This is a genomic window from Microbacterium sp. MM2322, from assembly GCF_964186585.1.
Classification (GTDB): domain Bacteria; phylum Actinomycetota; class Actinomycetes; order Actinomycetales; family Microbacteriaceae; genus Microbacterium.
Window position 1 is genome coordinate 1300433 of the sequence record NZ_OZ075067.1, and the last position, 113771, is coordinate 1414203.

A 113771-nucleotide genomic window follows, 5' to 3' on the forward strand; every position below is an offset into this window, starting at 1 on the left:
AAAGGCGTAGAGCGACCGGACACCGTGATTCGCGGCGACAGCGCGGAGCATGGGCCAGTCCATCGCCGCCGCCTCGTGCAGGTCGTGGAGAAGCACCGGCGCACGGGACGACCGCGCGATCCAACACGGCCCGACCCCGGAATCCAGCTGGATCTCCTCGAGCGCCGCCGCTGCGACGTCACTCGCGCAGATCGTCTCGACGTCGAACGGTGTACCCAAGGTGGACACGCCGACGTGGTGGATCGGAAGCATTGCGAGGAAGACCGCGCAGATGGGATCACCATCTGCCGAATCGGAACCGGTCACGCGCCCTCCAGACCTGGCTGTACACAGCGGCCTAGGTCCAGGGACGCTCATCTCAGTATAGGGAGTGTGCATGTCCGTGCATCGTTCTTCCTTGTGCGCCCTCGGCGATGGCCCTACAGTGACACCACGTTGCCCCGGACCTCGGCTCGTCTTCGATGACATGCGAGAGCAGGAGGACGTCATGACAACGCACTCGAGGCACCAGGGGGACGACCTGGTGTGGAGCATCACGGAGCCGGACATGCACGTCTGCGTCACCGGCGCGCGGACCGTGGGTTTCGTGGTTCGCGTCGAGGGCGGCTTCATCGCATTTGATGACGACTCGAACCCGCTCGGTCGATACCAGCGACTGCGAACCGCGAAGCAGTCCGTCGAGACGATTCCCGCGCGGCGATCCATTCTGTGACCGTGCCCACGGGCCGCCGCCGACTAGCCGTGGCTGCCCACGGTCCGGACATCGGAGTGCTCGCGCTTCGCACATCACCCGTCCGTGGCCTCGTCATCCACCTCGAGGTTGCCACCTGCGGGCGCCTGAAAACGCTCATCGGGCGTCATCGCATCGACGTCGTCGGGTGTGCCTTCCGGTGCCGGGGGGAGGCCCTCCTGCTCTCCGCCGACGAGGCGGTCGAGATCGGGCGAGTTCGAAGTGCTGTCAGCGCTCACGGTGATCCTTTCGACGTGGTCGACTCTCATCCGCGACGCGACCGGCGTCGAGGGCCTTGACGACAGGCCGCGTCAGCGGATGAGCGCGAGCAAGCGGGCACGGATCGGCTGCGACCTCTCGGTGAATCCGCGCTGTGCGGCGACGTACTCCGCTTTCCCCGCCGGCGTTTCGACCGCTACCGGCGCGTACCCCCAGTCCCTCAAGTCGTAGGGAGAGGCGCGCATGTCGAGTTCTCGGATGTCCCGCGCGAGCTCGAATGCGTCCAGGAGGACCTCGCCCGGGACGAGGGGGCCGAGCTTGACGGCCCACTTGTAGAGGTCCATACCAGCGTGGAGACATCCGGGCTGCTCGGTCTGCGCCTGGGTGTCGCGCGTCGGTGCGAACCGATTTCGCGGAACGGCATCCGGAGTGAAGAAGCGGAACGCGTCGATGTGCGTGCAGCGCAGATCGTGCGCCTCGACGACGGCATCCGTTCCGCTCGCACCGAGCCGCAAAGGCACGGGATGCCGCGTCTCACGGTCTTGGTAGACCATCGCCCATTCGTGCATGCCGAAGCATCCGTAGGAACCCGCGCGGCCCAGAGTGCTCGCGAGGATCCCGCTGATCGCTCGGACGAGGGGCGCCTTCTCGGCGAGGAACGCCTCTGCGTCCGCGGTGACGGCGTCGCCGTCGGTCCGGTACCAGCGCCATCCGGACTGGGGCGCATCCGCGGCGTCGTCGAGTACGACGTCCCGGCCGGGGTGCCAACGGCGGAGGACGGCCGGTTTGTACGAGTAGTACGTGTAGAGGAAGTCGTCGACGGGATGGGTCTCACCGCGCGCGGCACGGTGTCGCCGCGCTGCGGTGAGGGCATCTGCTCGCTCGCCGTGTTCCCGCATCCGCTCGGACCATTCGGACCGCGCCAGGACGACACGCGTGAGGGTGGTCATGAGGGACTCGTCAGACGGGCTGGATGAGGTCGGGGGAGTCGTTTCGGACGTTTCCGACGGCGCTCGACACGACGTGATCAGTCAGCCCCGCGACCACGTCTGGAGCCGCATCGACGGCGGCATCGAGAAGGTCACCGACGTTGTCGACTTCCGTGTCGAGCCAGGCGTCAGCGAAGTCGGCATCGAGGAACAGCGGCATCCGGTCGTGGATGGACCCCAGGGGGTCCAACGCGTCGCGGGTGATGATCGTGAACGACAGCACCCACTTCGTCGGGTCGTCTTCGGCCTTCGCGGGATCCTTCCACCATTCATACAGGCCGGCGAACAGGAGTGGCGAACCGTCGGCGGGATGGATGAAGTACGGCGTCTTGCCCTCGTCGGTCGTCTGCCACTCGTAGTAGCCCGTGGCAGGGACGATCGCCCGGCGTTTGATGAGGGCCTGCCGGAACATCGGCTTCTCCTCGAGTTCTTCGGACCGCGCATTGAAGGCGCGCGCGCCGACCTTGACGTCCTTCGCCCACGAGGGGACGAGCCCCCACCGCGCGGGCTCCAGCCGTCGCGTCGGCGGGTCGGTCTTGGCGGAGTCGAGCACGATGCCGACGCGGGAGGTCGGCGCGATGTTGTACGACGGGGCAGGGAGATCGTCGCTCTCGACGTCGACGCGCAGGACGCCGACGAGCTCGGAGGAGACGTTGGCAACGACGAAGCGACCACACATGCGGGTCAGCCTAGGAGGAAGTGGGGACATCGCGAACGATGTCGACGTCGGTGAGACGCTCCAGCAGGTCGGCGCCGTCGTCGCCCGTCACCCACGGAACTCCGGCGGCGCTGTGATCGTCGACGGCCGTCCGCCCACCCGCGAGCACGGCTTCCGCGGGGGTCAGCCGCCGGATCGCGACCGCAGCAACCTGATCGGGATGCTGGATCGTGAACTCCGTGTAGATCTCGTCGTCGTGCTGGCCGTCGTCGCCGATCAGCAGCCAGTCGATGTCGGGGAACTCCTCGGCCAGGCGGCGGAGGTTCTCCTGCTTGTGAGCCTTGCCGCTGCGGAACCATCGATCGTGCGTCGGCCCCCAATCGGTGAGCAGCATCGCCCCGAGGGGGAACAGGTGCCGTCGCTGGAATCTGACCAGCGTCGGGGCGACGTTCCACGCCCCGGTGGACAGGTAGAGGATCGGCGCGCCGGGGTTGTCTCGCGCGAGCCGCTCCAGAAGGACCGCCATGCCAGGAACGGGCTGTCGGGCGTGCTCGTTCAAGACGAAGGAGTTCCACGCGGCGACGAAGGGGCGGGGGAGCGCCGTGACCATCACGGTGTCGTCCACGTCGGAGATGACGCCGAACCGGACGTCATCGCCGACGACGAAGATGCGAGCGTCCACGGCCTCCGAGTCCTCGACGCTCATGGTCACCGTCTGCCAGCCGGGTGCCATCGTGGCGGGCAGGACGGCGTCGATCACGCCCCCTCGATCCGCGGCGACCTCGTGGGCCACGCCGTCGATGGTCACCGTGACCGTCGCGTGAGCGATCGGCACCGCCGCGAAACTCCGCCACCCGCGGACGCCGGCGTAGTCGCCCCGCTCGCGCCGCTTGGCCTTCGGGGGGATCAACACTCGACCGAGCACGCGCACCCACTGCGTGCTGCCGTACCCCGGGAAAGCGGCGACAGTCGGGCGGCGGCCGCTCGCACGGGCGCGCTTCTCACGCCAGGCATGGAACCGATACTCGAGGCGGGCGAGCCAGAGCACCTTCGTGTCGCGCGAGGAGGGAGAAGGCATCGGCTCAGTCTTTCACGTCGTCTGCATGCGCTCCGGCGGCCTCGTCGAGGGCGAGGTGGCGCGCTTCCCGCGCGCTGATCACGCGCTTGGCGATGTAGACGAGCAGGAGGAACGCCGCGATCACCCCGACGAACAGGTAACCAGCCGAATGCAGGCTGTCGGAGAGGTCGCGGTACCCCTCGGCGGCGGCGGCCGCCACCGACACGTAGGCCACCGACCAGACGGCGCACGCGGGCACTGTCCACGTGAGGAACCGGCGGTAGGCGAACCCGCTCATTCCCACTGTCAGAGGCACGAGGGAGTGGAGCACGGGGAGGAACCGCGAGAGGAAGATCGCAGGTCCGCCGCGGCGACGGAGGTACAGCTCGGCGCGCACCCAGTTGCGTTCGCCGACCAGTCTGCCGACTCGGGAGAAGCGGATGCGGGGACCCAGCCAGCGCCCCAATGCGAACCCGATGCTCTCGCCCAGGAGCGACCCCACCAACACGGCGAGGACGAGCCACGCACCTTCGCCGAGTGAGTCGACCGCGGTTCCCGCGACGATCACGATCGTGTCACCGGGAACGACGAGCCCCACGAGCACACTCGTCTCGAGCATCATCGCCAGGCCGGCGAAGAGGGTTCGCACGACCGGGTCGACCGCTTGGACGGTGTCGAGCAGCCAGTCGAGGATCTCGTTCACGACCTCAGATTATCCGCCGTCTACCCTGAGGGGGTGCCCCGTCACCTCGACTCCCGTGTTCTTGACGGCTGGGTGGATCCGGCGGTCGCGTTCACGGCCCTGTTCGGTGAGGTCGCGCATGCGTTCTGGCTCGACGCCGGCCCCGCCGCGTCGGACGGATGGAGCTGGGTGGGTAGCGGCATCCCGTCACCTGCTCCCCGCCACGTCGTGGCCGGCGGTGCGACCGATGCCGCGGCCGGACCATTCCGCGGCGGGTGGGTCGGGTGGTCGGGCTATGACGCGGCAGCCCGTCGCGCGGGTGCTCCGGCGACGGAGGATGCCGGGCCCGGCGAGGTCTGGCTGAGGATCGACCGGATGATCGGGTTCGACCACGCGGCCGGACGGATGGTCGCGTACGGCGACCGGGATGTCCTCGAATCGTTCGCCGTCGCGATCGAGACCGCTCGGCGGGCGGAGCGGATGCCGGAGCCCGGTGCACCCGCAGCAGTCGAGGTTCGTGCGCGTCATGACCCCGCGGCGTACGCGGCTCTCATCGAGGAGTGCCGGGACGAGATCCGCGAGGGGCGCGCGTACCAGCTGTGTCTCACCACGCGGTTCGAGACAGCGGCATCCGTCGACCCGATCGAGACTTATCTGCGTCTGCGTGTCGCGACACCGGCGCATCACGGCGGGATCATCCGCAGCGGCGGGTGGGCGCTCGTCAGCGCGTCGCCGGAGCAGTTCCTCACAGTGAGCGGCGGGATCGTCCGCACCCGCCCGATCAAGGGCACCCGGCCGCGGTCTCCTGACACGGTGGATGATGCGGCGCTGGCCGCCGAGCTGCGGGCGAGTGAGAAGGAGCAGGCCGAGAACGTCATGATCGTCGACCTCATGCGCAACGATCTGCAGCGCGTGTGCGAGCCGGGGTCCGTTGCTGCGGAACGGCTGCTGGAGGTCGAGTCGTACCCCGCTGTGCATCAGCTCGTGAGCACGGTCGCCGGGCGACTCCGCGCCCGGACGACCGTGGGCGATCTGTGGGATGCCTCGTTTCCCGCCGGGAGCATGACGGGGGCGCCCAAGCTCTCGGCCATGCAGATCCTGCACCGACTGGAAGGAGCGCCGCGCGGAGTCTTCGCCGGATGCTTCGGGTGGATCGGCGTCGACGGCGGGCTCGACCTCGCCATGGTGATCCGCTCGATCGTCGTGCATCCGGGTGGTGCGTACGTCGGGGCCGGCGGGGGGATCACGTGGGGGTCGGTTGCGGCGGATGAGGTCGCCGAAGTCGGCATCAAGGCGCGAGCGCCCCTCCGCGCGCTGGGGGCGGACCTGCCCCCGGGCTGGTGAAAGCCCCGGTCCGCTAGGCTGAAATGGCGCTTTCGCGCGCCCTCCCGACTTTGCACGATTGGTTCACCGTGTCCTCCAGCACCTCCTCCGACGCATCGGCTCCCGAGCAGGCGAGCTTCGATTCCCGCGCCATCCAGAACAAGTGGCAGGCGCGATGGGCGGAGTCGGACCCGTTCAAGGCCGGTGGCAGCGACGACACCCGGCCGCGCAAGTACGTCCTCGGGATGTTCCCGTACCCGTCCGGCGACCTGCACATGGGTCACGCGGAGAACTACGCCTACGTCGACGCCGTCGCGCGGTTCTGGCGTCACCGCGGGTACAACGTGCTGAACCCCATCGGTTGGGACTCGTTCGGTCTCCCCGCCGAGAACGCCGCCATCAAGGGCGGCGCCGGTTCGGACCCGCGCGAGTGGACCTACAACAACATCGACCAGCACAAGGTCAGCTTCCGTGCCTTCGGGTCGTCCTACGACTGGAGCCGCGTGCTCCACACGAGCGACCCCGAGTACTACCGCTGGAACCAGTGGCTGTTCCAGCGGCTGTTCGAGCGTGGACTCGCGTATCGCAAGCAGAGCGCCGTGAACTGGTGCCCCAACGATCAGACCGTCCTCGCCAACGAGCAGGTCGTCGACGGTCACTGCGAGCGGTGCGGGTTCGAGGTCGTCAAGAAGAAGCTGACGCAGTGGTACTTCAAGATCACGGAGTACGCCGACCGGCTGCTCGACGACCTGAACCAGCTCGAAGGGTTCTGGCCGCACAAGGTGCTGCAGATGCAGCGCAACTGGATCGGCCGCTCCATCGGCGCCGACATCGACTTCGAGATCGAGGGCCGCGACGACAAGATCAGTGTCTTCTCGACTCGGCCCGACACGCTGCACGGCGCGACGTTCATGGTCGTCGCGCCGGACTCCGACCTCGCCGCCGAACTGGCCGAGGGCGCCTCGCCCGAGGTCCAGCAGCGCTTCCGCGCTTACCTCGACACGGTGCAGAAAACGAGCGAGATCGAGCGCCAGACCGCTGATCGCCCCAAGACCGGTGTCTTCCTCGACCGCTTCGCGATCAACCCGATCAACGGCGAGCGTCTGCCGATCTGGGCGGCGGACTACGTCCTCGCCGACTACGGGCACGGTGCCGTCATGGCCGTCCCCGCGCACGACCAGCGCGACCTCGACTTCGCCCGCGCGTTCGACCTGCCCGTGAAGGTCGTCGTCGACACGACGGCTCCGGTCACCGGCGCGATCCCGGTCATCGAGGTCGACGAGGACGGTGTGCCGATCGGCGACGACCTCGAGTCGATCGATCCCGCCCGCACCGGCACCGCGCTGACGGGCGATGGGCGCCTCATCAACTCCGGGTCGCTGAACGGGCTGTCCAAGCGCAACGCGATCGCCCGCGCGATCGAAGAGCTCACCTCGGCGGGAACCGGCCGCGCCGCGAAGACCTACCGCCTCCGCGATTGGCTGATCTCGCGTCAGCGGTTCTGGGGCACCCCGATCCCGATGATCCACACCGAGGACGGCCGTATCGTCCCGGTCCCCGACGAGCAGCTGCCCGTCATCCTGCCCGACGCCAAGGGTCTCGACCTGAAGCCCAAGGGCACCTCGCCGCTGGGCGGCGCTACGGAGTGGATGTCGACGGTCGACCCCGAGACGGGGGAGCCGGCGCTCCGCGACGCCGACACCATGGACACCTTCGTGGACAGCTCCTGGTACTTCCTGCGCTTCTTGGCCCCGAACGGCGCGACGGAGCCGTTCCCGACGGCCGAGGCATCCAAGTGGGCGCCGGTCGACTCGTACATCGGCGGTGTCGAGCACGCGATCCTCCACCTGCTCTACGCCCGTTTCATCACGAAGGTCCTGTTCGACATGGGCCTCGTCGACTTCACCGAGCCGTTCACGAGCCTGATCAACCAGGGCATGGTTCTGCTCGACGGGTCGAAGATGTCGAAGTCGAAGGGCAACCTGGTCGAGTTCGCGTCGAGCATGGACGAGCCCGGCGCGGATGCCGTCCGTGTCGCGATCGCGTTCGCCGGACCGGTCGAGGACGACATCAACTGGGAGGACGTCTCGACGACGGGTGCCCAGAAGTTCCTCTCCCGCGCACTGCGCGTCGCCACGGATGTCGCGAGCCCCAAGGATGTCGTCTGGGCCGAAGGCGACACCGCGCTCCGCCGCGTGACCCACCGTCTGTGGGCGGATGTCGTGGGCCTGGTCGAGCAGTCGAAGTTCAACGTCGTCGTCGCGCGCCTGATGGAGCTCGTGAACGCGACGCGTAAGGCGATCGACTCTGGTGCGGGCGCTGCAGACCCCGCCGTCCGCGAAGCCGCCGAGGCCGTCGCGATGATCCTCGACCTCTTCGCCCCCCACACGGCGGAGGAGATGTGGGAGATCCTCGGGTACGAGCCGTTCGTCGGCGTCGTGCCATGGCGTCAGGCCGACCCGACGCTGCTCGTCGAGGAGTCGGTGACCGCGGTCGTCCAGATCAACGGCAAGGTGCGCGGCACGCTCACCGTTCCGGCGAAGATCTCGGGCGAGGAGCTTGAGAAGCTCGCGCTCGCGGACGACAAGGTGCGCCGCGCGATCGGTGACAAGGAGATCACGCGCGCTGTTGTGCGTGCCCCGAAGGTCGTCAGCTTCACCGTCGCCTGAGCGACGGCGGGCGACGCCTAGGTCGTGTTGATCAAGAGGTTCGGGGACTTCTTGGCGGATGTTGAACGGTGGCGCGTCGCGAGGTGCTGCGAGGATGGGTGAATGATCCTGCCCGAACCGATCGACCTCGAAACGTGGACGCGCCGCGAGACGTTCGAGTACTACCGCGAGCGGGTGCCGTGCACCTACGCCATCACCGTCGAGATCGACGTGACTCAGCTCCTCGCTGCGCTGCGACGCACAGGGCGCAAGACATACCTCGCGCAGATCTGGGCGATCGCGAACGTTGTGAATCGTCGCCGTGAGTTCCGGATGGCGCTCACCGAGGATGGCGCGCCCGCCACGTGGCCCGTAGTGCATCCAGCGTTCACCGTGTTCAACGCGGAGCGCGAAACGTTCGCCGTGGTTTGGTCGCAGTACGACATGGACTTCGTCACTTTCCACGAGCGCACTGCCGAGGTGGTCGCGGATGCTGCATCCGCGACCACAATGTTCCCGCGGGGCGAGCTACCGCCCGACGTATTCGACGTCTCGAGCGTGCCGTGGACGCACTTCACCGGGTTCTCGCTCCAGATCGACGGTGGCACCCGGCATCTGCTGCCCATTTTTACGATCGGCCGGCACGTCGAACGCGGCGGGCGCACGTTCATGCCGCTGGCCGTCCAGGTGCACCACGCCTCGGCCGACGGGTTCCACACGGCGCGGCTCGTCAACGACATCCGGGAACTGATGGCGATACCGGAATGGGTGGAGCGCTCAGCCCTTAGGCCGTACCGATCAAGTCAGTCTTGATCCAGATCAACGTGGCGGCGAGGGTGATCGCGGCGCGGTAACTGCGTGCGGTCTTGTCTGAGCGCAGCGCGATGCCGCGCCACTGCTTGAGCCGATTGAAGCAGCGCTCGACGACGTTCCGGCCGCGGTAGCGGGTGTTTTGCTGGTCGCCGAAGTCGATCGGCCGGCCCGGCTTCTTGCGACGGTGCGCGATCTGATCGTCCCGCTCAGGAATCGTCGCGGCGATCCCGCGATCGCGGAGCCATGCGCGATTCGCCTTCGACGGGTATCCCTTGTCGGCGAGCACCCGATCGGGACGGGTGCGGGGTCTGCCCTTCCCGGCGCGGGGCACGCAGATGTCCTTGAGTACCGCGGTCATCATCGTCGTGTCGTTGACATTCCCGCCGGTAACCATCATCCCCAGCGGTCTGCCGCGGCCGTCACAGACCAGGTGCAGCTTGGTCGTCAGCCCGCCACGGGAGCGGCCGATGCCGTGATCAGGCGGCTCGAACCACGGATTCTTGTGATTCGACAGAGCCCCCTGTGTCCCGCTTTAGGGTCGCACCGTGCTGATGCACGCGCGCGATGGTCGAGTCGATCGAGACAACCCAGTCGATCTTCCCGGCAGCGTCGGCCTGCTTCTGCACCTCGGCAAGCAGCTTCGTCCAGGTGCCATCCTCAGCCCACCGATTGAACCGCTTGTAGATCGAGTTCCACTTCCCGAATCGCTCTGGCACGTCCCGCCACGGCGCCCCGGTGCGGTACTTCCACGCCATCCCCTCGAGAGCGAGTCGATGATCTGTCCACGGCCGCGACCGCCCTGTCACCGTCGGCATCAACGCTTCCATAACCGACCACACCTCGTCAGAGATCTCCTGCCGCGTCACCGTTCAAGACTCACCCAACCAGTGGCGGAACCACTTGATCAACACGGCCTAGGCGGCGATCGCGGCGGATGCGGCGGGCAGCGTGAGGATCAGCTCGGCGCCCTCGGCGGGGGCCCCGGCGACGAGAGATCCCCCGAGGGCGGTCGCGACCTTGCGGCTGAAGGCGAGCCCGATGCCGGTTCCGGGCACGGCGCTGTGCCGCGCCTCGGGGGAGCGGTAGAAGCGGTCGAAGATCCGCTCGCGTTCGGCGGGGTCGATCCGTGATCCGGTATTCCTCACGGCGATCTCGACCGTGCCGTCCACCTGCTGCGCGACGATGTCGATGCGGTCGCCCGAGCTCGAGAACTTGACGGCGTTGGAGACCAGATTGGACAAGATCGCGGCCAGGCCCTCGCGGTCCGCTGTCACGCGGATGCCGGGCGGGATGCGAACGTCCACGATCCTGTCGTGGACGTTCGGGATGCTGGTGGGATCGACCGCGTCCGCCACCATCTCCCGCAGGTCGATCTCCTGCGGCTCCAACTCCGTGGTGGAACGGAGCCCGTCGAGGAACGAGGACGTGAGTTTGATGACTCGCTCCGCGTTGCGGGAGATGACAGCCAGGCGTGTGAGGGACTGGACGGGGAGGGGATCCGTCGACAGCAGGTCGGTGTATCCGATGATCGCGTTCAGAGGGGTTCTGAGCTCGTGGGAGAGCGTGGCGAGCGCGTCCTCGCGTTCTCGTCCGGCGTGCACCTGTTCGGTGATGTCGTGGGAGACGAGCATCACGCCGATGTTCGTGCCATCGGATGCGATGAGCGGCTTGCCGGTCGTGATGAGAGCGGTCTGATCCCCGGGTGGGCCGATCCAGCAGAACTCGCTGTCGATGTCGTCGCCGCGCTTCGCTCGGAAGATCGGCTGGTCGGGGCCGGGAATGGGGGTGACTCGGTCTTCTCCGTAGATGTGCTCCGCGACTCCCGTCGTGGGATCGAGCTGGGCCCGCTGGGCGAACTCGCGGGATCGGGTGTTCGTCGCGATCGCCCGCCCCTCGTGGTCGAAGACAACGAGCGCGATGTCGGCGTCGTCCGCGTAGCTTCGCAGGACCGCGCCGAGGCGTTCCAGATCTCGCTGACTTTCGGCCCACTGGGATTGGCGGGTGGCGAGCAATTCCCGGATGTGGCGGTTGTTCTCGACCAGGATCCGCGCAGTGATGATGACCACGGGCAGGACGATCGCGAACAGCAGTGTGCTCAGCCAGTCCGACGCCGACACCGTCTCGGCTGCGTTGATCAGCGGGATGAAGGTTGCGGCGTACGCGCCGATGAGGGCGACGAACGTTCCGGTCCGCTTGCCCACGGCGGAGAGCCACACGGCGGGGAACGCCGCGAGAGCGGAGATGGCGTGCACGTGATAGTCCGTGGCCGCTGCGACCAGGACCGCACCGAGCAGGTCGATGGCGGGGACCACGGCCTGGTGTCGCCATTGCCTCTGCTCCCACGGCACGAGGAGAGCGACGATCGTCGCGATCCCGACGAGGGCGTATCCCAACACCGCGACGGACAGAATCCGCGCCGGAACCTCGAGCACGAGGGATGCGACACCGACGAGAAGGAAGGTCGCAAGGATCGGCGATTGCGATTGGGCGAACCACGCAAGTCGAGCGCGCGTGGGTGCGGAAACGTACCCTCTCATCGAGCCTCCCTCGTGCACCTCGAGGGTAGAAACGATAGTGCCGGTGGCTGGTCTCAACGACCGCTTCTGCGGATGCCCTCTTGGGTGTATGCGCCGGGGGCGCTCGCCCCGAGCAGCTGCTGCGGGCGCTGTCGGTCGACGTCGTTCTGGTCTCCTCCACTGGAGTGGCTGAGCGAGCTTCGTCCACGGCCTCCGTTGCCGGGGCGTCGTCGGCGAGGCTGATCGCGAAGATCGTCGACATGGGTGCGCAGACGGTGTCGGGATCGCGACGCCGGTTGGGTATCGGGGCCGCGATCACGCTCGTGGTCATCGTCGCTGCGGTCACCATCGCGATCGGTATCGTGCGCACCGGAGCAGACTCCGCGGTCGAGACGGTTCCCGACACCGCCGCCGAGAGCATCGCGCCGGCATCGGTGTACGTGCACGTGTCCGGCGAGGTGAAGACGCCCGGGTTGTACCGCCTGGATGACGGCGCCCGGGTCGTCGACGCGGTCGCTGCAGCGGGCGGCTTCTCGGACGAGGCAGCGCGTGACGGCGTCAACCTCGCGCGCCCGGTCAGCGACGGTGAACAGCTCCTGATCCCCGTCGAAGGAGCCGAGCAAACGGATGCCGGCGCCCCGGCCGCGCCCGAGGGAGACGGGCGCGTGAACCTCAACACCGCGGACCTGGCTGCGCTGGACACGCTCCCGCGGGTGGGTCCGGCGATCGCGCAACGCATCCTGGACTGGCGCGAGGAGAACGGCCGGTTCACGAGCGTCGACGACCTGATGGCGGTGCCGGGCATCGGGGAGAAGATGCTCGCGTCGATCCGCGACCTGGTGACGGTGTGAGTGGTCGGACCGCGCGTCGTCGCGATCTGCGACTGCTGCCGGTCGCTCTGACGGCCTGGGCGGGCGCGGGGTTGGCGATCGTGTTCCCCGAGCACGCGGTCACGATCGCGGTCGCGCTGTGGGTGGGGGCGGTGGCGGTACTCGCGGTGGCTGTGCGTCGCGCGAGGCCGACGACATTCGCCCTCGTCGCGGTGGCGATCGCGGTCGCGGGGGCCGCGGCATCCCACGTCGCGTTCGCGCAGCCCGCGAGAGCCGCGGTCGCCGATCTGAAGATCACGGGCGGCCGCAGCGTCACGTTCGAGGTGGATGTCGTGGGCAAGGTCGAGCGGTCGGCGACAGGCTTCCGGTTCGATGCGATCACCCGTTCGGCAACGATCGGTCGCGACGTACGCCCCGTGTCGGCTCCGGTCCTCGTCCGGGTGCAGGAACGACCGGAGGGGCTCGACCTCGGCGCGCGCGTTGTGGTCACCGGGACGGCGTTCCACGCAGATGCCGCCGATCGCGAGGTGCTGGTGATCGAGGCATCCACGATTCGGCTCGCGAGGCCGCCGACGGGCGCGCTGGCCGTCGCGGCGGAGCTGCGGACCGGCCTCGTCGCGGCGGTCGACGGGTTACCCGACCCCGGCGCCGGCCTCGTTCCCGGCCTCGCCGTCGGCGACACGTCCGCTGTCAGCGCCGACCTCGACGCGCAGATGAAGGCGTCGTCTCTGTCTCATCTCACTGCCGTATCGGGGGCGAACTGCGCGCTCGTCGTCGGAATCGCGTTCGGGGTCGCCGCGCTCTGCGGGGCGCGGCGCTGCATCCGTGTCACTGCGGGACTCGTGACGCTGGTCGCGTTCATCGTCCTCGTCTCACCCGAGCCGAGCGTCGTCCGAGCCGGCGCGATGGCCGCGATCGCGATGCTCGGCGTGCTGCTGGGGCGGATCGGCGCGGGCATGTCGATTCTCTCGGCATCCGTGTGCCTCCTGCTCATCCTCGACCCGTGGCTCGCGGCATCCCTGGGGTTCGCGCTGTCGGCGGTGGCGACGGGGTCGCTGCTGCTGTTCGCCGGCCCGCTCGCCGATGGGATGTCGAGGTGGATGCCGGCGCCCGCCGCGCTCGCGCTGTCCGTTCCGCTCGCCGCCCAGCTGGCCTGCGGACCGCTCCTCATCCTCATCGAGCCGACCGTTCCGCTCGTCGGGGTGCTCGCGAACCTTCTCGCCGGCCCGGCGGCACCGGCCGCGACCGTGCTCGGCCTGCTCGCCTGCCTAGCGCTGCCGATCCCGGTGCTGGCGCAGGGGCTGGCCGCGATCGCCTGGCTGCCCGCGGCGTGGATCGCGGGAACGGCAGACCTCGCGGCGCAGCTTCCCGGCGCATCCATCGCGTGGCTCGAAGGGATGCCGGGGCTCATCGCCCTGACCGCGACCGGGGCCGCGATCGGGGTCGTCGTCGCGGCACGGCGGCATCGGCTGCGGCGAGGGGCGGCATGGCTCCTCGCGGGGATCGTCGTGGTGGTCGCAGCCGCGGGACCCGTTCGGACACTGTTCGATCGCACTCGCGTCCCACACGAGTGGACTATCGCCGCGTGCGAAGTGGGCCAAGGCGATGCGGTCCTCATCCGCTCCGGCGACGCCGTCATGCTGATCGACACGGGGCCCGAACCCGACCCGCTGTCCGCTTGCCTGGATCGCTTCGCGATCGACCGCGTCGACATCCTCGTCTTCACCCACTTCGACATGGATCACCGCGGCGGCGCCGACGCGATGATGGGGCGGGCCGACCTGGTGCTGCACGGCCCCATTCCGGACCCCGACGCGGCCCACATGCTCGCGCGCTTCACGGCGGGCGGCGCCCAGACGCAGGAGGTGTCCGCGGGTCAGAGCGGCGCGCTGGGGGAGTGCCGGTGGCGCGCACTCTGGCCGAAGCCCCGCGATCCGGTCTACCCCGCCGGCAACGACGCGAGCGTCGTCATCGACGTGACGGGATGCCGCGTCCCCGACGCCATCTTCCTCGGCGACCTGTCGGCCCAGCCGCAGCGTTCTCTCCTCGCGAGCGGCGCGATCGATCGCAGCTATGCGGTCGTGAAGGTCGCGCACCACGGCAGCGCCGATCAGGATCAGGGCCTCTATCGCGATCTCGATGCCCGCGTCGCCCTCGTGACGGTGGGCAAGAACACCTACGGTCACCCGAGGGATGAGATCCTCGACCTGCTCCAGGAGGAGCACGCGACCATCGCCCGCACCGATCGTTCCGGCGACATCGCGGTGTGGCGCGACGGCGCCGGACTTCAGGTGTGGCGGTCGCGCGAGGACGGCGGACCCTCGTCGTAGGCTGACCGGATGTCGGTTTCCCGCACATCGAGCACCACCCTGATCGGCGCGGTTCGGCTCGTCGTCGCGGTCGTCGTGACAGGGGTCCTCGGCTGGACATATGCCTCATCGATCGCCCGGGGGAGCACCAACCCGTTCGACTTCTTCGGCTACTTCACGAACCAGACGAGCCTGTGGAGCGCTCTGATCTTCGGAGTCACCGGCATCCTTCTGCTGTCGAAGCGTCAGGTGCCGACGTGGCTCGCTGCAATCCGCGGCGTCGCGACGGCGTGCCTCATCGTGGTGGCGGTCGTCTACAACGTCTTCGTGCCCGGTACCGGTTCGGCGCCGCCCTGGGTGAGCACTGTGCTCCACATCGCGTTGCCGGCGTACGCGGTGCTCGACTGGGCCCTCGTCGGCGATCGGCTGCGACTGCCCTGGCGGAGTCTGTGGCTCGTTCTCCCGTACCCGCTGATCTGGATCGCCGTCGTCCTCCTCCGCGGCCAGACCGATGGCTGGGTGCCCTACGGCTTCCTCCTCCCGAGCAGAGGCGCAGGAGTTCTCCTCCTCACCAGCCTCGGGCTCCTCGCGATGCTCCTCGTCGCCGCGACAGCGGTCTGGGGCCTCAGCCGACGGCGCGGTGGAGTCCCCGTCGACACCGAGACCGTCCGCCGCCCTCGGTAGGCTGGTTCCCATGCCGAGTCCCCGTCGTCCCGCCGCGAAGACGACCAAATCGGCGATCCCGCAGATATCCTGGCGCGCACCGCAGCCCGCGCCCGTCGTCCTGATCTCTGGGCCGGAGGAGATCTGCGCCGAGCGGGCCACCGCCGGCATCCGCGAGTACCTGCGCGCAGAGGATCCCAGCCTCGAAGTCACCGACGTCCGCGCCGACGATTACGCGCCCGGCACCCTCTTCGCGGTGTCGTCGCCCTCGCTGTTCGGCGAGCCGCGGCTGGTCCGTGTCTCGGGCGTCGAGAAGTGCTCCGACGCGTTCCTCGCCGAAGCGATCCGCTACCTCGAGGCTCCGCAGGAGGGCGCCACGATCGTCCTCCGCCACACCGGTGCGAGCGTGCGGGGCAAGAAGCTCCTCGACGCGATCCGCTCCGGGACTGGCGGCGGGATCGAGATCGCCTGCCCCGCGGTCAAGCGCGACTCGGATCGGTTCGACTTCGCGGCGGGGGAGTTCCAGGCCGCGAAGCGTCGGATTGCGCCGCCCGCCCTCCGCGCCCTCGTCTCCGCATTCGCGGACGACCTCACCGAGCTCGCGGCAGCGTGCCAGCAGCTCATCTCGGATGTCGAGGGAGACATCACCGAGCAGACGGTCACCCGGTACTACGGCGGTCGTGTCGAAGCGACCGCATTCGCCGTCGCCGACACCGCGATCGCCGGCCGCTACGGTGACGCGTTGGTCACTCTCCGTCATGCCCTCGCTTCGGGAGCCGATCCCGTACCGATGGTCGCCGCGATCGCCTCGAAGCTTCGGACGATGGCTCGTGTCGCCGGAACCCGTGAACCGTCGTCGGCCTTGGCCGCGCGCATCGGGATGAAGGACTGGCAGGTCGATCGCGCCCGACGTGACCTCGCCGGCTGGACCGAGTCATCCCTCGGCATCGCCATCCAGGCCGCTGCGCGAGCGGATGCCGAGGTCAAAGGCGCGTCACGCGACGCCGTCTTCGCGGTCGAGCGGCTCGTCACCGTCGTCGCGACCCGCGCTCCGTACGGCGCATGACGACAACCACCCTCGGAAACGACGAAGGCCCATCCCTTGCGGGACGGGCCTTCGTCGTAGCTCAGCAGTCGCGACTCAGAGAGCGGCGACCTGCTTGGCGATCGAGGACTTGCGGTTAGCCGCCTGGTTCTCGTGGATGACGCCCTTGCTGACGGCCTTGTCGAGCTTCTTGGTCGCCTTCACCAGAGCCTTCTCGGCAGCGGCCTTGTCGCCGGCCGAGATGGCCGCGCGGGTCTGACGGACGACGGTCCGCAGCTCGCTCTTGACGGCCTTGTTCCGCTCGCGGGCCTTTTCGTTGGTCTTGTTGCGCTTGATCTGCGACTTGATGTTCGCCACGTTCGACGTATCTTTCGTTCGAGGTACAGGTGGATGTGCCGGCGACAGAAGAGGGCTGTCACACAGCGGTCGTGTGAGGGAGGAACCCACACGCAAGCCAAAAACTGATCTTATCAGGTCGCGGGCTCAACCCGAAGCCGGCCGCTCTCGCTCCATCGTGGCGAGTGCGAGGTCAATCACGGCGTTGAACACGCGGGGTCGCATCGCCGTCACGAGATGTGACGTCCGCGGCACGACGATCAGTTCCGCCTCGGGCTTCAGCCTGGTGAACAGACGCTCGTTCGAGCGCAGCTGATCCCACTGTCCGTTCACGAACCACATCGGCACGGAGATCCGGGTCAACGCCGCGATGAGGTCGAGGACGGAGAGGCTGCGGAGCGCGACGTCCTGCATGTCGTAGGCGTAGCCGCCAGCCCCGAAATCCGCGCGCGTCTCGGGCGGCAGCGTGCGGTCGAGGACCATGTCGGTGAGGGCTTGCCCCCGCCCCGGGAGTCGGTCGAAGCCGCGCGCGAGCGTGCGATAGATCGCGAGCCCCGCGCCGCGCGGGATCGAGGTGCAGCTCGCCGCGATGAAGGCATCCACAGGCGGCCGATCCTCGCGTCCCGCGTATTCGATCGAAATGAGCCCGCCCATCGAGTGCGCGACGAGCAGCACGGGGCCTCGCGTCGCGGCATCCCTCACCGCGGTGTCGATCGTCTCGAAGGCGCCGTCCAGGGTGAAGGTCTCGCTCATTCGGGTGCCGTGCCCGGGCAGGTCCACCGCGTTCGCGCCGATGCCCGCTGCGCTCAGGTGCTCGACCTGGGCTCGCCACATCGAGGCAGAGGTCCGGATGCCATGGACGAAGACCACCTGAGCCGTCATCACTCCAGCCTACGAATTCCGAGGCTGAGGGAGCACACGACAACGGGGGCGGATCCGAAGACCCGCCCCCGTTACACCGGAATGACGATCAGAACAGGACGCGCACCGATGCCCGGTTGCTCACCGACCCCTCGGCGACCTTCGGATCCTTCGGGACGAACGTCGCGGTGTACGCGTGCTTGCCTCGGGAGAGCGTGCCGAGGGTGGTGGAGGCGAGCCCGCGGCGCACGTCCACTGTCGCGATGACCTTGTCGCCCTCGCGGAACTCGACGACGCCCTCCGCGCGGCCGCCGTCCTGCGTGACGATCGCGAGAAGTGTCGCGGGCAGGAACCGGTTGATGTGCACCGGCGGAACCGCGATGAGGGTGGTGCGGGTCGCCGCAGCGGGCTCCGCAGCCTCTTCGACGGTGACCGGCACCTGCACGACCGTCCCGCTGGGAGCAGCGGTGACCGTGAGCTGCACCGTTCCCGCGGGGGTGCCGGCCGGGAGGATGACGCTGACGGATGCCGCGCCCTCCGACACCGGCGCGGTGCCGAGGACCTGGTCGCCCAGGCTCACCGTCACCTCGGTGTTCGCCGGAGCGCCCTTGCTGGTCAGGTCCATCCCGGCGACCTGGAACGCCACCGTGTCGCCTGCAGCGACGGTCTCGGGGACGCCCGATACCTGCACTGCGTGCTTCGCGAACGACGGCGCGACGGGGGAGTTGTCGGCGATGTAGTCCACCCACGCCTCGTAGTCGAGCAGTCCCGTGTCGACGTAGTCGGCACCCTCCGTGAAGGCGCGGAAGTTGTCGCCGCCCGCCGCGAGGAAGGAGAACGTACCGATCCGGTAGGTGCCGGCCGGGTCGATGGGCTTGCCGTCGACGGTCACCGACGTGATCCGCTCGCCCTCGGGGAGAGTCGGGTCGTAGGTGTACGACACGTTGTCCGAGAGACCCAGCTGGAGGTAGGGGCGCTGCGGGACGTTACCCGCGGCATCCCGCTGCCACTGCTGCTCGAGCATGGTCGTGAACTCCTCGCCCGTCAGGGTGATGAGTGCCAGCGTGTTGTTGAAGGGCAGCACCGCGTTGGCTTGGCTGAACGACACCGATCCGTCGGCGAGCCCGGCGACCGCGCTGGCCCCGAACTCGGCCTGCGTGTCGAAGAGGTCCGCGCGCAGACCGCCCGGGTTCGTCACGCCGATCATGGCGCCGTTCGGCAGGTCGGACAGGCTGTCGCGCAGCATGTTCGCGACCGAGTTGCCGAGGGTCGACTCCGCGGCACGGTTGTCGCGCGATCCGCCGGTGTAGACGCCGTCGACGTACGAGCCGCCGCTGTAGGCGGTCGTGATGTCGTCGGCCACCTGGCCGACCTCCGTGTTTCCGATGGCGGCCGCGTTCGCGACGGCGGCCTTCGCGATCCGGTCGACCTCAGCGACCCGCGGGTACGCGGCGACGAGGTCGGCTGCGGGGGTCGTAGTGCGTGCGACGTTGCGCTCGGTGTGCGCGGAGACGTCGCCCGTGGCGGCATCCACCGTCAGCGTGATCTCACCGATCTTGGCGCCGTACGATCCGGTCTGCACGACGGGACGGGTGCGGTCGGTGCCGGGGATCGGTGCCGACCACGCGTACTCCTTGTGCGTGTGGCCGGTGAAGATGGCGTCCACGTCGGCCGAGGTGTCGGTGATGATCGCTCCGAAGGCGCCGCCCGCGGCGACTTCCTCCTCGAGCGAGGCGCCGTCAGGCGTACCCGCTCCCGCGCCCTCGTGGTAGAGCGCGACGATCACGTCGGCTTCGCCGTTGGACTCGTCGCCATCGCTGAGCTGCGCGGCAACGCGGTTCGTCGCCGCCACGGGGTCGCCGAAGTCGACCGACTCGATGCCGGTCGGGGTGACGAGCGTGGGCGTCTCCTCGGTGACGGTGCCGATGACGCCGACGGTGAGCCCGTCCGCGTCGAGCAGCGCGTACTCGTCGAGTGCTGGGGTCGTGGTGCCCTTCTGATAGACGTTGGCGCCGAGCAGCGGCGCGTCGAGCTCATCGGCGACGCGGCCGGACAGGTCGTCGAAGCCGCGGTCGAACTCGTGATTGCCGACAGCGGTGGCCTTCAGGTCCATCGCGTTGAGCACGTCGATCGTGGGCTGGTCCTTCGCCACCGACGACGCGAACAGAGAGGCGCCGATGTTGTCACCCGCCGACAGGAACAGGGTCGGACCGGATGCCGCTTTCCGGAGCTCCTCGACGGTTCCCGCGAACGCGACGGTGTTGGCGTCGATCCGGCCGTGGAAGTCGTTGATGCCGAGGAGGGTCAGCTGGACGGGGGCCGCCTTCGCCGTCATCCCGACGATCACGGGATCGTGATCGCTCGAGCGGAACGGGTCCGGGGAGTAGAACTCCGTCCCGTGCGTGCGGAACCGGCTGTACTCCAGCGCCACCGATTCGCCCGAGTTGATGTTCCAGATGTCGGCATCCGTCGACCGGGCGAGAGCCGCCTTGTTGAGCAGGATGTGGTCGAGCGAACCGGACAGCCCCGAGAAGCTGTACGACGACGAGTCGACGTCGAAGGCCTGCTCGGCATCCGAGTAGCCCGCGTCGTACAGCACCTGCAGCGGGTCTTCCTTGCTGTAGGAGTTGAAGTCGCCCGCGAGCGCGACGGCATCGACATCGCCCTGGATGTCCTTCACCCAGTCGCGCAGCGCGGTGGCCTGGCGGACGCGTGACTCGTTCGACGAGCCCTGGCCGTCGCCGGCGTCGGCGTCACCCGGCCAGGGACCGGCCGAGCCCTTCGACTTGAAGTGGTTCACCACGAACAGGAACGGGTCGCCGCCGGTGGCTGGCTCGAACACCTGCGCGATGGGCTCGCGAGCGTTGCCGAACGCTTCGCCGTCGGCGCTCTGGTCGCCGAGGGCACGCGCAGCGCCGACGGGGGAGACGAGAGCGGGCTGGTAGATGATCGCGTTGGTGATGACGTCCTGCTCGGATGCCGGGGGCAGATCCGTCGACGAGGGCACGAACGCCCACGTTCCAGCGCCGGCCTTCGCGTTCAGCGCCGCCACGAGCGTGGACGTCGCCTCGTCAGCCTTTTCACCGAGGGCTGCGGAGTTCTCGATCTCCATGAGACCGACGACACCGGCATCCACCGACGTGATGGCGTCGACGAGCTTCGCCCGCTGACGCCCGAGATCGGCGGCATCCCACGCGCCGCGCTGGTCGCAACCGTCGCGGACCGTCACACCATCGCCGAACCGGTCGGTGTAGGCCTCGCAGCTCGCCGAATCGGTGCCGAGAGTCGTGAAGTAGTTGAGGACGTTGAACGACGCGATCGAGAGGTCGCCGCCGACGTTCGCCGGGGCGTCGGTGCGGATGTTCTCGAAGACGACCTCGTCGGTGCCGGTACCGTCGCCGACGAGCGGGGCGGTCGGGTTCAGCTTCCACGAGTCGTTGCGGTAGTCGACGATGAGCGGTTCGGTGAACGTGACTCCGGCGCCGACCGTGACCGGCTCGGTGAGCGAGACGTAGGCGGGCGTCAGTGCCTGGTTGGCGGCCGACGTGTAATCGAGTCCCGCGCCGTCGTCCAGACGCACGCCGCGTGCGGCGTTGTCCGCTGCGACGGCCGCTGCGGCATCGCTTCCGGGGCGAGCGGCGTCGGTCGGCTGGCGCAGCGGCGAGTCGCCGGCGGCGAGTCCGACTTCGCCGAAGCGGTTGGTGCTGAACGTGTCGCTGACGGTGAACTCGCCCTGCGGGGCGATGAGCATCGACTCGAGCGACTCGCGTTCGGCGGCGGTCTTCGGCCACCCGACGGTCGCCGGCAGGGGAGCCGACGCGTCGGCGATGACCTCGGCGCCGCCCGGCTTGACCGTGAGCTCGGTCAGCCCGTTGAACTCCGAGACGACGCCGGTGACCGTGACGGTGTCGCCGAGGGCGACCTCGCCGGTCGCGCCGGGCGCGTAGACGAAGACCGCGTCCGAGGCGGTGTGGGCGGCCAGGTCGAGCTCGCCGCCGGTCCCTGCCGTCTGGATGACGTAGCCGTTGTAGCCGCCCGAGGGGTAGCGCGCGGTGACCACGCCGGTCGTGGTGACGGTGCGGCCGGCCAGGGGCGAGGCATCCGTCGTGCCCTGGATCTCGGCGATCGTCGCGACCTGGGGTTCGGGTTCGGGCTCAGGGTCGACATCGGCGCCGAGGCCGGTGGGGGTCGGGATGCCGGCGGTGAAGTCCGCCGCATTGTCGGCCGTGTTCGTGGCATCCGCGTCCCGCGAGACGCTCGTCCCGTTGGACGTGCCGGGGGCGGGAGCCGACCCGGCGAACGCCGTCGCGGTGGTGCCCCAGCCGACGAGGTCGACGACCTGGTCGAGCGTGGCGATCCCGGTGCTGCCGGTGAGCGCCGTCTCGGTCGAGACGAGCGCGACCTTGGCGGCGCTGCCGCTCATCGCGATGGTGCCCTCGACATCGGCGTCGAAGCCGGGGAGTGCGGTGTTGCTTCCCGGTGCCTCACCGATCAGCAGGTTCTCGCCCGCGGGGAGGTCGACGTCGCCGAGCTTCGTCACCTGCCAGGAGGCGCCGGTGGCCGAGGCGTACTGCACGCTGTAGCCGCTCAGGTCGATCGTCTCGTCGCCGGTGTTCGCGAGTTCGACGAAGTCGCGGTTGAAGGCGGCGCCGCTGTTGCCGCCTCCGCCGTAGACCTCGGAGATCACCAGCGGCGAGTCGGACGACACAGCAGCGGTCGCGGCGGAAGGCGAGAGCGCGAGCCCCGCGGCAGCGACGGTGGCGACGGTCAGCAGGGCGCAGGTCCGGCGGAGAACCGGATGCGTGGCGGGCACGGGGGCAGGGGGGTGCGACACAGTGGGTTCTCCCAGGCGGCGCGGGCGCGGTGCGTATCGCGCAGGAACCGACCGCCATGATGAGCATTCGGGCGGTATGGGGCACCCCGCAAGGGTCGGATCGGTTAACTCTTTCTCATGCATGGGCGCACTGGCGTGTCGGCGTCGCCAGCGGTTAGTGTGCCGACGCCGGGGCGCGGTCGAGCGGCTCGCCGCCGGTAGACTCGCCTGGTCATGTCACCCCGCTCTCTCACGCCCCTGCAGCCCGCGGCCACGCCGCCCGCGCAGCTCCGCAACTTCTGCATCATCGCCCACATCGACCACGGCAAGTCCACGCTGGCCGACCGCATGCTGCAGATCACCGGCGTGGTCTCCGACCGGGACATGCGAGCCCAGTACCTCGACCGCATGGACATCGAGCGCGAGCGCGGCATCACGATCAAGAGTCAGGCCGTCCGGATGCCGTGGGCCACCGACGCCGGCACGTTCGCCCTCAACATGATCGACACACCCGGCCACGTCGACTTCACCTACGAGGTCAGCCGCTCGCTCGCCGCGTGCGAAGGCGCGATCCTTCTCGTGGACGCTGCGCAGGGGATCGAAGCGCAGACGCTCGCGAACCTGTACCTCGCTCTCGAGAACGACCTCGAGATCATCCCGGTCCTCAACAAGATCGACCTGCCCGCCGCCGACCCCGAGAAGTACGCGGCCGAGCTCGCGAACCTCATCGGTGGCGACCCGGCCGACGTCCTCAAAGTCAGCGGCAAGACGGGCATCGGCGTCGAGGAACTCCTCGACCGCATCGTCGAGCGCATCCCCGCCCCGCAGGGCGACGCCGACGCACCGGCTCGAGCGATGATCTTCGACTCGGTCTACGACGCGTATCGAGGCGTTGTGACCTACGTCCGCATGATCGACGGGAAGCTCGAGCCCCGTGAGCGGATCCAGATGATGTCGACACGTGCCGCGCACGACCTGCTCGAGATCGGTGTGTCGAGCCCCGAGCCGGTCCCCACCAAGGGCCTCGGCGTCGGCGAGGTCGGCTACCTGATCACCGGCGTGAAGGATGTCCGCCAGTCGAAGGTCGGCGACACGATCACGAACCACCGGAAGCCCGCCACCGAAGCCCTCGCCGGGTACACCGACCCGAAGCCGATGGTGTTCTCGGGGATCTACCCGATCGACGGCAGCGACTACGCGGTCCTCCGCGAAGCGCTCGACAAGCTGAAGCTCTCGGATGCCTCCCTGCAGTACGAGCCCGAGACCTCCGTCGCGCTCGGCTTCGGTTTCCGCTGCGGATTCCTCGGCCTCCTGCACCTCGAGATCATCACCGAACGTCTGTCACGCGAGTTCGACCTCGACCTCATCACCACGGCGCCGTCGGTGACCTACACGGTCACGACGGATACCAACGAGACCGTCACGGTGACGAACCCGTCCGAGTACCCTGACGGCCGCGTCGCGGAGGTCTCCGAGCCGGTGGTGAAGGTCGGCATCCTGCTGCCGAAGGACTACGTCGGCACCGTCATGGAACTCTGCCAGTCGCGTCGCGGAACCCTCCTCGGCATGGACTACCTCAGCGAGGACCGGGTCGAGCTGCGGTACAACATGCCGCTCGGTGAGATCGTCTTCGACTTCTTCGACCACCTGAAGTCGAAGACCCAGGGCTACGCGAGCCTCGACTACGAACCGGCGGGATCGCAGACCGCCGACCTCGTGAAGGTCGACATCCTCCTCCAGGGCGAGAAGGTCGACGCGTTCAGCTCGATCGTGCACCGCGAGAAGGCCTACGCCTACGGCACGATGATGACCGAGCGGCTCCGCAAGCTCATACCTCGCCAGCAGTTCGAGGTGCCGATCCAGGCCGCCATCGGCGCGCGGATCATCGCCCGCGAGAACATCAGCGCCATCCGCAAGGACGTCCTCGCCAAGTGCTACGGCGGTGACATCAGCCGTAAGCGCAAGCTCCTCGAGAAGCAGAAAGAGGGCAAGAAGCGCATGAAGATGGTCGGCCGCGTCGAGGTCCCCCAGGAGGCGTTCATCGCCGCCCTCTCGGGCGATGTCGAGGGCAAGGACAAGAAGTAGGCTGTCACGATGCGCCGCGGGAGCTTCCAGGCAGGAACCGTCGACTACGCCGCCGTCGGGGGCACTCAAGCCCCTGACCTGATGGGGTATCCGCCCAAGGGCACCTACCCCGCCGAGGAATCGTGGCGACTCGGCAGTGGCGAGAACCGCTTCGTCACGTCGAGCGAATCGCTTCTCGGGTGGGGGGCCCAGCGCGGAGCCGGCGTCGAGATCACAGATGTGCGCCCGGCATCCGGACCCATGTATACGGGGGTCGGCTTCGACGCGGACGGAAACCCCGTCCAGCCGAGCCGTCTCGACGACGAGCAACGCTTCGACGCCGACGGGACGCCGTTCGTCAGCGCCGGCGCGACGGCCCACGTCCGCGGACGGGTCGGCGGAATGCGAGCGGATGCCGAACTCCGAGTCATCTCGGTCATCGACGAGCCGCGGCGGATCGGATTCTCGCTCGGCACCGTGAGCGGGTCGGTCGTGAGCGGCGAGGAGTCGTTCCTCCTCGAGTGGCGGGACGACGACGAGGTCTGGTTCACCGTGCGCGCCTTCGACAAGCCGACCGGCCTTCTGTACCGCCTGTGGCGTCCGCTGGTGAAGCGCCGCCGCCGCGCGCTCTTCCAGGGGTACCTGCAGGCGATGTCGCCGATGTACGCCACCGGCGCCTGATGGGTTCTGCTCTCCCGCTCGGCGATCCTGCACCCGCCGACGGTGCGCTGCCGCACGACGTCGAGGTCGATTCCGAGGTCGACTTCGGGGTCTATCTGCACGTCCCGTTCTGTCGGGTGCGCTGCGGCTACTGCGACTTCAACACCTACACGGCGACCGAGCTTCGGGGTGCCCGTCAAGACGTGTACGCCGACGAAGTGCTTCACGAGATGGCCCTGTCGAGAGCAGTGCTCGAAGCGCGCGGGCCACTGCGGCCGGCGCAGACGGTCTTCTTCGGCGGGGGCACGCCGACCCTGCTCCCCCCGGGGGATCTGGCCCGCATGCTCGACGGCGTCCGCGACACGTTCGGTCTCGCGGACGGCGCCGAGGTGACGGTCGAGGCGAACCCCGACACCCTCACCGAGGAGGTGGCGCGGACGCTCGCCGCGGCGGGCGTCACGCGTTTCTCGATCGGCATGCAGTCGTCGGTGCCGCACGTGCTGGCTGCACTCGACCGCACGCACGACCCGGCGAACATCGCGACGGCCGTCGCGGCGGCGCGCGGGGCCGGTCTCGCCGTCAGCCTCGACCTCATCTACGGTGCGCCGGGGGAGTCCCTCTGGGACTGGCGAACGTCGCTCGAGACGGCCACCGCGCTGGCGCCCGATCACATCTCGGCCTACGCGCTCATCGTCGAGGACGGCACCAAGCTCGAGCGTCAGATCCGCCGCGGCGAGGTCCCGGCACCCGATGACGACCTGCAAGCCGACATGTACGAGCTGGCCGACGAGCATCTCGCGGCAGCCGGTTACGGCTGGTACGAGGTCTCGAACTGGGCCACGAGCCCTGCGCAGCGGTCCCGCCACAACCTCTCCTACTGGCGGGGGCAGGACTGGTGGGGCTACGGGCCCGGCGCGCACAGTCACGTCGGCGGACTGCGGTGGTGGAACGTCAAGCACCCCGCCGCCTACGCACAGCGCCTGTCGCTGGGAGAGTCGCCGGCGGCCGGACGGGAGCGACCGGATGCCGAGGCCCGCCGCCTCGAGGTCATCCTGCTGCGATCGCGCATCGTCGACGGCGTCGCGGTCGACGAGGCGACGGCAGCCGGGCGGCGGAACGTGGCATCCCTCATCGCCGACGGACTCGTCGACGGTGCAGCGGCCGTGCGCGGGCGGGTCGTCCTCACCCGCCGCGGGAGGCTCTTGGCCGACGCCGTCGTCCGCGCGCTCACGGCGTGATCCGAGCAGATCGCGTCACGCACGGTAGAATTGGCACTCCAAGATCGAGAGTGCCAGCGGAGGAGGGGTGATGGTCTCGGAACGCGGTCTCCAGGTGTTGCGCGCAATCGTCCAGGACTACGTCGACACGCGCGAGCCGGTCGGCAGTAAAGCCATCGTCGATCGTCACCAGTTCGGCGTCTCTGCGGCGACGATCCGCAACGACATGGCGCTCCTCGAAGACGAAGAGCTCATCACCGCCCCGCACACGTCCTCGGGTCGGGTGCCCACGGACAAGGGCTACCGCGTCTTCGTCGATCACCTGGCAGACGTCCGCCCGCTCACGTCTGCGCAGCGCTCCGCGATCGGCTCGTTCCTCGAGGACACCGGCGACCTCGACGACCTCCTCGTGCGGACTGTGCGTTCCCTGACCCGCTTGACTGGGCAGGTCGCGATCGTGCAGTACCCCTCGTTCGCTCGTGCGAACGTCTCCCACATCGAAGTCGTCCACCTCGGCGGCACCCGCATCGTCATCATCGTCGTGACAGACACTGGACGCGTCTCGCAGCGCGTCGCCTTCCTCGCCAGCGAGCCCACGGACGACGAGGCGCAGCAGCTCAAAGTCGCGATGGCGGCGCTGCTCACCGGGAAGAGCGTCCGTGACGGGGCCGCGGCGATCGCCCGCATCCTCGAGCAGGACCTGCCCGTCCCGCGTGAGGAGAACCGCCGGATCGTGCTGCGCGCGATCGGCGAGGAGCTCGAGGAGTTCCGTCACGACCGCATGGTGATGGCGGGCTCAGCGACCCTCGCGCGACGCGAGTCCGACTTCCGGGGCAGCATCTACCCCCTTCTCGAGGCGATCGAGGAGCAGGTGACGCTTCTTCGGCTCATGGGGGAGATGGTCGCCGACGACCGGGGACTCGCGACCAGCATCGGGCGTGAGAACGAACCGTTCGGGCTGTCGGAGGCATCCATCGTCGCGGGCGACTACGACGCGGGCGGTTCGCAGGCACGCGTGGGCGTGCTCGGCCCCACCCGCATGGACTACCCCACGAATCTCGCGGCGGTTCGCGCCGTCGCGCACTATCTGACGCGTCTGCTCGAAGAAGACGAGAAGTCGCGCTGAACGAATCGGCCGGACGGCCGGAGAGGTGATTGTGGCTGACCACTACGAGGTCCTGGGTGTCGCGCGCGACGCGAGCCCGGAGGAGATCAAGAAGGCGTACCGGCGTCTGGCGCGCCAGCTGCACCCGGACGTGAACCCCGGTGAGGATGCATCCGAGCAGTTCAAGCTCGTGACGCACGCCTACGACGTGCTGAGCGACCCCGACCAGCGCCAGCGCTACGACATGGGCGGCGACGCGAACGCGTTCGGCGGCGGGGCGGGAGCCGGATTCGGCGGCTTCAGCGACATCTTCGAGAGCTTCTTCGGAGGCGGCGGCGGAACGCGCGCCGGGCGCCCGCGGTCGCGCCGCGAGCGGGGTCAGGATGCCCTCGTGCGCGTCGACCTCGACCTCGGGGACGTCGTCTTCGGCGTACACCGAGACATCGAGGTCGACACCGCGGTCCTCTGCGAGACCTGCCAGGGGTCGTGCTGCCAGCCGGGGACTCAGCCCGTCACATGCGACATCTGCCACGGTTCGGGCCAGATCCAGCGGACCGTCCGGAGCCTTCTCGGCAACGTCGTCACCTCGCAGCCGTGCACGACCTGTCAGGGATACGGCACGACGATCCCGTACCCGTGTTCGACGTGCCAGGGTCAGGGTCGCGTCCGCGCCCGCCGCACGGTGTCCATCGACATCCCCGCCGGTGTCGAGACGGGTCTGCGTCTGCAGCTTCCGGGCTCGGGCGAGGTCGGACCGGCCGGCGGCCCGAACGGTGACCTCTACCTCGAGGTCACGGTCGCGCCCCACGACGTCTTCAGCCGCGACGGCGACGATCTGCTCGCGACTCTCGAGGTGTCGATGACCGACGCGATCCTCGGAACGAGCGTCACGATCGATTCGCTCGACGGCGCGGTGGACCTCGACATTCGAGCCGGTGTGCAGGCCGGCGACGAACTCACCATCCGCGGCAGAGGGATCACCCCCCTCCGCGGTGACCAGCGCGGTGACCTCCGCGTCGGGGTGCAGGTAGTGACGCCCTCCCACCTCGACCCCAAGGCACGCGCCCTCGTGCAGGAGCTCGCGAAGCGCATGCGCCCCGCGCCGCCGCACCTGGCGGAGTTCCACCCGGGCCTGTTCTCCAAGCTCCGCGGCAAGTTCAAGCGCTGATCGTGGCGCTCCACTTCCTGATCGAGGATGCCGCCGGCTCCGGCCCGGGCGACGTCGTCCGGTTGACCGGGGCTGAGGCTCACCACGCCGCGGCCGTGCGGCGGGTCCGGGTGGGGGAGAGCGTCACCGTCGGCGACGGTCGCGGGGCATGGCTGACCGGTACCATCGCTGCCGCCTCGCCGAAGGAGGTCGCAGTCGAGATCGATTCGCGCACCGACACGCAGGCGGCCTCGCCGCGCACCGTCCTCGTCCAGGCGCTGGCGAAGGGGGACCGCGACGAGCTCGCGGTCCAGGCGGCGACCGAGCTCGGCGTCGACGCCATCGTGCCGTGGCAGGCCGCGCGCTCCGTGTCCCGCTGGGAAGGCGCGAAGGTCGCGAAGGGCGTCGCACGCTGGGAGTCGATCGCCCGCGAGGCGGCGAAGCAGGCCCACCGACCGTGGTTGGCCGACCTCGAGCAACCCGTGACGACGCGCGAGCTGGCTGTGCGCGCCTCCGGCAGGCGGATGCTGGTGCTCGAACCGACGGCATCCGTCGCTCTCTCCCGTGTCGTGATCGACCCCACCGACACGAGCGACGTGATCCTCGTCGTCGGTCCGGAAGGCGGGATCTCGCCCGAGGAACTCGACGCCCTGCAGGCGGCGGGGGCGACGCTCGTCCGGCTGGGCGACACCGTTCTCCGCACGTCTACCGCGGGCCCCGCCGCCCTCGCCGTCGTCAACGCGACGCTCGGCCGGTGGTGAGCCGAGCCCGACCGGCGCGGGAAGGCGCTGAGTAGACTGGGAGGATGAGCGAGCCATCGGTGTTCACCCGCATCCTCCAGGGTGAGATCCCGTCCGAGATCGTCGCGGAGACCGACAACGCCTTCGCGATCCGCGACATCGCTCCGCAGGCTCCCGTCCACCTCCTCGTGATCCCGAAGACCGAGAAGTACCGGAACGTCGTGGAGCTCGCCGCGGGCGATCCTGCCCTCCTCGCCGAGGTCGTCGGCCTCGCGAGCAGCCTCGCCGCCGAACACGCGGGCGGCGACTTCAGACTCGTATTCAACACCGGCCCCGACGCCGGACAAACCGTGTTCCACGTCCACGCACACGTGCTGGGCGGCGGAATCACGGAAGGGAGCCTCGGTGGCTGACAGCGCCGAACCCACCGTCGCGCACATCTACGCCGACGGTGTCGCCATGGTGCAGTTGCTCGGTCCGCAGGACCGATTGCTGCGCACCGTGGAACGCGAACACCCCGACGTGCAGGTGCACGTTCGTGGCAATGAGATCACCCTGACGGGTGACGAGGATGCCGTGGCCCGAGCCCGGGACCTCGTCGACGAGTTGATCGGCATGGCACGCGCCGGCCAGGGGCTCGACCCGAGCGATGTGACGCAGTCGAACCGCATCCTTCGCGAGAACAGCGGAGTCCGCCCCTCCGAGGTCCTCGGCGAGGCCATCCTGTCGTCGCGCGGCAAGGTCATCCGGCCGAAGACCCGCGGTCAGAAGGAGTACGTCGACGCGATCGAGGAGAACACGATCGTCTTCGGCATCGGTCCCGCCGGAACGGGCAAGACCTACTTGGCGATGGCGAAAGCCGTGCAGGCGCTGCAGCGCAAGGACGTCAGCCGCATCATCCTGACCCGTCCTGCCGTCGAAGCCGGCGAACGGCTCGGTTTCCTCCCGGGAACGCTCACCGACAAGATCGATCCCTACCTTCGCCCGCTCTACGACGCGCTCAACGAGATGATGGACCCGGAGCTGGTCCCCAAACTCATGGCCTCGGGCACCATCGAGGTCGCGCCGCTCGCGTACATGCGCGGCCGCACGCTGAACGATTCTTTCGTCGTGCTCGACGAGGCGCAGAACACGACGCCCGAGCAGATGAAGATGTTCCTTACGCGCCTCGGGTTCGGCACGCGGATGGTCGTCACGGGCGACATCACGCAGGTCGACCTCCCGCAGGGCGCGTCGGGTCTGCGGCTCGTGACCCGCGTCCTCAAGGACATCGACGACATCCACTTCGCGCGGTTGACGAGCGACGACGTCGTGCGCCACACGCTCGTGGGGCGCATCGTCGACGCCTACACCGCCTACGACGAGGAGAAGCTCGTGGCGCGTCGTGAGCGCGACGAGGCGAGCGAATTCGCGAACCGCGCCGAGCGCCGATCGGGGCTGCGTCCTGCCGGCCCCCGAGACCGACAGCCCAAGCGAGGACTTTCATGACCATCGAGATCACCAACGAATCGGGCGTCGAGGTCGACGAAACCGTCCTCCTGCGCCTGACCGAGCACAACTTCGGCGAGCTCCACGTGAGCCCCGACGCGGATCTTGCGATCCTCCTCGTCGATGAGGGCGCGATGGAAGCGCTGCACGTGCAGTGGATGGACGAGCCCGGCCCGACCGACGTGCTGAGCTTCCCGATGGACGAGCTGCGTCCCGGCACAGAGGAGTCGCCGACGCCTCCCGGGCTCCTCGGCGACATCGTGCTGTGCCCGCAGGTCGCGGAGACCCAGGCGCAGGCTGCGAAGCACACCACGATGGACGAGCTGATCCTCCTGACGACGCACGGCCTCCTCCACCTCCTCGGCTTCGACCACGCCGAGCCCGAGGAAGAGCGCGAGATGTTCGGCCTGCAGAAGGAGCTCATCGGCGCGTTCCACTCGAGTGAGCGCCGCCGGCGCGCATGACCGAAACACTCCTCCTCGTCGCAGCGGTCCTCCTCGTCGCCCTCGGCGGGTTGATGGCATCGCTCGAGGCCGCGCTCGACGTCACATCGCGCGCCGACCTCGTCGACCTCGCCGACGAGGCGCGATCGGGGGCGAGCCTGCGACGGATCGCCGCCGATCCCGACGCGCACCGCACGGCCGTCGTCTTCATCCGCATCCTCATCGAGACGGCGGCCGCCGTCCTCGTGACGGTCGCCTTCACGCTCGTCTTCGACAACATCTGGTGGGCGATGCTCGGCGCGGTCGCCGTCATGACCGTCGCATCCTTCGTGCTCGTCGGGGCCTCGCCTCGGGCCGTGGGCCGGCAGCACGCCAAGGGGTTCCTCCGGGTGTGCGCACGCCTCATCCGCGGCGCGCGCATCGTGCTCGGACCTCTCGCGCACCTCCTCGTGCTGCTCGGCGATCGGCTGACCCCCGGCATCCACCGCGGTGCGTCCTTCGCCTCGGAGGAGCAGCTGCTGAGCATGGTCGACGAGGCCGCCTCGCAGGACCTCATCGAGGCCGACGACCGCGACCTCATCCACTCCGTCTTCGACTTCACCGACCGGTTCGTGCGCGCCGTCATGGTGCCGCGCACCGACATGGTGACGATGGATGCCGCGGCCACCACCCAGCAGGCGATGACGCTGTTCCTCGATCGCGGCGTCTCGCGCATCCCGATCGCGGACGGCGAGGCCGACGACATCACGGGCGTCGTCTACCTCAAGGACCTCGTGCAGTTCGCCTACCGGGACGAGACCGCCTGGCGCGGCGTGCCCGTCGCGCAGATCGCCCGACCGGCCGTCTTCGTCCCCGAGTCGATGCGCGCCGAGAGCCTGCTGCAGCAGATGAAGCGCGAAGCCGTGCACGTCTGCATGGTCGTCGACGAGTACGGCGGCGTGTCGGGTCTCGTCACGCTCGAGGACCTGATCGAGGAACTCGTCGGCGAGATCGCGGACGAGTACGACCTGCGCACGAGCGAGGTCTCGGACCTCGGCGGCGGGCGCTTCCGCGTGAGCACTCGACTCGGCCTCGACGAGGTCGGCGACCTCTTCGGCATCGAACTCGAAGACGACGACGTCGACTCGATCGGCGGCCTGTTCGGCAAGGCCCTCGGGAGCGTGCCCGTGCCCGGTGTCCGTGTCGAGCACAGCGGCCTCGTCCTGACCGGCGGCACGTCACTCGGTCGCGGGCGCGGCCTCGCGACGGTGTTCGTCGAGCGCGCTGAAACCCCGGACCCGGAGCCGGCCACCAATTCCACCGGAGAGATCCGCGTTTCGCGGGGATCGGAGTGACCGTGAGCGACCGTTCCGGTTTCGTGACGTTCGTCGGACGTCCCAATGTCGGCAAATCCACGCTGACCAACGCCCTCGTCGGCGAGAAGGTCGCCATCACGAGCGACAAGCCGCAGACCACCCGAAAGGCGATCCGCGGCATCCTCAACCGCCCCGGCGGGCAGCTGGTGATCGTCGACACCCCCGGCATCCACAAGCCGCGGACGCTTCTCGGTCAGCGACTGAACGACCTCGTTGATCAGGTGCTCGGCGACGTCGACGCCATCGGGTTCCTCGTCCCCGCTACCGAGAAGGTGGGCCCCGGAGACCGGCGGATCGCGGCATCCCTCGACGGCTATCGCCGGGCGAAGAAGATCGCCATCGTCACGAAGGTCGACATCGCGTCCCGCGAGGAGATCACCGAGCGGCTCATGGAGGTCGACGCCCTCCGCGAGGACTGGGACGCCGTCATCCCGCTGTCGGCCGTGACCGATGACCAGCTCGACGTGCTCGCGGACGAGCTCCTGAAGCTCATGCCGAAGGGGCCGCCGCTCTACCCGGAGGGGATGGTCACGGACGAGAGCATCTCGGACCGCATTGCCGAGATCATCCGCGAGGCCGCCCTCGACGGTGTGCGTGACGAACTGCCGCACTCCATCGCGGTGACCATCGAAGACATGGCGCCCCGCGAGGACAGCGACCTCACCGACATCTACGCGAACATCGTCGTCGAACGCGACAGCCAGAAGGCCATCATCATCGGCCGTGGCGGATCCCGTCTCAAGGACGTCGGCGCGCGTTCTCGTGCCGGCATCGAGCCGCTGGTCGGCGGGCGGGTGTTCCTCTCGCTCCGGGTGCGCGTCGCGAAGGAATGGCAGCGCGACCCCAAGCAGCTGGGTCGACTCGGGTTCTGACCGGCGGCGACGTCGGTTCTCCACGGAAGGACAAGCGCATGGCACAGGCATGGTTCGCGAACGGTCCGGAAGGACTGTCGGAGTGGGAACTCCGTGGGGTCGAGGTTCCGGCTCCGGGGCCGGGAGAGGTCACGATCCGGGTGCACGCCATCGGCATGAATCCGGCGGACGTCAAGTACCCCACGCGTCCCGGTGCGTCGTACCCCTTCGCGATCGGCTACGAAGTCTCCGGAGAAATCACCGCCATCGGCCCCGACACCGTGATCGGCTCGGGGCCTGCGGCGATCGGTGACGCCGTCCTCGCCTTCCGTCTCAGCGGGGGATACGCGACCGAGCTCACGATCTCGGCGGAGAAGGCGTTCGCCAAGCCGGCGAACCTCGATCACCCGGCCGCGGCGAACCTGTTCCTCGCCGGAGCGACGGCGGCGGAGTTGCTGGAGCTCAGCCGAGCCGAGCGCGGCGACACGGTTCTGTTCCACGCTGCCTCCGGCGCCGTGGGTGTGAGCTTCCTGCAGCAGGCCGCCGTCCGCGGCGTGCGCGTGGTGGGAACCGCGAGCGAACGCAACGCCGACGTGGTGCGTCGATACGGCGGCATCCCGATCACCTACGGCCCGGGACTCGTCGAGCGGGCGAAGGATGCCGCGGGTGGTGCCCCCTTCGTCGCGGCTCTCGACGGCGTGGGGACCGATGAGGCGATCGACGCATCGCTCGAGCTCGTCGCGGACCGAACGCGCATCATCACGATCGTGCGCCGGGACCTCGAGGCGCACGGGATCGTCGCCATCGGCGGGATGCTGCCCGCGAGCGCCGCGTTCCGCGACGCCGTGCGCGGCGACCTCGTGGACCTCGCGGCTCGGGGCCTCCTCGAGGTCCCCGTCGCCCGCACGTATCCGTTCGCGGATGCGGTGGAGGCGGCGCGCTTCCTCATGGAAGGTCACCCCGGCGGCAAACTCGCCCTGCTGCCGTGACGAGGACCGTCGCCGATCAGCCGACGGGTTTCAGCGCGGAGCGGATGATCACTTTGCCCGCGCCGAAGTCCTGATCGGCTGCCTTCTGCCACGTGCCGTCGTCCCAGACGACATCGGCGAACACCCACCCGTCTTGTTCTGACGCGCCGAAAAAAGCGTCGCCGATCGCGTCGGGAATCGTCGACTGGATCGATGTCACGTCGGCTACTGACGCCTTTCCGGGCTTCCCCTTCGTCGGATCAGCCGCCGCAATCGGATCGAAGAGCGCGAGGGGAATCGGCGTGCGCGTCACCGTGAGGGTGTCGCCGTCGAAGGTGCCGGAGACCGCGTAGGTGTTCCAGGTCGCGCCGCCGGACGAGACGGCGTCATCGAGGCCGTCCCACGACCATCCTGCGAGCGGGATGCCGCTGCACTGCGGAGGCGCGGATTCAGCCACCGCGCCGAGGCACAGTTCGACCGTGGTCCCGTTGTCGAGGACCATCCCCTGAGAGATGACCTCGCCGGTCGGGTTCTCCGGCGTGAGCGCAGCGAGCGCCGCACCGGGAGGGGCTGCGTCACCGCCGGCTTCGGCCGTGGCAGCGCAGGACGTGAGCAGGAGAACGGCGCCGGTGAGGAGAACGGCGGCGGAGCGACGGTGCATCATGCCCGGGGAGTGTCGGCGCCGCGGCATCCGTCTCAGATGTCGACCGTCACGGGCGGAGGTGTAACGTGTCGGTATGCGCTTCTGCGGCCTCCTTCTTCGTCGCCGCGACGAGTCCTCGATCTAGGACCAACTCGTCGCGGAGGTTGTCGTGGGTCCGCACCAGTGACGAGAGAAGAAGCACCCATCATGCGAAACAACCAGAAGCCCTCCGGCGCCCCGATCCACAAGTACCGCCCGTACCACGAGCAGATTCGGGTCGAGCTGCCCGATCGCACGTGGCCCACGAAGCGCATCCACGTCGCCCCCCGCTGGTGCGCGGTCGACCTGCGCGACGGCAACCAGGCCCTCATCGATCCGATGAGCCCGGAGCGCAAGCGCGTCATGTTCGAGCTGCTCGTGAAGATGGGTTACAAGGAGATCGAGGTCGGGTTCCCGAGCGCGAGCCAGACGGACTTCGACTTCGTCCGCCAGCTGATCGAGGACGACGTCATCCCCGACGACGTCACGATCCAGGTGTTGACGCAGGCCCGTGACCACCTCATCAAGCGCACCTACGAGTCCATCGCCGGTGCCAAGCAGGCGATCGTCCACCTGTACAACTCCACGAGCGTTCTGCAGCGGGAGGTCGTCTTCCGTACCGACCAGCAGGGCATCATCGACATCGCCCTCGAAGGCGCGCGCCTGTGCCGCGAGTACGAGAAGACGATCCCCGAGACGGCCGTCTACTACGAGTACTCGCCCGAGAGCTACACCGGTACCGAGCTGGAGTTCGCGGTCGACGTCTGCAACCAGGTGATCGAGGTCTTCGAGCCGACTCCTGACCGCAAGGTCATCATCAACCTGCCGGCGACCGTCGAGATGGCGACGCCGAACGTCTACGCCGACTCGATCGAGTGGATGAGCCGTCACCTCGCACACCGCGAGAACGTCATCCTGTCGCTGCACCCGCACAACGACCGCGGCACGGCGATCGCCGCTGCGGAACTCGGCTACATGGCCGGTGCCGACCGCATCGAAGGATGCCTCTTCGGCAACGGCGAGCGCACCGGAAACGTCGACCTGGTCGCCCTCGGCATCAACCTGCTGACCCAGGGCATCGACCCGCAGATCGACTTCAGCGACATCGATCACGTCAAGCGGACCGCCGAGTATTGCAACCAGCTGCCGGTCCCCGAGCGGAGCCCCTGGGCGGGCGACCTGGTCTTCACGGCCTTCAGCGGCTCGCACCAGGATGCGATCAAGAAGGGCTTCGAGGCGATGGAGGCCCGCGCGACCGCGCAGGGCGTCAGCGTCGACGAGATCGAGTGGGCTGTCCCGTACCTGCCGATCGACCCGAAGGACCTGGGCCGGTCCTATGAAGCCGTCATCCGCGTCAACTCGCAGTCCGGCAAGGGCGGCGTCGCGTACCTGTTGAAGACCGACCACGCGCTCGATCTGCCCCGCAAGCTGCAGATCGAGTTCTCCGGCGTCGTGCAGGCGAAGACGGATGCCGAGGGCGGCGAGGTCTCGAGCGGTCAGATCTGGTCGATCTTCTCCGACGAGTACCTGCCCGCGTCGGCCGCGGACGAGAAGTGGGGGCGCTTCGAACTGCTTTCCACCCGGACGCAGAGCGACATGTCGGGTGATGTGGCCCTCGAGGTCACTCTGCGCGACGGGGACGAGCGCGTCGCGGCCACCGGTGGCGGAAACGGTCCGATCGCGGCCTTTCTCAAGGTGCTCGGTGAGCGCGGTTTCGACATCTCGCTGTACGACTACGTCGAGCACACACTGGGGGCGGGTGGCGACGCGCACGCGGCCGCCTACGTCGAGTTGCAGGTCGAGGATCAGCGCCTGTGGGGCGTCGGCATCGACGGCGACATCTCGACGGCGAGCCTCAAGGCGATCGTCTCGGCAGTGAACCGCGCGATCCGCAGCCGCACCCACGCGGGCGAGCTCGCGAGCGTTTGACCGGGCTGGTCGCCGTCAGGGCTTGATGATGGGAATCGTCGAGGTCTCGACGGCGACCTTCCGCCGGTAGAGCGCGCGCTGCTCCGGCAGCGAGATGTCGAACACGACGGCGAGGACCCGGATTACGGCGGTCACCGCGATGCAGGTGATCGCCGCGGGGACGGCGGCGACCTCGACGACGGCCAGCACGGCCAGGACAGCGCAGCCCACCGCCGCGGCGACCGCGTAGAGCGAGCTCACGTGCATGACGGCGACGGGGAGCCCCATGAACACGTCGCGGAGAAGTCCGCCGCCGACCGCTGCGCACACGCCCACGAAGACGGCGGGAATCGGGGGCAGTCCGGATGCGAGCGCCTTCGTGGTGCCGAACGCGCCGAACATGCCGATCGCGATCGCATCGAGGACGACGATGACGGTGTTGAGCCGCTGGAAGAGGTTCGCGAGCAGCATCCCGACGAGAGCCGCACCCGTGACGGTCAGCAGGTACCAGTTGCTCAGGAGGGCGGCGGGGGTCGTCCCGAGCAGGAGGTCGCGGATCATGCCGCCGCCGAGCCCCATGACGACGCCGATGATCGCGACCCCCAGGAGGTCGAGTCGCCGCTGCCCCTGGAACCCGGAGGCGAAAAGGGCTCCCTGCACGCCGCCGAGGCCGACGGCGGTGAGGTCTGCCCAGAGGGGGATGAGGAACTGCGGCTCGGTCACGCCTTCATTGTCCCCCGTCGCGGGATAATCGATGGGTGCCCACATACCGCGACGAGGTCGTGGTCCTACGCACCCACAAGTTGGGGGAGGCGGACCGCATCCTGACTCTGCTGAGCCGTCGCAACGGCAAGGTTCGCGCGGTCGCGAAGGGCGTGCGTCGCACGTCGTCGAAGTTCGGCGCCCGGCTCGAGCCGTTCATGGTCGCGGACGTCCAGATGTACAAGGGCCGTTCGCTCGACATCGTGCAGCAGGCCGAGTCGCTCGGGGCCTACGGCGCCGACATCGCGACCGACTACGACCGCTACACGGCGGCGTCGGCGATGTCCGAGACCGCTGATCGCCTCAATGAGGCCGAGACGACCCCGCAGCAGTACTTGCTCCTCGTCGGTGGCCTGCGCGCTCTCGCCCGTGGTGATCACGCGCCGCGGTCCGTCCTCGACAGCTACCTGCTGCGCGTCATGTCCCTGTCGGGGTGGGCGCCGTCGCTGCGGGAGTGCGCCCGGTGCGGCGCTCCCGGACCGCACGACTGGTTCGTCGCACAGCTCGGGGGCATCGTCTGCTCCGCGTGCGCTCCCGCCGGCTCGCCGCGGGTCAGCCCCGAGACGGGGGACCTCATGCGCGCGCTGCTCGCGGGGGAGTGGGACCAGGTGGATGCCGCATCCCACGGCGCGACGGCGGCATCGTCGGGTCTCATCGCCGCGTACGCGCAGTGGCACACTGAACGAGGCATCCGTTCCCTGTCCCACCTGGAGGCGCCTCGGTGAGTCCCAAGCCCTACACGCATCGCGACGCGGTGCCGTATCGCCCCCTCGACTGGACCGGCGTGTACCCGCCGGAGTTCCCGAAGGGGTCGGTCCCCGGTCACGTCGCGATCGTGATGGACGGCAACGGCCGCTGGGCGAACCGCCGCGGGCTCACCCGCATCGAGGGGCACCGAGCGGGGGAGGAGGTGCTGCTGGACGTCGTCGCCGGCGCGATCCAGGCGGGCGTTCGACACCTCAGCGTGTATGCGTTCTCGACCGAGAACTGGGTGCGCTCACCCGAGGAGGTGCGCTTCCTCATGGGCTACAACCGCGATGTGCTGCACCGGCGGCGCGACCAGCTCAACGAGTGGGACGTCCGCATCCGCTGGGCGGGCCGGAAGCCCCGCCTCTGGGGGTCTGTCATCAAGGAGCTCCAGTACGCCGAGGAGCTCACCCGCGACAACACCGGGCTCACCCTCACCATGTGCGTCAACTACGGCGGTCGCCACGAGATCATCGACGCGATGCGGTCGATGGGTGAGGAGATCGCGAAGGGGCGCCTCAAGCCGTCCGCGATCACCGAGAAGACCCTGCGGCGTCACTTCTACGTGCCCGAGATGCCCGACGTCGACCTGTTCGTGCGTTCGAGCGGCGAGCAGCGCACGTCGAACTTCCTGCTGTGGCAGGCCGCGTACGCCGAGATGGTGTTCCTCGACACGCTGTGGCCAGACTTCTCGCGCACGAACCTGTGGCAGGCCATCGACCTCTACCTCTCGCGCGACCGCCGCTTCGGCGGTGCCCAGGACGCCCCCACCGCCGGCTGAGCGGTCAGCGGGCGACCGCCGCGGCGGGTCCCTCGAGCCAGCGCTCCAGGTCGCGGGGATGGGTGATCCGGACGACGGTGAGGTCGTACTCGGCGGCGACGACCGGCATCCGCTTCTTCCAGGTGCCGTGCGTGCGCATCTCCCACCGGAGGATGTGATCGGGGTCGCTGAGGACCGTCCAGAGCGGCGGTTCGACGTTGTCGTTCCAGAGACGCTCGCGGCGGATGCGGCGACGGAGCGTGCGACGCAGCAGCCGCGTGCGGGCGATCCGGCGGGGGAAGTCGAGCCACACGGCGAGGTCCGCTCGCGCGCCGAGGAGCTGGCCGCCGCCCGAGCTGAAGTAGCCCCACTCCGACACCCAGCGGTCGACGTCCGCCACCCGACGGACGTCGTCGAGGAACTCCGGCCGCTGCGTCCACCCCGCGCCGTGGAAGAGCGAATCGAGCTCGGTGTACTCCAGCTCCCACAGCTCGGCGAGGCGACGGGCGAGGGTTGACTTCCCGACGCCGGTCGTCCCGGCGATCACGATGCGGCGAGGGGCGAACGGGAGCGGGTCGTCTGCCGAGAGCATCCCACCAGCCTAGGAGCGGCGCGGGGAATACCGCGAGGGCAGCTGGACGTTGCACGCGATGTGACGGACCCCATCAAGATCGACGTGTGGAGCGATATCGCCTGCCCGTGGTGCTACATCGGAAAAAGAAACCTCGAGACCGGCCTGGCGGAGGTGGCGACGGATGCCGACGCTCCCCGGGTGGAGGTGACCTTCCACTCGTACGAGTTGTCTCCTGACACCCCCGTCGACTTCGAAGGTACGGAGATCGACTTCCTCTCCCACTACAAGGGGATGCCGGCGGACCAGGTCGAGCAGATGCTCGAGCGCGTGACGGGCGTCGCCGCCGACGCCGGCCTCGGCTACCGATTCGACATCCTGAAGCACACCAACACGGTGAAGGCTCACGAGCTGCTGCACTTCGCCAAAGAGCAGGGAATGCAGAAGGAGATGACCGAGCGTCTGATGTCGGCCTACTTCACCGAGGGCCGTCACGTCGGCCGCGTCGACGACCTGGCTGACCTCGCCGCCGAGGCGGGTCTCGACCGCGAGGCCGCTCGCGAGGCACTCGAGTCGGGCCGCTACCTCGAGGCCGTACGCGCCGACCAGGCGCAGGCCCAGGCCTACGGCATCCAGGGCGTCCCGTTCTTCGTCATCGACGGCAAGTACGGCGTCAGCGGTGCTCAGCCCGCCGCCGCGTTCGCGCAGATCGCCCGCCAGGTGTGGGCCGAGCGTGCGGAAGCACCCGCCGCCAACTGACCTGAGAAGAACGAAGGCCGCATCCCGGTGTCGGGGTGCGGCCTTCGTCATTCGCGGGGGAGTCAGGCGAGAGCGCTCTCGATCGCGCTGATGACCTCGGGCTCGTTCGGCTTCGTCTGCGGGCGGAAACGGTGCAGCTCGCCGTCGCGAGTGACGAGGAACTTCTCGAAGTTCCACATGACCGGACCCTTCGCCCGCTCGGCGTTCGGGGTCTTCTTGAGGGCCTTGTACAGGGGAGCGGCGCTCGACCCGTTGACGCGGACCTTGTCCATGATGGGGAAGGTGATGCCCCAGTTGACGGCGCAGTAGTCGAGGATCTCCTCCATCGACCCGGGCTCCTGACCCATGAACTGGTTGCAGGGGAAGCCGATGACCTGCAGGCCGCGGTCGCCGTACTGGCGCTGCAGCTCCTCGAGCTGCTCGTACTGCGGTGCGAGCCCGCACTTGGATGCGACGTTCACGATGAGGAACGCCTTGTCGCCGAACTCGCCGAGGGTCGCCTCCTTCCCGTAGGCAGTGACGAACGGGATGTCGCGAAGAGGGGGGATCTCGGTCATGTCTCCACGATAAGGCGCGGGCGGATGCCCGATGCGCTCGCCGTCTGGGAGAATGTGAAGGATATGTCCACGACCCTCGCACCCCCCGCGCCGCTGCGCATCGGGCCCATCACCCTCGACGCACCCGTCGTGCTGGCGCCCATGGCGGGAATCACGAACACGGCGTTCCGTCGCCTCTGCCGCGAGTACGGCGCCGGCCTCTACGTGAGCGAGATGATCACGACCCGCGCCCTCGTCGAGCGCAACGCCACGACGATGCGCCTCATCCGCCACCACGAGTCCGAGACTCCGCGTTCGATCCAGCTCTACGGCGTCGATCCGGCGACCGTCGAAGCCGCGGTCCGCATCATCGTCGAGGAGGACCACGCCGATCACGTCGACCTCAACTTCGGCTGCCCCGTGCCGAAGGTGACCCGCAAGGGCGGCGGCGCCGCACTGCCGTGGAAGACGGAGCTCTTCCGCGAGATCGTCGAGCGCGCTGCGAAGGCGGCGGGTGCCGTTCCCCTCACGGTGAAGATGCGGAAGGGGATCGATTCGGATCACCTGACGTACCTCGAGGCGGGCCGGATCGCCGAGGGCGCCGGTGTCGCTGCCGTCGCGCTCCACGCCCGCACCGCGTCCGAGTTCTACTCCGGGCACGCCGATTGGTCCGCGATCGCGAAGCTGAAGGAGACGGTCACGAGCGTGCCGGTCCTCGGCAACGGCGACATCTGGTCGGCAGAGGACGCCCGTCGAATGATGGCAGAGACCGGATGCGACGGTGTCGTGGTCGGACGCGGATGCCTCGGCCGTCCCTGGCTCTTCGGCGACCTCGCGCGCGAACTCGGCACCGGCCACGCGGCAGACCCGGTCGATGCGACCCTCGGCTTTGTCGCCTCCGCGTTCCGCCGCCACGCGGAGCTCCTCGTCGAGTTCTTCGAGAGCGAGGACCGCGGCTGCCGCGACATCCGTAAGCACGTCGCGTGGTACTTCAAGGGGTACCCCGTCGGGGGAGACCTCCGGGCAAAGCTGGCGACGGCGTCGAGCCTCGACGAGATCGACGAGCTGCTTGCGACCCTCGACCTCGACGCGCCCTACCCGGGCGCCGCGGCAGAAGGCCAGCGCGGCCGCGCCGGAACGCCGAAGCGTCCGGCTCTGCCCGACGGCTGGCTCGACTCGCGGGAGATCGGGCACGCGGCATCCACCGCCCTCGCCGATGCGGAGCTCGACACCAGTGGCGGCTGAGACGGTGACCGGAGCGAGCGTGGGCATCGCCGCCGGTCGTCCCACGGGCTACGACGACCACGACGCCGAGCGGTTCCACCCGGAGCGGCACCGATCCCTTCGAGACGGGTTCGCCCGCGACCGTGCTCGCGTGCTCCACTCCGCGGCCTTCCGGCGTCTCGCCGCGAAGACGCAGGTTCTGAGCCCGGCCAGCCCCGACGATTTCGCGCGGAACCGCCTCACGCACTCGCTCGAGGTCGCCCAGGTGGGTCGCGAGCTCGCGATCGCACTCGAGCTGTCGCCCGACGTCGTCGACACCGCCTGCCTGAGTCACGACCTCGGGCATCCGCCGTTCGGGCACAACGGCGAACGCGCCCTCAACGACTGGGCCGAGGACATCGGGGGGTTCGAGGGCAACGCGCAGTCGCTCCGCATCCTCGCGCGGCTCGAGCCGAAGGTCGTCGACGACGACGGCGAGAGCTTCGGACTCAACCTGACCCGGGCGAGCCTCGACGCCACCTGCAAGTACCCGTGGACTGCGGATCACGCGATCCCCGATCCCGGCGGCCGGCAGAAGTTCGGGGTCTACGCCGAGGACGAGGCCGTCTTCCACTGGATGCGCCAGGGTGCCCCCGGCCGGGTGCGGTGCATCGAGGCCGAGGTCATGGATCTCTCCGACGACATCGCGTACTCCGTGCACGACTTCGAAGATGCTGTTCTCAACGGATACCTCGATCCTCGCCGCCTGGCCGACCCCCGCGAGCGTGAGTCGCTCCTGACGGCGATCCAAGCGTGGGTGGGCCTCGGCTTCAGCCGCGATGAGCTCGCCGATGCGCTGTACCGTCTGGTGCGGCTCCCGGAGTGGATGACCGAGTTCGACGGCACTCGCGCGTCGGTGGGTCGGTTGAAGAACCTCACCTCCGATTTCATCGGACGCTTCGCGCGCGCGGCGACGTCGGCGACGCGGGAGCACTACGACACCCCCGCGCTGACGCGATACCGCGGTCGGATGATGGTGCCCCGCGTCATCGAGGCCGAGATGGCGGTGCTCAAGGGCACCATCGGTGCGTTCGTCGTGTCGATCGACGGACGCAAGGGGCTCTACAAGGAGCAGCGTCGTGTGCTCAAGCGCCTGGCATCGGCTCTGCTCGAGCGACCCGAGAATCTCGACCGCGTCCACGCCGTCGACTTCGCGGCCGCGACGACGGATGCCGAGCGCAAGCGCGTCGTCGTCGACCAGGTCGCGACCCTGACCGACCGCTTCGCGATCGAGTGGCACGCGGCGCTCGTCGGTCCCGTCGATCTCCGCGAACTGGGACTGTGGCCGGCCGGGTCGCGTGCCGCCGCGAACCCCGGGTACGCGCTCCCTGAGCCGATCGAAGGCCTCTGATGGCGCGCATCCGGCAGGCGGACGTCGACGAGGTCAAGGCGCGGACCAACATCGTCGACATCGTCGGCGAGCGGGTCGCGCTGAAGTCTGCCGGTGTCGGCTCGATGAAGGGCCTGTGTCCGTTCCACGATGAGCGGAGCCCGAGCTTCAACGTCCGTCCGCAGGCCGGCTACTACCACTGCTTCGGATGCGGCGAGTCGGGCGATGTCTACTCGTTCCTCCGCGCGATGGATCACCTGTCGTTCACGGAGGCGGTCGAGCGTCTCGCGGCGCGCATCGGGTATCAGCTGCACTACGAGGACGGCGGTGCTGCACCCGAGACCAGCGGGCGCACCCGGCTCTACCAGGCGAACACAGCGGCCGCGGAGTACTTCCGCACACAGCTGGCGACGGCCGAGGCCGAAACCGGTCGTCGGTTCCTCGGCGAGCGGGGTTTCGATGCGGGAGCCGCTGCGCATTTCGGGGTCGGTTACGCCCCCAAGGGCTGGAACAACATGCGCGATGCGCTCCGTGCGCAGGGGTTCACGGATGAGGAGCTCGCCACGGCGGGACTCGTCTCGCAGGGACAGCGTGGCGTCTACGACCGTTTCCGCGGTCGCGTCGTGTGGCCGATCCGTGACCTCACCGGACAGACGATCGGCTTCGGTGCGCGCAAGCTCTATGACGACGATCAGGGCCCGAAGTACCTGAACACCCCCGAGACGCCCATCTACAAGAAGGCGCAGGTCCTCTACGGGCTCGACCTCGCGAAGAAGGACGTCTCTCGCTCGCACCGTGTCGTCGTCGTCGAGGGGTACACCGACGTCATGGCGTGCCACCTCGCGGGCATCACGACGGCGATCGCCACCTGCGGTACCGCCTTCGGTTCGGACCACATCACCGTGCTCCGTCGGGTGTTGGGGGATGACAGCGCGGCGGGCGAGGTCATCTTCACGTTCGACCCGGATGCCGCGGGCCAGAAGGCCGCGCTGCGCGCCTTCGCCGACGAGAAGCGATTCGCCGCGCAGACCTACGTCGCGGTCGCGCCGGACGGGCTCGACCCGTGCGATCTGCGGCTCAACCGCGGCGACGGTGCCGTGCGCGCCCTGATGGACGCGAAAGCGCCGATGTTCGAGTTCGTGATCGATCAGAAGCTCGCCGGCTTCGATCTGCGCAGCGTCGAGGGTCGCGTCGGTGCGCTGCGGGCGGCTGCCCCCATCGTGGCGGAGATTCGCGACCCGTCGCTCCGCCCCGGGTACACGCGCGTGCTCGCCCGCAAGCTCGGGATGGACCTCAGCGAGGTGACGCCAGCCGTCGAGCGGGCCGCGCGGGGGAGTCAGGCGCCCCGCGGGCGAGGGCCCGCTGCCGCGGAGACGACGGACGAGACGCAGGCATCCGTCCGGGTGTCGGTGGCGACGTTGCCGCGAACAGCAAGCGTCACACTCGAGCGCGACGCGCTGATGGGCGTGCTGCAGTACGGGCACGTACTCGACGCCGATGAGGTGGATGCCGCACTCCAGATTCCCATGGAGCACCCGGCTCTGGAGACCGTCCGCCAGGCGGTCGTCGCTCAGCCGGATCGCTCCCGTGTGGGCTGGTCGACGGCGGCGGTGGATGCCACCCGCGAGCCCTACCGGGGGTTGGCGGCGGAGCTGTTGACCGCGTCGTTCCCGGCTCTCACGGAGATCGAGGCGAAGGCGTCCGCCCGCGCACTGTGCCTCCGCCTGCGCCTTCGCGCGATCGACCGCGAGAAGGCGGAACTTCTCGGAGCGGTCCAGCGGGTGTCCGCGGAGTCCGAGGAGGGTCGCTCGGTGCGTGTGGCGCTCCGCGACCTGGATCAGCGGCGACGGACTCTCGCCGAACTCGTCTGAGACGCCGATACCTCATCTGCGACTCGGCCCGACTGGCGTCCGCAGGCGGGAGCGGAGAGGATGGACCGCATGCCTCGAGTGACCGATCCGGATGCCGCGATCTTCTGTTCGGATCTGTCCATCGCTCGCGCCTCGGCCGACACGCGCGTCGTCGACGGGGTGTCGTTCCGCGTGCTGCCCGGTGAGACGATCGCCGTCATGGGGGCGACAGGGTCGGGGAAGTCGAGCCTCGCGTCATGTCTCGCAGGTGCCGACCATCGCGACCTGCGCGTCGTCGGCGGAACCGGAGAGGTCGCCGGGGTGTCATTGCGGGCGCGGGGGCGTGCGGGCCGCATCCGGAGCTATCGGACGGGCCACCTGGGGCAGGGCGTGAATTCGGCACTGCCGTCGCGGCTGACGATCTCCGATATCGTCGCGGAACCGATCACCGCTCGCGACCGCAAGGTCAATCAGCGCGCGCTCGCCCTCCGCGTCGCCTCGCTCCTGGACGAGCTGCAACTGCCGATCGGCGCCTCCGAGAAGTTTCCCTACGAACTGAGCTCCGGCATGCGTCAACGAGTCGCGATCGCCCGCAGCCTCGTGCTGGATCCGCAGGTGTTGATCGCAGACGAGCCCTACGCCAACCTCGACGTCGACGTCCGTCCCGCGGTGCGCGACGCGCTGCGTCGGCGGACGACGGGCGGAATGGCACTGCTCGTGGTCACCAATGAGCGGGAGCTCGTGACCGATCTCGACGCCCAAGTCCTCGTGTTGCGCGAGGGTCATCCCGTGGGGGTCGGCTCCCGTCTGGATGACGTGCGGTGGACGCCCGATGAGGCGACCCGCATCGGTGGCTGATGTCACGAGCACCCCTCGGGCTTTGCTACGATTGTGTGGTTGCCCGGTCACGGGTGACTGATCCTCGGTAGCTCAATTGGCAGAGCAATCGGCTGTTAACCGATAGGTTCTTGGTTCGAGTCCAAGCCGGGGAGCCATACCCCGAAACCCCCGGTTCATCCGGGGGTTTCGCGTTTCCGGCGCACCACGCGATGCGTGATTCGCAGCAGCACCGACCGCGCCCGTGCTGTCGCCGCCGAGCCGGTCGCTGCCCTGACCGGGGATCCGATCAGCGCAGGATGTTGACGCCCCGTCGCTCGAGTTCCCCGACGGTCTCGGCGTCTTCCGCTTCTCTGTCGACGACGATCCCGGCTACCGCATCGAGCGGCAGGATCAGATAGCGCGAAGCGGCCCCGACCTTCTCTGCGCTGCCCAGGACGAATGTCTCGCTGGCCCGGCCGGCGAGCGCGCGCTTCATCGCCGCTTCATCGGCGTCGCCGGTCGTCAGGCCGGCCTCGGGGTGGATTCCGGTGACCCCGAGCAGGAAGCGGTCGGCGCTGATCGACTGAGCGGCTTCTACGGCGGCGGCACCGGATGCGACCGCCGAGTGCTTGAAGAGGCGACCGCCGAGGATGATCACCTCGGCTCGATGCGACAGGAGGGCCGCCGCCACCGTCGGGCTATGCGTGATGATCGTGCATTCTCTGTCGGGGTCGAGCTCTCGGACGGTCGCGAGGGCCGTCGTGCCGCCGTCGATGATCACCGTGCTGCCAGGCTCGATGAGCTCCGCGGCGCGGCGCGCCACACGGGTCTTGCTGTCGGTGGCGACCGACGCGCGAGTGCCGTAGTCCGCCACGGCAGGGGAAGCGGGCAGTGCGCCGCCGTACACCCGGACAGCCAGACCGGCGGCATCCAGTTCACGAAGATCCCGACGGATGCTGTCCTCGGAGAGGCCCAACTCCGCAGCGAGCTCCTTCGCCACGATTCGTCCGTCCGTTCGGAGTCGGGTCAGCAGCAACTGTTTACGAGCGGCGGCGAGCATTCATGATCCTTCACGTTTGTGCATGTTTATGTCTACTGTAGCGGGTATGACATCTCCCACGCCGTCCCGCCCGCTGCTCATTCTCATCGCCGGTCCCTACGCATCCGGCACCGGGGGAGACCCCGCCCTCATGCAGCGGAACCTCGAGCGCCTCGAAGAGGCCGCGTGGCCGATCTTCGCGGCCGGTCACATTCCGATGATCGGCGAATGGGTGGCGCTTCCCGTGCTCAGGAGCGCGGGGGGACATGGTCCGCTCGATCCGCTGGCGACGGAGGTCATGTACCCGACCGCGCAGCGCCTGCTCCAGCACTGCGACGCCGTCCTGAGGCTGCCCGGCGGGTCGCGGGGTGCCGATCAGGACGTCGCGATCGCCCGCGAACGCGGCCTCCCGGTGTACTCCACGATCGCCGAGATCCCGCGGATGCCGGAGATCAGCCGGTGAGTTGCGCGCGGATCTCGGCATCGCCGGAACCGCTCGCTGCCACGACGCGATATGCGCTGATCCGCAGGAACTGGAACTCGGCGACGTTGACGTGTCGACGGGTCGCAGCGACGCCGCGCCACGGGCCCGTGTGCGTGCCGCCGGCTCGGAGGTGAGCGGCGACGCGGTCCTCCTCCGCGACCACCTGGATCGTCTTCCACCGCCAGTCGGGGAAGCCGTGGAAGAGGTCCGCCAGGTCCTCGATCCACGCATCGGCCCCACCGGGCAGGTGGGCGCGCCGGACTCCGGGGTCGAGGAGCTCGCGCACCGCCTCGAGGTCGTGACGGTTGCACGCGTCGAGGTACTCCTCGAACCACCCGTGCAGCTCCCACGGTTCCACGAGTCAGGCCTCAGGCGTCGAGGTCGTCGAGGCCCGGCATCCAGCTCTGTCCGGGCTTTCCCCACCCGCGCTTGCGGGCGATCTTCTGCGCCGTCTTCCAGTCGGAGTCGGATAGCCGATCGATGTAGAGGATGCCGTTGAGGTGATCGAACTCGTGCTGCATGATGCGGGCACGCCACCCGTCCACGCGGATCTCGACGTGCCCGCCGTCGAGGTCGGTGCCGGTGACCATGACCTCATCGGCGCGGCGGAGAGGGAACCGCTCGCCGGGGAACGACAGGCATCCCTCGGATTCGTCGTCGGGGTCGGGCTCGCCGGGCTCCGGCGGCGACATCCACAGCTCCGGGTTGAGGATGACGCCTCGCCAGGGCTCACCCTCGTCGTCCTGATACGAGTACGTGTAGATGCGGAGCCCCACGCCCACCTGGGGGGCAGCGAGACCCACACCGGGCGCCGTGTCCATCGTCTCGAACATGTCGGCGACGAGCGTGCGGATGTCGTCCGTCACCTCAGCGACGGGAGCGGCGACGGAATGGAGGACGGGTTCGCCCATGATGCGAATCGGAAGTACGGCCACGTCAGAAGCCTAACGAGCCGCGCGGCGGGTATCGTCGAGGCGTGATTCTCCCCGGGACGACGATCAACGATCTCACCGATGAACTGGTGGGCGTGTTCCAGAATCCGGCGATCCTGGTCGGCATCCCCCTCGCGGTGGTCGGCGCTGTCTTCATGTCGTTCGGCGCGCAGTACCAGCACCGCGGCGTGCAGAAGGTCGAGAAGCTGACGGCACAGGCCGGGGTGTCCGGCCTCACCGGTGGTCAGCTCGTGCGACTACTCACGCGTCCGTCCTGGGTGCTCGGCACCGTCATGCTGGGCCTCGCGATCCTCTGTCAGCTGGCGGCGCTGTCGTTCGCGCCGCTCATCCTCGTCCAGCCCATCGGCGCCATCTCGCTCGTCATCACGACGCTGCTGAACGCGCGCATCAGCGGGCACAAGCCGACGCGTCGGTCCATCACCTCGATCGCACTCTGCGTCGGCGGCATCTTCATCTTCGTCACGGTCGCCGCGCTGTATGCGACCGAGCGTCCGATCAGTGACGGACAGTTGCTGACCGTTCTGTGGATCCTCTTGGGCGTCGTGGTGGTCCTCGCCGCCCTGTGGGTCACACTGCGCAAGCGGATGCGGGCACTGTTCTACATCGTGGCCGCGGGCGTCGTCTACGGTTTCGTCGCGACGCTCGCGAAGGTCATCATCAACCGGATCGCGAACGGCGACTTCGAGTGGCTGACGGTCCTCTGCATCGTCGCGCTTCTCGCCGGCACGGCGATGGGCGCCTACTTCGTGCAGACCGCGTACTCGTCCGGTCCGCCCGACCTCGTCATCGCCGGGCTCACGGTGATCGACCCCATCGTCGCGATCATCATCGGTCTCGCCATCCTCGACGAGGCGCGTGGTGCACCACTCGGGGCGTACATCGGTTTCGCGATTGCCGGCGCTCTCGCCGTCACCGGCGTCTTCCAGCTCGCGCGCTACCACCCGCAGGTGGTCAGCGAGAGCCAGGAGATCCCGATCCAGCGGGGAAGTGGGGATGCCGCCGACGGCAAGCGTCCGTCGACGGGATCCGTCCGTCTCACCGAAGCAGTATCGAAGGTCTGGCCGGAACCGCCCGTGAAGGACGAGGATCGGCGCGGGCGATAAGCTCGTCTCCACAGGGGGCGGTGGCCAAGCTGGTCAAGGCAGCGGGCTCATAACCCGACGATCGTGGGTTCAAGTCCCACCCGCCCTACTCAACCTCTGAACCGTCATCGCCGGCGCGCGCAGCGTCCTCTTTGACCTCGTCGGTGATCGCGTCCGTGGGTGCCGCGTCGTCCGCGTGTGCGTCGTCGGCGTCGCGCGTGTGGGGTGTGTTGTCGCTCATCGTGTCCCTCTCGTCGGGTGTCTTGTGAACGCCCAGACTCGGCGGAAGGCCGTGGGCAACCTACGGGGTTGACGCGGACGGTCTGCGCGCTTCGAACTCCGAATGACACGGTTGTGGTTTTCGCGGGACATGGGCGATAATTGCGGCACAACCGGATATCCGGCCAGCACTCTCCATCAGGTCGTAGGGGAAGACGTACCTGAACGAAACGGAGAGATCGATGGCTACACCTCACGTGCGCGGAGTGATCTTCATTCACTCAGCGCCACGCGCGCTGTGTCCCCACCTCGAGTGGGCTGCTGGTCGCGCCCTCGGGCACGCCGTCAGCTTCGACTGGGCTGACCAGCCTGTCCAGCCGGGCAGCCGTCGCGCAGAGTTCTATTGGGAGGGTCCCGCGGGCAGCGGTGCCGCTCTCGCCACCGCCATGCGCGGGTGGGAGCACCTGCGCTACGAGGTGACGGAAGATCCGACGCCTCGCAGCGACGGTGGTCGCTGGCTCCACACGCCGAGTCTCGGCATCCATTACGCACAGACGGATGCCGCAGGAAACGTCGTCGTGGGCGAGGATCGCATCCGCTACGCGATGGAGATCGCTGCCGGCGACATGAGCGAGCTGCAGCGCGAACTGAACGTCGCGCTCGGAGCGTCGTGGGACGAGGAGCTCGAACCGTTCCGCCACGCGAGCGACGACGCACCCGTCGTCTGGCTCCACAAGGTCGGCTGAGACGGCTCCGCGCGAGCGGACACTCCAGGACGACAAGGTTTTCAGGCGGGGTGAGCGGGCCTCGACCGGCTTCGGATGGCTTCCCGGAGACCGGGGCGGTTGCCGCCCCGCCTGATCTGAACGACATACGCCCCCGGTGGCTTCCCGGGGGCGTATGTCGTTGTGTGAAGCGTCAGACCGAGCGGAATGCGACGACGGCGTTGTGTCCGCCGAAGCCGAACGAGTTGCTGATCGCCAGCTGATCTCCGTCGCCGAGGGGGACGGCATCGCCCGACAGCCGGAAGGGCACGGCCGGGTCGGGCTCGGTGATGTTGATGGTCGGGGGAGCGAGGCGGTCACGGAGCGCGAGCACCGTGAACATGGCCTCGAGTGCCCCCGTGCCGCCCAGTAGGTGGCCCGTGGACGCCTTCGTCGCCGACACGGGCATCTCGTCCACCCGATCGCCGAACACGGTCTTCAGGGCGACGTACTCGTTCGGGTCGCCGACGGGCGTCGAGGTGGCGTGCGCGTTGACGTGGGTGACCTCGTCAGGAGCGGCATCCGCCATGTCCAGCGCGAGGCGGACGGCGCGCGCGGCGCCGGTGCCCTCGGGGTCGTTGGCAGTGATGTGGTACGAATCGGCGGTCACGCCGCCGCCCACGAGCTCCGCGTAGATCTTCGCGCCGCGTGCCTTCGCGTGCGCTTCGGTCTCGAGGATCAGAACGGCAGCGCCTTCACCCATGACGAAACCGTCGCGGTCGATGCTGCCGGGCCGCGACGCGGTCTCGGGGGAGTCGTTGCGACGCGAGAGCGCCTGCATCGATGCGAACGATGCGATCGTGATCGGGTGGATCGCCGATTCCGTCCCACCGGCGATGACGACATCGGCGAGACCGGCGCGCATGTGCTCGAGCGCGTTGACGATCGACTCCGTGCTCGACGCGCAGGCGCTCGCGAAGGTGCGGGCGTAGGCGCGGGCGCCGAAGTGCAGTGACAGGTTGCCGGCTGCGGCGTTGGGCATGAGCATGGGGACCGTCATCGGCATGACGCGACGCGGGCCCTTCTCGCGCAGGGTGTCCCAGGCATCGAGCAGCGTCCAGACGCCGCCGATGCCGGTGGCGAACTCGACGCCGAGACGCTCCGGGTCGACCTCGGGAGCACCCGCGTCCGCCCAGGCCTCCTTCGCGGCCACCATCGCGAGCTGCGATGACGGGTCGAGGCGCTTGGCGATGGGACGGTCGAGAACCGTCTCAGGGCGCACCTTCGCCTCGGCGGCGAACGTGACGGGCAGTTGGTACTGCTCGACCCAGTCGTGTTCGAGCGTGCGCGTGCCGGACGCGCCGTCGAGGAGCGCCGCCCAGCTTTCGCTCGCGGTGCCGCCGATGGGGGAGGTCGCACCGATGCCGGTGACGAAGATTCGCGTGTTGCTCATGATTCCCTCGTGCTGCTCCGGTGGGGGCGAACCCCCACCGGACGCGCGGATCAGGCCTGGTTGGACGAGATGTACGTGACGGCGTCGCCGACGGTCTTGAGGTTCTTGACCTCGTCGTCGGGGATCGTGACGCCGAACTTCTCCTCGGCGTTGACGACGATCGTCATCATCGAGATCGAGTCGATGTCGAGGTCGTCCGTGAAGGACTTCTCGAGGGCGACCTCGTCGGAAGAGATGCCGGTCTCGTCGGTGATGAGCTCGGCCAGGCCGGCGAGGACCTCGTCGTTGGTGAATGCCATGGGATTTCTCCTTTTGTGGTGGTCGGGCCCAGCCGGGCCGGTAGTCAGTTTAGGTGGGGGACGGGCATCGTCACGGGAGGACGACGACCTGTGCGCCGAACACGAGTCCGGCGCCGAAACCGATCTGCAGGGCGAGTCCGCCGCTGAGCTCGGGGTGCTCTTCGAGAAGGCGGTGTGTCGCCAGCGGAATGGATGCCGCCGACGTGTTGCCCGTCGTCTCGATGTCGCGACCGATCACGACGGTGTCGGGAAGCTTCAGCTGCTTCGCGAACTCGTCGATGATGCGCATGTTGGCCTGGTGAGGCACGAAGGCGGCGAGGTCGTCTGCCGTGATCCCGGCGGCCTCGATCGCCTGACGGGCGACCTTGACCATCTCCCAGACAGCCCACCGGAAGACGGTGGGGCCCTCTTGGCGGAGAGTCGGCCACGGAGCCAGACCATCGCGGAACTCGGTCAGCGTGTGGCTCATGCCCACCGCATCGGCCTTCGAGCCGTCGGATCCCCAGATGGTGGGCCCGATGCCCGGGGTCTCGCTGGGACCGATGACGACCGCGCCCGCGCCGTCGCCCAGGAGGAACGAGATCGAGCGATCGGTGGGATCGACCACATCGCTCAGCTTCTCGGTACCGATGACGAGGGCGTAGTGCGCTGCGCCCGAGCGGATGAGGGCGTCCGCCTGCGCAACGCCGTAGGCGAAGCCGGCGCACGCGGCGTTCAGGTCGTAGGCAGCGGCAGGGTTCGCGCCCACGCGGTCCGCGACGATCGCCGACACCGAGGGCGTCTGGCGGGGGTTCGAAATCGTCGCGACGATGACGGCGTCGATCTTGTCGGCGGGGATGCCGGAGCGCTCGATCGCCTCAGTCGCGGCGTCGGAGGCGAGATCGACCGCTGATGTGTCGGCATCCGCCCGTACCCGCGTGATGATGCCGGTGCGCTGACGGATCCACTCGTCGCTGGAGTTGATCGGTTCGATCAGATCTTCGTTCGGGACGGCGTTCTCGCCGCGCGCGGCACCATACGAATAGATGCGGGTGTGCGCAGCACCGGTCGGCTGGATCAGCTGGGGGGTCATGCGTTCTCTCCGGTCAGGAGGGCGTTCGCGGCGGCGAGGTCCTCGGGCGTCTTCACCGCAACAGACGGTACGCCGCGCAGCCCTCGCTTGGCGAGTCCGACGAGGGTGCCCGCCGGCGCGAGCTCGATGATGCCGGTAACGCCGCTCTCGGCGAACGAGGCCATGCAGAGATCCCAGCGGACCGGGTTCGCCACCTGCGCGACCAGCAGGTCGAGCGCGGCACGACCGTCCGTGACGGTGCCGCCGTCGCGGTTGCTCCAGAGCGTCAGGGACGGATCGGATGCCGCGACCTCGGCGGCCGCGGTGCGGAGAGTCTCGACGGCCGGCGTCATGTAGCGCGTGTGGAAGGCGCCGGCGACCTGCAGCGGGATCACCCGGCTGCCGCGCGGGGCCTCGGAGCCGAGCTCAGCCAGCGCCGGAAGCGCACCCGCGGCGACGATCTGTCCGCCGCCGTTGTAGTTGGCGGGAGTGAGGTCGAGTTCTTCGAGGCGGCCGAGGACGGTTGCTTCGTCACCACCGACGACGGCGCTCATGCCGGTCGTCTCGAGTGCGGCTGCCTCGGCCATCGCGCGCCCGCGGATGCCGACGAGGCGCATGCCGTCTTCTTCCGTGAGGGCACCGGCAGCGACGAGCGCGGCGATTTCGCCCACCGAGTGCCCTGCGACGCCGTCGGGGCGGTGACCGGCGTGGACGAGGGCACGCCACGAGAGAAGGCTGGCAGCGACGATGAGGGGCTGAGCGACCTTGGTGTCGCGGATGCGGTCGGCATCCCACTCGGTCCCTGCGGCAACCAGATCCACCTCGGCGTACGCGGAGTACTGCTCAAGCAGTGCGCGCGCGCCTTCGGTCTCGAGCCACGGGGCGAGGAATCCGGGGGTTTGAGAACCCTGGCCCGGGAAGACGGCAATGATCACGGTTTCCATCCTTGCAAGTTCGAGTCGGTGATGCTGTCGGTCAGCGCACAACAAAGCGCGAATCGTTTGTTCGAGTCGTACAGGACTGAGGTCAGGATCGACGGGCGGGGCGACGGCGTGTCACATCGGCGCCGATGGAGCCGAGGATGAGCGCGGTCTGCAGGATGAGCGCCTCACGGGGGCCCGTGGCATCCCACCCGATCACATCCGACACGCGCTTGAGTCGGTAGCGGACCGTGTTCGGGTGGACGAACAGCTCCCGCGCCGTCGCCTCGAGCGAGCGTCCATTGTCGAGGTAGCTCCAGAGCGTCGTCACGAGATCGGTCGAGTGAGCCTGCAGCGGCCGGTAGATGCGCTCGATGAGCGTCGCCTTCGCGAGCGGGTCGCCTGCGAGAGCCCGCTCGGGAAGCAGATCGTCGGCATCGACGGGGCGCGGCGCGTTCCGCCAGGACTTCGCGACCGCGAACCCCGCGAGCGCGGCGCGCGCGCTCAGTCCGGCGTCCAGCAGAGCGGATGCCGTCGGCCCCAGCACGAGGTGTCCGCTTCCGAATCCCGGCTCGAGACGCGTTGCGATCTCCGAGAAGGGGAGTTCCTCGGCATCCTCTCGCCCGCTCTGGTCCGCCCGTCCGATGACGAGCACCAGGCGGGACCCCTGCACGCCGATGAGCACGTCGACGCCGAGCTTGCGGGCGGTGCGACGGACCTGGTCGACGTCGAGCTGCGGGGGAGTCGTTCCGACGAGGACGGCGACCTCGCCGTGACCATGCCACCCGAGCGCGGCGATCCGGCTGGGGAGCTCTTCGTCGGCTTCGCCGGTGAGGATCGAGTCGACGACGAGCGCCTCGAGTCGGGCATCCCACAACCCGCGCGCCTCAGCGGCACGCGCGTAAACGTCGGCTGCGGCGAACGCGACCTCGCGCGAGTAGAGCAGGATGCTCTCCCGGAGCCCATTGCCTCGACCGGCGACGCGTTCTTCGGTCGTTTCGACCGTCACACGGATCAGCTGGAGAGTCTGGGTGAGGCTGATGCTCCGCAAGAGCTCGCGGGGAGCGGACGCGAAGATGTCGGCCGCGATCCATGGCGTGGAGTTCGGGTCGTCGTACCAGTCGATGAAGGACGAGATGCCCGACTGCGCGACGAGACCGACAGCCGACCGGCGCCCCGGAGGCATCTCGGCGTACCAGGGCAGGTACTCCTCGAGCCTCCGGAGCGTCGTGGTCGCAAGATCACCCGAGATCCGGCGGAGCCACGCGAGTGTCTCCGCCTTCTCCTGAGCGGTCGGCCGTTCGCTCATCTCGCGGGTCAGGCTTCGCCGCCCGCGTTGCCGGACGTGCCGGAGTTGACGTCGTGCAGACGGTACTTCTCGATGGCCTGCGCGGACAGACCGCGGTCGACGACGCCGTCCTCGGCCAAAGCCTGGAGGGTGCGGACGACGATCGACGGGCCGTCGATCTTGAACTGGCGGCGGGCGGCCGCGCGGGTGTCCGAGAAGCCGAAGCCGTCGGCGCCGAGCGTCGCGTACCGGCGGGGGACCCACTGGCGGATCTGGTCCTGCACGGCGTGCATGAAGTCGCTGACGGCGACGACCGGGCCCTCCGAGTCGCGGAGCTTCTCGGTGATGTACGCGGTCTTCGGCTCGTCGGTCGGGTGCAGGAAGTTGTGCTCGTCAGCGGCGAGGCCGTCACGACGGAGCTCCGTCCAGCTGGTCACCGACCACACGTCGGCGACGACGCCCCAGTCGTCCTTGAGGAGCTTCTGCGCCTCGTGAGCCCAGGCCAGGCCGACGCCCGACGCGAGGATCTGGGCACGGTGACCCTCACCCTCGCCGGCGGAGACGCGGTGGATGCCGCGGATGATGCCATCCACGTCGACGTTCTCCGGCTCCTTGGGCTGAACGATCGGCTCGTTGTAGACGGTGATGTAGTACATGACGTTCGGGTCGGAGTGCTCCCCGCCGTACATGCGCTCCAGGCCCGACTGCACGATGTGCGCGATCTCGTAGCCGTAGGCGGGGTCGTACGAGACCGTCGCCGGGTTCGTCGAGGCGAGCAGGTGCGAGTGCCCGTCGGCGTGCTGCAGACCCTCACCCGTCAGAGTGGTGCGTCCCGCGGTCGCGCCGATGATGAAGCCGCGCGCCATCTGGTCGCCGGCAGCCCACTGGGCGTCGCCCGTGCGCTGGAAGCCGAACATCGAGTAGAAGACGTAGACCGGGATGAGCGGCTCGCCGTGCGTCGCGTACGACGTGCCGACGTTCGTGAACGCGGCGACCGCGCCGGCCTCGTTGATGCCGACGTGCATGATCTGTCCCTGCGGGCTCTCCTTGTACGCCAGGAGCAGCTCGCGGTCGACGGACGTGTAGTTCTGCCCGTTCGGGTTGTAGATCTTCGCGGTCGGGAAGTACGCGTCCATACCGAAGGTTCGCGCCTCGTCGGGGATGATCGGCACGATGCGGTGGCCGAAGTCCTTGGTACGCAGCAGGTCCTTCAGCAGGCGCACGAACGCCATGGTCGTGGCGACCTCCTGCGTTCCCGAACCCTTCTTCGGCAGCGCGTAGACGCTGTCGTCGGGGAGGGTGAGGGACGTGTAGGTGCTCCGACGCTGCGGCAGGGTGCCACCGAGGCTCCGGCGACGCTCGACCATGTACTTGATGGTCTCGTCCTCCGCACCCGGGTGGTAGTACGGGGGCTCGTAGGGGTTCTCCTCGAGCTGCGCGTCCGTCAACGGGATGTGCATCTCGTCGCGGAACATCTTGAGGTCGTCGAGGGTCATCTTCTTCATCTGGTGCGTCGCGTTGCGCCCCTCGAAGTGCGGACCGAGGCCGTAGCCCTTGACGGTCTTGGCCAGGATGACGGTCGGCTGGCCCTTGTGCTCCATGGCCGCCTTGTACGCCGCGAAGACCTTGCGGTAATCGTGGCCACCGCGCTTGAGGTTCCAGATCTGCTCGTCGGAGTAGTCCTTGACCAGGGCGGCGGCGCGCTCGTCACGGCCGAAGAAGTGCTCACGGACGTAGGCGCCGTTCTCGGCCTTGTACGTCTGGAAGTCGCCGTCGGGCGTGCTGTTCATCAGGTTGAGGAGGGCGCCCTCGTTGTCGCGGGCGAGCAGGTCATCCCACTCGCGGCCCCAGACGACCTTGATGACGTTCCAGCCGGCGCCGCGGAAGAAGCTCTCGAGCTCCTGCACGATCTTGCCGTTGCCGCGGACGGGGCCGTCGAGACGCTGGAGGTTGCAGTTGACGACGAAGGTCAGGTTGTCGAGGCCTTCGTTCGCGGCGACCTGCAGCTGTCCGCGGCTCTCGACCTCATCCATCTCACCGTCGCCGAGGAACGCCCAGACGTGGGAGTCGTTGAGGTCCTTGATGCCGCGGTTGGTGAGGTACTTGTTCGTCATCGCCTGGTAGATGGCGTTGATCGGGCCGAGACCCATCGAGACCGTGGGGAACTGCCAGTAGTCCGGCATGAGCCGCGGGTGCGGGTACGAGGGCAGACCGTGGGGAGCCGCGGATGCCTCCTGGCGGAAGCCGTCGAGCTGCTGGGTCGTCAGGCCGCCTTCGAGGAAGGAACGGGCGTACATGCCGGGGGAGGCGTGACCCTGGAAGAAGACCTGGTCGCCGCCGCCGGAGTGGTCGGGACCGCGGAAGAAGTGGTTGAAACCGACCTCGTAGAGTGCGGCAGACGACGCGTAGGTCGAGATGTGACCGCCGACCCCGATGCCGGGGCGCTGAGCGCGGTGCACGGTGAGGGCTGCGTTCCAGCGGATCCAGCGACGGTAGCGACGCTCGACCTCTTCGTCGCCGGGGAACTCCGGCTCGCTGTCGGCGGGGATCGTGTTGATGTAGTCCGTGGTGGGAACCTGCGGGACATTCAGGTGGAGTTCGCGCGAGCTCTGCAGGAGGCTCAGCATGATCTCGCGTCCGCGGCTCGCACCGCGAGCGTCGACGAGCTGACGCAGGGAATCCTGCCACTCCGACGTCTCTTCCGGGTCGCTGTCCTGCGGGCCCTGCGAGTACGGATCCTGATCGTTGACAGTCACAAGAGGCCTTTCGTCGCCTGGCAGATCGTGCCAGGAAGGAGGGATCGAGCGAGGGCGCGCTTGTTCGGCGCGCACAACTCGCTTGTCCTCAGCCTACCCATACGGTCCGGCACTGGACGCCGCTCAGCCGCCGTAGACTCGGTACGTCAGGGCCTTTAGCTCAGCTGGTAGAGCGCCACGTTTACACCGTGGATGTCGTCGGTTCGATCCCGGCAGGGCCCACCACAGGCATCCCGCCTCACCTCTCACTCGCGACCGGTTGCCGCCGGATTCGTGTACAGGTCGCCGCCCTTCGCGAGACGTGAGTGCCGCCGCGAGTACCCGAAATAGATCACGAAGCCGATCGCGAGCCAGATGAGGAAGCGGAGCCACGTCTCCACCGTGAGGTTCAGCATCAGGTAGATGCAGACCGCCGCCGATATCGCGGGGAGCCACGGGTTGAGCGGCACGCGGAAGCCGCGCTCGAGGTCCGGCCGGCGACGGCGCAGGACGATGACGCCGACCGAGACGAGGACGAACGCCGACAGGGTGCCGATGTTCACCATCTCCTCGAGCACGCCGACGGGCGTGAGGCCCGCGACGAGGGCGACGACCACGGTGACGATGAGCGAGATGACCCACGGGGTGCGGAACCGGGGGTGCACCTTCGCCAGCTGGCGCGGGAGGAGGGCGTCCCGCGACATCGCGAAGATGATGCGGGTCGCACCGATCATGAGGGTCAGCACGACTGTCGTGAGTCCTGCGACGGCGCCCGCCGAGATGACGGTGGCCATCCAGGTCTGGCCGTGGAACGCGAACGCGTTGGCGAGCGCGGCGGCCGGGTCGAGCTTGTCGTAGGGGACCATGCCCGTCACGACGAGGGCGACAGCTCCGTAGAGGATCGTGCAGATGATGAGCGAGGCGATGATGCCGATCGGCAGGTCACGCTGCGGGCGCTTGGTCTCTTCGGCGGTCGTCGCGACGACGTCGAAACCGATGTAGGCGAAGAACACGAGAGCGGCCCCCGCGAAGATCCCGCCGACACCGAACGCGGTCGGTTCGATCCCGGAGAAGAACTGCAGGAGCGGCTGCGTGAGGCCCGATCCGTTGTCGCGAGGGGCGGCATCCGGGACGAACGGCGAGTAGTTCGCCGGGTTGACGAACAGGAGGCCCGCGACGATGACGAAGAGCACGATGAAGAGCTTCACCGCGACGAGGACCAGGTTCACCCGCATCGACTCACGGATGCCGAGGGTGATCAGCACGCCGAGCACGATCACGAGCAGCACCGCCATCAGATCGACGGTCCCGCCGTATCCGATCGCGGCGGGGATCGGGGCGCCGAGCTGCTCCATGAGGGAACCGAGGTACGCGCTCCACCCCTGCGCGACGACGCTCGCCCCGAGGAACATCTCGAGGATGAGGTCCCAGCCGATGATCCAGGCGAACAGTTCGCCGAGCGAGGCGTACGAGAAGGTGTAGGCCGATCCCGATACCGGCACGGTTGACGCGAACTCGGCGTAGCACATCGCTGCGAGGCCGCACGCGATCGCGGCCACGATGAAGCTGATGACGATGGCCGGCCCCGCCACGTCGTGCGCAGCGCGCCCGGTCAGGGTGAAGATGCCCGCGCCGATGACGACGCCGACACCGAACACGGTGAGGTCGAGAGCCGAGAGCGACTTCTTGAGTTGGAACTCCGGCTCTTCGGTGTCGGCGATCGACTGTTCGACCGATTTGGTGCGCAGCATGCTCATGCTGGTCTCCTCCCGCGCGTTTCCGGGACGTCATGTTAGTGCGTCACGCCATCCGGGACGAAGAGGGCGCCCGGACGGGCGGTCGGGAGGGAGGTAGGTTGGGGAACGTGAAAGCCAGCTTTACCGACCAGCGCCGCCTCCTTGATCTCGTCGACGCCGACCTCGCCGTCAGCCAAGCCGATCACGCGCGTCGGAACCCCGAGCAGGGGGCGCGGGTGAAGCAGTTGCTTGCCGAACGCGCGACGCACTCCGCCGAGCTCACGCGCCGCCTCGGCGCCCGCGACGATGCGAAGACCGAGCTGGCCCGCATCCAGTCCGACGTCGCCGTCGTCGATGCGCGCACCCGGCGCGACAACGAGCGCCTCGCCTCGACGTCGAGCGTCAAGGACGCCCAAGGCCTCGAGCACGAGATCGCCTCCCTCGCCAAGCGCAAGTCCGACCTCGAGGACTCGGAGCTCGATGTCATGGAGCGCCTCGAGACCGCCGAATCCGCTGTCGCCGAGCAGGAGGCGCTCATCGCCTCGGTGAACGAAGAGGGTGCTCGCTTGAGCGCCGAAGCCAAGGCCGCCGTCGCTGACGCGACGTCACGCCATGAGGCGGCGACCCGCGATCGCGCTGCCATCGCCTCCTCGTTGCCCGCTGATCTCGTCGCCCTGTACGACGCTCTCGCCGCCCGCGGTAACGGCGCCGGCCTGCTGCAGCGCCGCACCTGCGGCGGCTGCCGCATGGTGCTGTCCGGCACCGATCTGAACGTCGTGCGCGCGGCCGCCGAGGACGACGTCGTGACGTGCCCCGAATGCGGCTGCATCCTGGTGCGCGGCGAGGATTCCGGGCTCTGACCGATCCGGGCTCGACCACGGGGAACGTCGTTCCCTGGATCGTGGTCGGGACATCCGGTGACGGCGTCGCCCTCGTACCCATCGCCGCGGATGGGACGGTAGGCGACCACCTCATTATCGAGCGCCGTGCGCTCGTGCACCAGGTCGCACAGACGGATGCCGCCACGCGGTGGGTCTGGAGCGACACCTCCTCCTGGTACCCGGGGGTCATCGCCGAGGGAGTCAGGGCGTCCCGGTGCCACGATCTGCGGCTGGCGCACGCGATCCTCCGGGACAGTGCCCGGTCCGTCGACGCCGACGCGCTTCGCGCTGCGACCGAATGGGATGCCGCGGCATCCGTCGCCGACGACGGTCCGAGCGCGCTCTTCGACCTCGATCCGGGCGCCCGCGAGGTTCCGCACGACATCGACGCCGCCCTTGCGGAGTTCGCGCGTCAAAGGGCGGTGATCGGCGCCAGCGCGGCCGGGCTCCGTCTGCTGGTCGCCGCGGAATCGGTCGGCGCCCTGGTGGCGGCGGAGATGCACGCGGCAGGCGTCCCCTGGGATGGCGACGTCCACGACGGAATCCTCACCGGGATGCTGGGGGAGCGAGAGCCCGGCAACGGACTGCCCGCCCGCATCGAATCTCTCGCGGCAGACATCCGGGACCTCCTCGGCGACCCCGGTCTCAGCATCGATTCGCAGCCCAAGCTGCTGCGTGCCCTCCACCGCGTGGGAGTGGCGGCGACCTCCACGAGCAAATGGGAGTTGAGCGAGTACGACCACCCCGTCATCGCGCCGCTACTCGAGTACAAGCGGTCGATGCGGCTCTTCACCGCCAACGGATGGGCGTGGCGCGACGAGTGGGCCCCCGACGGGCGATTCCGCCCGGTGTACGTCCCGGGCGGCGTGGTGACGGGCCGCTGGGCGTCCTCGGGCGGGGGAGCGCTGCAGCTTCCGCGGCAGCTTCGCCCCGCGGTCCGCGCTGATCCGGGCTGGACGCTCGTGGTCGCCGATGTCGCGCAGCTCGAGCCACGGGTCCTTGCGGCGATGTCGCGGGATGCCGCTCTCGCCGAGAGCGCCCGCGACACCGATCTCTACGAGGGCATCGTCTCGCGCGGCGTCGTGAGTACCCGCTCGGAGGCCAAGTTCGCGCTGCTGGGAGCGATGTACGGCGCGACGACGGGGGACAGCGGTCGCCTGGTGCCCGCGCTCCGCCGGGCGTATCCGCGCGCGATGGGCCTCGTGGACGACGCTGCGCGCGTCGGCGAGGAAGGCGGCATCGTCTCGACGTGGCTCGGCCGATCGAGTCCGCCCCCGTCGCCGGGATGGCGTGCTCTGCAAGGACATGCCGGAGACCCCGACGCGACCGAGACCGACCGGGGGCAGGCGCGCCGCGCCTCGAGAGATCGCGGACGTTTCACCCGCAACTTCGTGGTGCAGGGCACCGCTGCCGAATGGGCGCTCGCGTGGCTGGGCGACCTGCGCGCCCGGCTGGCCGCACTGCCGTCCGTCGACGAAGCGGATGCCGCGCCTCGATCCGGCGCTCTCCACGCCCGGCAGGCGCATCTCGCCTTCTTCCTGCACGACGAGGTCATCGTGCACGCGCCGGCCGCCCACGCGGAGCAGGCAGCGGACGCCGTGACCCTCGCGGCCGATGCCGCCACGCGGCTGCTCTTCGGCGACATCCCGCTGGACTTCCGTCTCGACCTCCAGGTCCGTGTCGACGCGGCGAAGGCCTGACGCCCCGGACGGATAGACTCGACCCCGCGAATGGGTCGGCTGGACGGTCGCGTGGCGCGCAAGCGCACCGAGGAACGTCCGGGCTCCACAGGGCAGGGCGGTGGGTAACACCCACCCGGAGTGATCCGCGAGACAGTGCCACAGAGAGCAGACCGCCCCGGTTCCGACCGGGGTAAGGGTGAAAGGGTGGTGTAAGAGACCACCGGGGTCGTGGTGACACGACCCGCACGGTAAACCTCGCCCGGAGCAAGGTCAGACAGGGGATGCCGACGCGGCTCGCTGAGTCCCCGGGTAGACCGCTGGAGCGGCACGGCAACGTGTCGCCGAGAGAGATGACCGTCCACGGGGTTTCGACCCCCGGACAGAACCCGGCGTACAGGCCGGCCCATTCGCCCCCTAGCCGGATCGATCCACGTCCGGCGCGATCCGTCTGAATCTCAGGTCGTCGACGAACCTGCGGCGGAGCCGACAAGCGCGACGACCCAGAACGTGGTGGTCAGCACACAGATGGCGATGGTCACATATCCCATGACCAGCCCCGCCACCGCATTTCCCCGACCCACTGAGAGGGTGCTGCTCGCCCGCAGTCCGACGTGGCCGAAGATCGCGGCGAGGATCCCCAGAGGGAAGGCGAAGAAGATCACGATGAGACCCCAGAGCGGGATCGGGACGCTGATGCCGAAGAACAGCGCGATGATTCCGAGAACGAGCCCCGCGGTCGCCGCGCCGTTCGACGGCCCTCGAACAACCTGCTGGAACACGACCTGCTGCGGGTAGTGCTGCTGCGGATAATTCGGCTGCGAATTGGACATCGGTTCCCCCCGAAACTATGAGTGTCGAACTGAGCTCGCACTTTATCGGCGGGGGATGACGCGTGTCCATCCGCAGGAGGCCGATCGACCGCTCGCGTCCCGTCAGCGCGCGGTCGTCCCCGCCAGGTCTTCGCCCTCGTCGACCGAGACGGCCGAGTCCTCGCCCGCGAGCGCCAGCGCGGCGGCCCCGATGATGCCGGCGTTGTTGCGGTGTACGGCCGGAACGATCTCGGTCTTCAGGTCGAGCAGGGGCAAGAACTTGTCCGCGTGCTTCGAGACGCCGCCACCGACGACGAACAGGTCGGGGGTGAAGAGGAACTCGAGGTGGCTGTAGTACTGCTGCAGACGCGCAGCCCAGGCATCCCACTCGAGCTCTTCGCGCTCCATGGCGGAGTAGGCCGCGTAGTGCTCGAAGTCCTTCTTGTGGCCGGGGCGGTGCAGGTGACCGAGTTCGCTGTTGGGAACGAGGACGCCCTTGTAGATCATCGCCGTGCCGATCCCGGTGCCGAGCGTCGTCAGGAGGACGAGGCCGTCACGATCCTTCGCGGCGCCGTACCGCATCTCGGCGACGCCGGCGACGTCCGCGTCGTTCGCGAAGTGGATCGGACGGCCGAGACCCTTTTCGAAGAACGCCTCGGCTTCGAAGCCGATCCACGTGTCGGCGACGTTGGCGGCCGACAGCGTCCGGCCGTTCTTCACGATGGCGGGGAACGCGACGCCGAGCGGCACGTCGGCGTCCGTGACGTCGAGCTTCTCGAGCACCTCGGTGACGGCCTTCAGGACGTCGTCGGGCTCGGCGCCCTGAGGAGTCGGGACCTTGATCCGGTCGGTGAGGAGCTTTCCCTGCGAGAGGTCGACGAGCGCACCCTTGATGCCCGTCCCTCCGATGTCGATGCCGACGGCGGTGGTGGCGGTACCAGTCATGGTTCCGAGCCTAGTCGGACCCCGGCATCCCGGCCGTAGGTCTCGGGCCACCCCGTCCGTAGGATGAACCGCACGAGGCCGAGGAGGACCCCATGAGCGACGCCGACAAGTACTGGTACAACCTGAAGACGGGCGAGGTCCAGCAGGGGTTCGAGTCCCCTGCCGTCGACCGCGCCGGGCCGTTCGACACCGCGGAGGATGCGGCACGTGCGCCGGAGATCATGCGTGAGCGCTCGCGGGCGTGGGCCGCAGAAGAAGCATCAGAAGACGACTGACGAGGGGCCGCGTCGCGTCACTCGGTCGTCTCTTTCGACCGCTAGTCTGGCAGTCGGCTCGGCACCGGGAAGGATGCGATGGACAAGCAGCGTGACTTCGTTCTGAGGACGATTGAGGAACGGGGGGTCAAGTTCATCCGGCTGTGGTTCACCGATGTGACGGGAACCCTCAAGTCGGTCGCGATCGCTCCGGCCGAGGTGGAGGGCGCCTTCGCGGAGGGCCTCGGCTTCGACGGCTCCGCCATCGAAGGTTTGACTCGCTCCTACGAGTCCGACCTTTTGGCGCACCCGGACCCGTCGACCTTCCAGACCCTGCCGTGGCGCGGTGAGATCGACCCGACTGCGCGCATGTTCTGCGACATCACGACGCCCGACGGCCAGCCCGCCGTCGCGGACCCGCGGAATGTCCTGAAGCGCGCGCTGGCGAAAGCCGGCGACGCGGGCTTCACGTTCTACACGCACCCCGAGATCGAGTTCTATCTCCTGAAGTCGTCGACGTTCGGCCCCGAGGGGCCTGAGCCGGTCGATTCGGCGGGCTACTTCGACAACGTCCCCGGTGGCACGGCGCACGACTTCCGCCGCCGCTCGGTCCGGATGCTCGAGGATCTCGGCATCTCGGTGGAGTTCAGCCACCACGAGGGTGGTCCCGGACAGAACGAGATCGACCTCCGGTACGCCGATGCTCTCGCGACCGCGGACAACATCATGACCTTCCGCACCGTCGTCAAAGAGGTGGCCATCGAGCAGGGCGTGTACGCGACCTTCATGCCGAAGCCGCTCGGCGGCAAGCCCGGCAGCGGCATGCACACGCACATGTCCCTCTTCGAAGGCGACACGAACGCCTTCTACGAAGAGGGCGCCCAGTACCAGCTCTCGAAGACCGGTCGACAGTTCATCGCGGGCCTTCTGCGCCACGCGAACGAGATCTCGGCCGTGACGAACCAGTTCGTGAACTCGTACAAGCGGCTGTGGGGCGGCGACGAGGCTCCGAGCTTCGTCTGTTGGGGCCACAACAACCGTTCTGCTCTCGTCCGCGTGCCGATGTACAAGCCGAACAAGGGGCAGTCGACGCGGGTGGAGTACCGTGCGCTCGACTCGGCCGCGAACCCCTACCTCGCCTACGCGCTCATGCTCGCGGCGGGCCTCAAGGGCATCGAGGAGGAGTACGAGCTTCCCCCCGAGGCCGAGGACAACGTGTGGTCGTTGACGGATGCCGAGCGCCGGGCCCTCGGCTACGGTCCGCTGCCGTCGAGCCTCGACCATGCCCTCGAGTACATGGAGGAGTCCGAGCTCGTCGCAGAGACTCTCGGCGAACAGGTCTTCAACTACGTGCTGCTGAACAAGCGGCGCGAGTGGCAGGAGTACCGGGCGCAGGTCACCCCGTTCGAGCTGCAGAAGAACCTCGAGATGCTCTGAGGCCATGGCCTCGATCGAGCGACGGGCGTCGCTCACCGGCCTCGCCCGCGCAGGGTTCTCGGATCTCTCGGGGTCGTCCGACGCCCTCGACGAGCTGGGGTCCCTGACCGGGATCGAGCGCGCGGACCTCGTGGTCGCTGCGCAGCGTGCCGCGGACCCCGACGGCGCGGTTCAGGCGTGCGTGCGGATCGGTCGGCGAGACCCTGACGCCCTACGCCATGCGCTGACGGAGGCGTCGGACGTCGTCTGGTCTCTCCTGGGAGCATCGTCCGGGTACGCAGATTTCTTCCTCCGCCATCCCGACGAACTGGCGCACCTCGTCGGCGCCGGCCGCATGCTGCCGTCGGCTCGCGCCATGCGAGAGGCCCTGCTCGAGGCCGTCGATGCGGATGCCGACGGGTTCGCCGCGGCATCCGATGAGTCCGCGTGGGTCGCTCTTCGCGTGCGATATCGGCGGATCGTCGCCCTGATCGCGGCATACGACCTCGCCGCGGACGATGCGACCCAGGTGCTCCCCGAAGTCGCTGCAGCACTCGCGGACGCCGCGGGAGCGGCACTCGATGCTTCTCTGTGCGCCGCGCGCGCCCGCGCTGCGACGGCGATGTTCCCCCGGGAGGAGGTCGCGGCGACGCGACTCTCGGTCATCGGGATGGGCAAGACCGGCGCGCGGGAACTGAACTACGTCAGTGACGTCGACGTCATCTTCGTGGCAGGCGTGGCGGAGGGTGCCGACGTCACCGAGGGGCGTGCGGTGGACATCGCGACCCGGCTCGCGACGCTCACGATGCGGGGCATCTCCGATGTGGAAGTAGAGCCGCCGCTGTGGGAGGTGGACCCGAACCTCCGTCCCGAGGGCAAGCAGGGTGCTCTCGTGCGGACGCTCGATTCGCATCTGTCGTATTACGGACGTTGGGCCAAGAGCTGGGAGTTCCAAGCCCTCCTCAAGGCGCGCCCGCTCGCGGGCGACCTCGAGCTGGGGGAGAAGTACTGCACCGCCGTCCAACCGCTCGTGTGGACGAGCAGTGCGCGGGAGAACTTCGTCGACAGCGTGCAGCGGATGCGCGAGCGGGTGACCGACCACATCCCGGCGCACGAGGTGGCGCGTCAGCTCAAGCTCGGGCCGGGCGGCATCCGGGACATCGAGTTCACGGTGCAACTGCTGCAACTCGTCCACGGCCTGTCCGATGAGGGGATTCGTCAGCAGAGCACGCTCGGGGCTCTCGTCGCGCTCGTCGGGGAGGGCTACATCGGGCGGACGGATGCCGCGGCCTTCGGCCAGCACTACCGCACCCTCCGGGTCATGGAGCACCGCCTGCAGCTGCGGCGACTGCAGCGGACCCATCTCATGCCGACCACCGATGACGAGTTGCGCGTGCTGGCACGGGCCACGAGGCTCGCGACGGATGCCGCGGGCATCGGCTCCGTCTGGGAGCGCGTGAAGCTGCAGGTGCGCGAAATCCACATCCGCCTCTTTTACCGACCGCTCCTGTCAGCTGTCGCGGCGCTTCCGGCCGAGGAGCAGGGCGCGCTGTCGTCGGCGCAGGCGCACGATCGACTGGCCGCGATCGGTTTCAGGGACCCGGCAGGCACTCTCCGCCACATCGGGGCGTTGACGAGCGGGCTCAGTCGGAAGGCGACGATCCAGCGTCACCTGATGCCGGTCATGATCCGCTGGTTCGCCGATGGGGTGGACCCCGACTACGGGATGGTGTCGTTCCGACGAATCAGCGAACGCCTCGGTGACACTCCGTGGTTCTTGCGGATGCTCCGCGACTCGTCGGGTGCTGCCGAACGACTTACTCGGGTCCTTTCGGGCTCGCGCTACGCGGCGGATCTCATGGAGTGGATTCCCGAGGCCGTGGCCTGGTTGGACTCGTCGGAACAGCTGCGGCCGAGGTCGGGTTTCGCGCTGCAGCAGGAGGCGCGCGCGATCCAGGCCCGACACGAGTCGATCAGCGACGCAATGCGTTCCGTGCGCGCGCTTCGCCGCCGAGAGCTCCTGCGGCTCGCCCTCGGGGGGCTGCTGGGCGAACTGACGATCGCTGAGCTGTCCCAGGGCCTGACCTCCATCAGCGAGGTCACGATCCAAGCGACGCTGCGCGCCGTGTGGCGCGAGGTCGTGCCGCCCGAGGACGATGCACTCGACTTCGCGGTGATCGCGATGGGACGATTCGGCGGCGCCGAGCTCGGATTCGGGTCCGATGCGGACGTGATGTACGTCTACGAGGCCAACGGTGTGCCCGCGCAGCGTGCGCAGGAACTCGCGCTGAAGATCGTGCAGGGTCTCCGTGCGCACTCCGAGGATCAGAGAGCGCCGTTCGACCTCGATGCGGGACTTCGTCCGGAGGGACGCAACGGTCCCATGGCGCGATCGCTCGACTCCTACGCCGAGTACTACCGGCGCTGGTCGCTGTCGTGGGAGGCGCAGGCTCTACTCCGCGCCCGCGGGGTCGCGGGGAGCGTCAAGCTGATCGCCCGGTTCATGGTGCTGGCGGACGACCTCCGGTATCCGCTCCATCCCGACGCGCAGGGGCTCCGTGAGATCAAGCGCATCAAGGCGCGGGTCGAGAACGAGCGCCTGCCGCAAGGTGTGGACCGCTCACGCCATCTCAAGCTCGGCCCGGGCGGGCTGAGCGACGTCGAGTGGCTCGTGCAGCTCTTGCAGCTCCAACACGGGGTGGAGATCGAGGGGCTCCGGACGACCTCGACGACGGCTGCTCTCGAGGCCGCCCGCGGCGCGGGGTTGATCCCGGATGACGCGGCCGAGAAGTTGTCCGAGGCGTGGTGGCTCGCGAGCAGGCTCCGTTCCGCCAACACGCTTCTCTCTGGCCAGACGAGCGACGTCCTTCCGAGCGATCGTGGCAAACTCGACGGCATCGGCCGACTTCTGGAGTACGAACCTCGTTGCGCCACTCAGGTGGAGGAGGATTGGCTGCGAACCGCGCGTCGAGCACGCCGCGCCTTCGAGAACCTGTTCTACGGCTGAGCGCCGACCCGACCGAAAGGCACCACCCCTATGTCCGTTGGACTGCTGGCCGTCGTCGACGACATTCTGAGCGCCGCACTCAAGGCCTCCTCGAAGACAGCCGGAGTGGTGATCGACGACGCCGCGGTCACCCCGCAGTACGTGCAGGGCGTCACGCCCGCCCGTGAGCTGCCCATCGTCGGCAAGATCGCGCTCGGCTCGCTCGTCAACAAGTTCCTCATCATCATCCCGATCGCGCTCGTGCTGACGGCGTTCGCACCGGATGTGCTGCCGTTCCTCCTCATCCTCGGTGGCGCCTTCCTCTGCTTCGAGGGCGCGGAGAAGGTGCTGGAGTGGTTCGGGTTCCACATGCACGCCGAGGAGGAGACGGAACGTGACGAGAAGAAGCTCGTCCTCGGCGCCGTCCGGACCGACCTCATCCTGTCCAGCGAGATCATGCTGATCTCCCTCGACAGTCTCGAGGAAAACCTCGGTGTGTGGCAGACGCTCGCGATCCTCGCCGTCATCGCGCTCATGATGACCCTGCTCGTGTACGGTGCGGTCGCTCTCCTGGTGAAGATCGACGACATCGGGCTGAAAATGGCGAAGAGTTCCATCAGGCGCGTCCGTCATAACGGCGCCCGCATCGTTCGGTCCATGCCCGCTGTGTTCCGGGGTATCAGCATCCTCGGCACGGTCGCGATGCTGTGGGTCGGCGGTCACCTGGTGCTCGAGAACGTGGGCAAGGTCGGTTGGCACTGGACCACCGATCTTCTGCACGGCGTGGAGCATCTCCTCGAGGCCGCCGGACCCGTCATCGTCTGGTTCGGGGAGACCCTCGTGTCCGCGATCGCAGGACTGCTCCTCGGGCTCGTCATCGTCGGGGTGATCCTCCTGATCGGGCGCCTCCGCGGCAAGAGCCGTGGGCACGCCGACGCCGACGCGGATGCCGCCAAGGGGCACTGAGCCTGTCAAGGGGGCCGTCATTGCCGGGATCGACGCGTAGCGTCCGAGCATGACGAGCCATCAGCACGACGCAGACGAGCCGACCGCGGCGACGGACACCGCCCATTCCCAGAACGATCAGATCGATCAGGACACGGCATACAGTCCCGGCAGCGAGACCGAGACGCAGCAGAAGCAGGAAGAGCGCGTCTCGGGCGACGTCGACAGCGACATCGATGAGTCGCAGGTTCAGGTTGCTCCAGGCACGGGCGGGCCCGATGACGTCGGCGAGATCGACGTCGACCCCAAGGACATCAACCTCCCGGGCTTCTGATTCCATGACGTCGAGTCGACACAGCGAGCTGTCGTCCTACGATCTCAAGTCCGTCGTCGAGCGGGCTCGGGCACAGGGCGGCGGCGAGGTCGACCGCAGTGTGCCGGCGCTCGCGTCCGCAGACCCGGACGTGTTCGCGGTAGCGCTCGCACACCTGGACGGTGCGGTCACGTCAGCCGGCGATGCCGCCGTGGCCTTCAGCCTTCAGTCCGCGGTGAAGCCGTTCCTGTTCGCCCTCGCCCTCGCCGACACGGGCGGCGATGCGATCGACCGGGTGGGCATCGAGCCGACGGGGGAGTCCTTCGACGCCATCAAGCTCGAAAGCGGAACGGGGCGACCGCCGAATCCGATGGTGAACGCGGGCGCACTTCTCACCGCCGCACTGGTCCACGGCGAGGATGTCGCTGCCCGCGATGAGCGGATCCTGCGCGGCCTGTCGGCGTTCGCCGGTCGGTCGTTGGCCGTCGATGAGGAGGTCGCACGGGACGAGCACCTCATGGGGGATCGCAATCATGCGCTCGCGCACCTGATGCGTTCCGAGGGCACCCTCGATGTCACCGCCGACGACGCCGTCGCCGTCTATGCACGTGCGTGTGCCGTCCTGGTCGACGTCGAGGCGCTGGCCATCATGGGTGCGACGCTCGCCGCCGGCGGGCGGAACCCTGTCACCGGAGAGCGCGTCGTGTCGGCGGACGTCGCCAGGGATGTCATCTCCGTCATGGCGACCTGCGGTGTGTACGACGGTTCCGGCAGATGGATGCGGAGCGTCGGCATCCCGGCCAAATCCAGCGTCTCGGGTGCCCTCGTTCTCTCGGTGCCCGGCGTCCTGGGCGCAGCGACGATCAGTCCGCCCCTCGACGAGCGGGGGACGAGCGTGCGTGGTCACGTCGCCGCAGACATCCTCAGTGTGGAGCTGGGTCTCCACGCGTTCGGTCGCCTGACCTGATCACCGACGCGGAAAGGCCCGCCGACAGGATGTCGGCGGGCCTTTCGAGGTGGTGCGGAGATCAGACTCCGAAGTACAGCTCGAATTCCTCCCGCGGTAACGGCTATGCATGGGAGATGCTGACTCCCGCGTGATCCTGCGGAAGTTGCTCACGGCTCTTGATGGTTGTTCATGGGCTCTTGCGGACGTTCTGCGGACTCGCTGCGGACTCATGACCTCTAGCTCGACTTGCGTGCGCGTTCCGCTGCCGATCGACGCCGAGTCTCAGCCGCCTTGTGACCCGCGGCAGATCGGGTCGATTGGATCCAACCGCTACCGGACTCCGCCGGCTTCACCTCGAGATCCGCGATGACTCGGGATGGAGGGAAGCGATACACCCCGCCGACTTTCATCACGGGGATATCGCCCTCGTGCACCATGCGTGCGATGGTCCTGGGGGAGACGGCGAGGATGCGCGCGATCTCCTTCATATCGACCGCCTGTTCGTGCTGACCGTCCGTCATGGTGTGAAGCTACAGGCATGCCTAGCGTGCAGAGAATAGAGTTCCCGCCGGCCCTGATGACACGGGAGCTGGCGGCCTACTACCTGTCAATGTCGCTCCGTGAGGTCGACGAGCTGCGCGCGACAGGGAAGTTGATCCCGGTGGGGGATGGTAAGCGTGTGAAGTTCGCCAAGACGGAGCTCGATCGCTACGTCGGGCAGCTTGCAGAGAGAAGTCGAACTTAGGCGAGCGACAGCCACGTCTGCTTATGCGGAGAAGACCGACGCGATGACAGCACTCAACGCGATCGTGACGAGCGATATCACGGAAACCGCTATTTGTTCGCCCTTGCTCTTCAGCGGAGTGAATACTGTGGCAGCCGTCATCACTGACACAAAGGCGAGCCCGCCAGAGAGTGCCCTCACCCCGATGTCTCCGGGAACGATCATGGCAGCCAAGAACCCGATTCCGCCGCCAATCAGAGTGGTCAGTGCAACTGGGAGCCGCTGCGGCTTTCGACTGAGGTCCCAGAGCTCCGGTGCCGGCGGAAGAAGCTCGCCGAGCGCGCGCGTGGCATCCATCCCCGCCTCGACCGCTGCGGCACCCGCGTTCGATGGGTCGTCGGAAGCCGTGTGCTCTCTATGGGCATTGAGTGCTGCCTCGAGAGTCTGAGCGTACTGATTGCTCGTCAGCCGGTATGAGGGACTTTCCATGCCGCGATGCTATCGAGCGATTCAGAGGCTGAGATGCGTTGTCCGGGCTTCGGGCCACGATTAGGGCATGGCAGAGCGGTGGCATCCCTTCATGGGCACAGTCGAGCGGCCCGCCGGCACCTGGTACCTGACAACCCGGACGGTGATCCCTACGGCCGTGTCGAGATCCGCCGGCGGGCCTAAGTCGTCTTCTATCGGTGCTGGCTTCGGGAGGTGGAGTTGAACCCGCAGCCCACTCTCCGTGCCGCTACGATGCTTGTCCACCGGGCCTACATCGCCACGCTGTCGCCTGGACCCCCGCCTGGCGGGATCTACCCTGACCTGAAGGGTGGCTCATCGGTCAGGTGAGCCGCTACGCTCGCGAAAACTGCACGAGCACACCCCGGGGGACCTCATGACCGATCAGCCGCTCTACACCTTCACGTCGCACATCGCCGGGAAGAACGCGAAAGTGAGCATTCACGCGGACCGCGTCGAGTGGGAGGTTGCTCGAGGTGTCTCCGGCGCGAAGGTCACCGCGGGTGTCTTGACGGGCGGGCTCTCCATGCTCGCCACGGGCGTGAAGAACGGCAAGGCTGGCAGCGAGATGATCCCCGTCAAGTCGATCACTTCGGTGACGACCGCGCGCGACGGGATGCTGAACTCGAAGGTGTCCGTCGTCACCGCTGGGAACACTGTCGACTTCCGGGTGTCGCACGCTGAAGCCAAGATCGTGAAGGACACCCTCACCAAGCTGATCCTCGGCGGCGCGCCGACGCCCGGACAAGCTGCTGCTGAGGCTGTTCAGGCGGCTCCTGCCGTGCCGTCCGCTCCTACGGCACCGCAGGTCGACGTTGCTGCGCAGCTCCAGCAACTCGCGGGTCTGCGGGACGCGGGGATCCTCACCGAAGAGGAGTTCACCGCGAAGAAGGCAGAACTGCTATCACGGCTGTGACACTGCCGACCTACTGGCCGGAATCCGCTAAACCGTCCCCTCTTCCGCAGGAAGCGGCCGACGGGTTAGCTTCTCCCCATGGGGAACTTCTCGGACGATCTGAACGCCGCCTTCGAGGGAATGATCGGCGAGGTAGTAGCCGACGCTGAACAGAAGCTCGGTGAGGATCTAGCGGACCGCTGCCGAGAAGCCGGCCTCGACAACGCCGATTACGCCGACATCACCATCGAGCAAGATGAGGACTCTCGCGAGTTCAATATCGACCCCGAACGTGTGCGTGCGATCGCGAATCAGATCTTGGTAGGCGATCGGTAGCAGCGACCGTCAGTTGTCGAGGGGGTGACCCCAGCCGTTGTACCGCTTCCCGTCGCGGAAGTTGATCGTGTTTGTTCGGGTTCGGTGACGAGATCTCCGCACTGCTGGTAGCTGACGTGTGGGACGAGTGCGGCCACTCACTTCGCCTACTCTCTTCCCTGTGCCTGAACCTGCCGAGACGCTCGAGTGGTGGCCCGACTATGAAGGTGCGCTGATCTGGCGAGGCGCTGAGCGTGTACCGATGAGCGAACTCGGAGTCTCCGTCGATCTCCAAGGAGAACTCACGACCTGGCTATGCGAGTACGACGACGATCTCTTGTTCGGCGAGACCCCTGAGAGTGCGAGCTGGCTCGCTGACGGGACGAGGCTCCTGCGCGCGCTTCAGGACGAACTCCGCCGCAGCTACACGGTTGAGCCGAGTGAAGACTTCTGGTTGGCAGGAGACGCCTGAGGCGCCCGATCTATCTGCGGTCGGATCGTGTGCGTGGAGTGGGAAGTGCACGGCGGACGGCGTTCCGGTGTCGCAGCCCATATGTATGATTCGGGCCATGGCAATCACAGTGCTCCTCGAGAGCAACGTCAGCGGCATCATCGAGCACGAAACCGACGAAGCGACGGAATTTCTGTCCGCGCAGGGAGTGTGGTGGAAGCGTAACCCGGAGCGTGAGACAGACGGTCGGCCGTTCTATGAGCCGTCGTCTGCGCCGTATCGGCAGCGGTCGAAGCACGAGTGGACGGCGCAGCTCGCGGAAGAGGACTCGTGCGCGATGGGCGAGGGCGCGCGGCGCGAGATGCTTGAGGAGCAGGGACATTCAGTCGATACGCGGCTGCACTGACTTGCCTCGGCGCGGGCGGACTTTCCTGGCCGTATCGTGACGAACCGGCAAGTGCTGGTGGCGACCGCGAGGACGGTGCGGCTGAGTGGGAGAGGGATTCAGCGAGCGTGAGCATTCTGATGTTCAGCCAGGACGAGAGATCTGTGATCATCGTCACCGACACTCTTGCCACGACGCCTGACCGCAGGCCATTACTCTTCCAGCCGAAGGCATGGCACTTACCCCACCTCAACATGGCGATGGCAACCACAGGAACCGCTAACCTCGGCAGCCTCTGGAGCGAGCGCATCCGATCCTCGGCTCTTGCTCGTGATGTGGGGATGCTCGACGCTGTCGCCCCCGGCGTATTGCGCGAGATTTGGGGGCAGCTGCGAGAGGAGTTCGGTGACCCTGGCTCGGCTACGATCTATCATTTTGGATTCGAGTCGGGCCGTGACGGCATCGTCCGGTACACCTATAGGTCGGTGACAGGGTTTGTCTCAGAGCGGGTGACCGAACCTGGCTTCGGCGTTCGTCCACCGCCCGAAACCTTTGAGCTCGAGGTGCCTTACACGCTCGACGAATTCATTGACCTCGCGAAGAAGGTGAGGGCGGAAAATGACGAGCGGCGCGTTGCCGTACCCGTAGGAATCGGCGGAGAGCTCCACCTCATGTTGCTTGAGGACGGGCGTTGCTCGACAAGTCGGATTTACAGATTCGAGGATTTCGAGGTGCATTTCAGGGAAATGATGCACCTCGCTCGTCAGTCCCCGCACTTTCGCACTGAATGATGGCTGCCAGACAGCCGCACTCGTCACCGGCACGCACATGGAGCCGTCCCGGGCTCGGACGACGCTGGGGGAGTGGGCCGACACCTGGCTGCAGGGGTACGAGCGGAACCTTGCCTCGACGGTCCGTCAGGCGAAGGTGCATCTGCGTGTGATCACCGCGGACCTGGGACACCGTCCCCTGGAGGCTGTGCGTCCCTCCGAGGTCAACACGTGGGTCGCATCGCTCACGGCCAGGGGGTACGCCCCCAGAGCACCACCTACGCGCTCCACAGGCGTCTCTCGCAGCTGTTCACCGACGCCGTCCACGACGGACTGATCCCGCGGTCACCGTGCTCGAGGCGGACCTCGCCGCCGGCCGCGAACCAACGCCCCTACGTCGCGACGACAGAGCAGGTGTTGGCTCTCCACGACGCCCTCCCGGCGCACTTCCGGCCGGTGGTGCTGCTCGGCGCGTTCGCTGGTCTCCGGGTTGCCGAGATCGCCGTTCTCCGCGTCAGCTATGTCGACTTCATGCGTGGCATCATCACGCCCGCGATTCAGTACCCCGCCGAGGAGCTGAAGACCGACACGTCGAAGAACCCGATCCCGATTCCGATTGAGCTCGCCGTCATGTTGAACGCGAACCCGGTGCGGTGGGGTAGCGACACCATCGTCGTCGGCGCGTTTGGGCGGCCTGTGGCGCCGTACACGATTGAGCAGGCGTTCGCGGCTGTTCGCGGTGCGATCGAGGGTCTCCCCGGGGGGTTCCGCATCCACGATCTGCGGCACTACTTCGCGAGCCTGCTCATCGCGGCCGGTCTCGACATCAAGACGGCGCAGGCCCGTCTCCGCCACGCATCCGCGAAGACGACGCTCGACACGTACGGCCACGTGTGGCCTGACCGAGACCAGTCTTCTCGGGCCGCCGTTGCAGCCGCGCTCCGGCCGTCAGTACCCGACGAGCGTCTCGACCTCGCCTAGCTCGAGACCGAACTCGATCGTCACCGAGACTCGGTGCGAGATCTTCGAGTTCGCCACCGGTGGGTCGGCGACAACGTCGAGATTGCGAACGACGCCCTTCCCGACGTCGAGCCCACGTGACTCGGTGAGCAGTGCGAGCAGTTTCTCGTCGCTGATGGGTACCTGAATCGATGCCATGCCCGGATGCTACCGACGAAAAGAGCCCGCCAGCACGAAGCTGACGGGCTCTCTCTGAGATTCTGCGGACTCCCTGCGGACTAGGCCCAGGAATTCCGCGTCATCTGGCTACACTCCGAAGTACAGCTCGAACTCGAACGGGTGCGGGCGAGCAGCGATCGGCTTGATCTCGTTCTCGATCTTGTACTCGATCCACGTCTCGATGAGCTCAGGCGTGAACACGTTGCCCCGCGTCAGGAACTCGTGGTCGGCACGCAGGGCCTCGAGCGAGTCGAGGAGCGAGTTCGGGACCTGCGGGATGTTCTTCGCTTCCTCGGGGGGCAGCTCGTACAGGTCCTTGTCGACCGGCTCGTGCGGCTCGATGCGGTTGATGATGCCGTCGAGGCCGGCCATCATCTGCGCAGCGAAGGCCAGGTACGGGTTGCCGGAGGCATCCGGTGCGCGGAACTCGATGCGCTTGGCCTTCGGGTTCGACCCGGTGATCGGGATGCGGATCGCAGCCGAACGGTTGCCGGCCGAGTACACCAGGTTGACGGGAGCCTCGTAGCCCTTGACGAGGCGCTTGTACGAGTTGATCGTCGGGTTGGTGAACGCGAGGACAGCCGGAGCGTGCGCCAGCAGACCGCCGATGTACCAGCGAGCGGTGTCGGAGAGGCCGCCGTAGCCCTTCTCGTCGTAGAAGAGGGGTTTGCCATCGAGCCAGAGCGACTGGTGGGTGTGCATACCCGAGCCGTTGTCGCCGAAGAGCGGCTTGGGCATGAAGGTCGCGACCTTGCCCCACTCTTCACAGGTGTTCTTGACGATGTACTTGAACTTCAGGATGTCGTCCGCCGAGTGCACCATCGTGTCGAAGCGGTAGTTGATCTCCTGCTGTCCGCCGGTGCCCACCTCGTGGTGCGAGCGCTCGAGGACGAAACCGGCCTCGATCAGCTTGAGGGTGATGTCGTCGCGCAGGTCAGCGGTCTTGTCGACCGGGCTGACGGGGAAGTAGCCACCCTTGTACGGCGTCTTGTTGGCGAGGTTGCCGCCCTCTTCGACACGGCCGGTGTTCCAGGCGCCTTCCTCGGAGTCGACGGAGTAGAAGCTCTGGTTCTGCTTCACCTCGTAGCGCACGTCGTCGAAGATGTAGAACTCTGCCTCGGGAGCGAAGAACGCGGTGTCGGCGATGCCGGTGGAGGCGAGATACTTCTCCGCCTTCTTGGCGACCTGGCGCGGGTCCTTGTGGTAGATCTCGCCCGTGCGCGGGTTGTAGATGTCGAAGATCATGACGAGCGTCTTCGCCTCGCGGAACTGGTCGAGGTACGCCGTCGTGACGTCCGGGATCAGCTGCATGTCCGACTCGTGGATGTTCGCGAAGCCGCGGATCGAGGAGCCGTCGAAGAGCTGGCCGACCGTGAAGAACTCCTCGTCAACGGTCGAGGCCGGGATGTTGAAGTGCTGCTGCACACCAGGGAGGTCCGTGAAACGGATGTCGAGGAACTTGACGTCCTCGTCCTTGATGAACGCCAGCACCTCGGAAGAATCTTTGAACATGGAGTCTCCAAGATCGGGTGCGATGTCGACGCCCGTCGGATCAGGCGCCCCTCGAACCTATCGAAACGCAGTTGCTCCGCAGTGTCCCCGATGTTTCGGGGATGTTACGCGACCCGGATTACCCTGAGAAGGTGACTTCGCCCCTGTACGACTATCCCGGTGAGCGACTCGGTCGTCCCGCCACCGGCCGCGGCAGCATCGGCCGACCCGGTCGTCGTATCGGGGCTCTCTTCATCGACTACGCGGCTGCGACCATCTTGGCGACGGCGTTCTTCGGTTACGACCAGTTCGCGCTGCCCGAGAAGGCGGGCGCAACCCTGTTCGCGCCGATGATCATTTTCGCCGTGTTGCAGATCCTCTTCATTCCCACGATCGGTGGAAGCCCTGGACACCGCATCCTCGGGATGCGGGTCGAACTGGCCGGCGGCGGATGGCCGGGGCTGTGGCGTCCGATCATCCGGACGGCGCTTCTGCTCGTCGTGCTGCCCGCGGTGATCTGGGATGCCGACCAGCGCGGCATCCATGACAAGGCCGCCGGAACGATCCTCGTCCGCGGCTGAGCGGGATCAGCGCGGGCGTTGCGCCCGCGCACGTGCCGGGTCGATGCCCTTGGGGATCGGCAGCGAGGTCACCGACTGCGAGACAGAATCGATCCGCTTCACGACGGCGGCGAGCGTCGTGCGATCCACGGTCTTCGGGAGTGCCTTGATGGTCTTCGCCAGCTTCGAGATGTGGACGTCGCCCTCGCCGTCGCCGATGTAGAGGACTTCGATATTGATCCCGGATGCGACGCGGGAGACCTTCTTCTTCTCGTCGTTGACGAGGCGCGTGAGGCGTCCACGTGCGCCTTCTCCGATGATGACGACACCACCTCGGCCCACCGCGCGGTAGACCGCATCCTGGGTGCGCGGGTTGACGCCCACGGGCATCTCGGAGGTGACCCAGCGGCGGCCGAGGCCGGTCGAGAGGACATGACCGGTGGCACCCGGCATCCCGTCGAGCTTCTTGTACATCACTCGGGTCGACAAACGTGTCAGCAGGATCATGGCGAGCAGGACACCCATCAGGAGGCCGCTGACACCCCAGAGGATGACGCTCCACGCCTGAACCGGCGGCACCAGGAACCCGATGCCGACGCCCACGCCGATGCCGACGAGGAGGGCCCCGATGAGAGCCCACGGCAGCCACCGGAACTCGCTCTGCGTGAACGTGTAGAGCGAGCGGATCTGCGAGAAGAATCCAGGGCGTTTCTCAGGTGCGGGACTGCGGGTTGCCATGGGATCAGCCTACCTTCGCGGGTCGTCGACTTCTTCACACCCGTGTCGAAGATGCCGACTGTCCACGGGGGCGGCGGAGGAACTCGACAGAAGGCTGGCGCCACCCACGCTGGGATCATGGACCCTGTCACCCTCGAGTCGCCTCCTGCCCTCCGTGAGCTGACGGTCGCGGAAGCCCCATTCCCTGGCGTCCTCCGCGCCGGGGAGCCCCTCACCGTCTGGGTCGACGCGGCTGACTTCGCGGCATCTCCGGCGTGGTCGGCTGCGGAGACGGACCACGTCCTCGCGCCCATAGATGCTGCCGGGACGCCGGAGGGTCCCCGCGTCGTGCTGCCGCATTGCCCCGTGCGTCTCGACGACGTCGTGGCGGATGCCGATGTGTCGCCGGGCGCGCTCGTCACCATCGCGGTGAGCGCTCTCCGGGGCGCCGCTGAGGCGGATCGTCTGGGCGCTCAGTTCGGACGCTGGTGGGTGACGACCGAGGGAAGGCCGGTGCTCGCCCTGACGGGTTCGCTCGACTGGCGGGCTGACACCGTCGGGCTGTTGCGTGGCATGGACAGCGGCAGCTCAGCGCTTCGGGCCGCGCTGGAGCGTGCCGCAGATGCGATCGACGATCCGCGCCGGCTTCGCCGCGACACGGCGGATATCGAGAACGCGCTCTTCGCGGCCGCCGACCCCGAGCCGCTTCCCACCGAGCGGAGGGAAGCGAGTTCGGCTGCTCCCGCGCGGGCACGGGCAACCGGTCCGTACGCCGCCGGACATGGGATCGCCGGAACAGTGAGAGACCTGATCGGTCGTCTCGTCGATGTCGGCATCGCCGAACGACTCAGCCGCTGCCTTGCCGTGTTCGATCGACCTGCCGGAAAGAAGCGGCGGGCACGGGAACGGACGAAGTCGAGCCGACGGCGGATCGTCTTCGTCGCCGCGGGCGCGGCGACCGCTGTCATCATCGTCGGCGCGCTGTGGCCGACTGGCGACGCCGACAAGCCTGCGGCTGCGGTGGATGCCGTCGATACAGCGTCAACCCCTGCGAGCGAGGCGACGGGTGCCGTGCCGAAGGAATCTGCGTCCGGCGAGGATGAGGGACCGGCGGAGATCGTCGGCGCTGCGCGTCTGCTGGTCGACGCATTGGGTGACTGTGCAGACGACGCATGCCGCTCGGAACTCTGGGAGGACCCAGCGGCAGCCGGGAAGCTGCCCGCGGCGGAGGGCGACTACGCGGTCGAGGTCGTCGACGAATACGGCGGTGCTGCCGCCGTCAGGATCGTCGGGAAGGACCTCACTCAAGTGTTGGTGATGGTCCGGGTGAAAGAGCGATGGCTGGTCCGCGAGGTGTACGACCTCGCGGACCAGCCATGACAGGTACTGCGGAGAGCTGGATCAGACCCCGAGCTGACCCTCGAACTGCGCCGCCTCGAGACGAGCCTTCATCGCGCTCAGGAATCGCGCGGCGTCGGCGCCGTCGACGACACGGTGGTCGTACGACAGGGCGAGGTAGACGTAGGAGCGGACGCTGATGGCGTCCTTCCCGTCGACCGACACGACGCCGGGCCGCTTGACCACGACACCGGTTCCGAGGATGGCGGACTGCGGCAGGAACACGACGGGCGTGTCGAACAGCGCGCCACGCGAACCGGTGTTGGTCAGCGTGAACGTGCCCCCGGCGAGCTCATCGGGCTTCAGCTTGTTGTTGCGCGTCCGGCCAGCGAGGTCGGCGATCTCGTGAGCGATCTGAGCGATGTTCTTGTCCCCGGCGTCACGAAGCACCGGCGTCAGAAGGCCACGCTCGGTGTCGACGGCGATCGACAGGTTTTCGCTCGCCGGGTAGACGATCTGGTCACCGTCCACCGTCGAGTTGATGACGGGGTACGTCTTCAACGCCTCGGCGGCAGCAAGAGCGAAGAACGGCAGGAACGACAGCTTGTCGCCGGTCTTCTCGTGGAAGGACGCCTTCACGGAGTCGCGGTAGTTCGCGAGCTTCGTGACATCGACCTCGACGACCGTCGTGAGCTGAGCGGTCTGCTGCATCGACTCGACGGCGCGGCTCGCCAACACCTTGCGCAGACGCGACATCGGCTGCGTCGTGCCACGGAGCGGCGAGACCTCGACGGCTGCCGGCGCGGGCGCTGCGGCCGCGGCCGGAGCAGCTTCTGCCTGGGGTGCCTCGGCGGCCTTCAGGACGTCTTCCTTGCGGATACGACCGCCGACGCCACTGCCCGTGATCGCCGACAGGTCGACGTTGTGCTGCTGCGCGAGCTTGCGCACCAGCGGGGTGACGTACGTCACGCCGTCCTCGGCCGGTGCGGCCTCCGCGGGTGCGGCAGCCTGGGGTGCAGCGGGCTTCGGCTCTTCGGCCTTGGGGGCCGCCGGCTCGGCGGGCTGGGGCTCCTGGGCCTTCGGAGCCTCGGGCTCAGGTGCCTTCTCCTCGGCGGGCGCGGCCGGGGCGGGCTCAGCGGGAGCGGCGGGGGCGCCGGAGCCCACGCGGGCGAGAACGGCTCCGACCTCGACGGTCTCGTCCTCCTGGACGAGGATCTCGGTCAGGGTGCCCGCGATGGGCGACGGGATCTCGGTGTCGACCTTGTCGGTCGAGATCTCGAGAAGCGGCTCGTCGACTGCGACATCGTCACCGACCTGCTTGAGCCACCGCGTGACGGTGCCCTCGGTGACGCTCTCGCCCAGTTCGGGGAGGACGATGTCCTTGGCGTCACCGGATGCTGCGGCTGCGGGGGCCGATTCGGCCGGTGCCTCCTGCGGAGCGGGCTCCTCAGCGGCGGGCTCTGCAGCGGCGGGAGCCTCTGCAGCGGGCTCTTCGGCGGCGGGTGCGGACTCGGCGGGTGCGGACGATCCGTCACCGATCTTCGCCAGGACGGCGCCGATCTCGACGGTCTCGTCCTCGTCCACGAGGATCTCTTCGATGACGCCGCTGACGGGCGAGGGGATCTCCGTGTCGACCTTGTCGGTCGAGATCTCGAGGAGACCTTCGTCGGCCTGGACCGAATCACCGACCTTCTTGAGCCAGCGGGTGACCGTTCCCTCAGTGACGCTCTCACCGAGCGCGGGGAGGACCACGGATGTGCTCATGACTGTGTCTCCTTCAAGAAAAAGCGATGTGCTGTCTAGCTTAGTGTCGCGGTTGCGACGCGGTCAGATGGTATGGAGGGGCTTGCCTGCGAGAGCGAGGAACGCCTCGCCCAGAGCTTCGCTCTGCGTCGGGTGTGCGTGGACGAACGGTGCGATGTCCTCGGGGTGGGCTTCCCACCCGATGGCGAGTTGGCCCTCCGTGATCAGTTCGCCGACGCGGTCGCCGACGAGGTGGACGCCCACGACGGGGCCGTCCGCGATCCGCACGACCTTGGCGAAGCCGGCTGTGCCGAGGATCTCGCTTTTGGCGTTGCCCGCCAGGTTGAACTCGAAGGACACCACGCGGTCGCCGTGGGCTTCGCGCGCCTGGGCTTCGGTCAGTCCGACGGAGGCGACCTCGGGGTGCGAGTAGGACACGCGGGGGATCGTGGACTCGGGCACGGGGATGGGCGACAGGCCCGCGATCCGCTCGGCGACGAAGATCCCCTGCTGGAAGCTCCGATGCGCGAGCTGAAGCCCCGGCACGATGTCACCGACCGCCCAGACATGCGGTGCGGTGGTCTGCAGGTCTGCGTCGACGACCACGAAGCCGCGGTCCCGCGTGACGCCCGCCTCGTCGAAGCCCAGCCCCTCGGTCACGGGTCCTCGACCAACCGCGACGAGAACGAAATCGGCCTCGACGGTGCGTCCGTCCGACAGGCTGACGGAAACGCCGTCTTCCCGCTCGGAGACGCCCTCGCACCTCGTCGAGAGCGCCGACTGGATGCCGCGCTTGCGATACGCCCGCTCCAGAGCCTTGCTCGACGCGGCGTCCTCCGCGGGAAGGAGGCGATCCAGCGCCTCGACGATGAGGACTTCGCTGCCGAGGGAGCGCCATGCGCTGGCGAACTCGACGCCGATCACCCCACCGCCGAGGACCACGACCGACGACGGGATGACGTCGAGCGTGAGCGCAGTCTCACTCGTGAGCACACGGGGTCCCGCCTCGATGCCGGGCAAGGATCGCGTCTGAGAGCCGGTCGCGAGCACGACATCAGCGCCGACGTACTCGTCGTCGCCGACGAGTACGGTCCGATCCGGGCCCAGTCGGCCTGCGCCGCCGACCACGGTGATCCCGCGCGTCGACAGCAGACTCTGCAGGCCGCGGTACTTCTTCGCGACGATGCCTTCGCGGTACGCCGTCATGCGTGCGGTGTCGAAGCCCGTCAGCGCGGCGTCGATACCGACCGACGCGGCTTCCCGCACGTGATCGGCGATCTCTGCCGTGTGGAGGAGCGCCTTGGTCGGGACGCATCCGCGGTGCAGACAGGTGCCGCCGACCTTGTCCTTCTCGACGAGGGCGACCGTCTTGCCGAGCTCGGTCGCGCGGATCGCTGCCGCATATCCGCCGCTGCCGCCACCCAGGACGACGACGTCGAACTCGTGACGGGTCATCGGGTCTCCGCCTCGAGGAAGGCGAGGAGCGAGCGGACGGCAGCGGCCGTCGGCCCCTTGTCGGTCGGCCCGAACGGCGACGATTTGTTCTCACCACTGCCGGCGATGTCGAGGTGCACCCACGGGATGCGGGGAGCGTCGGCATCCGCTGTCGTCCGCCCGACGAAGCGTCGGAGGAACAGTCCCGCGAACATCGTGCCGCCGGCGGGGTCGCCGACCTTGGCATTGCGAAGATCGGCGATGGGGGAGTCGAGTTCGTCCTCCATGTGATCGGGGAGGGGCAGCTGCCACGCGGCTTCACCCACGGATGCCGCGGCCTCGAGATAACGCGCGACGGTCGCGTCGTCTCCCATGACGCCCGTATGGCGGTTACCCAAAGCCACGATGACGGCGCCCGTCAGGGTCGCGACGTCGATGATCACGTCGGGACGGGTGCGGCTCGCCGCCACCAGTCCGTCGGCGAGGACGAGACGGCCCTCGGCATCCGTGTTGAGGACCTCCACGCTCGTGCCGTCGAGCATACGGAGGACGTCACCGGGACGGGTGGCGCGGCCGGACGGCATGTTGTCGGCGATGCAGAGCCAGGCCGTGACGGCGACGGGAAGTTCACGCTGGGCAGCCGCGCGAACCACGGCGAGCGCCGTGGCTGCGCCGGCCATGTCGAACTTCATCCCGATCATGGATGCCGGGGGCTTCAGCGACAGTCCGCCGGTGTCGAACGTGATGCCCTTTCCGACGACGGCGATGTGCCGTGCGGCGTCGGCGGGGGAGTAGGTGAGGCGAACGAGGCGCGGGGGGCGGTCCGAGCCCTTGCCGACACCGAGGATGCCGCCGTAGCCCTGGGCCGCGAGTTCGGTCTCGTCGAGCACCTCGACGTCGATGGCGAGTCCGGCGACGGCTTCTATCGCGCTCTCGGCGAGGTCTGCCGGGCCCAGCCACTCCGCGGGGATGTTGACGAGGTCCTTCACGAGGGCGACGGCAGACCCGGTGATGTCGATGGCGCGCAGCTCCTGCTCGTCGACGTCGGACGCCAGGTGCAGGGTCACCTGCGTCGCGCGCGTCTTGGCGGAATCGCCCGTCTTGTAGTCCTCGAAGCGGTACCCACCGAGCACGGCGCCCTCAGCAGCCGCGCGCCACTCACCCTCGGCGTGCGGCACGGCGACGGCGAGGCGCGCGAAGCCCGTGGTCGTGCGGACGGCGGCACCGACGGCATCCCGGATGGCGTTCGCAGACGGCGCCGCGCCGGTACCGACGACGAACAGGGGACGATCCGTCGAGGTGGGGGCGAACACTCGGACGGTGGTTCCCGCCGCTCCGGTGAAGCCGACACCGCGGAGGACGTCCTCGACCCCCGGCCACTCCGTGAGGACCGTGGTCGCCTCGTCGAGCGGCGGAAGGGCCAAAACGATTGCGTCGGCGCTGCCGTCGCGTGCGGGGGAGGTGGACACGGTCAGCTCGGGGTACGGCATGCTCTCCATCCTATGGAGAGAGGCGTTCGCTCAGAGCGGGACGGCTGGCGCGCCGAGCCCTCCGGTGCTGCTTCTACAGTGGAAGGATGCCCCTGTCTGGTCCCCTCTACGAGCGCATCACGACTGCGCCGCCCGTTCCGGCGGGCCTGCCTCTGGTCGTCGCGTTGACCGGCTTCACGGATGCCGGGTCCGCCGTCTCGCGCGTCGTCGACCACCTGCACACCGAGCACGACCCCGCACCGGTCGTCACTTTCAACCCCGATGTGCTCTTCGACTACCGCGCTCGGCGGCCGATCATCACGTTCGACGGCGATCACCTCACCGACTATCAGGCGCCGAGGCTCGACCTCGCGCTCGTGCACGACACGCTCGGCCAGCCCTTCGTCCTGCTCTCGGGATACGAGCCGGACTTCGCCTGGGAGGCCTTCGTCGACACGGTCGTCGGGCTCGCCGAGGGGCTGCAGGTCCGTTCGGTGACGTGGGTGCACGCGATCCCGATGCCCGTTCCGCACACCCGACCGCTCGGGACGACCGTGAGTGGCAACCGCGCCGATCTCACCGAGGCGCACTCCGTGTGGAAGCCGCGCACTCAGGTGCCGTCGACGGCCGGTCACCTCCTCGAATACCGGTTGGCGGATGCCGGCGTCTCGGTCTCCGGCTTCGCCCTTCTCATCCCGCACTACCTTGCGGAGACGGACTTCCCGGCCGCGGCGATCGCGGCCCTCGACAGCGTGTCCGTGGCCACGGGTCTCGTGTTCGACAGCGACACGCTGCGCGAGGAGAACCGGGAGTACCTGGAAAAGGTCGACGGTCAGGTCACGGCCAGCGACGAGCTCACGGCGATGTTGACGAACCTCGAGACCCGGTACGACGCGTACATGGCCGGTTCCACCCAGGCTCAGCCGATCCTCCATACGGGGGATCTTCCGTCTGCTGATGAGCTGGCGGCGGAGCTGGAGCGGTTCCTGGCCAATCGACCGTCCGGTGATGACGACCGCCGTCCTGGTCTCGGCTGAGGTCCCCGCTCTCGTTCTCCCACACGCCCCCGCCGGGGGAATGCGCATACCGTTTTCGGTGTTGACACGGGTACGTCCTTCATGCATCCGACACGTGTGAGAGAATGGACGAAATGACCCATTGTTCGGTCCGAGGGGTTGCCGCTGTGCGACTCTGCGGGACTTGACAAGGGTCTTACTAGTGTCCGAAACCCGGCGGAGTGCCGTCGGTGAAAGGCGAGACGTGACTTCGAGCACGAGGACCACCCGTACACGAGCGGCCGACACGGTCGACGAGACCGAAGCTGTCGAGCCCGCGGCGACCACCACCCCCGCGAAGAAGGCTCCGGCTCGCAAGGCCGCTGCGAAGAAGCCGGCCGCGACGAAGGCGTCCCCGGCGAAGGCGCGCGCCGCCAAGAAGTCTGACGATGACGAGGAAGATGCGGAGGTCGACGAGGTCGAACTCGACACCGACGCCGCAGACGACACGTCTGACGAAGCCAAGAAGGATGCCGACAAGGCGGACGGTGACGACGAGGACGAGCCCGCCAAGCCGGCGTTCACTGAGCCGCTTCCGACCGGCGCGATCGTCATCTCCTCGTCCGACGACGACGAGGTTCCCGTCTACTCCACCCAGATCACGGGTGCGACGGCGGACCCGGTCAAGGACTATCTGAAGCAGATCGGTAAGGTGCCGCTGCTGAACGCGGCCGAAGAGGTCGAGCTCGCGATGCGTATCGAGGCGGGTCTGTTCGCCGAAGAGAAGCTCTCGCACATGACCGCGGCCGAGAAGTCGGCGCAGTTGGGTCTCGACCTGCAGTGGGTCGCCCGCGACGGTCAGCGTGCCAAGAGCCACCTGCTCGGGGCGAACCTCCGCCTCGTCGTCTCGCTCGCCAAGCGTTACACCGGTCGCGGCATGCAGTTCCTGGACCTCATCCAGGAGGGCAACCTCGGCCTCATCCGTGCCGTCGAGAAGTTCGACTACACCAAGGGCTTCAAGTTCTCGACCTACGCCACCTGGTGGATCCGTCAGGCGATCACGCGAGCCATGGCCGACCAGGCGCGCACGATCCGCATCCCGGTCCACATGGTCGAGGTCATCAACAAGCTCGCCCGTGTGCAGCGGCAGATGCTGCAGGACCTGGGTCGCGAACCCACTCCTGAAGAGCTCAGCCGCGAGCTGGACATGACGCCCGAGAAGGTCATCGAGGTCCAGAAGTACGGCCGCGAGCCGATCTCCCTGCACACCCCGCTCGGCGAGGACGGCGACAGCGAGTTCGGTGACCTCATCGAGGACACCGAAGCAGTCGTGCCCGCGGACGCCGTCGGCTTCACGATGCTGCAGCGTCAGCTGGAGTCGCTGCTCGACTCGCTCAGCGAGCGCGAGGCGGGCGTCATCCGGATGCGTTTCGGCCTCGGCGATGGTCAGCCCAAGACGCTCGACCAGATCGGCGACACGTTCGGCGTGACGCGTGAGCGGATCCGTCAGATCGAGTCCAAGACGATGGCGAAGCTGCGACACCCGTCACGCTCGCAGTCGCTCCGGGACTACCTCGAATGAGCGACGCCGCGAACGAGGGCAAGGAGCTCACGCGAGCGGTCGATGGCGCGACGTACGCCCGGATCCCGATCCGGACGCACGTCGTCATGCCGGGTGAGGACATCGACGAGATCGTCGCGACCTACGCCTCGGCGGAACTCCAGCCCGGTGACCTGCTGTTCGTGACCGAGAAGATCGTCGCGATCACTCAGGGTCGCTCGTATCTGGTCGAGGACATCACGCCGCGCCCGCTCGCCCGATTCCTGTCGCGCTACGTCGTGAAGACGAAGTACGGCATTGGTCTCGGCATGCCCGAGACGATGGAAATGGCCCTGCGCGAGTGCGGGACGCCCCGCATCGTGTTCGCCGCCGGTGTCGCCGCCGTCACGAAGCTCTTCGGCCGCCGGGGCGACTTCTACCGGATCGCAGGCGACAAGGCGCGCTCGATCGACGGGCCCACGCCGCACACGATCCCGCCGTACAACAAGGCGGTCGTTCTCGGACCGAAGGACCCGGACGGGGTCGCGTCCCGGCTGAAGCAGAAGCTGGGCGGTGCGAACGAGGTCGCCGTCGTCGACATCAACGACATCGGCGGCAACATCCTCGGGTCGACGCTCGACAAGGCGGGGGAGCAGCGGCTCGTCCGCATCCTCTCGGACAACCCGCTCGGTCAGGGCCACCAGTCCACCCCGCTCGGCATCATCCGTTCTTCGAAGGTCTGACCATGAGCGCCGTGAACAGGCTCTACCGACGCGCCCGCTTCTTCGTGCGCCGGGTCGTGAACTTCGACAGCGACCGCGTTCTCCAGTTCGCCCGGCAGTCGGCACGGCTGTCGAAGGCGCCCCTGTGGTGGGTCGTCGCCGACATGATCTGGTGTTCTGTGCGGTACGAGGTGACCTTCGAGAACTATTCGGAGTGGGACTTCCGGATCCTCAAGGGACGCGAGCGCAAGACGTACATGACCGATCCGAAGTCGTTCCATCTGTCGCGCCGTCTGAACGACAATGCGCAGCGCGCGATCTTCGACGACAAGCTCGAGTTCGCGACGCGGTTCGGTCCCGAACTGGGCCGCGAGTGGATCGACCTCGACAAGACGGATGCCGCGACCTTCACCGCTTTCATCGGACGCCATCCGCGCATCATCGCGAAGAACCCCGGCGGCGTCGGTGGGAACGGCATCACGCTGGTGGACTCCGCGGCGATCGCCGATCCCGCGGCCTTCCGGGAGCAGTTGCTCGCCGACCGCCAGACGCTCGTCGAAGAAGTCCTGGTCCAGCATCCCGACATGGCCGGCCTCTACCCCAAGAGCGTCAATTCGCTCCGCATGGTGTCGTACCTCGACCCCGACGGTGAGGTTCACGTGCTCGCAGGCGTCTTGAAGATCGGCAACGGCGGCGTCATCGACAACTTCAGCAACGGCGGCATGTACACGATGCTCGACGAGCACGGTCGCGCGATCCATGCGGCCAGCGACGAGGAGGGGCGCCCGTTCGCGGAACACCCCGCCACGGGAACGCCCATCACGGGCTTCCAAGTCCCGCTCTACGACGAGGTGCTCTCGCTCGTCGACCGCCTCGCGCGACGCGTGCCGGCCTTCCCCTACATCGGGTGGGACATCGCCATCACGCCCGAAGGTCCCGTCGTGATCGAAGGCAACCACAACTCCGGTGTATTCCAGTCGAAGCCGTCGGTCTCCGGCATCCGTCGGGGCCTTTTGCCTCGATACCGCGCCGCGATGCGCTTCTGACCGACCCGAAAGCGAAGGGACCGCCATGCGCCGCATCCGCGTCCGCCTGCAGTACCTCATCCGACGTGCGCGAAAGATCCGGCCGGGCAATCTCGTCGAGTTCGCGCGAACGGTGCAGCGGGTCTCGAAAGCCCCGCTGCCGGTGATCGTGCTCGACATGCTGTGGTGCTCCGTGCGCTACGACATGGCCTTCCGCGACTACGCGGTGTGGGACATCCGTCTGCTGAACGCGCAGGAGCGGAAGACGTGGATGACGCACCCGAAGTCTTTCCGCATCACGAAGATGTACAACACGCCCGAGGGTCGTTCGAAGCTCGAGGACAAGCGCCGGTTCGCCCGCGAGTACGCCGATCTCCTCGGCCGAGAGACCATCGACCTCCGCGACGTGGATGACGCGGAACTCGCCGATTTCCTCGCGCGGCATCCGCGCGTCCTCGCGAAGCCCAACGAGGGCCAGGGCGGCGGCGGCATCGACCTCCACGACGTGGGTCCCGATGTCGACGCCGCGGCGTTCCGTTCGGAGGTCACCGCGAAGGGCCAGACCGTCCTCGACGAGTTCATCGTGCAGCACCCGGAGATGTCGGCCCTGTACCCGGACGCCGTCAACACCGTTCGGCTGATCACGTTCCTCGACGGCGAGGATCGCGTGCACCTCCTCGCGGCGGTCCTGCGCATCGGCAACGGCGACGTCATCGACAACTTCGCGTCGGGCGGCATGTTCACGATGCTCGACGACGAGGGCGTCGCGCTCTATCCCGGGGTGGACAAGAACAGCAACGTCTACCGGGAGCATCCGGTGACGGGGACTTCGATCGTCGGGTTCCGGGTACCGCAGTACGACCGTGTCCTCGATCTGGTCGCATCCCTCGCCCGACGCACGCCGGAGGCGCCGTACGTCGGGTGGGACATCGCGATCACTCCGAACGGTCCCGTGGTGATCGAGGGAAACCACAACTCGAGCGTCTTTCAGCCGAAGCCGTCCGCATCGGGCGTTCGCACCGGCCTCTTGCCCGTCTACCAGGCGGCGGTCGGCTTCTGATCTGCACCCGCCGGCACGCGAAGGGCCCCCTGCCTCAGCAGGGGGCCCTTCGTCGTGAACGGGATGCCGCGGGTCAGACCGATTCGGTCAGGCGGGCGGTCTCGTCGTGCCACGAAGTTGCGATGGAGCGGAGCTTCTCTTCGTACTTGCGACCGTGGTGGGCGCAGAAGAGCAACTCGCTTCCATTGACCTCCGCGGCGATGTACGCCTGGGCTCCGCAGGAGTCGCAGCGATCCATCGCCGTCAGGCGGTGTTCGAGGACGGCTGGCTCGGTAGTGGTTGACGTGCTCATGTCAGGTGCCTCCTCGTACTGCTCAAGACGGGTGAACTGTCATGTCATACAACCACGGGGATGTTGTGGGTATGCCGCCATTGCATGACATTTCGCTGAGCGCGTACGGTATGCGTCCGCTGTGGCGGCCGACCTGCCGTGGCCGAGTGTGTCGGTCGGTCCCGCGTCGGTGATGCCGAATACGATGGGAGATCGTGACAGCCGAGTATTCCGCCCATCATCTCCAGGTCCTGGAAGGGCTCGAAGCCGTTCGCAAACGGCCCGGCATGTACATCGGTTCGACCGACTCCCGCGGGCTCATGCACTGCCTCTGGGAGATCATCGACAACTCCGTCGACGAGGCGCTCGGCGGACACGGTGACCGCATCGAGATCGTGCTGCACGAGGACGGCAGCGTCGAGGTCCGCGACCGGGCCCGCGGCATCCCGGTCGACATCGAACCCCGCACGGGCCTGTCCGGCGTCGAGGTGGTCTTCACCAAGCTGCACGCCGGCGGCAAGTTCGGCGGCGGCTCGTACGCGGCGTCCGGCGGTCTGCACGGCGTCGGTGCCTCGGTCGTGAACGCGCTCTCGGAGCGGCTCGACGTCGAGGTCGACCGGGCAGGTAAGACCTACGCGATGTCGTTCCACCGCGGCGAGCCCGGCAGGTTCGAGGGCGACGGACCGGCCACGACTTTCCGTCCTTTCGAGAAGGCGAGCGAGCTGCGGGTCGCGGGCAAAGCCCCGAAGGGTGTGACGGGTACGCGCATCCGCTATTGGGCGGACCGTCAGATCTTCACGAAGGATGCCGCGTTCGACCTCGGCGAACTGGAGCAGCGCGCACGCCAGACCGCGTTCCTCGTCCCCGGGTTGGAGATCGTGATCGTCGACCGCCGCGGCGCGGAGGAGATCGAGACGAGCTATCGCTTCGACGGCGGCATCTCTGAGTTCGCAGAGTTCCTCGCTCCGGACGCACCGATCACCGACACATGGCGCCTGACGGGCACGGGGACGTTCACCGAGACCGTGCCGGTCCTGCAGCCCTCTGGTGCCATGATCCCGACCGAGGTCGAGCGCGAGTGCGTCGTCGACGTCGCGCTGCGCTGGGGGACCGGGTACGAGACGGTGTCGCGATCGTTCGTGAACATCATCGCCACCCCGAAGGGCGGCACGCACCAGCAGGGCTTCGAGCAGGGGCTGATGAAGACGCTCCGCGGTCAGATCGAATCGAATGCTCGCAAGTTGAAGGTCGGGGCCAACGAGAAGATCGAGAAGGATGACATCCTCGCCGGTCTCTCGACCGTCTTGACGGTGCGCCTGCCCGAGCCGCAGTTCGAAGGCCAGACGAAGGAGATCCTCGGCACGCCGGCGGTCCGCAACATCGTGGCATCCGTCGTCTCGAAGGAGTTGGCAGCGAAGTTCGCCTCCACCAAACGCGACGACAAGGCGCAGACCGCGCTCCTGCTCGAGAAGGTCGTCTCGGAGATGAAGGCGCGCATCTCTGCGCGCACGCACAAGGAGACACAGCGTCGGAAGAACGCACTCGAGTCGTCGTCGCTGCCGACCAAGCTCGCCGACTGCCGCACGAACGACGTCGAGCAGTCCGAACTGTTCATCGTCGAGGGTGACTCGGCCCTCGGCACCGCGAAGCTCGCCCGCAACAGCGAGTACCAGGCGCTGCTGCCGATCCGAGGCAAGATCCTCAACGTCCAGAAGGCGTCGATCAGCGACATGCTCTCGAACGCCGAGTGCGCCGCGATCATCCAGGTGATCGGTGCGGGGTCCGGTCGCTCGTTCGACATCGACGCTGCTCGTTACGGCAAGATCATCCTGATGAGCGACGCCGACGTCGACGGCGCTCATATCCGCACGCTGCTGCTGACGCTCTTCTTCCGCTACATGCGCCCGCTCATCGAGGACGGGCGCGTCTATGCGGCCGTTCCGCCGCTGCACCGGGTGATCGTCATGAACCCCGGCACGAAGCCGAACGAGACGCTGTACACGTACAGCGAGCAGGAACTCCACGCGCTGTTGGCGAAGCTCACGAAGGCCGGTCGCCGGTGGCAAGAGCCCATTCAGCGCTACAAGGGCCTCGGCGAGATGGATGCCGACCAGCTGGCGACGACGACGATGGACCGCGCAGGTCGGACCTTGCGCCGCGTCCGCGTCCAGCATGCGGAAGCGGCATCCAGCGTCTTCGAGCTGCTCATGGGATCCGACGTCGCCCCGCGCCGAGACTTCATCGTCACCTCCAGCGAGCGCCTCGACCGCGAGCGCATCGACGCCTGATCGCGCACACGGTAGCGTGCCGCCATGAACTCGCACCGCGTCGTCGCGCCCGTCATCGCCCCGGGGGAGAAGCCGAAGGGGCCGGCATCGTATTTCCCCAGCATCGAGAAGACCTACGGGCTGCCGGTTCAGCACTGGCTCGACATCGCCGCGGACTCGCTGGACACGCACAGCCATATGGAAACCGTGGCCATCCTCAAGGACGAACACGGCCTCGGCCACGGGCACGCCAATGCGATCGTCGCTTACGTGAAAGCGAAGCTCGCGGACTGACTCAGAGCCGTTGCTCGTGCCGGCGTGGCTTGTAGCGTTCCGGCGAGTCGGATGCGGGTAGCCATTCGCACGTGAAGCTGCCGCGATACCCGAACAGGAAGCCGAGTCGCGTGTTCTCCACGCGCAGGTCGACGTGGAATCTGCCGTCCGCATCGTCGTAGCGTTCGCGGAGGGTCGCGGAGCCGCTGAAGGCCATCGGGAAGCGGAACGAGAAGAGGCCTTCGTGGAAACGCTGCGCGCCACTGCGAAGCAGGAGCGAGCCGTCAGGTTCGGCGCTGAGGTCCAGGTCGACGGCGAGATGCTGGTGCGTGCCGAGGTAGTCCACGATTCCCCCGGGGCCGGCGACCATCGTCGCGTCGAAGCGACGCTGTCGACCGCCCACCCGATACTCCCGGACGAAGGTGACCGTCTCGCGACCGAAAGGATCACGGTAGGGGTAGTTGGCGATCACGAAGGGCACGTCGATCCCGACATCGGGGACGAGAATGTTCCGCAGACGTCCGATCTGCAGGAAGGGGACCGTCCACCACGGCCCTCGTCGGATCTCGGACATGATTCCGCGGCCGACGCATGCAGTCCCTTTCTCGAGGCCGATGTCGAACCGACGTTGCAGTTGTGGGTGCAACGAGTCGAAGTCGGCACCCAGGGCAGCGCGGAAGAGCGAGGTCATGAGGGTTCCTCCAAGGATGCGAGGGTCGCGGGGGCGCTGTCGAGAGCATGCCGCCTCGGCGGCCGCCGTCTGCAGCGCGCCGCACGCGGCCGCTCGCTGCGCCACCAGGCGAAGACGGAACGCAATGGCCACCGTTCCGGTGGGACCCCGGTCTCGGCCCAGATGCGCAGGCGATCGAAACTCCATGCCGTCGCCCAGCCGATCACCGGACGGACGACGACGTCGATGGGTCCCCATCCGGAGTCGTAGTCGAATCCGGTGACGAAGCGGATGCCGCCGTTTGGCAGCGGCGTGTATCGCCAGTACCCGCGGCCGCTCTGAAGTGGCGAAAGCCGGTCGTTCGTCGAGAAGCGGAGGGCGGAGGTCCGCGTGCCGTCTGGGCGGAATCGCTCCCCGAGGCTCACGCCCGTCCCCGCGATGGTGTGGATGAGAACGGAACGCTCGTAGGTGAAGCGCTGGATGCCGTCGGATGCCGAGGCGGTCGGGGTGATCGCCGAGAAGCGAAGATCCCACCTCGAGTGGGAGGCAGGATCCTGCGTCAGGGCCCAGACGCGTTCCATCGGCGCCGCAATGTCGACCTCCACGTGGATGCCGCGCCGAGCCACGTCCGCCGCCTCAGGCCACGACGGTGCCGATGGCGCCGATCACCGCGTCGAGCGGTTGTCCGGACGCATCCCGTTTTGCCCCCACCTCAGGAAGCTGGCGCACGGCGCCGTCGGTCCCCACCGCGCGAAGGTCGTCGCCCACCCAGGCCAACGTCAGCGCGTCCTCGCCGCGGAGGAACCTCTGTGCCCGCACCCCGCCGGTCGCCCGGCCCTTCGCGGGGAACTCGGTGAACAGCGAGACCTTGCCCGATCCGGCATCCGTTCCGGGGAGGGCGGCCGTCGAACCGGCGATCGTCGCCACGACCGTCTCGTCCGTCGCCGTGAGAGCGGTGAACGCGATGACGCGGGCGCCGTCCGACAGTCGGATGCCGGCCATGCCGCCCGCGGAGCGACCCTGTGGTCGCACGGCGGAAGCGTCGAATCGCAGAAGCTGCGCGTCGCTCGACACGAACACCAGCTCGGCGCCATCGGCGGCGAGGGCTGCGCCGACCACCGCGTCGCCCGGCTTCAGGGAGATGATCTCGACATCAGGCTTGCCGGGGGGCAATTCGGTCGCCGCGACGCGCTTCACGACACCCTGCGACGTGCCCAGGGCGATCGGCGCATCCCCCGTGAGCGGGACGATCGCGACGACGTGCTCGTGGACGCCGAGTCCGAGGTACTGGTCCGCGCGGGTTCCGGCGGCGAGCTGCACGGAGTTCGCCGGTACAGAGGGCAGATCGACAGGCGTGAAGCGGACGAGGCGCCCCAGGGTGGTCACGGCGCCGAGGTCGCCGCGCGTGGTCCCGTTCACCCACGAGCGGATGGCGTCGTGCTTCGACCGGCGCGCCGGAGGGACGACTCCGCCGCCGGGGGCGTCGGCGACGAGCTCGGCGCGGACCATTCGTCCGGTCGCCGACAGGTACACGCGGCAGGGGGCGTCGGCGATCTGAAGATCGGCGGGAGCGGCAGCGCGGCCGCGGGGCGCCACCGGTCCGCCGTTCATGAGGAGAGTGCGCCGGGGCGTGCCGAAGGCGTCAGCCGCGGCATCCAACTCTGTCGACACCTGGCGGCGCAGGAGCACCTCGCTCCCGAGGAGCTCTTCGAGAGCGGCGATATCCGCCTTCAGCGCGTCGCGCTCGGCCTCGAGTTCGACACGCGAGAACTTCGTGAGCCGCCGCAGACGCAGTTCGAGGATGTACTCAGCCTGCAGCTGTGACAGATCGAACACGTCCATGAGGCGGGCGCGCGCCTGCTCGCCGTCGTCGGAGGTGCGGATGACCTGGATGACCTCGTCGATGTCGAGGATCGCGATGAGGAGCCCCTCGACCAGGTGGAGCCGCTCCTGCTTGCGTGCCAGACGGTAGCGGCTGCGCCGGGTCACCACCTGGAGGCGGTGGTCGAGGTAGACCTGCAGAAGGTCCTTGAGCCCGAGTGTCTGCGGCTGGCCGCCCACGAGTGCGACGTTGTTGATGCCGAACGAGTCTTCGAGGGGCGTGAGTCGGTAGAGCTGCTCGAGCACGGCGTTCGGGTCGAAGCCGGTCTTGATGCCGATGACCAGCCGCAGCCCGTGGTTGCGGTCGGTCAGATCGGTGAGATCGGAGATGCCCGTGAGCTTCTTCGACGACACCGCGTCGCGGATCTTCTCCATGACGCGCTCGGGCCCGACCATGTAGGGGAGCTCGGTGACCACGATGCCGGTCCGGCGCGGGCCGAGCGGTTCGATCGATACCTTCGCGCGGGTCCGGAAGGAACCGCGGCCGCTCTGGTAGGCCTCTTTGATCCCGTCGAGACCCACGATGACGCCGCCGCCGGGCAGATCGGGACCGGGAACGAACTCCATGAGCTCGTCGAGCGTTGCGCCGGGGTTCTCGAGCAGGTGGATCGCGGCGGACACCACCTCGATGAGGTTGTGCGGCGCCATGTTGGTCGCCATGCCGACGGCGATACCCGTGGCGCCGTTGACGAGAAGGTTGGGAAATGCCGCCGAAAGCACCTCGGGCTGCTGGAACTGGCCGTCGTAGTTCGGGATGAAGTCGACGACGTCCTCGTCGAGGTTCTCCGTGAGAGCCAGAGCGGATGCCGCGAGCCGCGCCTCGGTGTACCGTGCCGCCGCGGGCCCGTCGTCGAGCGAGCCGAAGTTGCCGTGCCCGTCGACGAGCGGCACCCGGAGCGCGAAGTCCTGCGCGAGTCTCACGAGAGCGTCGTAGATCGCGGAGTCGCCGTGGGGGTGGAGCTTGCCCATCACATCGCCGACGACGCGCGCGCTCTTGACGTGACCGCGATCGGGGCGCAGCCCCATCTCCGACATCTGGAACAGGATGCGGCGCTGGACCGGCTTCAGCCCGTCGCGCGCGTCGGGGAGGGCGCGCGAGTAGATGACCGAGTACGCGTATTCCAGGAACGAGCCCTGCATCTCGTCGGCGAGGTCGACGTCCTCGATGCGTTCAACGGCGGGCGGGGGAGGGGGAGTGCGCGATGCCATGGCCTCGATCGGTCTTCGGGTGATCCTGCGGTGATGCGGCGAGGGGCCAGAACGGCGGCGGAGCACCGTGTGGAAGACTGACCCGGATGACTCTCAGCCTACCCGTGGACCCGCCGTCGGCCCGGAGCCTCACCGGTGTCGTCCCGCAGATTCTGGCGTCCCTGGAGGGTCACGGCGACTGGTTTCCGCCGGCTCGTTCCGCCGTCGTTCTGCTCGTCGACGGGTTGGGGCGAGCCAACCTGACCGCGCGTGCCGGGTACGCGCGTTTCCTCTCCGGCCGGATGACGAAAAAGGATGCCGCTCGCACCGTCTTCCCCTCGACCACCGCAGTCGCACTCACCAGCCTCCTCACGGGGGAGATGCCGGGGCAGCACGGCCTGGTGGGTTACCGCGTGCGCATTCCCGGGACAGACGTCGCCCCCAACCAGCTCAAGGGGTGGGAGAGCGACGGCCTCGACCCGCTGACCTGGCAACGCAGCGCTCCGATCCTCGAGCGTGAGGCGGCAGGGGGCCGTCCGTGCTTCGTCGTTTCCCAGCCGCGGTACGCCGCGACGGGATTCACCCGGGCCCTGCAGCGCGGCGCGGAGTTCGTCGGTGCGTCGACGGTCGCCGAGCGCGTGGAACGCGCCGCGGACCTCGCGCTCCGGCATCCGGGAGCCCTCGTCTACGCCTACGTTCCTGAGCTCGACACGATCGCGCACGCCCGCGGCTGGGAGAGCGACGAGTGGGCGGCGGGGCTGGAGCTCGTCGACGGCGCGGCGCGGAGCCTCGACGCGGCGATCGGTTCGCACGCCGGTGCTATCGTGACCGCCGATCACGGGATCGTCGACGTGCCGCGACATCGCCACATCCTCCTGCAGGACGGCGACGAGCTCGTCGAAGGCGTCCGCATCGTCGGCGGCGAGCCGCGCATGCTGCATCTCTATGCCGAGGACGGGCGTGCTGAGGGTGTCCTCCGGCGCTGGCAGGATGCCGAGTCCTCCCGAGCGTGGGTGATGTCACGCGACCACGCTGTGGCCGCCGGTCTGTTCGGACCGTCACCCGACTCTGAGGTGCTCCCCCGCATCGGCGACGTGCTCGTCGCGGCTCGCTCCGCGGTCGCGTACTACGACGATCGCGAGACCGACAAGAAGCCGCAGAACATGATCGGCCAGCACGGCTCGCTCACTGAGCAGGAGCGCGTCGTTCCGCTCGTGCGCCTGGGGTCGTTCGGCTGAGGCTCAGCCGTCTTCCGTCCGGGCGCCGAAGACGATCTCGTCCCAGGAGGGCATCGACGTGCGGCCGCGCCGCCGCGTCTGTTCCGGCGCGGGCTCCGACGCGGCCTCGGTCTCGGACTTCTCGGAATCGGCCGGGGTGGGTTCAGCCTCCGGCTCGGGGGCGTCGAAGAGCGCGACGGGGGTCGAGGAGCGCTCCTCCGTCTGCTCGCCGGGCATGGGTTCGCGCTGGCCGCGTCGACGCCGCAGGGCCTCGAGGAGGTCAGCGGTCTCGGCGGAGGTCACCGGGGCGTCGGGCGCGCGCTTGATCGCGGCCTTCTGCACGGCGGCCGACGACGAGGGCCGGGGCTCGGGCGACTCCAGGTCGGCCTCGGGCTCTGCGACCAGACGGGGGCCGAAAGTGCCGCTGTCGAAGCGCGTCGCGTCCTTCTGCGGTGAAGAGTCGAGTGCCCGCAGACGCGGGATGAGGCCTTCGGGGAGTGATCCCTGGCGGGACAGCTGGGTGGCGTCCGAATTCTGGGGAGCCAGCGAGGAGCGGCGCGGGTCGAAAGACCAGCGCGCATCGTGTTCGACCTCGCCCACGGTGAACTCGAGCTTGACGGTCCAGCCGTTCTGGTCCTTCCAGCTCGTCCAGCGCTCACCGGTGGCGCCCGCTTCGGTGAGCTTCGCGCGAACCGCGTTGCCGAAGGTCGGCTGAGCGCCGGGGTCGAGTTCGCCGCCGATGAGGACGGTCACGGCGAGGGCTTGACCGACGACGTGCTCGCGCTCTGCGAGCACGGGACCCTCGAAACGCTGAACGTCCTCGACGCGGACGTTCAGAAGCTGCGCGACGTCCTCGGCGGTCATTCCGGCGCGGATGTGAGCCTGGATGTCGCGAGGGTTCGGGCGTGTCGTGCGGGGCTCGGCCTCTCGCTGCAGACGGCGCAGGTGGGTGCGCAGTGCCTCATCGACGGCGAGCGAGAAGCGGTCGCCGTCGTCGGTCGCGAGCATGAGGCGACCATCCTCGGTGCCGATCACTTTGAGCTGTTCCATGCGGACGTCCTCCAGATCCAGCGTGTGCGTTCATGCTGTCACGGAGCAGCGCCACCGGCGGGAATATCCGGGGCGCGCCGCGAGTTTGCGGTGTGGCCCCTCCGAAAGGGAGCGACGGCCAGGCGGCCCATTTGCGATTCACCGGTAGGTGATGCAAACTATGGCCGCCCGAACGGGCCGCCCCCACTGCACCACCCCGAAAGTTGAGACGTTCTCGAATGGCCACGGATTACGACGCCCCCCGCAAGACCGAAGACGACAGCGAGTCGATCGAGGCTCTCAAGGAACGCGTCCCGGACAAGATGTCCGGTTCGGTCGACGTCGAGGACTCTGACAACCCGAGCGGGTTCGAGCTTCCCGGCGCAGACCTCTCCGACGTCGACCTCGACGTCGTCGTCCTGCCTCCGCAGGAGGACGAGTTCACCTGCATCGAGTGCTTCCTCGTGAAGCACCGGACCCAGATCGATCACCAGACCTCGATCGGTGCCATCTGCACCGAGTGCGCCGCGTAAGCCGCGCTTACCGCAGCGTCAGCTGCGAGACTGACGACCCCGCTGTGCGCGGGTGATCATCGCCGCCACCCGATCGGGTGTGCGGGACGAGAACACCCACCGCGCCGCGGGGTCGTCGTCGTCTGACACGGGGACCCGAACGATACCGTCGATCCCGCCCCGGATCAGGTGCCAATCGTCGGCGCGCAGGTCGCCACCCCGCGCCGAGCGTGCGGCGTCGCCCGTGAAGATCTCAGGATCGCCGAGGTCCGCGACGTCGATGTGGGCGCGTCCCACGTGCAGGACGCCGTCACGAACCGCGACGACGGGCGCCGCGATGATCAGCGAGGACACGATCACGATGCCCACGGCAAGCCCGATCACCAGGGCGAGCGTCGTGTCGATCGGCGAGAACACCACGGCCGCCATGGGCGCGCAGACCGCAGCGCTGACCAGAAGCCACAGCGATGGGCTCAACCGCTCGCGGTACGAGGACGGGACGGTGCGGTCGGTGTTGTGCATTAGCCTCGGGGGGTGATGGATACCGTGGACGTTCCCATTATCTCGGCTCATGTGCCCGTCTACGCGCACCCCGGTGACGCGGGTGCCGACCTCGTCTCCACCGAGGAGGTGCGGCTCGACCCGGGTCAGCGTGCTCTGATCGGCACGGGTGTGCGCATCGCGCTGCCCGATGGCTACGTCGCATTCGTCGTCCCCCGCAGCGGCCTCGCCGCAAAACACGGCATCACGGTCGTCAACTCCCCGGGGACGGTGGATGCGGGTTACCGGGGCGAGATCAAGGTGACCCTGCTGAACACGGATGCGTCGGAGGCGTTCCACGTCGCCCCGGGCGACCGCATCGCCCAACTCATCGTCATGCCCGTTTCGCGGGCTACCTTCCTCCCCGTCGACGCGCTCCCCGACAGTGTGCGCGGCGACGGCGGATTCGGATCCACCGGCTATACGACAGGACGACCCGCATGAGCGACGAGCTCGCACCCAAGTCGGCACCGATCAATCGGTCCGAGAACGGCCCCTACGACGAGGCGGAGGCGAACCCCGTCCGGCCCTACATCGACCTCGGCGGAGTGAAGGTCCTCCCGCGCGAAGGGCTGAACCTGCGGCTCGAAGTCGAGGAGCAGACGAAACGGATCGTTGCCGTCGGCCTCGACTACGCAGGATCCACCCTTCAGGTGCAGCCTTTCGCTGCTCCCCGCTCGAGCGGTCTCTGGGAAGAGACCCGTGAACAGATCCGCGAACAGGTGCGCCAGCAGGGCGGGCGCGTGGAAGAGCGCGAAGGCCCCCTCGGCCCTGAGCTCCTGGCCGAGGTTCCCGTGGCGGGCGCGGACGGCGCGGCGGGCAAGCGCCTCGCACGCTTCGTCGGTGTCGACGGTCCGCGCTGGTTCCTGCGCGGTGTGATCGGCGGCGCGGCGGCGAGTGACGTCGCGGCGGCGGAGCAGGTCGAGGATCTGTTCCGCTCGATCGTCGTGGTTCGCGGGACGACGCCGATGCCGCCGCGCGACCTCATCCCTCTCAAGATGCCCGCTTCCCCCGGCAGCGCATGAGCACGTCGCCGGACCGTCCGGAGCCGGCAGACCCCCGGGTCTCGCGCTCGGACCTCGTGCCACCTGCCGCGGGGGAACCGACGGCATCCGATCTCATCGGTCAGGCGCTCGGCGGCGCAGCCAAACAAGCCGGGCTGGATCCGACCGATGACGCGACGACGGGCCACGTCGTCTGGCGCGCAATGGGCGGATGGCGCGGTATCGCCGAGTCGGTACTCCCCGGACTCGTGTTCGTGGTGCTCTTCACCGTCACCGCGCAGGACCTGGTGCTCTCGCTGGTCGCGTCCGTCGGGCTCGCCGCCGTCTTCACGATCATCCGCCTGGTGCAGCGCTCGCCCGTGGCGGCTGCCTTCGGCGGGCTCGTCGCGACGGGCGCTGCGGCGGCGCTCGCCCTGTTCACCGGGCGTGGTGTCGACAACTTCGTCCCGGGTCTCATCACGAACGCGGCCTACGGGACAGTCCTCCTCGTCTCCGCTCTCGTCGGCTGGTCGTTGATCGGTCTGGCCGTCGGGTTCCTCATGAACGAGGGCACGGCATGGCGCGCGGATCGCCGCAAGCGGCGCGCATTCTTCTGGCTCACGATCGCCTGGGCGGCGTTGTTCTTCGCCCGCCTCGCCGTTCAGCTTCCGCTCTATCTGTCCGATCAGACGGCGGCCCTCGGCACCCTGAAGCTCGTCATGGGTCTGCCGCTGTTCGCGCCTCTCGTCGCGGTGACGTGGCTCGCGGTGCGGGCTCTCTATCCCCGACGCGCCGATGTCCCCGGAGAGAGCTGACCGATCGGCCCGATCCGGCTTCGCGGCTGGTTGACTGAGCGGTATGGACGCCGTTCCGATGTTCCCGCTGGGGAGTGTGCTCTTCCCGCACACGCCGCTCGCGCTGCGGATCTTCGAGCCTCGTTACCTGACCATGGTGGGTCGGCTGCTCGATGAGGACGACCCCTCGTTCGGTGTCGTCCTCATCGAGCGTGGTCTGGAGGCCGGCGGGGGAGACGAGCGTTCGGCGCTCGGGACATTGGCGCGCATCGTCAAAGTGGAGGCCGACAGTGCGGATCTGTTCGTGATCGCCGTCGGCGGCGAGCGGATCACGGTCGACCGCTGGCGTGCAGACGACCCGCATCCGATCGCCGACGTGACTCCGGTCGCGCCGCTGACCTGGGATGAAGGGATCGCTCCGCTCCGGCGCGAGGCGGAACGCGTCGTGCGGCGAGTCGCGACGCTGGCATCGGTCCTCGACGAAGCGCGGTGGGATCCCGACACCGAGATCTCGGACGACCCCGTCGAATCGGCATGGCAGCTGGCCGCCATCGCGCCGCTCGGTGACTACGACCGGTTCCGCCTCCTCGGCGCCACGAGCCTGCGCGAACTCCTCACCATGCTGATGGACTTCTGCCTCGATGAGGCACCGGTCCTCATCGCCCGCGCGGCCGACACGGTGGATCCGGGTGACGAGGAAGCCTGAGGAAGCGGCATCCGACGGGGTAGAGTATCTTGATATCAAGATAAATTTCGCCCGCCAGGGTAAGGCGCGCCTCACTAGCCGCCGGGACCTCACGGGGCGAAGATGGGAGGGCCGGCTTACGCCGCGCCCGCCGACGAAGGAGAGCACACGTGTCCACAGTTGACAGCTTCGGTGCCAAGAGCACACTCACAGTCGGCGACACCGACTACGAGATCTTCCGCATCGACACCGTTCCCGGTTACGAGAAGCTTCCGTACAGCCTGAAGATCCTCCTCGAGAACCTCCTTCGCACCGAAGACGGTGCGAACGTGACGAAGGAGCAGATCGAGGCCCTCGGGAACTGGCAGCCCGATGCCGAACCGAACACCGAGATCCAGTTCACGCCCGCACGCGTCGTGATGCAGGACTTCACCGGCGTCCCGTGCATCGTCGACCTCGCCACGATGCGCGAGGCGGTCACCGCCCTCGGTGGCGACCCGAACAAGATCAACCCGCTCTCGCCGGCTGAGATGGTCATCGACCACTCCGTCATCGCCGACCTCTTCGGCTCCGAGAACGCCCTCGAGCGCAACGTCGAGATCGAGTACGAGCGCAACGGCGAGCGTTACCAGTTCCTCCGCTGGGGCCAGACGGCCTTCGACGACTTCAAGGTCGTCCCGCCGGGCACCGGCATCGTCCACCAGGTCAACATCGAGCACCTCGCCAAGGTCATCTACGACCGAACGGTCGACGGCGTGCTCCGCGCGTACCCCGACACCTGCGTCGGCACCGACTCCCACACCACGATGGTGAACGGTCTCGGCGTCCTCGGCTGGGGCGTCGGCGGTATCGAAGCCGAGGCCGCCATGCTCGGCCAGCCGGTCTCGATGCTCATCCCGCGGGTCGTCGGCTTCAAGCTCAGCGGCGAGATCCCCGCCGGCGTGACGGCGACCGACATCGTCCTCACGATCACCGACATGCTGCGCAAGCACGGTGTGGTCGGCAAGTTCGTCGAGTTCTACGGCGAAGGCGTCGCCCAGGTCCCGCTGGCCAACCGCGCCACCATCGGCAACATGAGCCCCGAGTTCGGGTCGACCGCGGCGATGTTCCCCGTCGACGACGTGACGCTCGACTACCTGCGTCTCACGGGTCGCGACGAGCAGACCGTCGCCCTCGTCGAGGCGTACGCCAAGGCGCAGTCCCTCTGGCACGACGCGTCGCGCGAGCTCAGCTTCAGCGAGTTCATGGAGCTCGACCTCTCGACGGTCGTACCGTCGATCGCCGGTCCGAAGCGCCCGCAGGACCGCATCCTCCTCTCCGAGGCGAAGAACCAGTTCGAGAAGGACATCCTCAACTACGCGGATGCCACGGCTGAAGACTCCGTCGAGATCGAGGGCACGTTCCCCGCATCGGACCCGGGCTCCGCCCCGGGCGTCGAGCATGAGACGGTCTCGGCCGAGGGCGTCTCGCACCAGCACGATCACGAGCACGTTCCCTCGATGATCTCGAGCGGTGGGCGTCACGCGGCATCCAAGCCGGTCAAGGTCACGACGCCCGATGGACAGTCGTATCTCCTCGACCACGGTGCGGTCACCCTTGCGGCGATCACCTCGTGCACGAACACGTCGAACCCGTCGGTCATGATCGCGGCGGGCCTGCTCGCCAAGAAGGCCGTCGACAAGGGCCTGAAGCGCAAGCCGTGGGTCAAGACGACGCTCGGCCCGGGGTCTAAGGTCGTCACCGACTACTACGAGAAGTCGGGCCTCGACAAGGCGCTCGAGGGCCTCGACTTCTACACCGTCGGCTACGGCTGCACGATCTGCATCGGCAACTCGGGGCCGCTCATCGAAGAGGTGTCGGCAGCGATCAACGAGAACGATCTCGCGGTCACCGCTGTCCTGTCGGGCAACCGCAACTTCGAGGGTCGCATCAGCCCCGACGTGAAGATGAACTACCTCGCGTCGCCGCCCCTCGTCGTCGCGTACGCTCTCGCCGGGTCGATGAACTTCGACTTCGAGACGGACGCGCTCGGCAAGGACGCGGACGGCAACGACGTGTTCCTCAAGGACATCTGGCCCTCGCCCGACGAGGTGCAGGAGGTCATCGACTACTCCATCTCGCGTGAGCAGTTCATCAAGCAGTACTCGACCGTCTTCGACGGTGACGAGCGCTGGCAGAACCTGCCCACCCCCACGGGACCGATCTTCGAGTGGGACGAGAACTCGACCTACGTCCGGAAGGCTCCGTACTTCGACGGCATGCAGAGTTCGCCTGCGCCCGTCACCGACATCTCCGGTGCGCGCGTCATGGCGACCCTGGGTGACTCTGTCACGACCGACCACATCAGCCCGGCCGGAAACATCAAGGCCGGAACCCCCGCCGCGCAGTACCTCACGGAGCACGGTGTCGCGCAGAAGGACTTCAACTCCTACGGCTCGCGTCGCGGCAACCACGAGGTGATGATTCGCGGCACGTTCGCGAACATCCGACTCAAGAACGAGCTCGTGGCCGCGGTCAACGACGGCAAGGTCGTCGAGGGCGGCTTCACCCGTGACTTCACCCAGCCCGGTGGCCCGCAGTCGTACATCTACGACGCGAGCCAGAACTACCAGGCGCAGGGCACCCCGCTCGTCGTGTTCGGCGGCAAGGAGTACGGCTCCGGTTCGTCGCGCGACTGGGCGGCCAAGGGCACGAGCCTGCTGGGCGTGAAGGCCGTCATCACCGAGAGCTTCGAGCGCATCCACCGCTCGAACCTGATCGGCATGGGCGTCGTCCCGCTCCAGTTCCCCGCAGGTGAGAGCTGGGCATCGCTCGGCCTCGACGGCACCGAGATCGTCTCGATCACGGGCCTCGAGCAGCTGAACGAGGGCGTCACCCCGAAGACGGTCACCGTCGTCGCCGAGCCGAGCGAGTTCTCGCCCGAGGGGAAGCAGACGATCACGTTCGAGGCGATCGTCCGCATCGACACCCCCGGTGAGGCGGACTACTACCGCAACGGCGGCATCCTGCAGTACGTGCTCCGCTCGCTGGTCTGACCTGATTGTCAAGAGGACCCCGGCTCCCGCGTGGAGCCGGGGTCCTCTCGTTTGGGGGGACGTAGACTCTCGTCATGAGTCTTCTCGAGGGAATTTCCGGTCCGCGCGACCTCGATCGATTCTCGAGCGAGGAACTCCACATCCTGGCCGACGAGATCCGCACCTTCCTCGTCGAGAACGTGTCCCGCACCGGCGGGCACCTCGGACCGAACCTCGGCGTCGTGGAGATGACGATCGCCCTCCACCGGGTCTTCGACTCACCGAACGATCCGATCATCTTCGACACGGGCCACCAGTCGTACGTCCACAAGCTGCTGACCGGGCGCCAGGACTTCTCCAAGCTGCGCTCCCGCGGCGGCCTCGCCGGCTACCCGCAGCGTTCCGAGAGCCCGCACGACGTCGTCGAGTCCTCGCATGCCTCGAGCTCGCTGAGTTGGGCCGACGGGGTCTCCCGCGCGCTGACGCGTACCGGGCGCAAGGATCGGCACGTCGTCGCGGTCGTCGGTGACGGCTCGCTCACGGGCGGGATGACGTGGGAGGCCCTCAACAACATCTCCGACGACAACGACCGCAACCTCGTCATCGTCGTCAACGACAACGGTCGCTCGTACGCGCCGACCATCGGCGGCATGGCGCGCTACCTCAACCGGGTGCGCACGGCCGACAGCTACAAGACCCTGCGCCAGAGTTCGGCGCACGTCTCGCGGCTCTTCGGTCCCATCGGGCGGGCGATCTATCGCGGGGTCCGCGGCGGAACGCACGGCTTCCTCTCACGCTTCACGAACAACGTCGCGCTGTACTCCAACCTCGACATCAAGTACCTCGGCCCCGTCGACGGGCACGACCTTGATGCCATGGAGGAGACCCTGCGTCTCGCCAAGGCCTACGGCGCTCCGGTCATCGTCCATGCGATCACCGATAAGGGCCGCGGGTTCGAGCCCGCGCGTCGCGACGAAGCGGACCAGTTCCACGCGGTCGGCAAGATCGACCCCATCACGGGGGAGCCGATCGGTTCCTCGGATGCCGTGGCGTGGACCGACGTCTTCTCCGACGCGCTCGTGGCCGCCGGCGACCGGCGCGAAGACATCATCGCGATGACGGCGGCCATGCTCCGGCCCACGGGCCTGCAGGCGTTCGCGCAGCGGTTCCCCGACCGTGTGTACGACGTCGGCATCGCCGAGCAGCACGCGGTCGCGTCGGCCGCGGGTCTCGCGTTCGGCGGCATCCATCCCGTCGTGGCCATCTATGCGACCTTCATGAACCGTGCGTTCGACCAGGTCATGATGGATGTCGCTCTGCACAAGGCGGGCGTGACTTTCGTGCTGGACCGATCGGGTGTCACCGGCCCCGACGGACCGAGCCACCACGGGATCTGGGACCTCGCGATGCTGCAACTCGTCCCGGGAATCCGCATCGCGGCGCCCCGCGACGGGGAGCGGCTGCGCGAGCTCTTCGACGAAGCGGTCGCTGTCGAGGATGCTCCGACGGTCGTCCGCTTTCCGAAGGGCTCGGTCCCCGACGCTCTCGAGGCCGTCGAGCGTCTCGCTGACGGCACCGATGTGCTGTACCGCAGCGGTTCCGAGGACGTCTTGATCGTCGGGATCGGGCCGATGGCTCATCTTGCGATCGATGTCGCCAACAGACTTCGTGCACAGGGGATCGGTGCGACCGTGGTCGATCCGCGGTGGGCGGTGCCGATCCGTCCCTCGATCGTCGAGCTCGCGGCATCCCATCGGCTCGTGATCACCATCGAGGACGGCATCCGCGTCGGCGGGGTCGGCACGCGTGTCCGTCAGGTACTGCGCGAGGCCGGCGTGTCGACCGCCGTGGACGAGCTGGGTCTGCCCGATGAGTTCATCGATCACGCAACGCGGGAGCAGATCCTCGCGGACGCGGGTTTGACCGCCTCGAAGATCGCTCAGGACGTCGTGGCGCAGGTCCTCGGCACCCGTGTCCCCATCGCTCGCCAGTCGACCGACGACGATGGGTGGGCCTCCCACGAGATCGAACTGCGCGGGCCGTCGGACGCCAGCTCCGACTGACCTCCCTGCTGTCCGCGTGACAGCATGGAGGGATGGAAACAGCGCAGCATCCCGGCGACGAGAACCTGACTCGAGAGGATGCCGCGGCCCGGGCATCCGTCATCGTCGTCGACACGATCGAGATCGACCTCGACGTGCGGTCGGCGTCGGATCCGTCCCGGGAGGATTTCGCGACGCAGAGCACGCTCCGCTTCGCATCGACCGCGGACGAGACCTGGGTCGACTTCCTCGGAGTCGCGGTGGACGAGGTCGAGGTCAACGGCGAGACGCGCCCCGTCGAGTGGGACGGCGCCCGCATCCGCCTGAACGGACTCGCGGCGGACAACACCGTCCGGATTCGCGCCCGCGGCCGATACAGCCGCTCGGGTGAGGGTCTGCACCGCTTCACCGACCCCGTCGACGGTGCCGTGTACCTCTACACGCAGTACGAGCCCGCCGACAGCCGCCGCGTCTACCCCTGCTTCGAGCAGCCCGATCTGAAGGCGCGGTGGACCTTCCACGTCACTGCCTCCGCCGACGGTGTCGTGCTCTCCGGCGGAGCCGAAACCCAACGGGTCGAGGTGGACGACGGCGTTCGGGTGTCATTCGCCGAGACTCCGCCGTTGTCGAGCTACGTGACGGCGGTCGCGGTCGGTCCCTACCACCGTGTCGACGGCGTGTGGCGGGGCGAGCGCCAGATCGTCGATCTCGGCGTCCTCTGCCGTGCGTCGCTCGCGGAACACCTCGACGCCGAGGAGATCCTCGACATCACCCGCCGCGGTCTCGACTTCTTCACGTCCGCGTTCGATCAGGACTACCCCTGGGGCAAGTACGACCAGATCTTCGTGCCCGAGTACAACCTCGGCGCGATGGAGAACCCCGGCCTCGTGACGTTCACCGAGGCGTACGTCTTCCGAGGCGCGGCGACCGTCGCGCAGCGCGAAGCACGATCCAACACGATCCTGCACGAGATGGCGCACATGTGGTTCGGCGACCTCGTGACGATGCGGTGGTGGGACGACCTGTGGCTGAAGGAGTCGTTCGCCGACTTCATGGGGACTCACGCGAACGTCGCGACCGGCTTGTTCCCGGATGCCTGGGTCACGTTCGCGAGCCGGCGGAAGGGATGGGCGTACGTCCAGGATCAGCTCCCCACGACGCATCCGATCGTCGCCGACATCCCGGACCTCGAAGCCGCCAAGCTGAACTTCGACGGAATCACCTATGCCAAGGGCGCGTCGGTTCTGAAGCAGCTCGTCGGCTTCGTCGGCGAGGATGCCTTCTTCCGGGGCGCGCAGCGTTATTTCGCGACGCACGCGTACGGCAACACGACGCTCGGCGATCTGCTGTCGGCCCTCGAAGAGGCGTCCGGTCGCGACCTCCGCTCATGGAGTGCCGCGTGGCTGGAGACGACGGGGCTGCCGACCCTCACGGTCGAACGTCAGCCGCTTGCCCTCGTGCAGGACATCGCGCGGCCGCACACCGTTCGCACCGGTCTGTGGGACGACGCGGAGGGCCGCCTCGTGGCGCGCGGCAACGTGGTCGTCGACCTGTTCGGCGATCGCACGGTGGCGGAGGCGCCGGTCCTGCCTGATGCCGACCTCGTCATCGCGAACGTCGACGATCGCTCCTACGCCAAGGTGCGGCTCGACCCCCGTTCGCTCGCGGCCGTGACGCGTGGCTTGTCGAGCATGCCCGACGCGGTTGCGCGGGGGGTGGTGTGGGCCGCGCTCTGGAACGCTACCCGCGACGGCGAGCTCGCGGCATCCGCTTACCTCTCCATCGCCGCGCAGCACGCGCCGCGGGAGTCGCATCCCGCTCTTCTCGCCGACGTGCTCGCGCACGCGGCGTTCGCCGTCCGTCACTACGTTCCCGAAGCCGAGCGGGTCGCGACGGCGGCGGCGTGGCTCGAGGGCGCGTGGAGCGCGATGAGCGACGCCGAGGCCGCCTCCGACGCCCAGCTCATCTGGGCACGCGCCGTCGGCGGTGCCGCGGAACTCTGCGCCGACCGGGCGGCCGAGATGACGGCGATCCTGACCGGCGAGACACCGGCTCCGTCGGGACTTCCGCTCGACCCCGAGTTGCGATGGGGCTGGCTGTTCGGCCTCGTGTCCTCGGGGAACGCCGGGGTGGATGAGATCGAGGCGGAAGCCGCGCAGGATGCCACGGCGTCGGGCCGGACGGCTCGTCTCGCAGCCCTCGCGGCTCTGCCCGAGGCATCCGTCCGTCGCGAGGGATGGCACGCGGCGTGGGACGACCTCTCGCTGACGAACGATCACCTCGACGCGACCATCCGCGGAATCCGGGCGGGGGAGAGCCGCGAACTGATCGCCGCCTTCGACGGCGACTACTTCGATCGGATCCTGCCGGCGTGGCGCTCGCGGAGCATCGAGATCGCCGCACGCCTCGTGCGCGGACTGTTCCCGTCGACGACCGACACGTCAGCGGTGGACTCCTGGCTCGCGGCGAACGCGGATGCCCCGGGTTCCCTGCGCCGCATCCTTACCGAGCAGCGCGACCACCTGGCACGCGACCTGCGTGTCTGTGCCGCTCAGCCCGGGCTTCCGGCCTGACACGGTGAAGCGGCCCCGGGAGTTCCCGGGGCCGCTTCGCGGTGTCCCATGCTGATCAGGCGATCCCGCGGATCGGCGGGTGGTGGAACGTGTCACCGAACACCCGGTCGCTCGCGCCCTCGCGGTCGAGGTACGGCGTCGCGCCGCCGTCGATGAACGGCCAGCCGGCGCCGAGGATGAGGCAGAGGTCGATGTCCTCGACCTCGGGCACGACGCCCTCGTCGAGCATCAGCTTGATCTCGTGCGCGAGTCCGTCCTGCACGCGGCGGAGGATCTCTTCGGCGGATGCCGGGGTCGAGCCGGTCGCCTTCCTCGCCACCTTCTCCGCAGCCTTGGTGAAGCCGGTGACCCGGCCGCCCTTGTCCTTCTCGACGACCTCGTCCAGCGCGGCGAGTTCGTGGAAGTTCTCGTTCGCGTAGAACCGCTCGGGGAACGCGCCGACCATCGTGTCCTGCACGTGCGCGGCGACCTTCCAGCCGACGAGATCGATGAGCTGGAACGGCCCCATCGGCAGTCCGAGCGGCGCGAACGCCTTCTCGACATCCGCGACCGGTGTGCCTTCGTAGACGGCGCGAGCGGCTTCGCCCATCACCTTCGCAAGCAGACGGTTCACGACGAACCCGGGTGCGTCGGCGGTCAGGACCGCGTTCTTCCCCAGGCCCTTGGCGACGACGAAGGCCGTCGACAGGGCGGCATCCGATGTCTTCGGCGTCTTCACGACCTCGATGAGCGGCATGACCGCGACCGGGTTGAAGAAGTGGAAGCCGACGAGCCGTTCGGGGTGTGCGAGCTTCGCGCCGATCTCCTCGACCGACAGCGACGAGGTGTTGGTCGCGAGGATGGCGTCCTCGGCGACGACGGCCTCGATCTCGGCGAACACCGACTGCTTGACGCCGACCTCTTCGAAGACCGCCTCGATCACGAAGTCGCAGTCGGCGTACGCCGATTTGTCGGTCGTTCCCGTCACGAGGGCGCGGAGTCGGTTGGCGGCGTCGCCGTCGAGCCGGCCCTTGGCCTCGAGCTTGCCGATCTCGTCGTGGATGTAGGCGACGCCCTTGTCGACGCGGGCCTGATCGAGGTCGGTGATCAGCACCGGGACCTGGAGCTTCCGCACGAACAGGAGCGCGAACTGGCTGGCCATGAGGCCCGCGCCGATCACACCGACCTTCGTCACCTTCTTGGCCAGCGCCTTGTCGGGGGCACCCACGGGACGCTTCGCCCGCTTCTGCACCAGATCGAACGCGTACATGGATGCCGCGAACTGGTCACCCGTGACGAGTGAGGCGAGCGCCTCGTCCTCCCGCGCGAAACCCTCGGCCTTCGTTCCGCTTTTCGCCTTGTCGAGCAGATCGAGTGCGACGTAAGGGGAGCGCGGGACGGTGCCGATTTTCGACTCGAGCATCCCGCGAGCCATCTTGACCGCGATCGGCCACTTGGTGAGTCGCTCGATTTTGCCCGGGGTGTTCTTCCGCTCGACCTTCACGGAGCCACCGAGCACGCCGTCCGCCCATCGCAGCGACGCCTCGAGGTAGTTCGACGCCGGGAAGATCGCGTCCATGATGCCGAGGTCGAACGCCTGCTGCGGCTTGAGCACCCGGTTCTGCTTCAGCGGGTTGGATATGACCACCTCGAGAGCGTTCTCGATGCCGATGAGGTTCGGGAGGAGGTATGCACCGCCCCACCCGGGGATGATGCCGAGGAACACTTCCGGGAGTGCGATCGCGGGCGCGGAGGCATCGACCGTCCGGTAGGTGGAGTTCAGGGCGATCTCGAGACCGCCGCCCAAGGCGAGGCCGTTCACGAATGCGAACGACGGCACACCCAGATCGGACAGCTTCCCGAGCACGTGGTGGCCGAGCTGCGCGATGAGGCGTGCGTTCTCGACCGAGCCGACGTTGCTGACCTCGCTGAGATCAGCGCCGGCGGCGAGGATGTACTGCTTGCCCGTGATGCCGACAGCGTGAATCTCGCCGGCGGCCGCGCGAGCGGCGAGGCCGTCGAGGGTCGCGCCCAGCGCCGTCAGAGTCGCCGGCCCCAGTGTGTTGGGCCGCGTGTGATCGCGACCGTTGTCGAGCGTGATGAGGGCGAGCACCTTGCCGCTCGCGAGCGTGATGTCGCGGACGGGGGAGTTCGTCACGACCTCGCTGTCCGAAAGGGAGAGCAGGGGGGAGAAATCGATCTGGTCGTAGTTCGTCATCGTCGACAACCTCACTTCTTCTTGCCGTTGTAGTGGGGGTTCTCCCAGATGACCGAACCGCCCTGCCCGAGCCCGACGCACATGGCGGTGAGCCCGTACCGGACATCGGGACGCTCGGCGAACTGTGCGGCGAGCTGGATCATCAGGCGAACGCCGGATGCCGCCAGGGGGTGACCCAGCGCGATCGCACCGCCCCACTGGTTGACCCGCGGATCGTCATCGGCGATCCCGAAGTGGTCGAGCAGCGAGATCACCTGAACCGCGAAGGCCTCGTTCAACTCGAACAGGCCGATGTCGCTGATCTTCAGCCCGGCCTTCTTCAACGCCTTCTCGGTCGACGGGATCGGACCGATCCCCATGATCTCGGGCTGAACGCCGGCGAAGGCGAACGAGACGAGGCGCATCTTCGGCGCGAGGCCGAGCTCCTTGACGGCACCGCCGCCGGCCAGCAGTGACATCGTCGCGCCGTCGGTGAGCGGCGACGACGTGCCCGCCGTCACGCGCCCATGCGGGCGGAACGGCGTCTTCAGTGCGGCGAGGTCGGCCATCGTCGTCTGCGGACGGCGTCCCTCATCCTCGGTCGCCAGGCCCCAGGCGCCGGAGGCATCCTTCACCGCGACGGAAACCAGGTCGGGTTGGAACTTGCCGGCGTCGT

107 protein-coding genes, 3 tRNA genes and 1 other RNA gene (2 of these 111 running past the window's edge) are annotated in these 113771 nt (G+C 68.2%); 68 read left to right on the forward strand and 43 right to left on the reverse strand.

All coding sequences use genetic code 11. The features are described from left to right. Positions 1-306, reverse strand: the 5' portion of a protein-coding gene (locus ABQ271_RS06340) for a GAF and ANTAR domain-containing protein (protein WP_349310635.1). Its footprint begins 339 nt before the window's first position; the window shows 306 of its 645 coding nt (coding positions 1-306); it begins with the start codon at positions 304-306; the stop codon falls past the left edge of the window. A 181-nt stretch (positions 307-487) separates the two neighbouring features. Between ABQ271_RS06340 and ABQ271_RS06345 the strand changes: the two genes are divergently transcribed. Further along, positions 488-712: a hypothetical protein gene (locus tag ABQ271_RS06345; protein ID WP_349310636.1), complete on the forward strand. Its 225-nt coding sequence runs from the start codon at positions 488-490 to the stop codon at positions 710-712. Between the two features lie 74 nt (positions 713-786). Here ABQ271_RS06345 and ABQ271_RS06350 read toward each other — a convergent pair whose 3' ends face one another. The 5 genes from ABQ271_RS06350 to ABQ271_RS06370 form a co-directional block, all read right to left on the reverse strand. After that, positions 787-969 carry a hypothetical protein gene (locus tag ABQ271_RS06350; protein WP_349310637.1) on the reverse strand — a complete coding sequence of 61 codons (183 nt, stop codon included), beginning with the start codon at positions 967-969 and terminating at the stop codon, positions 787-789. 72 nt (positions 970-1041) lie between these two features. Next, positions 1042-1899: a 3-methyladenine DNA glycosylase gene (locus ABQ271_RS06355; protein ID WP_349310638.1), complete on the reverse strand. Its 858-nt coding sequence runs from the start codon at positions 1897-1899 to the stop codon at positions 1042-1044. 10 nt (positions 1900-1909) lie between these two features. Beyond that, complete coding sequence (locus ABQ271_RS06360; protein ID WP_349310639.1) at positions 1910-2617, reverse strand: SOS response-associated peptidase; 708 nt, start codon at positions 2615-2617, stop codon at positions 1910-1912. A gap of 10 nt (positions 2618-2627) precedes the next feature. Next, positions 2628-3674, reverse strand: coding sequence for a phosphatase domain-containing protein (locus ABQ271_RS06365; protein WP_349310640.1), 1047 nt, complete (start codon positions 3672-3674; stop codon positions 2628-2630). A 4-nt stretch (positions 3675-3678) separates the two neighbouring features. Continuing rightward, complete coding sequence (locus ABQ271_RS06370; RefSeq protein WP_349310641.1) at positions 3679-4356, reverse strand: DedA family protein; 678 nt, start codon at positions 4354-4356, stop codon at positions 3679-3681. Between the two features lie 33 nt (positions 4357-4389). Here ABQ271_RS06370 and ABQ271_RS06375 point away from each other — a divergent pair, with 33 nt between their 5' ends. From ABQ271_RS06375 to ABQ271_RS06385, 3 genes are all read left to right on the forward strand, one after another. Next, positions 4390-5679 carry an anthranilate synthase component I family protein gene (locus ABQ271_RS06375; protein WP_349310642.1) on the forward strand — a complete coding sequence of 430 codons (1290 nt, stop codon included), beginning with the start codon at positions 4390-4392 and terminating at the stop codon, positions 5677-5679. Between the two features lie 23 nt (positions 5680-5702). Then, positions 5703-8327 (forward strand): leucine--tRNA ligase, encoded by a 2625-nt coding sequence (gene leuS / locus ABQ271_RS06380; protein ID WP_349310643.1) that lies wholly within the window; start codon positions 5703-5705, stop codon positions 8325-8327. 102 nt (positions 8328-8429) lie between these two features. Further along, on the forward strand, positions 8430-9119 hold the full coding sequence (locus ABQ271_RS06385) for a CatA-like O-acetyltransferase (protein WP_060915526.1): 690 nt from the start codon (positions 8430-8432) through the stop codon (positions 9117-9119). On the opposite strand, the gene ABQ271_RS06390 is transcribed toward ABQ271_RS06385, so the two are convergent. Together ABQ271_RS06390 and ABQ271_RS06395 are read right to left on the reverse strand one after the other, a co-directional pair. Then, positions 9091-9985 (reverse strand): IS5 family transposase gene (locus tag ABQ271_RS06390; RefSeq protein WP_349310644.1). Its coding sequence is split into 2 segments (ribosomal slippage): positions 9091-9639 and positions 9641-9985, totalling 894 coding nucleotides; the frame shifts between segments, so codons are not numbered across the junction. The genes ABQ271_RS06385 and ABQ271_RS06390 overlap by 29 nt on opposite strands. Before the next feature lie 48 nt (positions 9986-10033). Further along, complete coding sequence (locus ABQ271_RS06395) at positions 10034-11656, reverse strand: PAS domain-containing sensor histidine kinase (RefSeq protein ID WP_349310645.1); 1623 nt, start codon at positions 11654-11656, stop codon at positions 10034-10036. A gap of 239 nt (positions 11657-11895) precedes the next feature. On the opposite strand from ABQ271_RS06395, the gene ABQ271_RS06400 reads away from it, so the two are divergent. Genes ABQ271_RS06400 through holA form a run of 4 tightly spaced genes read left to right on the forward strand, consistent with a single transcriptional unit; the run spans position 11896 to position 16503 of the window. Continuing rightward, a complete protein-coding gene (locus ABQ271_RS06400; protein ID WP_349310865.1) occupies positions 11896-12486 on the forward strand; it encodes a helix-hairpin-helix domain-containing protein in 591 nt (196 codons plus the stop codon). After that, positions 12483-14795, forward strand: a complete 2313-nt coding sequence (locus tag ABQ271_RS06405) for a ComEC/Rec2 family competence protein (RefSeq protein ID WP_349310646.1) — start codon at positions 12483-12485, stop codon at positions 14793-14795. Before ABQ271_RS06400 ends, ABQ271_RS06405 begins: the two co-directional genes overlap by 4 nt. A gap of 9 nt (positions 14796-14804) precedes the next feature. After that, on the forward strand, positions 14805-15458 hold the full coding sequence (locus tag ABQ271_RS06410; RefSeq protein ID WP_349310647.1) for a Pr6Pr family membrane protein: 654 nt from the start codon (positions 14805-14807) through the stop codon (positions 15456-15458). A 10-nt stretch (positions 15459-15468) separates the two neighbouring features. Next, positions 15469-16503, forward strand: a complete 1035-nt coding sequence (gene holA / locus ABQ271_RS06415; RefSeq protein WP_349310648.1) for a DNA polymerase III subunit delta — start codon at positions 15469-15471, stop codon at positions 16501-16503. A gap of 75 nt (positions 16504-16578) precedes the next feature. Here the strand turns inward: holA and rpsT are convergent, their stop codons facing one another. The 3 genes from rpsT to ABQ271_RS06430 form a co-directional block, all read right to left on the reverse strand. Beyond that, a complete protein-coding gene (gene rpsT, locus ABQ271_RS06420) occupies positions 16579-16839 on the reverse strand; it encodes a 30S ribosomal protein S20 (protein ID WP_065570668.1) in 261 nt (86 codons plus the stop codon). A gap of 126 nt (positions 16840-16965) precedes the next feature. Next, positions 16966-17700, reverse strand: a complete 735-nt coding sequence (locus ABQ271_RS06425; protein ID WP_349310649.1) for an alpha/beta hydrolase — start codon at positions 17698-17700, stop codon at positions 16966-16968. Positions 17701-17788: 88 nt separating this feature from the next. After that, on the reverse strand, positions 17789-22492 hold the full coding sequence (locus tag ABQ271_RS06430; protein WP_349310866.1) for an ExeM/NucH family extracellular endonuclease: 4704 nt from the start codon (positions 22490-22492) through the stop codon (positions 17789-17791). Between the two features lie 234 nt (positions 22493-22726). Here ABQ271_RS06430 and lepA point away from each other — a divergent pair, with 234 nt between their 5' ends. The 12 genes from lepA (at position 22727) to ABQ271_RS06490 (ending at position 34551) form a co-directional block, all read left to right on the forward strand. Continuing rightward, positions 22727-24577 (forward strand): translation elongation factor 4, encoded by a 1851-nt coding sequence (gene lepA / locus ABQ271_RS06435; protein ID WP_349310650.1) that lies wholly within the window; start codon positions 22727-22729, stop codon positions 24575-24577. 9 nt (positions 24578-24586) lie between these two features. After that, the gene (locus ABQ271_RS06440; protein ID WP_349310651.1) at positions 24587-25237 is read left to right on the forward strand and encodes a DUF1990 family protein; all 651 of its coding nucleotides are present in this window, start codon (positions 24587-24589) and stop codon (positions 25235-25237) included. After that, entirely contained in the window at positions 25237-26454 is a 1218-nt protein-coding gene (hemW, locus tag ABQ271_RS06445) for a radical SAM family heme chaperone HemW (protein WP_349310652.1), read from the forward strand. The genes ABQ271_RS06440 and hemW overlap by 1 nt, the downstream gene beginning before the upstream one ends. A 70-nt stretch (positions 26455-26524) precedes the next feature. After that, positions 26525-27559: a heat-inducible transcriptional repressor HrcA gene (gene hrcA / locus ABQ271_RS06450; protein WP_349310653.1), complete on the forward strand. Its 1035-nt coding sequence runs from the start codon at positions 26525-26527 to the stop codon at positions 27557-27559. A gap of 31 nt (positions 27560-27590) precedes the next feature. After that, positions 27591-28706 (forward strand): molecular chaperone DnaJ, encoded by a 1116-nt coding sequence (gene dnaJ / locus ABQ271_RS06455; protein ID WP_349310654.1) that lies wholly within the window; start codon positions 27591-27593, stop codon positions 28704-28706. 2 nt (positions 28707-28708) lie between these two features. Further along, a complete protein-coding gene (locus tag ABQ271_RS06460; protein WP_349310655.1) occupies positions 28709-29446 on the forward strand; it encodes a 16S rRNA (uracil(1498)-N(3))-methyltransferase in 738 nt (245 codons plus the stop codon). A 44-nt stretch (positions 29447-29490) separates the two neighbouring features. Next, on the forward strand, positions 29491-29838 hold the full coding sequence (locus ABQ271_RS06465) for an HIT domain-containing protein (RefSeq protein ID WP_349310656.1): 348 nt from the start codon (positions 29491-29493) through the stop codon (positions 29836-29838). Between the two features lie 46 nt (positions 29839-29884). After that, the gene (locus ABQ271_RS06470; protein ID WP_349310867.1) at positions 29885-30913 is read left to right on the forward strand and encodes a PhoH family protein; all 1029 of its coding nucleotides are present in this window, start codon (positions 29885-29887) and stop codon (positions 30911-30913) included. Next, entirely contained in the window at positions 30910-31377 is a 468-nt protein-coding gene (gene ybeY, locus ABQ271_RS06475) for an rRNA maturation RNase YbeY (RefSeq protein ID WP_349310657.1), read from the forward strand. The genes ABQ271_RS06470 and ybeY overlap by 4 nt, the downstream gene beginning before the upstream one ends. Further along, a complete protein-coding gene (locus ABQ271_RS06480; RefSeq protein WP_349310658.1) occupies positions 31374-32690 on the forward strand; it encodes a hemolysin family protein in 1317 nt (438 codons plus the stop codon). Before ybeY ends, ABQ271_RS06480 begins: the two co-directional genes overlap by 4 nt. Continuing rightward, positions 32687-33583, forward strand: a complete 897-nt coding sequence (gene era, locus ABQ271_RS06485; protein WP_349310659.1) for a GTPase Era — start codon at positions 32687-32689, stop codon at positions 33581-33583. Before ABQ271_RS06480 ends, era begins: the two co-directional genes overlap by 4 nt. 38 nt (positions 33584-33621) lie before the next feature. After that, the gene (locus ABQ271_RS06490; RefSeq protein WP_349310660.1) at positions 33622-34551 is read left to right on the forward strand and encodes an NADP-dependent oxidoreductase; all 930 of its coding nucleotides are present in this window, start codon (positions 33622-33624) and stop codon (positions 34549-34551) included. Between the two features lie 16 nt (positions 34552-34567). Here the strand turns inward: ABQ271_RS06490 and ABQ271_RS06495 are convergent, their stop codons facing one another. Next, entirely contained in the window at positions 34568-35194 is a 627-nt protein-coding gene (locus tag ABQ271_RS06495) for a hypothetical protein (protein WP_349310661.1), read from the reverse strand. A 186-nt stretch (positions 35195-35380) separates the two neighbouring features. On the opposite strand from ABQ271_RS06495, the gene leuA reads away from it, so the two are divergent. Next, the gene (gene leuA, locus ABQ271_RS06500) at positions 35381-37141 is read left to right on the forward strand and encodes a 2-isopropylmalate synthase (protein ID WP_349310662.1); all 1761 of its coding nucleotides are present in this window, start codon (positions 35381-35383) and stop codon (positions 37139-37141) included. Between the two features lie 15 nt (positions 37142-37156). On the opposite strand, the gene ABQ271_RS06505 is transcribed toward leuA, so the two are convergent. After that, the gene (locus ABQ271_RS06505) at positions 37157-37843 is read right to left on the reverse strand and encodes a TRIC cation channel family protein (protein WP_349310663.1); all 687 of its coding nucleotides are present in this window, start codon (positions 37841-37843) and stop codon (positions 37157-37159) included. A 35-nt stretch (positions 37844-37878) separates the two neighbouring features. Between ABQ271_RS06505 and recO the strand changes: the two genes are divergently transcribed. Both recO and ABQ271_RS06515 read left to right on the forward strand, forming a co-directional pair. Beyond that, positions 37879-38607 carry a DNA repair protein RecO gene (recO, locus tag ABQ271_RS06510; RefSeq protein WP_349310664.1) on the forward strand — a complete coding sequence of 243 codons (729 nt, stop codon included), beginning with the start codon at positions 37879-37881 and terminating at the stop codon, positions 38605-38607. Then, positions 38604-39410, forward strand: coding sequence for an isoprenyl transferase (locus ABQ271_RS06515; protein ID WP_349310665.1), 807 nt, complete (start codon positions 38604-38606; stop codon positions 39408-39410). Before recO ends, ABQ271_RS06515 begins: the two co-directional genes overlap by 4 nt. A gap of 4 nt (positions 39411-39414) precedes the next feature. Here ABQ271_RS06515 and ABQ271_RS06520 read toward each other — a convergent pair whose 3' ends face one another. Continuing rightward, the gene (locus ABQ271_RS06520) at positions 39415-39981 is read right to left on the reverse strand and encodes an AAA family ATPase (protein ID WP_349310666.1); all 567 of its coding nucleotides are present in this window, start codon (positions 39979-39981) and stop codon (positions 39415-39417) included. 60 nt (positions 39982-40041) lie between these two features. On the opposite strand from ABQ271_RS06520, the gene ABQ271_RS06525 reads away from it, so the two are divergent. Then, positions 40042-40719, forward strand: a complete 678-nt coding sequence (locus tag ABQ271_RS06525) for a DsbA family oxidoreductase (RefSeq protein ID WP_349310667.1) — start codon at positions 40042-40044, stop codon at positions 40717-40719. 62 nt (positions 40720-40781) lie between these two features. On the opposite strand, the gene ABQ271_RS06530 is transcribed toward ABQ271_RS06525, so the two are convergent. Further along, on the reverse strand, positions 40782-41276 hold the full coding sequence (locus ABQ271_RS06530) for a glutathione peroxidase (protein WP_349310668.1): 495 nt from the start codon (positions 41274-41276) through the stop codon (positions 40782-40784). Positions 41277-41339: 63 nt separating this feature from the next. On the opposite strand from ABQ271_RS06530, the gene dusB reads away from it, so the two are divergent. The 5 genes from dusB to ABQ271_RS06555 all read left to right on the forward strand — a co-directional run bounded on the left by dusB (position 41340) and on the right by ABQ271_RS06555 (position 46693). Then, positions 41340-42500, forward strand: a complete 1161-nt coding sequence (dusB, locus tag ABQ271_RS06535; RefSeq protein ID WP_349310669.1) for a tRNA dihydrouridine synthase DusB — start codon at positions 41340-41342, stop codon at positions 42498-42500. Next, complete coding sequence (locus ABQ271_RS06540) at positions 42472-43869, forward strand: deoxyguanosinetriphosphate triphosphohydrolase (protein ID WP_349310670.1); 1398 nt, start codon at positions 42472-42474, stop codon at positions 43867-43869. Before dusB ends, ABQ271_RS06540 begins: the two co-directional genes overlap by 29 nt. Beyond that, positions 43869-45719 carry a DNA primase gene (dnaG, locus tag ABQ271_RS06545; protein WP_349310671.1) on the forward strand — a complete coding sequence of 617 codons (1851 nt, stop codon included), beginning with the start codon at positions 43869-43871 and terminating at the stop codon, positions 45717-45719. Before ABQ271_RS06540 ends, dnaG begins: the two co-directional genes overlap by 1 nt. Positions 45720-45788: 69 nt before the next feature. Then, positions 45789-46556, forward strand: coding sequence for an ATP-binding cassette domain-containing protein (locus ABQ271_RS06550; protein WP_349310672.1), 768 nt, complete (start codon positions 45789-45791; stop codon positions 46554-46556). Between the two features lie 61 nt (positions 46557-46617). Further along, positions 46618-46693: transfer RNA gene (locus ABQ271_RS06555), tRNA-Asn, on the forward strand. A 131-nt stretch (positions 46694-46824) separates the two neighbouring features. Here ABQ271_RS06555 and ABQ271_RS06560 read toward each other — a convergent pair. Further along, positions 46825-47577, reverse strand: a complete 753-nt coding sequence (locus tag ABQ271_RS06560; protein ID WP_349310673.1) for a DeoR/GlpR family DNA-binding transcription regulator — start codon at positions 47575-47577, stop codon at positions 46825-46827. Positions 47578-47623: 46 nt separating this feature from the next. On the opposite strand from ABQ271_RS06560, the gene ABQ271_RS06565 reads away from it, so the two are divergent. Beyond that, a complete protein-coding gene (locus ABQ271_RS06565; RefSeq protein WP_349310674.1) occupies positions 47624-48019 on the forward strand; it encodes a DUF4406 domain-containing protein in 396 nt (131 codons plus the stop codon). Here the strand turns inward: ABQ271_RS06565 and ABQ271_RS06570 are convergent. Continuing rightward, the gene (locus ABQ271_RS06570; protein WP_349310675.1) at positions 48009-48398 is read right to left on the reverse strand and encodes an ester cyclase; all 390 of its coding nucleotides are present in this window, start codon (positions 48396-48398) and stop codon (positions 48009-48011) included. The genes ABQ271_RS06565 and ABQ271_RS06570 overlap by 11 nt on opposite strands. A gap of 10 nt (positions 48399-48408) precedes the next feature. Next, positions 48409-48975 (reverse strand): peptide deformylase, encoded by a 567-nt coding sequence (gene def, locus ABQ271_RS06575; protein ID WP_349310676.1) that lies wholly within the window; start codon positions 48973-48975, stop codon positions 48409-48411. A gap of 41 nt (positions 48976-49016) precedes the next feature. Between def and ABQ271_RS06580 the strand changes: the two genes are divergently transcribed. Further along, a complete protein-coding gene (locus tag ABQ271_RS06580) occupies positions 49017-50096 on the forward strand; it encodes a DMT family transporter (RefSeq protein WP_076707873.1) in 1080 nt (359 codons plus the stop codon). A gap of 14 nt (positions 50097-50110) precedes the next feature. After that, positions 50111-50184: transfer RNA gene (locus tag ABQ271_RS06585), tRNA-Ile, on the forward strand. On the opposite strand, the gene ABQ271_RS06590 is transcribed toward ABQ271_RS06585, so the two are convergent. Next, on the reverse strand, positions 50182-50316 hold the full coding sequence (locus tag ABQ271_RS06590) for a hypothetical protein (RefSeq protein ID WP_349310677.1): 135 nt from the start codon (positions 50314-50316) through the stop codon (positions 50182-50184). The genes ABQ271_RS06585 and ABQ271_RS06590 overlap by 3 nt on opposite strands. 220 nt (positions 50317-50536) lie before the next feature. Between ABQ271_RS06590 and ABQ271_RS06595 the strand changes: the two genes are divergently transcribed. Next, entirely contained in the window at positions 50537-51040 is a 504-nt protein-coding gene (locus tag ABQ271_RS06595) for a DUF3145 domain-containing protein (RefSeq protein WP_060915279.1), read from the forward strand. A gap of 172 nt (positions 51041-51212) precedes the next feature. Here the strand turns inward: ABQ271_RS06595 and ABQ271_RS06600 are convergent, their stop codons facing one another. The 6 genes from ABQ271_RS06600 to aceE form a co-directional block, all read right to left on the reverse strand. After that, positions 51213-52451 carry a beta-ketoacyl synthase gene (locus tag ABQ271_RS06600; RefSeq protein ID WP_036308815.1) on the reverse strand — a complete coding sequence of 413 codons (1239 nt, stop codon included), beginning with the start codon at positions 52449-52451 and terminating at the stop codon, positions 51213-51215. 50 nt (positions 52452-52501) lie between these two features. After that, positions 52502-52750 carry an acyl carrier protein gene (locus ABQ271_RS06605; RefSeq protein WP_036308817.1) on the reverse strand — a complete coding sequence of 83 codons (249 nt, stop codon included), beginning with the start codon at positions 52748-52750 and terminating at the stop codon, positions 52502-52504. 70 nt (positions 52751-52820) lie between these two features. Next, positions 52821-53822: a beta-ketoacyl-ACP synthase III gene (locus tag ABQ271_RS06610; protein ID WP_349310678.1), complete on the reverse strand. Its 1002-nt coding sequence runs from the start codon at positions 53820-53822 to the stop codon at positions 52821-52823. Then, entirely contained in the window at positions 53819-54736 is a 918-nt protein-coding gene (locus ABQ271_RS06615) for an ACP S-malonyltransferase (protein WP_349310679.1), read from the reverse strand. The genes ABQ271_RS06610 and ABQ271_RS06615 overlap by 4 nt, the downstream gene beginning before the upstream one ends. Before the next feature lie 91 nt (positions 54737-54827). Next, the gene (locus tag ABQ271_RS06620) at positions 54828-56030 is read right to left on the reverse strand and encodes a helix-turn-helix domain-containing protein (protein WP_349310680.1); all 1203 of its coding nucleotides are present in this window, start codon (positions 56028-56030) and stop codon (positions 54828-54830) included. An 8-nt stretch (positions 56031-56038) separates the two neighbouring features. Next, on the reverse strand, positions 56039-58765 hold the full coding sequence (gene aceE, locus ABQ271_RS06625; protein ID WP_349310681.1) for a pyruvate dehydrogenase (acetyl-transferring), homodimeric type: 2727 nt from the start codon (positions 58763-58765) through the stop codon (positions 56039-56041). A 149-nt stretch (positions 58766-58914) separates the two neighbouring features. On the opposite strand from aceE, the gene ABQ271_RS06630 reads away from it, so the two are divergent. Further along, positions 58915-58990 (forward strand) — tRNA-Val (locus ABQ271_RS06630). 20 nt (positions 58991-59010) lie between these two features. On the opposite strand, the gene ABQ271_RS06635 is transcribed toward ABQ271_RS06630, so the two are convergent. Further along, positions 59011-60501, reverse strand: a complete 1491-nt coding sequence (locus tag ABQ271_RS06635; RefSeq protein WP_349310682.1) for an amino acid permease — start codon at positions 60499-60501, stop codon at positions 59011-59013. A 107-nt stretch (positions 60502-60608) separates the two neighbouring features. On the opposite strand from ABQ271_RS06635, the gene ABQ271_RS06640 reads away from it, so the two are divergent. From ABQ271_RS06640 to rnpB, 3 genes are all read left to right on the forward strand, one after another. Continuing rightward, the gene (locus ABQ271_RS06640) at positions 60609-61340 is read left to right on the forward strand and encodes a C4-type zinc ribbon domain-containing protein (RefSeq protein WP_349310683.1); all 732 of its coding nucleotides are present in this window, start codon (positions 60609-60611) and stop codon (positions 61338-61340) included. Next, positions 61298-63061, forward strand: a complete 1764-nt coding sequence (locus tag ABQ271_RS06645) for a bifunctional 3'-5' exonuclease/DNA polymerase (RefSeq protein WP_349310684.1) — start codon at positions 61298-61300, stop codon at positions 63059-63061. Before ABQ271_RS06640 ends, ABQ271_RS06645 begins: the two co-directional genes overlap by 43 nt. 31 nt (positions 63062-63092) lie before the next feature. Continuing rightward, an RNA gene (gene rnpB / locus ABQ271_RS06650) (RNase P RNA component class A) lies at positions 63093-63453 on the forward strand. A gap of 45 nt (positions 63454-63498) precedes the next feature. Here rnpB and ABQ271_RS06655 read toward each other — a convergent pair. Both ABQ271_RS06655 and ppgK read right to left on the reverse strand, forming a co-directional pair. Further along, positions 63499-63873 carry a DUF4190 domain-containing protein gene (locus ABQ271_RS06655; protein ID WP_349310685.1) on the reverse strand — a complete coding sequence of 125 codons (375 nt, stop codon included), beginning with the start codon at positions 63871-63873 and terminating at the stop codon, positions 63499-63501. 102 nt (positions 63874-63975) lie between these two features. Continuing rightward, positions 63976-64797 (reverse strand): polyphosphate--glucose phosphotransferase, encoded by an 822-nt coding sequence (gene ppgK, locus ABQ271_RS06660; RefSeq protein WP_349310686.1) that lies wholly within the window; start codon positions 64795-64797, stop codon positions 63976-63978. A gap of 92 nt (positions 64798-64889) precedes the next feature. Here ppgK and ABQ271_RS06665 point away from each other — a divergent pair, with 92 nt between their 5' ends. The 7 genes from ABQ271_RS06665 to ABQ271_RS06695 all read left to right on the forward strand — a co-directional run bounded on the left by ABQ271_RS06665 (position 64890) and on the right by ABQ271_RS06695 (position 72405). Next, positions 64890-65072 (forward strand): SPOR domain-containing protein, encoded by a 183-nt coding sequence (locus ABQ271_RS06665; RefSeq protein ID WP_349310687.1) that lies wholly within the window; start codon positions 64890-64892, stop codon positions 65070-65072. 78 nt (positions 65073-65150) lie between these two features. Further along, positions 65151-66488, forward strand: coding sequence for a type I glutamate--ammonia ligase (gene glnA, locus ABQ271_RS06670; protein ID WP_349310688.1), 1338 nt, complete (start codon positions 65151-65153; stop codon positions 66486-66488). Between the two features lie 4 nt (positions 66489-66492). Next, a complete protein-coding gene (locus ABQ271_RS06675; RefSeq protein WP_349310689.1) occupies positions 66493-69474 on the forward strand; it encodes a bifunctional [glutamine synthetase] adenylyltransferase/[glutamine synthetase]-adenylyl-L-tyrosine phosphorylase in 2982 nt (993 codons plus the stop codon). Positions 69475-69504: 30 nt separating this feature from the next. Continuing rightward, positions 69505-70419, forward strand: a complete 915-nt coding sequence (locus ABQ271_RS06680; RefSeq protein ID WP_349310690.1) for a DUF808 domain-containing protein — start codon at positions 69505-69507, stop codon at positions 70417-70419. A gap of 49 nt (positions 70420-70468) precedes the next feature. Continuing rightward, positions 70469-70732, forward strand: a complete 264-nt coding sequence (locus tag ABQ271_RS06685) for a hypothetical protein (protein WP_349310691.1) — start codon at positions 70469-70471, stop codon at positions 70730-70732. A 4-nt stretch (positions 70733-70736) separates the two neighbouring features. Then, a complete protein-coding gene (glsA, locus tag ABQ271_RS06690) occupies positions 70737-71678 on the forward strand; it encodes a glutaminase A (protein WP_349310692.1) in 942 nt (313 codons plus the stop codon). 520 nt (positions 71679-72198) lie between these two features. After that, positions 72199-72405: a hypothetical protein gene (locus tag ABQ271_RS06695; RefSeq protein ID WP_349310693.1), complete on the forward strand. Its 207-nt coding sequence runs from the start codon at positions 72199-72201 to the stop codon at positions 72403-72405. Between the two features lie 21 nt (positions 72406-72426). On the opposite strand, the gene ABQ271_RS06700 is transcribed toward ABQ271_RS06695, so the two are convergent. Then, complete coding sequence (locus ABQ271_RS06700; protein ID WP_349310694.1) at positions 72427-72873, reverse strand: hypothetical protein; 447 nt, start codon at positions 72871-72873, stop codon at positions 72427-72429. Between the two features lie 394 nt (positions 72874-73267). On the opposite strand from ABQ271_RS06700, the gene ABQ271_RS06705 reads away from it, so the two are divergent. From ABQ271_RS06705 to ABQ271_RS06730, 6 genes are all read left to right on the forward strand, one after another. After that, positions 73268-73807, forward strand: a complete 540-nt coding sequence (locus ABQ271_RS06705; protein ID WP_349310695.1) for an SHOCT domain-containing protein — start codon at positions 73268-73270, stop codon at positions 73805-73807. Between the two features lie 78 nt (positions 73808-73885). After that, complete coding sequence (locus ABQ271_RS06710) at positions 73886-74122, forward strand: hypothetical protein (protein ID WP_349310696.1); 237 nt, start codon at positions 73886-73888, stop codon at positions 74120-74122. A gap of 160 nt (positions 74123-74282) precedes the next feature. Further along, complete coding sequence (locus tag ABQ271_RS06715) at positions 74283-74573, forward strand: hypothetical protein (protein WP_349310697.1); 291 nt, start codon at positions 74283-74285, stop codon at positions 74571-74573. Between the two features lie 97 nt (positions 74574-74670). Further along, complete coding sequence (locus ABQ271_RS06720; protein ID WP_349310698.1) at positions 74671-74958, forward strand: hypothetical protein; 288 nt, start codon at positions 74671-74673, stop codon at positions 74956-74958. A gap of 107 nt (positions 74959-75065) precedes the next feature. Beyond that, the gene (locus ABQ271_RS06725; protein ID WP_349310699.1) at positions 75066-75728 is read left to right on the forward strand and encodes a hypothetical protein; all 663 of its coding nucleotides are present in this window, start codon (positions 75066-75068) and stop codon (positions 75726-75728) included. Between the two features lie 210 nt (positions 75729-75938). Then, positions 75939-76688 (forward strand): site-specific integrase, encoded by a 750-nt coding sequence (locus ABQ271_RS06730; protein ID WP_349310700.1) that lies wholly within the window; start codon positions 75939-75941, stop codon positions 76686-76688. Here the strand turns inward: ABQ271_RS06730 and ABQ271_RS06735 are convergent. Both ABQ271_RS06735 and glnA (ABQ271_RS06740) read right to left on the reverse strand, forming a co-directional pair. After that, on the reverse strand, positions 76656-76865 hold the full coding sequence (locus ABQ271_RS06735; RefSeq protein WP_349310701.1) for a hypothetical protein: 210 nt from the start codon (positions 76863-76865) through the stop codon (positions 76656-76658). The genes ABQ271_RS06730 and ABQ271_RS06735 overlap by 33 nt on opposite strands. Before the next feature lie 108 nt (positions 76866-76973). Continuing rightward, positions 76974-78398, reverse strand: coding sequence for a type I glutamate--ammonia ligase (gene glnA, locus ABQ271_RS06740; protein ID WP_349310702.1), 1425 nt, complete (start codon positions 78396-78398; stop codon positions 76974-76976). Positions 78399-78499: 101 nt separating this feature from the next. Here glnA (ABQ271_RS06740) and ABQ271_RS06745 point away from each other — a divergent pair, with 101 nt between their 5' ends. Then, positions 78500-78958, forward strand: a complete 459-nt coding sequence (locus ABQ271_RS06745) for an RDD family protein (protein ID WP_349310703.1) — start codon at positions 78500-78502, stop codon at positions 78956-78958. 6 nt (positions 78959-78964) lie between these two features. On the opposite strand, the gene ABQ271_RS06750 is transcribed toward ABQ271_RS06745, so the two are convergent. Further along, the gene (locus tag ABQ271_RS06750; protein WP_349310704.1) at positions 78965-79675 is read right to left on the reverse strand and encodes a DUF4191 domain-containing protein; all 711 of its coding nucleotides are present in this window, start codon (positions 79673-79675) and stop codon (positions 78965-78967) included. Between the two features lie 117 nt (positions 79676-79792). Here ABQ271_RS06750 and ABQ271_RS06755 point away from each other — a divergent pair, with 117 nt between their 5' ends. Further along, the gene (locus ABQ271_RS06755) at positions 79793-81034 is read left to right on the forward strand and encodes a hypothetical protein (RefSeq protein ID WP_349310705.1); all 1242 of its coding nucleotides are present in this window, start codon (positions 79793-79795) and stop codon (positions 81032-81034) included. A gap of 21 nt (positions 81035-81055) precedes the next feature. Here ABQ271_RS06755 and sucB read toward each other — a convergent pair whose 3' ends face one another. The 3 genes from sucB to ABQ271_RS06770 form a co-directional block, all read right to left on the reverse strand. Further along, entirely contained in the window at positions 81056-82756 is a 1701-nt protein-coding gene (gene sucB, locus ABQ271_RS06760) for a 2-oxoglutarate dehydrogenase, E2 component, dihydrolipoamide succinyltransferase (protein WP_349310706.1), read from the reverse strand. 63 nt (positions 82757-82819) lie between these two features. After that, positions 82820-84190: a dihydrolipoyl dehydrogenase gene (gene lpdA / locus ABQ271_RS06765; RefSeq protein ID WP_349310707.1), complete on the reverse strand. Its 1371-nt coding sequence runs from the start codon at positions 84188-84190 to the stop codon at positions 82820-82822. Beyond that, positions 84187-85659, reverse strand: coding sequence for a leucyl aminopeptidase (locus ABQ271_RS06770; protein ID WP_349310708.1), 1473 nt, complete (start codon positions 85657-85659; stop codon positions 84187-84189). The genes lpdA and ABQ271_RS06770 overlap by 4 nt, the downstream gene beginning before the upstream one ends. 86 nt (positions 85660-85745) lie before the next feature. On the opposite strand from ABQ271_RS06770, the gene ABQ271_RS06775 reads away from it, so the two are divergent. From ABQ271_RS06775 to ABQ271_RS06795, 5 genes are all read left to right on the forward strand, one after another. Then, positions 85746-86675 (forward strand): PAC2 family protein, encoded by a 930-nt coding sequence (locus ABQ271_RS06775; protein ID WP_349310709.1) that lies wholly within the window; start codon positions 85746-85748, stop codon positions 86673-86675. A 223-nt stretch (positions 86676-86898) separates the two neighbouring features. After that, on the forward strand, positions 86899-88215 hold the full coding sequence (locus tag ABQ271_RS06780) for an RNA polymerase sigma factor (RefSeq protein WP_349310710.1): 1317 nt from the start codon (positions 86899-86901) through the stop codon (positions 88213-88215). Next, positions 88212-88916 carry a coenzyme F420-0:L-glutamate ligase gene (locus tag ABQ271_RS06785; protein WP_349310711.1) on the forward strand — a complete coding sequence of 235 codons (705 nt, stop codon included), beginning with the start codon at positions 88212-88214 and terminating at the stop codon, positions 88914-88916. Before ABQ271_RS06780 ends, ABQ271_RS06785 begins: the two co-directional genes overlap by 4 nt. 2 nt (positions 88917-88918) lie before the next feature. Beyond that, positions 88919-89941 carry a sugar-transfer associated ATP-grasp domain-containing protein gene (locus ABQ271_RS06790; RefSeq protein ID WP_349310712.1) on the forward strand — a complete coding sequence of 341 codons (1023 nt, stop codon included), beginning with the start codon at positions 88919-88921 and terminating at the stop codon, positions 89939-89941. A gap of 25 nt (positions 89942-89966) precedes the next feature. Beyond that, positions 89967-90980 (forward strand): sugar-transfer associated ATP-grasp domain-containing protein, encoded by a 1014-nt coding sequence (locus ABQ271_RS06795; RefSeq protein WP_349310713.1) that lies wholly within the window; start codon positions 89967-89969, stop codon positions 90978-90980. A 73-nt stretch (positions 90981-91053) separates the two neighbouring features. On the opposite strand, the gene ABQ271_RS06800 is transcribed toward ABQ271_RS06795, so the two are convergent. Beyond that, positions 91054-91272 carry a hypothetical protein gene (locus ABQ271_RS06800; RefSeq protein ID WP_036308862.1) on the reverse strand — a complete coding sequence of 73 codons (219 nt, stop codon included), beginning with the start codon at positions 91270-91272 and terminating at the stop codon, positions 91054-91056. A gap of 191 nt (positions 91273-91463) precedes the next feature. On the opposite strand from ABQ271_RS06800, the gene ABQ271_RS06805 reads away from it, so the two are divergent. Beyond that, positions 91464-93539 (forward strand): DNA topoisomerase IV subunit B, encoded by a 2076-nt coding sequence (locus tag ABQ271_RS06805; RefSeq protein WP_349310868.1) that lies wholly within the window; start codon positions 91464-91466, stop codon positions 93537-93539. A gap of 24 nt (positions 93540-93563) precedes the next feature. Then, positions 93564-93812 carry a DUF4287 domain-containing protein gene (locus ABQ271_RS06810; RefSeq protein WP_349310714.1) on the forward strand — a complete coding sequence of 83 codons (249 nt, stop codon included), beginning with the start codon at positions 93564-93566 and terminating at the stop codon, positions 93810-93812. A 1-nt stretch (position 93813) separates the two neighbouring features. On the opposite strand, the gene ABQ271_RS06815 is transcribed toward ABQ271_RS06810, so the two are convergent. From ABQ271_RS06815 to ABQ271_RS06825, 3 genes are read right to left on the reverse strand one after another with little or no spacing between them, the layout of a single operon-like run. Next, complete coding sequence (locus tag ABQ271_RS06815; RefSeq protein ID WP_349310715.1) at positions 93814-94482, reverse strand: DUF4166 domain-containing protein; 669 nt, start codon at positions 94480-94482, stop codon at positions 93814-93816. Then, the gene (locus ABQ271_RS06820) at positions 94479-95087 is read right to left on the reverse strand and encodes an SRPBCC family protein (protein ID WP_349310716.1); all 609 of its coding nucleotides are present in this window, start codon (positions 95085-95087) and stop codon (positions 94479-94481) included. The genes ABQ271_RS06815 and ABQ271_RS06820 overlap by 4 nt, the downstream gene beginning before the upstream one ends. Before the next feature lie 10 nt (positions 95088-95097). Beyond that, positions 95098-97551, reverse strand: coding sequence for a DNA topoisomerase IV subunit A (locus ABQ271_RS06825; RefSeq protein ID WP_349310717.1), 2454 nt, complete (start codon positions 97549-97551; stop codon positions 95098-95100). An 86-nt stretch (positions 97552-97637) separates the two neighbouring features. On the opposite strand from ABQ271_RS06825, the gene ABQ271_RS06830 reads away from it, so the two are divergent. Then, positions 97638-98768 carry an alkaline phosphatase family protein gene (locus ABQ271_RS06830; RefSeq protein ID WP_349310718.1) on the forward strand — a complete coding sequence of 377 codons (1131 nt, stop codon included), beginning with the start codon at positions 97638-97640 and terminating at the stop codon, positions 98766-98768. Between the two features lie 3 nt (positions 98769-98771). Here ABQ271_RS06830 and sepH read toward each other — a convergent pair whose 3' ends face one another. Further along, positions 98772-99797 carry a septation protein SepH gene (gene sepH, locus ABQ271_RS06835; protein WP_349310719.1) on the reverse strand — a complete coding sequence of 342 codons (1026 nt, stop codon included), beginning with the start codon at positions 99795-99797 and terminating at the stop codon, positions 98772-98774. 218 nt (positions 99798-100015) lie between these two features. On the opposite strand from sepH, the gene ABQ271_RS06840 reads away from it, so the two are divergent. Beyond that, positions 100016-100309 (forward strand): DUF4193 domain-containing protein, encoded by a 294-nt coding sequence (locus tag ABQ271_RS06840; RefSeq protein ID WP_349310720.1) that lies wholly within the window; start codon positions 100016-100018, stop codon positions 100307-100309. Positions 100310-100327: 18 nt separating this feature from the next. On the opposite strand, the gene ABQ271_RS06845 is transcribed toward ABQ271_RS06840, so the two are convergent. Continuing rightward, positions 100328-100810 (reverse strand): DUF3093 domain-containing protein, encoded by a 483-nt coding sequence (locus ABQ271_RS06845; protein WP_349310721.1) that lies wholly within the window; start codon positions 100808-100810, stop codon positions 100328-100330. Positions 100811-100822: 12 nt separating this feature from the next. Here ABQ271_RS06845 and dut point away from each other — a divergent pair, with 12 nt between their 5' ends. The 7 genes from dut to pepN all read left to right on the forward strand — a co-directional run bounded on the left by dut (position 100823) and on the right by pepN (position 110919). Beyond that, complete coding sequence (gene dut / locus ABQ271_RS06850) at positions 100823-101272, forward strand: dUTP diphosphatase (protein WP_349310722.1); 450 nt, start codon at positions 100823-100825, stop codon at positions 101270-101272. Then, on the forward strand, positions 101269-101853 hold the full coding sequence (locus ABQ271_RS06855) for a DUF3710 domain-containing protein (RefSeq protein ID WP_349310723.1): 585 nt from the start codon (positions 101269-101271) through the stop codon (positions 101851-101853). Before dut ends, ABQ271_RS06855 begins: the two co-directional genes overlap by 4 nt. Continuing rightward, positions 101850-102626 (forward strand): DUF3159 domain-containing protein, encoded by a 777-nt coding sequence (locus ABQ271_RS06860; protein WP_349310724.1) that lies wholly within the window; start codon positions 101850-101852, stop codon positions 102624-102626. Before ABQ271_RS06855 ends, ABQ271_RS06860 begins: the two co-directional genes overlap by 4 nt. Before the next feature lie 43 nt (positions 102627-102669). Continuing rightward, positions 102670-103311: an LON peptidase substrate-binding domain-containing protein gene (locus ABQ271_RS06865; RefSeq protein WP_349310725.1), complete on the forward strand. Its 642-nt coding sequence runs from the start codon at positions 102670-102672 to the stop codon at positions 103309-103311. A 149-nt stretch (positions 103312-103460) separates the two neighbouring features. Beyond that, positions 103461-106325, forward strand: coding sequence for an aconitate hydratase (locus ABQ271_RS06870; protein ID WP_349310726.1), 2865 nt, complete (start codon positions 103461-103463; stop codon positions 106323-106325). A gap of 74 nt (positions 106326-106399) precedes the next feature. Beyond that, entirely contained in the window at positions 106400-108367 is a 1968-nt protein-coding gene (gene dxs, locus ABQ271_RS06875) for a 1-deoxy-D-xylulose-5-phosphate synthase (RefSeq protein WP_349310727.1), read from the forward strand. Positions 108368-108399: 32 nt separating this feature from the next. Next, the gene (pepN, locus tag ABQ271_RS06880; protein ID WP_349310728.1) at positions 108400-110919 is read left to right on the forward strand and encodes an aminopeptidase N; all 2520 of its coding nucleotides are present in this window, start codon (positions 108400-108402) and stop codon (positions 110917-110919) included. Between the two features lie 55 nt (positions 110920-110974). Here pepN and ABQ271_RS06885 read toward each other — a convergent pair whose 3' ends face one another. Together ABQ271_RS06885 and ABQ271_RS06890 are read right to left on the reverse strand one after the other, a co-directional pair. Next, positions 110975-113116: a 3-hydroxyacyl-CoA dehydrogenase NAD-binding domain-containing protein gene (locus ABQ271_RS06885; RefSeq protein ID WP_349310729.1), complete on the reverse strand. Its 2142-nt coding sequence runs from the start codon at positions 113114-113116 to the stop codon at positions 110975-110977. Between the two features lie 11 nt (positions 113117-113127). Next, on the reverse strand, positions 113128-113771 hold the 3' portion of the coding sequence (locus ABQ271_RS06890) for a thiolase family protein (protein WP_349310730.1). It continues 559 nt past the right edge of the window; 644 of the gene's 1203 nt are visible here — the last part of the coding sequence; the start codon falls outside the window, past its right edge — the gene reads right to left on this strand; the stop codon is at positions 113128-113130.

Excerpts from the sequence above, each read along its gene's own strand:
- ABQ271_RS06750 (WP_349310704.1), bottom strand. The coding sequence starts at position 79,675 with ATGGCAACCCGCAGTCCCGCACCTGAGAAACGCCCTGGATTCTTCTCG.
- ABQ271_RS06865 (WP_349310725.1), top strand. The coding sequence starts at position 102,670 with ATGGACGCCGTTCCGATGTTCCCGCTGGGGAGTGTGCTCTTCCCGCAC.
- leuS (WP_349310643.1), top strand. The coding sequence starts at position 5,703 with ATGGCGCTTTCGCGCGCCCTCCCGACTTTGCACGATTGGTTCACCGTG.
- ABQ271_RS06595 (WP_060915279.1), top strand. The coding sequence starts at position 50,537 with ATGGCTACACCTCACGTGCGCGGAGTGATCTTCATTCACTCAGCGCCA.
- ABQ271_RS06560 (WP_349310673.1), bottom strand. The coding sequence starts at position 47,577 with ATGCTCGCCGCCGCTCGTAAACAGTTGCTGCTGACCCGACTCCGAACG.
- ABQ271_RS06705 (WP_349310695.1), top strand. The coding sequence starts at position 73,268 with ATGACCGATCAGCCGCTCTACACCTTCACGTCGCACATCGCCGGGAAG.
- ABQ271_RS06355 (WP_349310638.1), bottom strand. The coding sequence starts at position 1,899 with ATGACCACCCTCACGCGTGTCGTCCTGGCGCGGTCCGAATGGTCCGAG.
- ABQ271_RS06790 (WP_349310712.1), top strand. The coding sequence starts at position 88,919 with ATGAGCGCCGTGAACAGGCTCTACCGACGCGCCCGCTTCTTCGTGCGC.
- ABQ271_RS06605 (WP_036308817.1), bottom strand. The coding sequence starts at position 52,750 with ATGGCATTCACCAACGACGAGGTCCTCGCCGGCCTGGCCGAGCTCATC.
- ABQ271_RS06695 (WP_349310693.1), top strand. The coding sequence starts at position 72,199 with ATGCCTAGCGTGCAGAGAATAGAGTTCCCGCCGGCCCTGATGACACGG.
- ABQ271_RS06810 (WP_349310714.1), top strand. The coding sequence starts at position 93,564 with ATGAACTCGCACCGCGTCGTCGCGCCCGTCATCGCCCCGGGGGAGAAG.
- ABQ271_RS06645 (WP_349310684.1), top strand. The coding sequence starts at position 61,298 with ATGCGGCTGCATCCTGGTGCGCGGCGAGGATTCCGGGCTCTGACCGAT.
- ABQ271_RS06825 (WP_349310717.1), bottom strand. The coding sequence starts at position 97,551 with ATGGCATCGCGCACTCCCCCTCCCCCGCCCGCCGTTGAACGCATCGAG.
- hrcA (WP_349310653.1), top strand. The coding sequence starts at position 26,525 with ATGGTCTCGGAACGCGGTCTCCAGGTGTTGCGCGCAATCGTCCAGGAC.
- ABQ271_RS06840 (WP_349310720.1), top strand. The coding sequence starts at position 100,016 with ATGGCCACGGATTACGACGCCCCCCGCAAGACCGAAGACGACAGCGAG.
- ABQ271_RS06610 (WP_349310678.1), bottom strand. The coding sequence starts at position 53,822 with ATGACCCCCCAGCTGATCCAGCCGACCGGTGCTGCGCACACCCGCATC.
- ABQ271_RS06635 (WP_349310682.1), bottom strand. The coding sequence starts at position 60,501 with ATGAGCATGCTGCGCACCAAATCGGTCGAACAGTCGATCGCCGACACC.
- ABQ271_RS06600 (WP_036308815.1), bottom strand. The coding sequence starts at position 52,451 with ATGAGCAACACGCGAATCTTCGTCACCGGCATCGGTGCGACCTCCCCC.
- ybeY (WP_349310657.1), top strand. The coding sequence starts at position 30,910 with ATGACCATCGAGATCACCAACGAATCGGGCGTCGAGGTCGACGAAACC.
- ABQ271_RS06540 (WP_349310670.1), top strand. The coding sequence starts at position 42,472 with ATGCGGAGCTCGACACCAGTGGCGGCTGAGACGGTGACCGGAGCGAGC.
- ABQ271_RS06385 (WP_060915526.1), top strand. The coding sequence starts at position 8,430 with ATGATCCTGCCCGAACCGATCGACCTCGAAACGTGGACGCGCCGCGAG.
- ABQ271_RS06700 (WP_349310694.1), bottom strand. The coding sequence starts at position 72,873 with ATGGAAAGTCCCTCATACCGGCTGACGAGCAATCAGTACGCTCAGACT.
- ABQ271_RS06345 (WP_349310636.1), top strand. The coding sequence starts at position 488 with ATGACAACGCACTCGAGGCACCAGGGGGACGACCTGGTGTGGAGCATC.
- ABQ271_RS06425 (WP_349310649.1), bottom strand. The coding sequence starts at position 17,700 with ATGACGGCTCAGGTGGTCTTCGTCCATGGCATCCGGACCTCTGCCTCG.
- dusB (WP_349310669.1), top strand. The coding sequence starts at position 41,340 with ATGTCCACGACCCTCGCACCCCCCGCGCCGCTGCGCATCGGGCCCATC.
- ABQ271_RS06680 (WP_349310690.1), top strand. The coding sequence starts at position 69,505 with ATGTCCGTTGGACTGCTGGCCGTCGTCGACGACATTCTGAGCGCCGCA.
- ABQ271_RS06745 (WP_349310703.1), top strand. The coding sequence starts at position 78,500 with ATGTTACGCGACCCGGATTACCCTGAGAAGGTGACTTCGCCCCTGTAC.
- ABQ271_RS06655 (WP_349310685.1), bottom strand. The coding sequence starts at position 63,873 with ATGTCCAATTCGCAGCCGAATTATCCGCAGCAGCACTACCCGCAGCAG.
- leuA (WP_349310662.1), top strand. The coding sequence starts at position 35,381 with ATGCGAAACAACCAGAAGCCCTCCGGCGCCCCGATCCACAAGTACCGC.
- ABQ271_RS06710 (WP_349310696.1), top strand. The coding sequence starts at position 73,886 with ATGGGGAACTTCTCGGACGATCTGAACGCCGCCTTCGAGGGAATGATC.
- ABQ271_RS06675 (WP_349310689.1), top strand. The coding sequence starts at position 66,493 with ATGGCCTCGATCGAGCGACGGGCGTCGCTCACCGGCCTCGCCCGCGCA.
- hemW (WP_349310652.1), top strand. The coding sequence starts at position 25,237 with ATGGGTTCTGCTCTCCCGCTCGGCGATCCTGCACCCGCCGACGGTGCG.
- ABQ271_RS06845 (WP_349310721.1), bottom strand. The coding sequence starts at position 100,810 with ATGCACAACACCGACCGCACCGTCCCGTCCTCGTACCGCGAGCGGTTG.
- ABQ271_RS06685 (WP_349310691.1), top strand. The coding sequence starts at position 70,469 with ATGACGAGCCATCAGCACGACGCAGACGAGCCGACCGCGGCGACGGAC.
- ABQ271_RS06590 (WP_349310677.1), bottom strand. The coding sequence starts at position 50,316 with ATGAGCGACAACACACCCCACACGCGCGACGCCGACGACGCACACGCG.
- ABQ271_RS06720 (WP_349310698.1), top strand. The coding sequence starts at position 74,671 with ATGGCAATCACAGTGCTCCTCGAGAGCAACGTCAGCGGCATCATCGAG.
- ABQ271_RS06395 (WP_349310645.1), bottom strand. The coding sequence starts at position 11,656 with ATGAGAGGGTACGTTTCCGCACCCACGCGCGCTCGACTTGCGTGGTTC.
- dxs (WP_349310727.1), top strand. The coding sequence starts at position 106,400 with ATGAGTCTTCTCGAGGGAATTTCCGGTCCGCGCGACCTCGATCGATTC.
- ABQ271_RS06860 (WP_349310724.1), top strand. The coding sequence starts at position 101,850 with ATGAGCACGTCGCCGGACCGTCCGGAGCCGGCAGACCCCCGGGTCTCG.
- ABQ271_RS06735 (WP_349310701.1), bottom strand. The coding sequence starts at position 76,865 with ATGGCATCGATTCAGGTACCCATCAGCGACGAGAAACTGCTCGCACTG.
- holA (WP_349310648.1), top strand. The coding sequence starts at position 15,469 with ATGCCGAGTCCCCGTCGTCCCGCCGCGAAGACGACCAAATCGGCGATC.
- ABQ271_RS06440 (WP_349310651.1), top strand. The coding sequence starts at position 24,587 with ATGCGCCGCGGGAGCTTCCAGGCAGGAACCGTCGACTACGCCGCCGTC.
- ABQ271_RS06480 (WP_349310658.1), top strand. The coding sequence starts at position 31,374 with ATGACCGAAACACTCCTCCTCGTCGCAGCGGTCCTCCTCGTCGCCCTC.
- sucB (WP_349310706.1), bottom strand. The coding sequence starts at position 82,756 with ATGAGCACATCCGTGGTCCTCCCCGCGCTCGGTGAGAGCGTCACTGAG.
- ABQ271_RS06470 (WP_349310867.1), top strand. The coding sequence starts at position 29,885 with ATGGTGCAGTTGCTCGGTCCGCAGGACCGATTGCTGCGCACCGTGGAA.
- ABQ271_RS06815 (WP_349310715.1), bottom strand. The coding sequence starts at position 94,482 with ATGACCTCGCTCTTCCGCGCTGCCCTGGGTGCCGACTTCGACTCGTTG.
- ABQ271_RS06620 (WP_349310680.1), bottom strand. The coding sequence starts at position 56,030 with ATGAGCGAACGGCCGACCGCTCAGGAGAAGGCGGAGACACTCGCGTGG.
- dnaG (WP_349310671.1), top strand. The coding sequence starts at position 43,869 with ATGGCGCGCATCCGGCAGGCGGACGTCGACGAGGTCAAGGCGCGGACC.
- ABQ271_RS06360 (WP_349310639.1), bottom strand. The coding sequence starts at position 2,617 with ATGTGTGGTCGCTTCGTCGTTGCCAACGTCTCCTCCGAGCTCGTCGGC.
- ABQ271_RS06770 (WP_349310708.1), bottom strand. The coding sequence starts at position 85,659 with ATGCCGTACCCCGAGCTGACCGTGTCCACCTCCCCCGCACGCGACGGC.
- ABQ271_RS06565 (WP_349310674.1), top strand. The coding sequence starts at position 47,624 with ATGACATCTCCCACGCCGTCCCGCCCGCTGCTCATTCTCATCGCCGGT.
- sepH (WP_349310719.1), bottom strand. The coding sequence starts at position 99,797 with ATGGAACAGCTCAAAGTGATCGGCACCGAGGATGGTCGCCTCATGCTC.
- pepN (WP_349310728.1), top strand. The coding sequence starts at position 108,400 with ATGGAAACAGCGCAGCATCCCGGCGACGAGAACCTGACTCGAGAGGAT.
- ABQ271_RS06885 (WP_349310729.1), bottom strand. The coding sequence starts at position 113,116 with ATGACGAACTACGACCAGATCGATTTCTCCCCCCTGCTCTCCCTTTCG.
- ABQ271_RS06800 (WP_036308862.1), bottom strand. The coding sequence starts at position 91,272 with ATGAGCACGTCAACCACTACCGAGCCAGCCGTCCTCGAACACCGCCTG.
- glnA (WP_349310688.1), top strand. The coding sequence starts at position 65,151 with ATGGACAAGCAGCGTGACTTCGTTCTGAGGACGATTGAGGAACGGGGG.
- ABQ271_RS06465 (WP_349310656.1), top strand. The coding sequence starts at position 29,491 with ATGAGCGAGCCATCGGTGTTCACCCGCATCCTCCAGGGTGAGATCCCG.
- ABQ271_RS06490 (WP_349310660.1), top strand. The coding sequence starts at position 33,622 with ATGGCACAGGCATGGTTCGCGAACGGTCCGGAAGGACTGTCGGAGTGG.
- glsA (WP_349310692.1), top strand. The coding sequence starts at position 70,737 with ATGACGTCGAGTCGACACAGCGAGCTGTCGTCCTACGATCTCAAGTCC.
- ABQ271_RS06365 (WP_349310640.1), bottom strand. The coding sequence starts at position 3,674 with ATGCCTTCTCCCTCCTCGCGCGACACGAAGGTGCTCTGGCTCGCCCGC.
- ABQ271_RS06495 (WP_349310661.1), bottom strand. The coding sequence starts at position 35,194 with ATGATGCACCGTCGCTCCGCCGCCGTTCTCCTCACCGGCGCCGTTCTC.
- lpdA (WP_349310707.1), bottom strand. The coding sequence starts at position 84,190 with ATGACCCGTCACGAGTTCGACGTCGTCGTCCTGGGTGGCGGCAGCGGC.
- lepA (WP_349310650.1), top strand. The coding sequence starts at position 22,727 with ATGTCACCCCGCTCTCTCACGCCCCTGCAGCCCGCGGCCACGCCGCCC.
- ABQ271_RS06550 (WP_349310672.1), top strand. The coding sequence starts at position 45,789 with ATGCCTCGAGTGACCGATCCGGATGCCGCGATCTTCTGTTCGGATCTG.
- ABQ271_RS06830 (WP_349310718.1), top strand. The coding sequence starts at position 97,638 with ATGACTCTCAGCCTACCCGTGGACCCGCCGTCGGCCCGGAGCCTCACC.
- ABQ271_RS06665 (WP_349310687.1), top strand. The coding sequence starts at position 64,890 with ATGAGCGACGCCGACAAGTACTGGTACAACCTGAAGACGGGCGAGGTC.
- glnA (WP_349310702.1), bottom strand. The coding sequence starts at position 78,398 with ATGTTCAAAGATTCTTCCGAGGTGCTGGCGTTCATCAAGGACGAGGAC.
- ABQ271_RS06520 (WP_349310666.1), bottom strand. The coding sequence starts at position 39,981 with ATGCTCTCGGCAGACGACCCGCTCCCGTTCGCCCCTCGCCGCATCGTG.
- ABQ271_RS06410 (WP_349310647.1), top strand. The coding sequence starts at position 14,805 with ATGTCGGTTTCCCGCACATCGAGCACCACCCTGATCGGCGCGGTTCGG.
- ABQ271_RS06755 (WP_349310705.1), top strand. The coding sequence starts at position 79,793 with ATGGACCCTGTCACCCTCGAGTCGCCTCCTGCCCTCCGTGAGCTGACG.
- ppgK (WP_349310686.1), bottom strand. The coding sequence starts at position 64,797 with ATGACTGGTACCGCCACCACCGCCGTCGGCATCGACATCGGAGGGACG.
- ABQ271_RS06785 (WP_349310711.1), top strand. The coding sequence starts at position 88,212 with ATGAGCGACGCCGCGAACGAGGGCAAGGAGCTCACGCGAGCGGTCGAT.
- ABQ271_RS06530 (WP_349310668.1), bottom strand. The coding sequence starts at position 41,276 with ATGACCGAGATCCCCCCTCTTCGCGACATCCCGTTCGTCACTGCCTAC.
- ABQ271_RS06775 (WP_349310709.1), top strand. The coding sequence starts at position 85,746 with ATGCCCCTGTCTGGTCCCCTCTACGAGCGCATCACGACTGCGCCGCCC.
- ABQ271_RS06795 (WP_349310713.1), top strand. The coding sequence starts at position 89,967 with ATGCGCCGCATCCGCGTCCGCCTGCAGTACCTCATCCGACGTGCGCGA.
- ABQ271_RS06855 (WP_349310723.1), top strand. The coding sequence starts at position 101,269 with ATGAGCGACGAGCTCGCACCCAAGTCGGCACCGATCAATCGGTCCGAG.
- ABQ271_RS06400 (WP_349310865.1), top strand. The coding sequence starts at position 11,896 with ATGGGTGCGCAGACGGTGTCGGGATCGCGACGCCGGTTGGGTATCGGG.